The sequence below is a fragment of the Hydrogenivirga okinawensis genome, assembly GCF_055385515.1.
Genome location: NZ_AP042386.1, coordinates 1,697,019 through 1,803,031, shown reverse-complemented (window position 1 = coordinate 1,803,031; position 106,013 = coordinate 1,697,019). Strand labels below are relative to the sequence as shown.

The 106,013-nt window shown below is 49.6% G+C and carries 122 protein-coding genes and 2 tRNA genes (2 of these 124 cut by a window edge); 81 read left to right on the top strand and 43 right to left on the bottom strand.

Annotation, left to right across the window (positions count from 1 at the left end; genetic code table 11):
- Both truD and mtaB read left to right on the top strand, forming a co-directional pair.
- On the top strand, nt 1-677 hold the 3' portion of the coding sequence (gene truD, locus ACZ483_RS10250) for a tRNA pseudouridine(13) synthase TruD (RefSeq protein ID WP_464324079.1). The gene continues 463 nt to the left of window position 1, outside the view; 677 of the gene's 1,140 nt are visible here — the last part of the coding sequence; its start codon lies beyond the left edge, outside the window; it ends in the stop codon at nt 675-677.
- A 16-nt stretch (nt 678-693) separates the two neighbouring features.
- Nucleotides 694-1,926, top strand: coding sequence for a tRNA (N(6)-L-threonylcarbamoyladenosine(37)-C(2))-methylthiotransferase MtaB (gene mtaB, locus ACZ483_RS10245; RefSeq protein WP_464324078.1), 1,233 nt, complete (start codon nt 694-696; stop codon nt 1,924-1,926).
- Here mtaB and gcvH read toward each other — a convergent pair.
- The 3 genes from gcvH to thrC are packed head-to-tail and all read right to left on the bottom strand — an operon-like array spanning nt 1,917 to nt 4,022.
- Nucleotides 1,917-2,399: a glycine cleavage system protein GcvH gene (gene gcvH, locus ACZ483_RS10240; protein WP_464324077.1), complete on the bottom strand. Its 483-nt coding sequence runs from the start codon at nt 2,397-2,399 to the stop codon at nt 1,917-1,919. The genes mtaB and gcvH overlap by 10 nt on opposite strands.
- 4 nt (nt 2,400-2,403) lie before the next feature.
- Nucleotides 2,404-2,964 carry a class II aldolase/adducin family protein gene (locus ACZ483_RS10235; RefSeq protein WP_464324076.1) on the bottom strand — a complete coding sequence of 187 codons (561 nt, stop codon included), beginning with the start codon at nt 2,962-2,964 and terminating at the stop codon, nt 2,404-2,406.
- Nucleotides 2,964-4,022 (bottom strand): threonine synthase, encoded by a 1,059-nt coding sequence (gene thrC, locus ACZ483_RS10230; RefSeq protein WP_464324075.1) that lies wholly within the window; start codon nt 4,020-4,022, stop codon nt 2,964-2,966. The genes ACZ483_RS10235 and thrC overlap by 1 nt, the downstream gene beginning before the upstream one ends.
- 49 nt (nt 4,023-4,071) lie before the next feature.
- Between thrC and ACZ483_RS10225 the strand changes: the two genes are divergently transcribed.
- The gene (locus ACZ483_RS10225; protein ID WP_464324074.1) at nt 4,072-4,806 is read left to right on the top strand and encodes an ABC transporter permease; all 735 of its coding nucleotides are present in this window, start codon (nt 4,072-4,074) and stop codon (nt 4,804-4,806) included.
- Here the strand turns inward: ACZ483_RS10225 and ACZ483_RS10220 are convergent.
- Nucleotides 4,787-5,656, bottom strand: a complete 870-nt coding sequence (locus ACZ483_RS10220) for an SDH family Clp fold serine proteinase (RefSeq protein WP_464324073.1) — start codon at nt 5,654-5,656, stop codon at nt 4,787-4,789. The genes ACZ483_RS10225 and ACZ483_RS10220 overlap by 20 nt on opposite strands.
- Nucleotides 5,657-5,692: 36 nt before the next feature.
- On the opposite strand from ACZ483_RS10220, the gene ACZ483_RS10215 reads away from it, so the two are divergent.
- Nucleotides 5,693-6,682 carry a hypothetical protein gene (locus ACZ483_RS10215; protein ID WP_464324072.1) on the top strand — a complete coding sequence of 330 codons (990 nt, stop codon included), beginning with the start codon at nt 5,693-5,695 and terminating at the stop codon, nt 6,680-6,682.
- Here the strand turns inward: ACZ483_RS10215 and ftsY are convergent.
- Nucleotides 6,671-8,053: a signal recognition particle-docking protein FtsY gene (gene ftsY, locus ACZ483_RS10210; RefSeq protein WP_464324071.1), complete on the bottom strand. Its 1,383-nt coding sequence runs from the start codon at nt 8,051-8,053 to the stop codon at nt 6,671-6,673. The two genes, ACZ483_RS10215 and ftsY, sit on opposite strands and share 12 nt — an antisense overlap.
- Before the next feature lie 18 nt (nt 8,054-8,071).
- Between ftsY and ACZ483_RS10205 the strand changes: the two genes are divergently transcribed.
- The 6 genes from ACZ483_RS10205 to ACZ483_RS10180 all read left to right on the top strand — a co-directional run bounded on the left by ACZ483_RS10205 (nt 8,072) and on the right by ACZ483_RS10180 (nt 15,512).
- Nucleotides 8,072-8,527, top strand: coding sequence for a hypothetical protein (locus ACZ483_RS10205; RefSeq protein ID WP_464324070.1), 456 nt, complete (start codon nt 8,072-8,074; stop codon nt 8,525-8,527).
- Entirely contained in the window at nt 8,527-8,796 is a 270-nt protein-coding gene (locus tag ACZ483_RS10200; RefSeq protein ID WP_464324069.1) for a septation protein SpoVG family protein, read from the top strand. The genes ACZ483_RS10205 and ACZ483_RS10200 overlap by 1 nt, the downstream gene beginning before the upstream one ends.
- A 5-nt stretch (nt 8,797-8,801) precedes the next feature.
- On the top strand, nt 8,802-10,439 hold the full coding sequence (gene resB, locus ACZ483_RS10195; RefSeq protein WP_464324068.1) for a cytochrome c biogenesis protein ResB: 1,638 nt from the start codon (nt 8,802-8,804) through the stop codon (nt 10,437-10,439).
- A 29-nt stretch (nt 10,440-10,468) separates the two neighbouring features.
- On the top strand, nt 10,469-12,319 hold the full coding sequence (locus ACZ483_RS10190; protein ID WP_464324067.1) for a sensor domain-containing diguanylate cyclase: 1,851 nt from the start codon (nt 10,469-10,471) through the stop codon (nt 12,317-12,319).
- A 61-nt stretch (nt 12,320-12,380) separates the two neighbouring features.
- Nucleotides 12,381-15,395: an AAA family ATPase gene (locus tag ACZ483_RS10185; RefSeq protein WP_464324066.1), complete on the top strand. Its 3,015-nt coding sequence runs from the start codon at nt 12,381-12,383 to the stop codon at nt 15,393-15,395.
- Nucleotides 15,396-15,439: 44 nt separating this feature from the next.
- Nucleotides 15,440-15,512: transfer RNA gene (locus ACZ483_RS10180), tRNA-Pro, on the top strand.
- 36 nt (nt 15,513-15,548) lie between these two features.
- Here the strand turns inward: ACZ483_RS10180 and ACZ483_RS10175 are convergent.
- The 6 genes from ACZ483_RS10175 to ACZ483_RS10150 all read right to left on the bottom strand — a co-directional run bounded on the left by ACZ483_RS10175 (nt 15,549) and on the right by ACZ483_RS10150 (nt 21,765).
- The gene (locus ACZ483_RS10175; RefSeq protein WP_464324065.1) at nt 15,549-16,715 is read right to left on the bottom strand and encodes a porin; all 1,167 of its coding nucleotides are present in this window, start codon (nt 16,713-16,715) and stop codon (nt 15,549-15,551) included.
- A 19-nt stretch (nt 16,716-16,734) separates the two neighbouring features.
- Entirely contained in the window at nt 16,735-17,133 is a 399-nt protein-coding gene (locus tag ACZ483_RS10170) for a serine kinase (protein WP_464324064.1), read from the bottom strand.
- Complete coding sequence (locus tag ACZ483_RS10165) at nt 17,126-17,536, bottom strand: hypothetical protein (RefSeq protein ID WP_464324063.1); 411 nt, start codon at nt 17,534-17,536, stop codon at nt 17,126-17,128. The genes ACZ483_RS10170 and ACZ483_RS10165 overlap by 8 nt, the downstream gene beginning before the upstream one ends.
- A gap of 83 nt (nt 17,537-17,619) precedes the next feature.
- Complete coding sequence (locus ACZ483_RS10160) at nt 17,620-18,951, bottom strand: hypothetical protein (protein WP_464324062.1); 1,332 nt, start codon at nt 18,949-18,951, stop codon at nt 17,620-17,622.
- Nucleotides 18,952-19,008: 57 nt separating this feature from the next.
- Entirely contained in the window at nt 19,009-21,288 is a 2,280-nt protein-coding gene (locus ACZ483_RS10155; protein WP_464324061.1) for a molybdopterin-containing oxidoreductase family protein, read from the bottom strand.
- 12 nt (nt 21,289-21,300) lie between these two features.
- Nucleotides 21,301-21,765 carry an arsenate reductase (azurin) small subunit gene (locus tag ACZ483_RS10150; RefSeq protein ID WP_464324060.1) on the bottom strand — a complete coding sequence of 155 codons (465 nt, stop codon included), beginning with the start codon at nt 21,763-21,765 and terminating at the stop codon, nt 21,301-21,303.
- A gap of 148 nt (nt 21,766-21,913) precedes the next feature.
- On the opposite strand from ACZ483_RS10150, the gene ACZ483_RS10145 reads away from it, so the two are divergent.
- From ACZ483_RS10145 to lpxC, 4 genes are read left to right on the top strand one after another with little or no spacing between them, the layout of a single operon-like run.
- Nucleotides 21,914-22,846: a LuxR C-terminal-related transcriptional regulator gene (locus ACZ483_RS10145; RefSeq protein WP_464324059.1), complete on the top strand. Its 933-nt coding sequence runs from the start codon at nt 21,914-21,916 to the stop codon at nt 22,844-22,846.
- 26 nt (nt 22,847-22,872) lie between these two features.
- Nucleotides 22,873-24,213 (top strand): FADH(2)-oxidizing methylenetetrahydrofolate--tRNA-(uracil(54)-C(5))-methyltransferase TrmFO, encoded by a 1,341-nt coding sequence (gene trmFO, locus ACZ483_RS10140; protein ID WP_464324058.1) that lies wholly within the window; start codon nt 22,873-22,875, stop codon nt 24,211-24,213.
- The gene (locus tag ACZ483_RS10135; RefSeq protein ID WP_464324057.1) at nt 24,159-24,893 is read left to right on the top strand and encodes a uroporphyrinogen-III synthase; all 735 of its coding nucleotides are present in this window, start codon (nt 24,159-24,161) and stop codon (nt 24,891-24,893) included. Before trmFO ends, ACZ483_RS10135 begins: the two co-directional genes overlap by 55 nt.
- Before the next feature lie 6 nt (nt 24,894-24,899).
- Nucleotides 24,900-25,712 carry a UDP-3-O-acyl-N-acetylglucosamine deacetylase gene (lpxC, locus tag ACZ483_RS10130; protein ID WP_464324056.1) on the top strand — a complete coding sequence of 271 codons (813 nt, stop codon included), beginning with the start codon at nt 24,900-24,902 and terminating at the stop codon, nt 25,710-25,712.
- Between the two features lie 27 nt (nt 25,713-25,739).
- Here the strand turns inward: lpxC and ACZ483_RS10125 are convergent, their stop codons facing one another.
- Nucleotides 25,740-26,816: a cytochrome-c peroxidase gene (locus tag ACZ483_RS10125; RefSeq protein ID WP_464324055.1), complete on the bottom strand. Its 1,077-nt coding sequence runs from the start codon at nt 26,814-26,816 to the stop codon at nt 25,740-25,742.
- 106 nt (nt 26,817-26,922) lie between these two features.
- Between ACZ483_RS10125 and ACZ483_RS10120 the strand changes: the two genes are divergently transcribed.
- A complete protein-coding gene (locus ACZ483_RS10120; protein ID WP_464324054.1) occupies nt 26,923-28,104 on the top strand; it encodes a TRC40/GET3/ArsA family transport-energizing ATPase in 1,182 nt (393 codons plus the stop codon).
- Here the strand turns inward: ACZ483_RS10120 and ACZ483_RS10115 are convergent.
- Nucleotides 28,101-29,810 (bottom strand): chloride channel protein, encoded by a 1,710-nt coding sequence (locus ACZ483_RS10115; RefSeq protein WP_464324053.1) that lies wholly within the window; start codon nt 29,808-29,810, stop codon nt 28,101-28,103. The genes ACZ483_RS10120 and ACZ483_RS10115 overlap by 4 nt on opposite strands.
- Before the next feature lie 18 nt (nt 29,811-29,828).
- Between ACZ483_RS10115 and rtcA the strand changes: the two genes are divergently transcribed.
- The 7 genes from rtcA to ACZ483_RS10080 all read left to right on the top strand — a co-directional run bounded on the left by rtcA (nt 29,829) and on the right by ACZ483_RS10080 (nt 35,966).
- The gene (rtcA, locus tag ACZ483_RS10110) at nt 29,829-30,896 is read left to right on the top strand and encodes an RNA 3'-terminal phosphate cyclase (protein ID WP_464324052.1); all 1,068 of its coding nucleotides are present in this window, start codon (nt 29,829-29,831) and stop codon (nt 30,894-30,896) included.
- Nucleotides 30,897-30,904: 8 nt separating this feature from the next.
- Nucleotides 30,905-33,250, top strand: a complete 2,346-nt coding sequence (locus ACZ483_RS10105; protein WP_464324051.1) for a DNA gyrase/topoisomerase IV subunit A — start codon at nt 30,905-30,907, stop codon at nt 33,248-33,250.
- Complete coding sequence (gene purS / locus ACZ483_RS10100) at nt 33,219-33,440, top strand: phosphoribosylformylglycinamidine synthase subunit PurS (protein ID WP_464324050.1); 222 nt, start codon at nt 33,219-33,221, stop codon at nt 33,438-33,440. The genes ACZ483_RS10105 and purS overlap by 32 nt, the downstream gene beginning before the upstream one ends.
- Nucleotides 33,440-34,123, top strand: a complete 684-nt coding sequence (gene purQ / locus ACZ483_RS10095; protein ID WP_464324049.1) for a phosphoribosylformylglycinamidine synthase I — start codon at nt 33,440-33,442, stop codon at nt 34,121-34,123. The genes purS and purQ overlap by 1 nt, the downstream gene beginning before the upstream one ends.
- A gap of 61 nt (nt 34,124-34,184) precedes the next feature.
- Complete coding sequence (locus ACZ483_RS10090; RefSeq protein ID WP_464324048.1) at nt 34,185-34,388, top strand: hypothetical protein; 204 nt, start codon at nt 34,185-34,187, stop codon at nt 34,386-34,388.
- Complete coding sequence (locus ACZ483_RS10085) at nt 34,385-34,846, top strand: MerR family transcriptional regulator (RefSeq protein ID WP_464324047.1); 462 nt, start codon at nt 34,385-34,387, stop codon at nt 34,844-34,846. Before ACZ483_RS10090 ends, ACZ483_RS10085 begins: the two co-directional genes overlap by 4 nt.
- A gap of 22 nt (nt 34,847-34,868) precedes the next feature.
- Nucleotides 34,869-35,966: an RNA ligase gene (locus tag ACZ483_RS10080; RefSeq protein ID WP_464324046.1), complete on the top strand. Its 1,098-nt coding sequence runs from the start codon at nt 34,869-34,871 to the stop codon at nt 35,964-35,966.
- Here the strand turns inward: ACZ483_RS10080 and ACZ483_RS10075 are convergent.
- Nucleotides 35,937-36,533: an RNA ligase partner protein gene (locus ACZ483_RS10075; RefSeq protein ID WP_464324045.1), complete on the bottom strand. Its 597-nt coding sequence runs from the start codon at nt 36,531-36,533 to the stop codon at nt 35,937-35,939. The genes ACZ483_RS10080 and ACZ483_RS10075 overlap by 30 nt on opposite strands.
- A gap of 70 nt (nt 36,534-36,603) precedes the next feature.
- On the opposite strand from ACZ483_RS10075, the gene ACZ483_RS10070 reads away from it, so the two are divergent.
- Nucleotides 36,604-37,971 (top strand): sigma-54-dependent transcriptional regulator, encoded by a 1,368-nt coding sequence (locus tag ACZ483_RS10070; protein ID WP_464324044.1) that lies wholly within the window; start codon nt 36,604-36,606, stop codon nt 37,969-37,971.
- Here ACZ483_RS10070 and ACZ483_RS10065 read toward each other — a convergent pair.
- Nucleotides 37,864-38,925 carry a two-component system sensor histidine kinase NtrB gene (locus ACZ483_RS10065; RefSeq protein WP_464324043.1) on the bottom strand — a complete coding sequence of 354 codons (1,062 nt, stop codon included), beginning with the start codon at nt 38,923-38,925 and terminating at the stop codon, nt 37,864-37,866. The two genes, ACZ483_RS10070 and ACZ483_RS10065, sit on opposite strands and share 108 nt — an antisense overlap.
- 198 nt (nt 38,926-39,123) lie before the next feature.
- Here ACZ483_RS10065 and ACZ483_RS10060 point away from each other — a divergent pair, with 198 nt between their 5' ends.
- The 7 genes from ACZ483_RS10060 (at nt 39,124) to ACZ483_RS10030 (ending at nt 47,115) form a co-directional block, all read left to right on the top strand.
- A complete protein-coding gene (locus tag ACZ483_RS10060; RefSeq protein WP_464324042.1) occupies nt 39,124-40,437 on the top strand; it encodes an NAD(P)/FAD-dependent oxidoreductase in 1,314 nt (437 codons plus the stop codon).
- Between the two features lie 152 nt (nt 40,438-40,589).
- Nucleotides 40,590-41,900: an NAD(P)/FAD-dependent oxidoreductase gene (locus tag ACZ483_RS10055; protein WP_464324041.1), complete on the top strand. Its 1,311-nt coding sequence runs from the start codon at nt 40,590-40,592 to the stop codon at nt 41,898-41,900.
- A 30-nt stretch (nt 41,901-41,930) separates the two neighbouring features.
- Nucleotides 41,931-42,647, top strand: coding sequence for a twin-arginine translocation signal domain-containing protein (locus ACZ483_RS10050; protein ID WP_464324040.1), 717 nt, complete (start codon nt 41,931-41,933; stop codon nt 42,645-42,647).
- Nucleotides 42,622-43,899, top strand: coding sequence for an NAD(P)/FAD-dependent oxidoreductase (locus ACZ483_RS10045; RefSeq protein ID WP_464324039.1), 1,278 nt, complete (start codon nt 42,622-42,624; stop codon nt 43,897-43,899). Before ACZ483_RS10050 ends, ACZ483_RS10045 begins: the two co-directional genes overlap by 26 nt.
- Before the next feature lie 97 nt (nt 43,900-43,996).
- On the top strand, nt 43,997-45,094 hold the full coding sequence (locus tag ACZ483_RS10040; RefSeq protein WP_464324038.1) for an OmpA family protein: 1,098 nt from the start codon (nt 43,997-43,999) through the stop codon (nt 45,092-45,094).
- Nucleotides 45,095-45,100: 6 nt separating this feature from the next.
- Entirely contained in the window at nt 45,101-46,240 is a 1,140-nt protein-coding gene (gene argJ / locus ACZ483_RS10035) for a bifunctional glutamate N-acetyltransferase/amino-acid acetyltransferase ArgJ (RefSeq protein WP_464324037.1), read from the top strand.
- An 8-nt stretch (nt 46,241-46,248) separates the two neighbouring features.
- On the top strand, nt 46,249-47,115 hold the full coding sequence (locus ACZ483_RS10030; protein ID WP_464324036.1) for a slipin family protein: 867 nt from the start codon (nt 46,249-46,251) through the stop codon (nt 47,113-47,115).
- On the opposite strand, the gene speD is transcribed toward ACZ483_RS10030, so the two are convergent.
- The gene (speD, locus tag ACZ483_RS10025) at nt 47,101-47,499 is read right to left on the bottom strand and encodes an adenosylmethionine decarboxylase (RefSeq protein ID WP_464324035.1); all 399 of its coding nucleotides are present in this window, start codon (nt 47,497-47,499) and stop codon (nt 47,101-47,103) included. The two genes, ACZ483_RS10030 and speD, sit on opposite strands and share 15 nt — an antisense overlap.
- Nucleotides 47,500-47,601: 102 nt before the next feature.
- Here speD and ACZ483_RS10020 point away from each other — a divergent pair, with 102 nt between their 5' ends.
- Genes ACZ483_RS10020 through minE form a run of 15 tightly spaced genes read left to right on the top strand, consistent with a single transcriptional unit; the run spans nt 47,602 to nt 57,063 of the window.
- The gene (locus tag ACZ483_RS10020; RefSeq protein WP_464324034.1) at nt 47,602-48,060 is read left to right on the top strand and encodes an RsmD family RNA methyltransferase; all 459 of its coding nucleotides are present in this window, start codon (nt 47,602-47,604) and stop codon (nt 48,058-48,060) included.
- Nucleotides 48,057-48,542 (top strand): pantetheine-phosphate adenylyltransferase, encoded by a 486-nt coding sequence (coaD, locus tag ACZ483_RS10015; protein WP_464324033.1) that lies wholly within the window; start codon nt 48,057-48,059, stop codon nt 48,540-48,542. The genes ACZ483_RS10020 and coaD overlap by 4 nt, the downstream gene beginning before the upstream one ends.
- Entirely contained in the window at nt 48,530-48,946 is a 417-nt protein-coding gene (locus tag ACZ483_RS10010; protein WP_464324032.1) for a hypothetical protein, read from the top strand. Before coaD ends, ACZ483_RS10010 begins: the two co-directional genes overlap by 13 nt.
- Before the next feature lie 5 nt (nt 48,947-48,951).
- Nucleotides 48,952-49,335, top strand: coding sequence for a DUF302 domain-containing protein (locus ACZ483_RS10005; protein ID WP_464324031.1), 384 nt, complete (start codon nt 48,952-48,954; stop codon nt 49,333-49,335).
- Complete coding sequence (ribD, locus tag ACZ483_RS10000; RefSeq protein WP_464324030.1) at nt 49,332-50,420, top strand: bifunctional diaminohydroxyphosphoribosylaminopyrimidine deaminase/5-amino-6-(5-phosphoribosylamino)uracil reductase RibD; 1,089 nt, start codon at nt 49,332-49,334, stop codon at nt 50,418-50,420. Before ACZ483_RS10005 ends, ribD begins: the two co-directional genes overlap by 4 nt.
- Nucleotides 50,421-50,430: 10 nt before the next feature.
- Complete coding sequence (gene ygfZ, locus ACZ483_RS09995) at nt 50,431-51,339, top strand: CAF17-like 4Fe-4S cluster assembly/insertion protein YgfZ (protein ID WP_464324029.1); 909 nt, start codon at nt 50,431-50,433, stop codon at nt 51,337-51,339.
- The gene (locus ACZ483_RS09990; protein ID WP_464324028.1) at nt 51,332-51,637 is read left to right on the top strand and encodes a hypothetical protein; all 306 of its coding nucleotides are present in this window, start codon (nt 51,332-51,334) and stop codon (nt 51,635-51,637) included. Before ygfZ ends, ACZ483_RS09990 begins: the two co-directional genes overlap by 8 nt.
- Before the next feature lie 15 nt (nt 51,638-51,652).
- Nucleotides 51,653-52,348, top strand: a complete 696-nt coding sequence (locus ACZ483_RS09985; protein WP_464324027.1) for a dienelactone hydrolase family protein — start codon at nt 51,653-51,655, stop codon at nt 52,346-52,348.
- Nucleotides 52,349-52,383: 35 nt separating this feature from the next.
- Entirely contained in the window at nt 52,384-52,593 is a 210-nt protein-coding gene (gene rpmB / locus ACZ483_RS09980; protein ID WP_464324026.1) for a 50S ribosomal protein L28, read from the top strand.
- Nucleotides 52,594-53,766, top strand: coding sequence for a chorismate synthase (gene aroC / locus ACZ483_RS09975; protein ID WP_464324025.1), 1,173 nt, complete (start codon nt 52,594-52,596; stop codon nt 53,764-53,766).
- Nucleotides 53,766-54,512 carry an MlaE family lipid ABC transporter permease subunit gene (locus ACZ483_RS09970; protein ID WP_464324024.1) on the top strand — a complete coding sequence of 249 codons (747 nt, stop codon included), beginning with the start codon at nt 53,766-53,768 and terminating at the stop codon, nt 54,510-54,512. Before aroC ends, ACZ483_RS09970 begins: the two co-directional genes overlap by 1 nt.
- A gap of 1 nt (nt 54,513) precedes the next feature.
- Entirely contained in the window at nt 54,514-55,422 is a 909-nt protein-coding gene (locus tag ACZ483_RS09965) for a cation diffusion facilitator family transporter (RefSeq protein ID WP_464324023.1), read from the top strand.
- 14 nt (nt 55,423-55,436) lie between these two features.
- A complete protein-coding gene (gene minC / locus ACZ483_RS09960) occupies nt 55,437-56,015 on the top strand; it encodes a septum site-determining protein MinC (protein WP_464324022.1) in 579 nt (192 codons plus the stop codon).
- Between the two features lie 11 nt (nt 56,016-56,026).
- On the top strand, nt 56,027-56,815 hold the full coding sequence (gene minD, locus ACZ483_RS09955) for a septum site-determining protein MinD (protein WP_464324021.1): 789 nt from the start codon (nt 56,027-56,029) through the stop codon (nt 56,813-56,815).
- A gap of 5 nt (nt 56,816-56,820) precedes the next feature.
- Nucleotides 56,821-57,063: a cell division topological specificity factor MinE gene (minE, locus tag ACZ483_RS09950; RefSeq protein WP_464325149.1), complete on the top strand. Its 243-nt coding sequence runs from the start codon at nt 56,821-56,823 to the stop codon at nt 57,061-57,063.
- Here the strand turns inward: minE and prfA are convergent.
- Genes prfA through mnmE form a run of 4 tightly spaced genes read right to left on the bottom strand, consistent with a single transcriptional unit; the run spans nt 57,060 to nt 61,023 of the window.
- Complete coding sequence (gene prfA / locus ACZ483_RS09945; protein WP_464324020.1) at nt 57,060-58,142, bottom strand: peptide chain release factor 1; 1,083 nt, start codon at nt 58,140-58,142, stop codon at nt 57,060-57,062. The two genes, minE and prfA, sit on opposite strands and share 4 nt — an antisense overlap.
- The gene (gene rpmE / locus ACZ483_RS09940) at nt 58,142-58,342 is read right to left on the bottom strand and encodes a 50S ribosomal protein L31 (protein WP_464324019.1); all 201 of its coding nucleotides are present in this window, start codon (nt 58,340-58,342) and stop codon (nt 58,142-58,144) included. Before rpmE ends, prfA begins: the two co-directional genes overlap by 1 nt.
- A gap of 33 nt (nt 58,343-58,375) precedes the next feature.
- Nucleotides 58,376-59,662: a transcription termination factor Rho gene (gene rho / locus ACZ483_RS09935; RefSeq protein WP_464324018.1), complete on the bottom strand. Its 1,287-nt coding sequence runs from the start codon at nt 59,660-59,662 to the stop codon at nt 58,376-58,378.
- A gap of 14 nt (nt 59,663-59,676) precedes the next feature.
- Nucleotides 59,677-61,023: a tRNA uridine-5-carboxymethylaminomethyl(34) synthesis GTPase MnmE gene (gene mnmE / locus ACZ483_RS09930; RefSeq protein WP_464324017.1), complete on the bottom strand. Its 1,347-nt coding sequence runs from the start codon at nt 61,021-61,023 to the stop codon at nt 59,677-59,679.
- A 35-nt stretch (nt 61,024-61,058) separates the two neighbouring features.
- Here mnmE and ACZ483_RS09925 point away from each other — a divergent pair.
- The 3 genes from ACZ483_RS09925 to ACZ483_RS09915 all read left to right on the top strand — a co-directional run bounded on the left by ACZ483_RS09925 (nt 61,059) and on the right by ACZ483_RS09915 (nt 63,284).
- A tRNA-Leu gene (locus ACZ483_RS09925) sits at nt 61,059-61,142 on the top strand.
- 10 nt (nt 61,143-61,152) lie between these two features.
- Entirely contained in the window at nt 61,153-62,325 is a 1,173-nt protein-coding gene (locus ACZ483_RS09920; RefSeq protein WP_464324016.1) for a tRNA (guanine(10)-N(2))-dimethyltransferase, read from the top strand.
- The gene (locus ACZ483_RS09915) at nt 62,325-63,284 is read left to right on the top strand and encodes a bifunctional phosphoglucose/phosphomannose isomerase (protein WP_464324015.1); all 960 of its coding nucleotides are present in this window, start codon (nt 62,325-62,327) and stop codon (nt 63,282-63,284) included. The genes ACZ483_RS09920 and ACZ483_RS09915 overlap by 1 nt, the downstream gene beginning before the upstream one ends.
- 5 nt (nt 63,285-63,289) lie before the next feature.
- Here the strand turns inward: ACZ483_RS09915 and ACZ483_RS09910 are convergent, their stop codons facing one another.
- The 6 genes from ACZ483_RS09910 to ACZ483_RS09885 are packed head-to-tail and all read right to left on the bottom strand — an operon-like array spanning nt 63,290 to nt 68,568.
- Entirely contained in the window at nt 63,290-63,496 is a 207-nt protein-coding gene (locus tag ACZ483_RS09910; protein ID WP_464324014.1) for a DUF2283 domain-containing protein, read from the bottom strand.
- Entirely contained in the window at nt 63,493-63,741 is a 249-nt protein-coding gene (locus ACZ483_RS09905; RefSeq protein WP_464324013.1) for a hypothetical protein, read from the bottom strand. The genes ACZ483_RS09910 and ACZ483_RS09905 overlap by 4 nt, the downstream gene beginning before the upstream one ends.
- Nucleotides 63,722-63,847, bottom strand: a complete 126-nt coding sequence (locus tag ACZ483_RS09900) for a hypothetical protein (RefSeq protein WP_464324012.1) — start codon at nt 63,845-63,847, stop codon at nt 63,722-63,724. Before ACZ483_RS09900 ends, ACZ483_RS09905 begins: the two co-directional genes overlap by 20 nt.
- Nucleotides 63,840-67,337, bottom strand: coding sequence for a reverse gyrase (gene rgy, locus ACZ483_RS09895; protein WP_464324011.1), 3,498 nt, complete (start codon nt 67,335-67,337; stop codon nt 63,840-63,842). Before rgy ends, ACZ483_RS09900 begins: the two co-directional genes overlap by 8 nt.
- Nucleotides 67,338-67,352: 15 nt before the next feature.
- Nucleotides 67,353-67,658, bottom strand: coding sequence for a 4a-hydroxytetrahydrobiopterin dehydratase (locus ACZ483_RS09890; RefSeq protein WP_464324010.1), 306 nt, complete (start codon nt 67,656-67,658; stop codon nt 67,353-67,355).
- Nucleotides 67,659-67,668: 10 nt separating this feature from the next.
- Nucleotides 67,669-68,568: an MBL fold metallo-hydrolase gene (locus ACZ483_RS09885; protein WP_464324009.1), complete on the bottom strand. Its 900-nt coding sequence runs from the start codon at nt 68,566-68,568 to the stop codon at nt 67,669-67,671.
- Between the two features lie 58 nt (nt 68,569-68,626).
- Here ACZ483_RS09885 and ACZ483_RS09880 point away from each other — a divergent pair, with 58 nt between their 5' ends.
- Genes ACZ483_RS09880 through rsmI form a run of 3 tightly spaced genes read left to right on the top strand, consistent with a single transcriptional unit; the run spans nt 68,627 to nt 71,114 of the window.
- Nucleotides 68,627-69,481: a family 1 encapsulin nanocompartment shell protein gene (locus ACZ483_RS09880; RefSeq protein WP_464324008.1), complete on the top strand. Its 855-nt coding sequence runs from the start codon at nt 68,627-68,629 to the stop codon at nt 69,479-69,481.
- Nucleotides 69,482-69,491: 10 nt separating this feature from the next.
- Entirely contained in the window at nt 69,492-70,445 is a 954-nt protein-coding gene (cysM, locus tag ACZ483_RS09875; protein WP_464324007.1) for a cysteine synthase B, read from the top strand.
- A 3-nt stretch (nt 70,446-70,448) separates the two neighbouring features.
- Nucleotides 70,449-71,114, top strand: a complete 666-nt coding sequence (rsmI, locus tag ACZ483_RS09870) for a 16S rRNA (cytidine(1402)-2'-O)-methyltransferase (protein WP_464324006.1) — start codon at nt 70,449-70,451, stop codon at nt 71,112-71,114.
- Nucleotides 71,115-71,120: 6 nt separating this feature from the next.
- On the opposite strand, the gene ACZ483_RS09865 is transcribed toward rsmI, so the two are convergent.
- The 4 genes from ACZ483_RS09865 to ACZ483_RS09850 are packed head-to-tail and all read right to left on the bottom strand — an operon-like array spanning nt 71,121 to nt 73,525.
- On the bottom strand, nt 71,121-71,354 hold the full coding sequence (locus tag ACZ483_RS09865) for a twin-arginine translocase TatA/TatE family subunit (protein ID WP_464324005.1): 234 nt from the start codon (nt 71,352-71,354) through the stop codon (nt 71,121-71,123).
- Nucleotides 71,355-71,365: 11 nt separating this feature from the next.
- On the bottom strand, nt 71,366-71,581 hold the full coding sequence (locus ACZ483_RS09860) for a twin-arginine translocase TatA/TatE family subunit (RefSeq protein WP_464324004.1): 216 nt from the start codon (nt 71,579-71,581) through the stop codon (nt 71,366-71,368).
- Between the two features lie 31 nt (nt 71,582-71,612).
- Complete coding sequence (locus ACZ483_RS09855; protein WP_464324003.1) at nt 71,613-71,855, bottom strand: cory-CC-star protein; 243 nt, start codon at nt 71,853-71,855, stop codon at nt 71,613-71,615.
- Entirely contained in the window at nt 71,852-73,525 is a 1,674-nt protein-coding gene (locus ACZ483_RS09850; protein ID WP_464324002.1) for a carbon starvation CstA family protein, read from the bottom strand. The genes ACZ483_RS09855 and ACZ483_RS09850 overlap by 4 nt, the downstream gene beginning before the upstream one ends.
- A gap of 50 nt (nt 73,526-73,575) precedes the next feature.
- Between ACZ483_RS09850 and thiO the strand changes: the two genes are divergently transcribed.
- The 14 genes from thiO to ACZ483_RS09780 all read left to right on the top strand — a co-directional run bounded on the left by thiO (nt 73,576) and on the right by ACZ483_RS09780 (nt 87,947).
- Nucleotides 73,576-74,667: a glycine oxidase ThiO gene (gene thiO / locus ACZ483_RS09845; RefSeq protein WP_464324001.1), complete on the top strand. Its 1,092-nt coding sequence runs from the start codon at nt 73,576-73,578 to the stop codon at nt 74,665-74,667.
- 34 nt (nt 74,668-74,701) lie between these two features.
- A complete protein-coding gene (gene thiC, locus ACZ483_RS09840; RefSeq protein ID WP_464324000.1) occupies nt 74,702-76,075 on the top strand; it encodes a phosphomethylpyrimidine synthase ThiC in 1,374 nt (457 codons plus the stop codon).
- The gene (locus ACZ483_RS09835) at nt 76,072-76,509 is read left to right on the top strand and encodes a hypothetical protein (RefSeq protein ID WP_464323999.1); all 438 of its coding nucleotides are present in this window, start codon (nt 76,072-76,074) and stop codon (nt 76,507-76,509) included. Before thiC ends, ACZ483_RS09835 begins: the two co-directional genes overlap by 4 nt.
- 122 nt (nt 76,510-76,631) lie before the next feature.
- On the top strand, nt 76,632-77,354 hold the full coding sequence (locus tag ACZ483_RS09830) for a carbon monoxide dehydrogenase beta subunit family protein (protein WP_464323998.1): 723 nt from the start codon (nt 76,632-76,634) through the stop codon (nt 77,352-77,354).
- A 19-nt stretch (nt 77,355-77,373) separates the two neighbouring features.
- Entirely contained in the window at nt 77,374-78,543 is a 1,170-nt protein-coding gene (locus ACZ483_RS09825; RefSeq protein WP_464323997.1) for a transketolase C-terminal domain-containing protein, read from the top strand.
- Between the two features lie 22 nt (nt 78,544-78,565).
- Entirely contained in the window at nt 78,566-79,447 is an 882-nt protein-coding gene (locus ACZ483_RS09820) for a thiamine pyrophosphate-dependent enzyme (protein ID WP_464323996.1), read from the top strand.
- Entirely contained in the window at nt 79,444-80,133 is a 690-nt protein-coding gene (locus ACZ483_RS09815) for a 2-oxoacid:acceptor oxidoreductase family protein (protein ID WP_464323995.1), read from the top strand. The genes ACZ483_RS09820 and ACZ483_RS09815 overlap by 4 nt, the downstream gene beginning before the upstream one ends.
- An 11-nt stretch (nt 80,134-80,144) precedes the next feature.
- Nucleotides 80,145-80,369 carry a ferredoxin oxidoreductase gene (locus tag ACZ483_RS09810; RefSeq protein ID WP_464323994.1) on the top strand — a complete coding sequence of 75 codons (225 nt, stop codon included), beginning with the start codon at nt 80,145-80,147 and terminating at the stop codon, nt 80,367-80,369.
- 76 nt (nt 80,370-80,445) lie between these two features.
- On the top strand, nt 80,446-80,751 hold the full coding sequence (locus ACZ483_RS09805) for a hypothetical protein (RefSeq protein WP_464323993.1): 306 nt from the start codon (nt 80,446-80,448) through the stop codon (nt 80,749-80,751).
- Nucleotides 80,751-81,662, top strand: coding sequence for a CobW family GTP-binding protein (locus ACZ483_RS09800; protein WP_464323992.1), 912 nt, complete (start codon nt 80,751-80,753; stop codon nt 81,660-81,662). Before ACZ483_RS09805 ends, ACZ483_RS09800 begins: the two co-directional genes overlap by 1 nt.
- A gap of 25 nt (nt 81,663-81,687) precedes the next feature.
- Nucleotides 81,688-83,970 (top strand): NADH-quinone oxidoreductase subunit 5 family protein, encoded by a 2,283-nt coding sequence (locus ACZ483_RS09795; protein WP_464323991.1) that lies wholly within the window; start codon nt 81,688-81,690, stop codon nt 83,968-83,970.
- Nucleotides 83,961-86,984 (top strand): DUF2309 domain-containing protein, encoded by a 3,024-nt coding sequence (locus ACZ483_RS09790; protein ID WP_464323990.1) that lies wholly within the window; start codon nt 83,961-83,963, stop codon nt 86,982-86,984. Before ACZ483_RS09795 ends, ACZ483_RS09790 begins: the two co-directional genes overlap by 10 nt.
- Entirely contained in the window at nt 86,981-87,307 is a 327-nt protein-coding gene (locus ACZ483_RS09785) for a DUF190 domain-containing protein (RefSeq protein WP_464323989.1), read from the top strand. Before ACZ483_RS09790 ends, ACZ483_RS09785 begins: the two co-directional genes overlap by 4 nt.
- Nucleotides 87,288-87,947 carry an endonuclease gene (locus ACZ483_RS09780; protein WP_464323988.1) on the top strand — a complete coding sequence of 220 codons (660 nt, stop codon included), beginning with the start codon at nt 87,288-87,290 and terminating at the stop codon, nt 87,945-87,947. Before ACZ483_RS09785 ends, ACZ483_RS09780 begins: the two co-directional genes overlap by 20 nt.
- On the opposite strand, the gene ACZ483_RS09775 is transcribed toward ACZ483_RS09780, so the two are convergent.
- The 5 genes from ACZ483_RS09775 to ACZ483_RS09755 all read right to left on the bottom strand — a co-directional run bounded on the left by ACZ483_RS09775 (nt 87,916) and on the right by ACZ483_RS09755 (nt 89,734).
- On the bottom strand, nt 87,916-88,410 hold the full coding sequence (locus ACZ483_RS09775; protein ID WP_464323987.1) for a 6-pyruvoyl trahydropterin synthase family protein: 495 nt from the start codon (nt 88,408-88,410) through the stop codon (nt 87,916-87,918). The two genes, ACZ483_RS09780 and ACZ483_RS09775, sit on opposite strands and share 32 nt — an antisense overlap.
- Complete coding sequence (locus tag ACZ483_RS09770; protein ID WP_464323986.1) at nt 88,407-88,646, bottom strand: sulfurtransferase TusB; 240 nt, start codon at nt 88,644-88,646, stop codon at nt 88,407-88,409. The genes ACZ483_RS09775 and ACZ483_RS09770 overlap by 4 nt, the downstream gene beginning before the upstream one ends.
- Nucleotides 88,640-88,981 (bottom strand): DsrE family protein, encoded by a 342-nt coding sequence (locus ACZ483_RS09765; protein WP_464323985.1) that lies wholly within the window; start codon nt 88,979-88,981, stop codon nt 88,640-88,642. The genes ACZ483_RS09770 and ACZ483_RS09765 overlap by 7 nt, the downstream gene beginning before the upstream one ends.
- 208 nt (nt 88,982-89,189) lie before the next feature.
- Nucleotides 89,190-89,495 carry a DsrE family protein gene (locus tag ACZ483_RS09760; protein ID WP_464323984.1) on the bottom strand — a complete coding sequence of 102 codons (306 nt, stop codon included), beginning with the start codon at nt 89,493-89,495 and terminating at the stop codon, nt 89,190-89,192.
- Entirely contained in the window at nt 89,492-89,734 is a 243-nt protein-coding gene (locus ACZ483_RS09755; protein WP_464323983.1) for a sulfurtransferase TusA family protein, read from the bottom strand. Before ACZ483_RS09755 ends, ACZ483_RS09760 begins: the two co-directional genes overlap by 4 nt.
- Nucleotides 89,735-89,756: 22 nt before the next feature.
- Between ACZ483_RS09755 and ACZ483_RS09750 the strand changes: the two genes are divergently transcribed.
- On the top strand, nt 89,757-90,065 hold the full coding sequence (locus ACZ483_RS09750; RefSeq protein WP_464323982.1) for a hypothetical protein: 309 nt from the start codon (nt 89,757-89,759) through the stop codon (nt 90,063-90,065).
- Nucleotides 90,066-90,067: 2 nt separating this feature from the next.
- Nucleotides 90,068-90,355, top strand: coding sequence for a hypothetical protein (locus tag ACZ483_RS09745; RefSeq protein WP_464323981.1), 288 nt, complete (start codon nt 90,068-90,070; stop codon nt 90,353-90,355).
- On the opposite strand, the gene ACZ483_RS09740 is transcribed toward ACZ483_RS09745, so the two are convergent.
- The 3 genes from ACZ483_RS09740 to ACZ483_RS09730 all read right to left on the bottom strand — a co-directional run bounded on the left by ACZ483_RS09740 (nt 90,319) and on the right by ACZ483_RS09730 (nt 92,735).
- On the bottom strand, nt 90,319-91,269 hold the full coding sequence (locus ACZ483_RS09740) for a bifunctional riboflavin kinase/FAD synthetase (RefSeq protein WP_464323980.1): 951 nt from the start codon (nt 91,267-91,269) through the stop codon (nt 90,319-90,321). The genes ACZ483_RS09745 and ACZ483_RS09740 overlap by 37 nt on opposite strands.
- 4 nt (nt 91,270-91,273) lie before the next feature.
- Entirely contained in the window at nt 91,274-91,639 is a 366-nt protein-coding gene (locus ACZ483_RS09735) for a histidine triad nucleotide-binding protein (RefSeq protein ID WP_464323979.1), read from the bottom strand.
- Between the two features lie 136 nt (nt 91,640-91,775).
- Nucleotides 91,776-92,735: a nitroreductase family protein gene (locus tag ACZ483_RS09730; protein WP_464323978.1), complete on the bottom strand. Its 960-nt coding sequence runs from the start codon at nt 92,733-92,735 to the stop codon at nt 91,776-91,778.
- A gap of 54 nt (nt 92,736-92,789) precedes the next feature.
- On the opposite strand from ACZ483_RS09730, the gene secG reads away from it, so the two are divergent.
- Genes secG through ACZ483_RS09695 form a run of 7 tightly spaced genes read left to right on the top strand, consistent with a single transcriptional unit; the run spans nt 92,790 to nt 97,843 of the window.
- Nucleotides 92,790-93,143 carry a preprotein translocase subunit SecG gene (gene secG / locus ACZ483_RS09725; RefSeq protein ID WP_464323977.1) on the top strand — a complete coding sequence of 118 codons (354 nt, stop codon included), beginning with the start codon at nt 92,790-92,792 and terminating at the stop codon, nt 93,141-93,143.
- Nucleotides 93,049-93,861: a peptide chain release factor N(5)-glutamine methyltransferase gene (gene prmC, locus ACZ483_RS09720; RefSeq protein ID WP_464323976.1), complete on the top strand. Its 813-nt coding sequence runs from the start codon at nt 93,049-93,051 to the stop codon at nt 93,859-93,861. The genes secG and prmC overlap by 95 nt, the downstream gene beginning before the upstream one ends.
- Entirely contained in the window at nt 93,852-95,072 is a 1,221-nt protein-coding gene (locus ACZ483_RS09715) for a hemolysin family protein (protein ID WP_464323975.1), read from the top strand. Before prmC ends, ACZ483_RS09715 begins: the two co-directional genes overlap by 10 nt.
- Nucleotides 95,069-95,746 carry a RadC family protein gene (gene radC, locus ACZ483_RS09710; RefSeq protein ID WP_464323974.1) on the top strand — a complete coding sequence of 226 codons (678 nt, stop codon included), beginning with the start codon at nt 95,069-95,071 and terminating at the stop codon, nt 95,744-95,746. Before ACZ483_RS09715 ends, radC begins: the two co-directional genes overlap by 4 nt.
- A 23-nt stretch (nt 95,747-95,769) precedes the next feature.
- A complete protein-coding gene (gene modA, locus ACZ483_RS09705; RefSeq protein WP_464323973.1) occupies nt 95,770-96,486 on the top strand; it encodes a molybdate ABC transporter substrate-binding protein in 717 nt (238 codons plus the stop codon).
- Complete coding sequence (gene modB / locus ACZ483_RS09700) at nt 96,486-97,151, top strand: molybdate ABC transporter permease subunit (protein WP_464323972.1); 666 nt, start codon at nt 96,486-96,488, stop codon at nt 97,149-97,151. The genes modA and modB overlap by 1 nt, the downstream gene beginning before the upstream one ends.
- A complete protein-coding gene (locus tag ACZ483_RS09695; protein ID WP_464323971.1) occupies nt 97,130-97,843 on the top strand; it encodes an ATP-binding cassette domain-containing protein in 714 nt (237 codons plus the stop codon). The genes modB and ACZ483_RS09695 overlap by 22 nt, the downstream gene beginning before the upstream one ends.
- On the opposite strand, the gene rnc is transcribed toward ACZ483_RS09695, so the two are convergent.
- From rnc to fabG, 4 genes are read right to left on the bottom strand one after another with little or no spacing between them, the layout of a single operon-like run.
- Complete coding sequence (gene rnc / locus ACZ483_RS09690) at nt 97,828-98,496, bottom strand: ribonuclease III (protein WP_464323970.1); 669 nt, start codon at nt 98,494-98,496, stop codon at nt 97,828-97,830. The genes ACZ483_RS09695 and rnc overlap by 16 nt on opposite strands.
- Nucleotides 98,489-99,739: a beta-ketoacyl-ACP synthase II gene (gene fabF, locus ACZ483_RS09685; protein WP_464323969.1), complete on the bottom strand. Its 1,251-nt coding sequence runs from the start codon at nt 99,737-99,739 to the stop codon at nt 98,489-98,491. The genes rnc and fabF overlap by 8 nt, the downstream gene beginning before the upstream one ends.
- Nucleotides 99,736-99,972 carry an acyl carrier protein gene (locus ACZ483_RS09680; RefSeq protein ID WP_464323968.1) on the bottom strand — a complete coding sequence of 79 codons (237 nt, stop codon included), beginning with the start codon at nt 99,970-99,972 and terminating at the stop codon, nt 99,736-99,738. Before ACZ483_RS09680 ends, fabF begins: the two co-directional genes overlap by 4 nt.
- A 26-nt stretch (nt 99,973-99,998) precedes the next feature.
- Nucleotides 99,999-100,742 (bottom strand): 3-oxoacyl-[acyl-carrier-protein] reductase, encoded by a 744-nt coding sequence (gene fabG / locus ACZ483_RS09675; RefSeq protein ID WP_464323967.1) that lies wholly within the window; start codon nt 100,740-100,742, stop codon nt 99,999-100,001.
- 88 nt (nt 100,743-100,830) lie between these two features.
- On the opposite strand from fabG, the gene ACZ483_RS09670 reads away from it, so the two are divergent.
- The 5 genes from ACZ483_RS09670 to ACZ483_RS09650 are packed head-to-tail and all read left to right on the top strand — an operon-like array spanning nt 100,831 to nt 104,089.
- Nucleotides 100,831-101,466, top strand: coding sequence for a flagellar basal body L-ring protein FlgH (locus tag ACZ483_RS09670; protein WP_464323966.1), 636 nt, complete (start codon nt 100,831-100,833; stop codon nt 101,464-101,466).
- Entirely contained in the window at nt 101,427-102,515 is a 1,089-nt protein-coding gene (locus ACZ483_RS09665; RefSeq protein ID WP_464323965.1) for a flagellar basal body P-ring protein FlgI, read from the top strand. Before ACZ483_RS09670 ends, ACZ483_RS09665 begins: the two co-directional genes overlap by 40 nt.
- Nucleotides 102,512-103,291, top strand: a complete 780-nt coding sequence (locus ACZ483_RS09660; protein ID WP_464323964.1) for a transglycosylase SLT domain-containing protein — start codon at nt 102,512-102,514, stop codon at nt 103,289-103,291. The genes ACZ483_RS09665 and ACZ483_RS09660 overlap by 4 nt, the downstream gene beginning before the upstream one ends.
- Complete coding sequence (gene acpS / locus ACZ483_RS09655) at nt 103,191-103,550, top strand: holo-ACP synthase (protein WP_464323963.1); 360 nt, start codon at nt 103,191-103,193, stop codon at nt 103,548-103,550. The genes ACZ483_RS09660 and acpS overlap by 101 nt, the downstream gene beginning before the upstream one ends.
- The gene (locus ACZ483_RS09650) at nt 103,547-104,089 is read left to right on the top strand and encodes a hypothetical protein (RefSeq protein WP_464323962.1); all 543 of its coding nucleotides are present in this window, start codon (nt 103,547-103,549) and stop codon (nt 104,087-104,089) included. Before acpS ends, ACZ483_RS09650 begins: the two co-directional genes overlap by 4 nt.
- On the opposite strand, the gene trpE is transcribed toward ACZ483_RS09650, so the two are convergent.
- The gene (trpE, locus tag ACZ483_RS09645) at nt 104,072-105,556 is read right to left on the bottom strand and encodes an anthranilate synthase component I (protein WP_464323961.1); all 1,485 of its coding nucleotides are present in this window, start codon (nt 105,554-105,556) and stop codon (nt 104,072-104,074) included. The two genes, ACZ483_RS09650 and trpE, sit on opposite strands and share 18 nt — an antisense overlap.
- Before the next feature lie 59 nt (nt 105,557-105,615).
- Between trpE and ACZ483_RS09640 the strand changes: the two genes are divergently transcribed.
- Nucleotides 105,616-106,005 carry a hypothetical protein gene (locus tag ACZ483_RS09640; protein ID WP_464323960.1) on the top strand — a complete coding sequence of 130 codons (390 nt, stop codon included), beginning with the start codon at nt 105,616-105,618 and terminating at the stop codon, nt 106,003-106,005.
- Nucleotides 106,002-106,013, top strand: the beginning of a protein-coding gene (locus ACZ483_RS09635) for a secondary thiamine-phosphate synthase enzyme YjbQ (RefSeq protein WP_464323959.1). 402 nt of this gene lie beyond the right edge of the window; the window shows 12 of its 414 coding nt (coding positions 1-12); its start codon is at nt 106,002-106,004; the stop codon falls past the right edge of the window. The genes ACZ483_RS09640 and ACZ483_RS09635 overlap by 4 nt, the downstream gene beginning before the upstream one ends.

Genomic DNA, 106,013 nt, shown 5'->3' with positions numbered 1-106,013 from the left:
AGTTTATGCTCAAACATCTTCTTAAGGGTGATTACGAGTCTGCTCTCAGGGAGTATCTCACTTCTCTCAGGGACAAAAGAAGAAAAAAAGCACTCCTAAGGACGTGGGGAAGGTGGAAGGAGTTCTTGAAGTTTATGCCGGAAGGATCAAAGACCGAGATTGTGGTTGTGAAGAAACTCCTCAGAGGTAAATCCTTCCGGGAGGCTTTTCTCTCTATTCCGAGGAACGTAAGGCTTATGTTTACCTTCGCCTACCAGAGCTACCTCTGGAACAGGTATCTTTCCACCTTCGTGGTCAGGTATTTCAAACACTGCTCCGTTCCCTTCCTCAAATGGAGGCTCGCCTTCATAACCGAGATAGGCGAGGAGATATTTGATCAGATAAGGGATCTCGAGATACCTTACTTAGGAACGGAGGAAAAGCCAGGTAGTAAGAAGATAGAGCTCATAATCAAGGAGATTCTCGAGGAAGAGGGGATTAAACCCAACGACTTGGAGAAGGAGATAGATGGGATGAAGCTCTTTATAGACGGAAGGAGAAGAGCTTTCGTATTTCCTGAAGGTTTAAAGATCTTGGAGGAGGGTAAAGGCATTCTCAAGCTCTCTTTCACGCTACCTCCGGGGAGCTACGCCACTATCCTCCTCAGGAAGCTCTCCTGTTCTTCGATCGTCGATTGAATATATTTATCAAACTATGAGGATCTCCTTCTGCACCCTCGGATGCCGGATGAACCAGTTCGACACGGACCTCATGCGCTCGAAGTTCATAGAGTCCGGCTACGAGGTGGTGGACTTCGAGGAAGAAGCCGACGTCTACGTAATAAACACCTGCACCGTCACCTCCGGGGGAGACAGGTCTTCGAGGCAGGCTATATACAGGGCTAAGAGGAGAAATCCCAACGCCGTGGTTGTAGTAACGGGCTGTTACGCTCAGGTCAAACCAGAAGAACTCTCATCTTTGAAAGAAGTCGATCTTGTGGTGGGTAACACCCACAAGGGGGAGATCCTCAAACTCGTCGAGGACTTCTTAGAGAGAAAGGATAAGAAGGTGGTCGTTGGAGAGATATTCCGCCAGAAGGAGCTGGTTAACTTCGATGCTGTTCTCCACTTCGAGGAGTCGAGACCCTTTCTGAAGGTTCAAGAGGGGTGCAACAAGTTCTGCACCTTCTGCGTCATACCCTTTGCAAGGGGAAAGGTAAGGAGCGCTCCGGAGGAGAAGATTATTCAGCTCGTAAAGCTCCTCGCGGAGAGAGGCTTTCAGGAGGTGGTACTCTCTGGAACTCAGCTCTCCCAGTACGGATGGGATACTGGTTCCTCTCTTTATGAACTCCTGAGGAAACTCTTGAGAACAGAAGGGATAAAACTCTTCAGACTCTCATCTATGCACGTGGGGGAAATGGATAGCAGACTCCTCGACCTGATCACCTCCGAGGAAAGGATAGCTCCCCACTTCCACCTATCCCTCCAAAGCGCTTCCGATAGAATACTCGGGTTGATGGAGAGGGGATACACCCTCTCCGAGTTCAGGAGAGTCGCCGAGTTTATCTTAGAGAGGAGACCTATCACCGCAATCGGGACGGACATAATCGTCGGCTTTCCGACAGAGACAGAGGAGGACTTTGAGAAGACAGTGAAGTTTGTAGAGGATTTTCCCTTCGCCTACCTCCACGTGTTCCCCTATTCCGACAGACCCTTCACAAGGGCTTCTAAGCTCGACGGCAAGATTCCCGAGAGAATAAAGAAGGAAAGAGTGAAGGTTCTAAAGGGGATGGACGAAAGGAAGAGAAGGGAGTTCTTGGAAAAGAATAAAGGGAAAAAGCTCAGGGCAACGGTTCTAACGGACAACCGTCTCCTTACGGAGAACTATATCCACCTTGAAAGGAAGGTGGAGGGCAGACCAGGAGAGGTTATAGAGATCTACTTGTAAAACTTCTTGCTTATTTGCGCCCTCTCCTCTCCGCAGTTCACATCCTCGCGCTCTATGTATTCCTTGAGCTTCTGAATCGCTTCCTCTCCGGTAACGAGGTCTTTAAGATCCCTCTCAAGGTTAGTGGGCTTTATCCTCACTATCCAACCTTTACCGTAAGGATCGTCGTTTATCAGCTCCGGGTTATCGAAGAGCTCCTCGTTCCTTTCTATCACCTCACCCTCGATGTCCGCCGGTATGGGACCCGTCCACTTTCCGCTCTCTAAAGAGGCATAGGGTTTCCCCTTGGGAACCTTTCTACCGGGTGCCTTTATCCTTATGTTTATTATCTTCCCAGCCCTCGCTTGACCTATATCGGTCGCTCCTACCGTTACCGTCCCGTCTTCGTTAACCCTGAACCAGACCTGATTGTCTATATCGTAGTAGAGGTCGGGAGGGATCACACATCCCCTATAAACTACCTCTTCCGCCATTCCTTTACCTCCTGTGTTCTCTACTCCACATCAGTATTTTACAGGAGTGTTCTAAGGTAGATATATGAGCGTAAGCAAGTTTGAGCTCCCTGTCCGCCGCGAAGGCTCCATGACCTCTCACGAGGACGACCTTAGAGTCTTTCAGTGCCACAGAAGCAGCTTCCGCGAGCTCCTCCGAAGCGGAAGGCTTTTCTAAGGATAAAACCTTAACCTCTCCTACGAGATCCTTTCCCTCCGAGTCGAGAGGGAGCATAGTATCTTCCGATAGGGACAGAGCTACGGCGTGGGGAGGATGGGCGTGGACGACCGCAGGTTTCCCAGTTTCTAAGATTATCCTCCTGTGGACCTCCAGCTCTACCGAAGCCCTCTCCTCGAGAATGGATCTACCTTTCAGAGGTAAGGAGATGATATCCTCGTGAGATAGTTCCCCCGTAAGAGATCCAGTCCTCGTTATGAATAATCGATCGCCGAAGGCTCTGCTTACGTTCCCAGCCCTCGCGCTCACAAGCCCCTCTCTAAAGAGCAACCTCCCAACCTCGATTATTTCTCTATAGATCCACTCCATCAGAAACCGAGTTCCTTTACAACCGCTTCGAGCTGAGGAGGGACAGTTACCGGCTCTTCACACACCTTTATAGCGGTGTCCGGATCTTTGAGACCGTTTCCGGTAAGGGTGCAGACGACAACCTCTCCACCTTTGAAAAATCCCTCTCTTGTGAGCTTTATAAGTCCGGCGACGCTCGCCGCAGAGGCGGGTTCGCAGAAGACACCTTCCGTAGAGGAAACCAGTTTGTAGGCGTAGAGTATCTCCCCATCGCTCACTGCGTCTATCCTACCTCCCGACTCCTGGGCGGCACTGAGAGCGCTCTTCCAGCTGTAGGGGTTTCCTATCTTTATGGCAGTTGCAACTGTTTGAGGATTCTTTATTGGATAACCTTTGACTATAGGAGCGGCTCCCTCCGCCTGCCATCCCATCATCTTGGGAAGATTCTCTATCTTACCCGCCTTCTTATACTCTTTGTAACCCTTCCAGTAAGCGGTTATGTTCCCCGCGTTGCCCACGGGGATAAAGTGGTAATCGGGGGCTTCTCCTAAGGCGTCGCACACCTCGAAGGCTGCCGTCTTTTGCCCCTCTATCCTGAAAGGGTTTACCGAGTTCACTATCTCGACAGGAAACATCTCACCTATCTTCCTGACTATGTGGAGGGCGTCATCGAAGGTTCCTCTGATGGCAAGGACCTTGGCACCGTAGATCATAGCCTGAGAGAGCTTACCTATGGCTACCGCTCCCTTCGGGAGAAGGACGTAGGCTCTCAGCCCAGCACGGGCGGCGTAGGCTGCCGCAGATGCGGAGGTGTTTCCCGTTGAGGCGCATATGACCGCCTTCTTTCCGCTCTCGACCGCCTTCGAGATTGCGAGGGTCATTCCCCTGTCCTTGAAAGAGCCGGTGGGATTTAATCCTTCGTACTTTAGGTATATCTTCCCGGGGAAACCTATCTCCTTAGCCAGGTTGGGAGCTTCAATAAGGGGCGTGTTTCCTTCGAGGAGTGTCACGATCGGAGTTTTTTCATCTACGGGTAAGAATTCTCTGTATTGTTTTATAACTCCCTGCCAACAACTCATAACACAGTCCTTAATTATACCCCCGAAATATTGGAAAATATTAGACTCCATGGAAGAGCACCTTTTCCTCTATTCGTACCTACTGATAATCCTCGCCATACTCATCTCCTGGAGGGAAGGTATAGGTAGCGAGAGGGAGATATTTATCTCCTCGCTCAGGACCGCCTTTCAGCTCCTTCTCCTCGGATACCTTTTGAAGTATCTTCTCAGGCTCGAGAGCCTCTGGGAGATCCTTTTCGTAATCTTGGCTATGTCCTTCGTGTCCGCCTTCATAGCCTACGAGAGGGTGAAGCACAGGGAAGTGCTATTTACAAGTCTCCTATCGATCACTTTCACGAGCTTCATAACGATAGTTCCCCTCCTCCTCGTAGGTATCCTGAAACCCTCCGCCCACGAGCTCATCCCCTTTGGAGGTTTGATAGTGGGGAACACTCTAAACTCCATAACCTTAGCCTTCGACAGATTTGTGGGAGAGGTGAGGAACAGGCTCGAGGAGGTGGAGGCGAAGGTTGCCCTTGGAGCTCCCTTGAGGCTTGCGATGAAGGAGGCTATAGTGAGCAGTATGAGGGCCTCTCTTATACCTAAGATAAACTTCATGAAGGCTGCCGGGCTCGTTCACATTCCGGGGGTAGCGGTGGGTATGCTCATAGCAGGCTCGGATCCCATGAGGGCTATTCTCTTTCAGATAGTTATCCTCTACTCCCTCGTCTTCGCCGGAATGGTGGGAGCTCTCCTTATGTTATATACAGGTTACAGAACCGCCCTCATCCTTGCCTACCGTTAGCTTCCTGATTGTGTCTGTAAGGCACGGGTATGTACTGAACCGAAGGGGGCTGGGATCCAACAGGCTGTTCGTAGAGCTCCATAAGGGCGTAGACCTCTTCGGGAACCTCCGTCTTTACAGGGAGTCCAAGCTCCTTGAGGTAGTCAGCCGTCAGGGGATAATCGTGGGTGAACTTCCCGACCGCCAGCTCCTCCGCTATCTTCTCAGCCTTGCTTTTATCCATTCCCTTGGATGTGAGAAGGTTGGTGAGGTACTCCTTCATCTGTTTTATAGCTTTCTCGGAGACGTCGGCGAGGATTATGGTCTGATCGTCCACATCCTTTATGTCCTTCTTCTCCAGAACCTTAAGTATGGACGCCGCCGGCATTTGACCTATCTGGGGATCTACCGGACCCAGGACAGCGTTGGGATCCATAATTATCTCGTCGGCGGCTAAGGCTATGAGCGTCCCCCCCGACATGGCGTAGTGGGGAACTATAACCCTGACGGGCGCCCTGTGTTTTGCGAGAGCGTTGGCTATCTGGGTGGCTGCTAAGGCGAGCCCTCCGGGGGTGTGGATTATGAAGTCTATCGGCATGTCGTCGGGCGTCATCCTTATGGCTCTCAAAACCCTCTCTGAGTCTTCTATGTTTATGAACCTGAATATGGGTATTCCGAGAAAGCCCATAGCCTCCTGTCTGTGGATCATCGTTATAACTCTGCTCTTCCTCCTCTCCTCTATGGTCCTTATAGCCGCCTCCCTCGCCCTCTGGAGAGACATCTTCTTAAACCAAGGACTTAGTATAAGAAAGAAGATGAACATGAACCACAGGAGGTTAAACATGTATGAAAAAGGATCGTAAGCCGGCATCTCTCACCTCCCTGACCTCATTATAATACAGTTTCCATGAGATTAAGACCCCTTGTCCTAATTCCTTTACTTCCACTTATACTTAACTGTGCCAAGCCTAAGGTGGTGATGAGCTACATCGAGCCTCCGAGATTTTATAGCGGGGATATAAGGAAGATCGCGGTGCTGCCCCTCGAGAGTAGAACGCTCGACGGTAGGCTCCTTGCGTCGGAGATAGAGGCACAGCTCCTGCAGGTGAGGGTGAAGGGAAGACCCTACTTCAGAGTAGTGTCGAGGACGGAGATAAGTAAGGTTCTGTCCGAACTCAAGTTTTCCTCGAGCGGGCTTACAGAGGATCAGGTCGAGCTCGGAAGGCTTCTTAAGGCTGAGGGAATCCTGACGGGGACGGCAGAGTATAAGTATGAAGTTAGTTACTACTTGGAGATAAGGACTGTGTGTCTCCAAACCAAAGGATCAGGAATAATAAAGGAGTGTGTAAAAACGGTGAAGAGAAGGGTTCCCTGTCAGTTAAAGAGGGTAGAGGTTTTATTTCTTCCAAAGCTGGTGGACGTTGAAAAGGGTGAGGTGGTTTACTCCCGAAAGATAGTAACAAGCGCACAGGACAAATACTGTGCTGACTACAATCATATCCCTCAGACATCGATAAAACTGCTCTCGAGAGCTAAAGCTAAGGCAATAGAAGAACTTATCAGGGACATAGCTCCCCACAGGGTTTACGTACAGGACCAGTTCATGGACGATGAGGAAGGAGTTAAGGAAAAGGAGCTCTTTAAAAGGGCAATAGATCTTGCAAAGGATAAGAAAGTTGAGCGAGCCTGTAGTATTTTTAACCAGATTGCTTCTGAAACCTACGCAGTTCTTTACAACAGAGCTCTATGTGCTGAGCTGAGAGGGGATCTGTCTCTTGCACAGGAGCTTTACAGAAGATCACTTTCCCTGAAAGACGAGGAGAGAATTAGAAAGGCTCTTGAGAGAGTGAGGTTCCGCCGTCTTAAAGAGGTTGAGCTCAGGAATTTAGTCAAATAGGGCGTTCACGTAATCCTCGACACTGAAGGGCTGTAAGTCCTCTATGCCCTCACCCACACCTATGAGCTTTATGGGGACCCTTAGCTCCCTGCATATAGCAATTACAGCCCCTCCCTTCGCCGAGCCGTCGAGCTTGGTCACCACTATACCGCTTATGTCCACAGCCTCCTTGAAGACCTTAGCCTGCTGAATAGAGTTCTGTCCTATGGTGGCGTCTAGGACGAGGAGTGTCTCGGAAGGCTCCTCAGGGATGAGTTTCTGTATCACCTTCTTTATCTTCCTCAGCTCGTTTATAAGAGGCTCCTTGGTATGTAGTCTTCCCGCGGTATCGATCAGAACGATGTCATGTCCCTCCTTCATAGCTCTATCTATCCCCTCGTAGACTACCGAGGCGGGATCCGCTCCCTCCTGTTTCTTGGTTATGTCCGCCCCAGACCGTTCAGCCCATACCTCCAACTGCTCTATAGCTGCCGCCCTGAAGGTATCGGCGGCAACGAGCATAACCTTCTTACCTTCCTTAGAGAATTTGTAGGATAGCTTTCCTATGGTGGTTGTCTTCCCCGATCCGTTAACTCCCAAGAAAAGTACAACAACGGGTTTCCTATCCTGAGGAAGGTTGAGCTTTCCCTCGCAGTTCTTGAGGAGTTCCTTTACCTTTTCCTTCGTGATCTCCTTAAGCTCCTCGGAGGTCCTTATATTCTTCCTTACCGCGATCTTCCTGAGATCCTCCACGAGAGCGACGGCAGTTTTTACACCGACGTCCGCTTTAACAAGCAACTCCTCGAGTTCATCGAAGAGCTCATCGTCTACCTTCCTGCCGCGGAAGACTATTCCGAACTCAACGCTCTCCTTAGTCTTTTTCAGTCCCTTCTTGAGCTTGTCTAAGAGACTCTCCTTCTTCTCCTCTATGAGTCCGAGCTCTCTCTTTATATCAATTATCTTTTTCTCAACCTCTTCCCTCTTGGAAGGTGGAGCTATCTTTAAGGCTCTCTCCAGGAGTTCCAACGCTTTTTCTTTATTTCTCGCTGCATAAAAGATGTTCCCTGCTTTATAAATACTCTCAAAGTCTCCGACCTTCAGATACTCTTCTACGGCTTTTTGATAATTTCCAGCTTTCTCATAAACTAAAGCCCTACTCTTTGCAGTTCCAAGCTCATCTCCGTACTTCTCCAAGAGCCTGTAAGCCTGTAGGTAGTTACCCTCCTCGACGTAAAGGTCGAAGAGAACCTTTCTCAGATCGGCCTCTTCTTCATATTTTTCCAAGAGCTTCCTCGCCTTGTCTTTCTTGCCTTTTCTGAGGAGCTCTAATATGGCGCTCTTATCACCTTTTTCCGCCCGCTTCTCTATCTCGGATTTCTTAAAGAAGAGCATGTGGTATATTTTATCGTGATGGGGTTGCTACTTGTTCTGCTTCTAATAAGCTCTCTCGGTTTCGCTCAGCAGAGGATAACTAACGAGGTCATATATCAGAAGCTTCTCGATATAGAGAAGAAGGTTATAGAAATAGAAAAGAGGCAGGCGATTTTTGAAGAAAGGTTCAAACAAATAGATAAAAGGTTTGAGCAGATAGACAAGAGATTTGAACAGATCGACAAAAGATTTGAAGATATGAATAACAGGATAGACGATCTATTCAACTTCCTCTACATACTATCCGGTGTATTTACAACCTTTACAGTTGCGGTTATAGGATTTGTCCTCTGGGATAGGAGAACCATAATCTGGAAGGCTAAGGAGGAAACTTTAAAGGATGAAAAGATTAAAGCTCTGATAGAATCGCTAAGGACACTTTCTTCCAAAGATGAAGAGGTAGCAAGAATACTCAGGAAGTATAATCTGCTCTAATGAAAGTTGAAGTGGTAAAGTTCTATCCCTTCGAACTTCCCAGCAGGAGAGGAGGTCTCGTAGGATACGCTGACGTGAGGATAGGAGATCTTATGATCATAAAGGCGGTGAGATTGATGAGAAATAGGTACGGCGGGTACTACGTCCAGATGCCTTCGATACAGCAGGGGGATAAGAACTACGAGGTGGTCGAGATCCTGTCGAAGGAGCTTTTGGAAGATATCAGGAGGAAAGTCAAGGAAACTTACGAGGGGAGCCTTAAAATATGAAACCTATGAGTTCGATCCTTCAATCCTTTGGTTTCTTCGTCGCTACTCTGATCCTATTTGTTGGAGTTATCATATACGGGCTTTTCCACTTAGAGGAACCGGGATCTGCATACTGGATCTCCTTCGGAGTTTCAGCCCTCCTCTTTGCCCTCGGGCTGGGAGCCACCCTGTATAAAGGAATAAAGGATTTAATAAAAGATTACAGAAAACACAGGAACTTCTTTGGATTTATCTACGACTTCCTCGCCTCACTGAAGTTAGCAATCTTTATCATGCTCCTCCTTGGAATTTTCTCCATGCTCGGCTCAACCTACATACAGCAGAACCTCAGCTTTGAGGAGTATCTGGATAAGTTTGGTCCGACAAAGGCCGTCTGGTTCTGGAAGCTCTGGCTTACTGACGTTTTCCACTCTTGGTATTACATATCACTGATCGTCCTCCTTGCGATAAACCTCACCGTTTGTTCTATCAAGAGGCTACCGAGAATATGGAGACAGACCTTCGGCTCCGAGAGGATAATGAAGCTCGACGAGAGAGCTGAGAAGCATCTAAAACCTGTGAGCATGAGAATAAGAGATCCTGAGGACGTTATAAATCTTCTCGTGAAGAAAGGTTTTAAAGTTTTTAAGGAGGAGGAAGGAGGTAAGATTTACCTCTTTGCGGAGAAGGGCAGGTACTCGAGGCTCGGGGTTTACATAGTTCACATAGCCCTACTCATCATAATGGCGGGTGCGCTGATCGATGCCATCTTCGGTATCAGGGGTTTCCTCCCCGTTCCCGAAGGGGAAACCTCCAACATCATGCTCGTAGGGAACGACGACAGGAGGGTAAGGCTCCCCTTCGCGGTTCACCTTAAGGATTTCAGGATAATAACTTACGGAGAGGAGGCTCAACAGAAGGGCATAAAGGTGGCAGAAGCTTTCAGGGACGCCGTAGCTTCTTACAGGAGCGATATAGAGATAATCAACAGCGGCAAGAAGGTGGCGGAGGGGATCGTCGAGGTAAACAAGCCCTTCGACTTCAAGAGCTACAGGATCTTTCAGGCTTCCTACGGTCTGACGGGAGGGGTGGCTCAGATGGGTATAGTTGTGGTGGACAAAAACCTCGCCCAGAAGGAAGATCAGGCTCACAAAGCTATCCTCGGTAGGGTGATAGTAAAGGGTGGAGAGGTTACCGAGTTCAAGGATATGCTTATCTCGGTGGAGAGGGTGGTCCTCAACATTCAGAATCCCGATGCGGGTCTTGAAGGGGATCTTGCTCCGGCCGTGGTCCTGAAGGTCCTCTGGAAAAGGAAGGCTTACAACGTTCCCGTCGTTTACGATCCTCAGCTTACGGTGATGGTTTATTCTCAGGTGAAGGAACTCGAGGAGTTTCCCTACGTCTTCTTCATGGACGGCTTTGAGCCTCAGTTCTATTCAGGTTTTCAGGTCAGCTACCACCCGGGAACGAACATAATCTGGGCTGGGTCCATACTCCTCGTCCTCGGTATGCTGGTAGCCTTCTACACCGTTCACAGGAAGGTCTGGGTAAGGATAGAGGGGGATACAGCGAAGATAGCCTTCTACTCCCACAAGTTCAGAGAGGAGTTTCGAAAGAGTTTCTTAAGAGAGCTCGAGAGCATCCACCCCCACCTGAAAGAGTGAGGTAAAGTAACGATAGAGAGGTAAGGGGTATGAGGGGAAGGCTCGTTCTTAAAATAGGGCTTATACTCGTGATTCTACTCGTTCTTACCGCAGGAATAGTCGCTCTCTTCTTCCGTAAGAGCACCATAGATAGCTCGAAAGAGAACGCCCTAACGGTTGCGGAGCTCGTCAGGGATTCCCTTACCTCCTTCATGGTAATGGGTGTTATAGATAAAAGGGATACATTCTTGGAGCAGATAAGAAAGACAAAGAACCTCGAGTATCTGAGGGTTATAAGGGGAGAGGCGGTTGTAAGGCAGTTTGGCAAGGGGATGGAGGACGAGCGTGCGGTTACGCCCCTTGAGAAGGAAGTTCTGAAGACGGGCAGGATAAAAGAGAGGTTGTTCGAGAGCAAGGAGAGGGTCATATACGAGCTCGTCATACCCTACAGGGCGAGCTCTAAAGGGGGAGTTAACTGTCTCCAGTGCCACAACGTAAAGGAGGGAGAGGTTCTCGGAGCGGTAAGTCTCGCCATAGATCTTACGGAGAGAAGGAAAGAAGGACTTGTGCTCCTCGGGCTCTACACGGGAATATCGGGAGGTCTATTCGTTCTCGTCTTCTTTGTGATATTGAAGCACTTTGAGCCTTACACCAGACTCTTTGGGAACCTCAAGAAGGTCCTTTTGAGATACAAAGAAGGAGATTTTAAGGAGAGGGTAAGAACGGAGTTAAAAGATGAGGCTGGGGAACTTGCTCAGGTAGTAAACAACGTCGGTGAAACCTTAGACACAACCCTTTCCAACGTGAGGGAGAAGGTGTCTATGCTCATAGGCTACAACGTGATGGAGACGGAAAACGCCTTAAAGGATACGGAGAAGATAGTCGATGAGCTTGTTAAGATCTCTCACTTCAAAAGGACGATAGAACAGGATGTAAGAAAGGACGATATTTACGAGAGGATAGCTACCATACTTTCAGATTACATGAGTTTTGACAAGTTCTCGATCTACGAGGTGGACGGAAACAGAAACAGGATGAACGTGGTAACTGCAGAAGGAGAGAAACTTTGGTGTTCAGAGATTATATTGGAAAACGCCAACGAGTGCAGAGCAAAGAGGACAGGACAGGATGTGGACTCTCAGGAGTTCCCCTGTATCTGTCCGAGGTTCGCCTTTAACGAGCTCTGTTCCACACAGGGTATTCAGTACTACTGCATACCTGTGAACGTTGGGGGTAAAGTGGGGAACGTAATTCAGATAGTTTACGAGAAAGAGATGGATATGTTCGTCAGGATGGTCATACCTTACATAAAGGGATACCTCCTTGAAGCAGCGCCAGTCTTAGAGTCCAAGAGCCTTATGGAGATACTCAAAGAACAGTCTTACGTAGATCAGTTAACGGGTCTTTACAACAGGAGGTTCCTCGATGAAATTGCAGACAAGATATCGGCTCAGATCAAGAGAAGGAATTCGAACATCGGAATCCTCATGATAGACATAGACTTCTTCAAACAGGTGAACGACAAGTACGGGCACGACGTGGGAGACAGAGTTCTTAGGGAGATAGCCAACGTGATAAAGGCTAATGTTAGAGAAGCGGACTACGTGATAAGGTTTGGAGGTGAGGAGATACTCGTCCTCCTGATGGACGCCAAGGAAGGCGTGGCGGAGCAGGTGGCTGAGAAGATAAGGCGCGCAATCGAAAACAAAGCTATAGAGTTCTCAGGGGGTATCCTGAAGAAAACTGTCAGTATAGGCGTTTCTGAGTTCCCCAAAGACTGCGAGGGACAGTTCTGGAAATGTATAAAGTTCGCCGACGTTGCTCTTTACAAAGCTAAGGAGGAGGGAAGGAACAGAGTGGTCAGGTTCTCCCCAGATATGTGGAAGGGAGAAGAGTACTAAAAACTTGACAACATCATACTCAAGAAATATTATATAAACGATTAAGTTCGGAGGTGGGATAATGATAAGCGAGAACCTATTTTCTGCCAAATCCCTCGAGTATATAGAGAAGGCTAAGGAGATAGCACGCCAGCAGGGGGACACAAAGGTAGATACAGATCACCTTCTCATCGCGCTCCTCTCGGAAGAAACCTCTCCCTTAGCCAAGTATCTGGAAAAGAGAGGAATTGAAAGGAAGGAGTTCCTAAGGAGGATAAGAGAACATTTGCAGAACCTTAAGGAGCAAATCGAAAAGGCAGTAGAGCAGGAAGCCAAACATCTGATAAACCTGAGAAGCCAGATAATGCAGGTAAAGAGCGATATAGGAGGGGTTCAGACCGAACTCCATAAGATAAGGCAGGCGAGGGAAAGGATAGAGAGGGAGATAGAGAGGGCAAGGAGATACGGAGACTACTGGACCTTAGAGAATCTCAGGTTAGAACTGAGACAGCTCGAAGCCTTGGAGGGCAACTACAGGAGACAGCTTGAAAGCGTTGAGAGGAGCTTAAGTTCTGTATTTAAACCCGAAGACGTAAAGGCTTTCTTAGAAAACAGGCTCTCCATAGACGGGCTAATAAGGAAGGCGATAGAGCAGTCTTCTCTCATAGAACAGATAAAAGAGATAGGTATATCCCCCGACAGGGTGATCGACAAAATTGCGGAAAGGGTCTTCGGTAAGAAGCCTTCCTTCGATTACAGTGAGTATCTTATAAGGGTGTTGGAAAACGCCCAGAACAGGGCGGTCAGCGAGGGAGAGGCTCAGGTTCAACCCTCACATATAGGAGCAGCCCTTATTGAGGCAAAGGATACCATCGGAGGTAGATTGATAAATCAGGTTATAGGAGGTGAGAAAGAGATGAAGGACGTAGGTCAGGAACTGAAAGAGGAGGAGAAGTCTCCTCTCGAGAGGTTCGGTATCAATCTGACTGAGCTTGCAAGGGAAGGGAAGCTCGACCCTGTTATAGGAAGAGAGAGGGAGATAAATCAGGTCATAGAGGTGCTTCTGAGGAGAACGAAGAACAACCCCGTTCTCGTCGGAGATCCAGGAGTGGGTAAGACCGCCATAGTGGAGGGTCTCGCTCAGAGAATAGTTAGCAAAGAGGTTCCCCCTGAACTTCAGGACAAGGAGATATGGGCGATCGACATGGCTACGCTACTTGCTGGATCAAAGTACAGGGGAGAGTTTGAGGAGAGGATGAAGGCGCTCTTGGAAGAGGTGAAGGAAAAAGGAAACGTGATCCTCTTCATAGATGAGATACACACTATAGTAGGTGCAGGTAAGGCGGAGGGTGCCGTGGACGCGGGGAACATAATGAAGCCTGCCCTCGCGAGGGGTGAGATAAGAGTTATAGGTGCTACGACCGTGGACGAATACAGGAAGTACATAGAGAAAGATCCAGCCTTAGAGAGGAGGTTCCAACCTATCTACGTGGACGAGCCCACCGTTGAGGAGACTATAGAAATTCTCAAGGGTCTGAGACCCAAGCTCGAACAGCACCACAAGGTAAAGATCTCCGACGAAGCCATAGAGGCGGCGGTAAAGCTTACGAAGAGGTACGTCACCTTCAGGAAGCTACCGGACAAAGCTATAGACGCTCTCGATCAGGCGGCGGCGAGGAAGAAGCTCGCGGTAATAGGCGTTCCTCCTGAAGTTCAGGAGATAGAGAGGAAGATAAGGTCCTTAGACGAAGAGATCATGAAGGCTAACTTAGAGGGGAACTACGAGAAAGAGGCTCAGCTCAAAGTTCAGAAGGCACAGCTCGAGAAAGAGAAGCGGGAGCTTACGGAGAAGCTCGGTGGAGTTGATTTGAAGATCCAGGAGTTGAGGAAGAGGATTGAAGAGCTCGACAGGGAAATCATGAAGGTGGCGGAGCAGGGAGACTACGAAAGGGAAGCACAGCTGAAGATAGAGAAGGTAAACCTTGAAAAGGAACTGAAAGCCTTGGAGTCGGAAAAGGCTAAGGAGCTCGTCGTAACCTGGGACGACGTCGCTCAGGTGGTCTCCGAGTGGACAGGAATACCCGTTACAAGACTCAAAGAGGAGGAGATGGAGAAGCTACTCAGACTTGAAGAGGAACTCCACAAGAGGGTTGTCGATCAAGAGCATGCGGTGAAGGCAGTTGCCGAAGCGGTAAGAAGAGCGAGAGCGGGACTGAAGGATCCCAAGAGACCCATAGCGAGCTTCCTCTTCTTGGGACCCACCGGTGTGGGTAAGACGGAGCTCTCAAAAGCTCTCGCGGAACTCCTCTTCGGTGAGGAGGATGCCCTCATAAGGCTTGACATGTCCGAGTTCAAGGAGGAACACTCCGTAGCCAAGCTCATCGGTGCACCTCCCGGATACGTGGGATACGAAGAGGGAGGAAAGCTCACCGAGGCGGTGAGGAGGAAGCCTTACTCCGTGATACTCCTTGACGAGATAGAGAAGGCGCATCCGAGGGTCTTCGACCTATTCTTGCAGGTGCTCGACGATGGAAGGCTTACCGACTCCCACGGAAGGACGGTGGACTTCAGGAACACGGTCATAATCATGACCTCCAACATCGGCTCCCAGTATCTCCTCAACATACCGGTGGATGCCTCAGAAGATGTCCTCCAGAGGGAGTTTGAGAAGGCTAAGGAGAAGGTTCTCGAGGAGCTCAAACTCTTCTTCAGGCCCGAGTTCCTAAACAGGGTGGACGAGATCATAGTCTTCAAGCCTCTGACGATGAAGGAACTCTCTCAGATCATAGATCTGCTCATAGCCAACGTGAACAGGAGGCTCGCCGAGAGGAACATCAAGATAGAGCTTACCGAGAACGCCAAGAAAGAATTGGTGGCGAGAGGATACGATCCCGCCTTCGGAGCGAGACCTTTAAAGAGAACTATACAGAGGTACGTGGAAACTCCCCTCGCGGACAAGATCATAAGGGGCGAGATCAAGGACGGAATGACCGTAGTGGTGGACTATCAAGAGGGTGAGTTCAAGTTCATACCAAAAGAGGAGTACCAACCTGCTACGACCCCGAGCGGAGATAGCAAGGAGGAAGAGGGATCCTAAGTCCCTTCTCCCGCCTCCTCTTTTCCTATAATTTAATTAACTGACGGGGCGTAGCTCAGGTGGTAGAGCGCTGGCTTCGGGAGCCAGAGGTCGGCGGTTCAAGTCCGCTCGCCCCGAAACTTGATGTAAAACACAGCATAAAGTGAGACTGGATCAGAAGTAAAACTGAGCCTGTATCTGGTGAACCGTCTGGTCTTTAGCCCCTGATTCTTTATTGTTTATCAGAAGAACGTTGTAAGCCCACTTTATCTTATGAGCCTTGAGGTAGTGGTTGAAGCCGAGGGTTATTATGCTCTTTTTCTTCTTTTCTTCTCCGTTCTTCTCCTCTTTAAAGTTCTCGTACCTGACTGCAGGCTCTATCTTACCTATCGGTATGGGTATCAGGTATCCTCCCTGAACGTAAAAACCCTTCTCTTTTATATCCAGCCTATCGTACTTCATGTTTACATACTCAGCCTGTGCGGTTAGCGCTCCGGGTCCAATCAAGAACCTGCCGAACACATCCACTCCCCATACAGTTCCCTTTTCGTTTTGAACTTCATAACCGTTTCCTGTATTGTTGTCAGTATCAACGTCAAAGTTCCTGTTCTGGGCGTAGTTCAGTCCAAGAGAGACAACGCTTACCTTGTTCTTCTCACCTATACCTGTGTCGTCCTTTTTCTTCTCAATAAATCCGGGAGGAGAGAATTCAACCCTCACGGCGTAAAAGTTCCCCAGCTTAACGTCGGAGCGGACATTGTCTCCCGCCTTCTGTTTGTCTTCAATGGTTGAGCCGTCAGACACTGAGAGCATATACCTGAAAATACCTCTAAATATCTTTCCGTAGAAGAGGATTTGGTTTGAGTCGTAATCTCCAAGCCACTTCTTGGCGTCTTCTGTAGAATAAGGTCTCTCTATAAAGAGTTGTCTCGAGGAGGAGGTTAGGGAAACCCTTGAGTAAGGTTTCTTGTATCTACCAATTCTAATAGAAATCTGATTTGATATTTTCCAGTTCATGTAAGCATGATGCAATCTGACCTTAGAACTGTAGGAATACCTTTTCCCTGTTTTGTAATCGTAATCCATCTCCACTTTATCGGCTTTTAGAACAATTTTCAGGTCAAGTGAGCCGGCAGGTAAATCACTCCATCTTTTTGATATTTCTAACCTTGCTCTTCTAATGTAAAGATCACCTCTGTCTTTGTAAGAGTAGATCTTGCCGAAATCGATTCTTGGTTGAAGTCTTATTTTTAGATTCAGGAACGTGTTGAATGGAGCTCCGAAGGCAAGGCTAAAAGCTGGAACAAAAACAAAAAGGTAGAGTGTAAATTTTGTATACATAGCAATCCTCATAGCAATCCTAAAGGGGATATACAGCTCTTCCTTCCGTTATAAGAGCCCATATAAGGTAAGCTATTCTTTCGGGAACTATAACTGTGTGCTTGTTCCCTTGACAGCTGAGAATTTCGTGTAGTTCCGTCCTGAGAACCGCATTCCCTGTCAGATCAAACAGAACGTCTATCTCGTCTCCAAAGGCTTCGAGCATACTCCTCGCATCCTTAAAATAGCCTATGTTGTTCTCCTTAGCTTTTTTGACCGACTCAAGCTCCTCCCTCGGTTCCGCAACTGCTATTACCTTAACGCTATCGGTATTCGTCGATAGGAGTGCTTCGAGAAAGACGCTCCCCACTCTTCCAAGACCTGCTATCGCAACCTTAACCTGTCTCATGTACCACCTCCCTGAATCGAATCTATCCATTCCATACCTCTCGATAGTAGAGTTCCTCTAATATCTCCATGTCCTTCTTGGTTCTTCTCTGGTATATGTACCTCTTCAGAAAAAAGTCTTCCTTGAGACCAAGAAACTTAAGAAAGTTGTCTATTTTCAAAAATACCTCCCTCCTTTCACTCAGATCTGTTATCTTGTCTATGAGCTTGCCTTCAGAAAATAAAAGTATGGCAGGTAGTGTCTTTATCCTCAACGACCTCACCAGCTCAGGGCAGTTCTCAGGTCTGCAGACGAGCACAAGGACGTATCCCGCATACTTTGAAAAGATCTCTTCGAACAGCTTCTCCTTCCGCTCACCTTCCATACAGACTATGAAGTCCTTCCTCTCTTTTATCAGAAGTCTGTAATCCTTCCTGTCGAGAACAGGAGGCATCTCTCCTCACCTCTGATAAACTTAAAAAGCCGCCGCCTACGCCGGCAGCGTAAACGGCAGCCATACAGGGGACAGAGGGAAGCTCAAAACTCGAGCTGGAGCCTTGCAAAAAACTCGTTAACAGAAGACTTATCAACTCCGTTGTAGTTGGCTTTGGCAGCATCTCCTAAACTCGCCACAGCCCCTCCAAATTCAAGGTTCATGTGCTTACCAGCGTTGTAAGTGAGTTGAACTCCAAACTCTGTTCCGAGGTTCTTGGAAGTCTGTCCTCCTCCTACAGGCATATCCTTGGTTGACCTGAAGATCCCAATCACCGCCTGAGCTGATAGTCTGTCCATTATCGGAGCGTCAACCTTCCCCTGCAAAGTTATTAGACCGTAGCCTCTGTTCCCCGGCTCAAGCCCAAAGTCGTTTACATCGGAAGGTCCGTGAGGAGTGAATATGTAAGTGTACGCCCAGTATCCTGCTGTTCCAACCAGGTTGTAAACGGTCTTAAAACCTGTACCATCGTCCTCACCGCTTGAGTAAATTCCAAGCAGGCTCACGCCCACTTTTCCAAAGTTGAAGGAAGGTTCTATCCTCACCAAGAACCCATCGTTCCTTGTGTTTCCAACCTTACCAGTGTTGTAGAGAATCACACCATGAAGCTTTAACATATCCAGATTAGCTGTCGCATGGGCTCCAAGCCATGTCTGGTTGAGCTTTGTTGCAGGAGCGTCGTTTGTCGGATCGTTGTCGCTGTCTACACACTCCTGACCTGCTCCTGGAATACAAACCTTCCCATAAGCTCCGTACCAGTGAACTCCAACATCCACTCCTCCTGCTTTGGTGTTCAGGTCTAAGATCACGAAGTTTTCATCCTGATCCTCGTTTATCTGTGAGTTGCTTATAAGTGCCTGTCCCTCAACTAACCTCACTATTCCTGCTCTCCAGTTAAAGGCTCCGGCACTCCCTGCGTAGGCTATTCCTCCAACGTTGAAATCCCAGTCCGCGGAGAAGAGCATCTGGTCAACCTGATCGTTGGCTGGAAGGATACCTGCAAGAACCTTACCTGGACCTATGGGGAAGTACAGGTATCCATACCTTATTCCTCTTGCCTGGAGTCTGTTAAAGGCGTTGATGGCGTAAACTCCTCTGGGATCGCTGGACTCTGGGGATGAGCCTCCCCATCCGCCTCTGTACTCGATCTGGATGAATCCGCCCACGTTCTCCTCTGTGTGGACGTCTAAGTTGAGCCTGAGTCTCTGTCTGAAGAAGTCGTACTGCTTCTTAGAGCCTATGTTGGAATTGTTGTACATGACCCTGTACTGGATGCCGAAGTCGATGTTGGCATCGCTTAGCTTCACCGCGTGAGCGGTCGGTGTTGCAAGGATAGCTGACAGGAGTGCTGTTCCAACAATCTTCTTCTTTTTCATGGCGCGTACCCCCTTCCTTGGTTTTTTAAAACGGGAGGGAAGCCCCTCCCGACGGATCTACACTTTGTAAACCTCAACGGCAACCATAGTATCCACGCTCCCGGCGGTTGTGGGAGTCGGTCTTGTAACGAAGTTAAACTCCTGCTCCTCTTTCGGGAAAAGGGCAGGCATCGCTACCACGCCCGGTTTCACGTCCTTTGTTACCCGAGCCACGGCTTTGCACTTTCCGTATCTGGACTCTATAACGACCCAGTTACCGTCTTCGATCCCTCTCTTTTTGGCATCCTTCGGATTTATCATCAGGAAGGCGTCCGTAGTCCTCTCGTAAACGCCCGGCTTATCCCAGTACGTGTACCCAGTATTCCAGAGTTCGTTCAGCCTGAAGTCTATGGCTATCAGGGGATAACGTTCATCTACCTCTCCGAGCTCGTACTTCTTGGGATCGAAATCTTTCAGCGCCTCTATTTTCTCAACGTGTATCTTGTTGTCCTTCGTAAAGAACCTTCTGCCCATTATCTCCTCCATCTCGTCAGAGTAAAGTCTTGTGGGGGATCTGCCGTTTACCATTGGATATCTGAGTCCGTTCGTTCCCGCTTCAAGGAGTTTTTCCCACTCCATCTCCCTTATCCAGTCATTGTGCTGTCTTATCTCATCCCATACGTCCTTCGGTTTTCTCCAGTCAAAACCTCTGATACCCATCTTCTTGGCTACCAGAACCACGTGTTCCCAGTCGGGTTTCGCTTCACCGGGAGGATCCATGAACTTCTGAATTATGCGAACCCTCCTGTCCTCACTCGCGAGTATATAGTCCGTCTCCCCCCACGTTGCGGCCGGCAGTATAACGTCCGCCGCCTCGTCCATCTCAGTATGTATTCTGTCGGATACTACGAGGAAGGTTTTTGCCATAAGAGGTCTGTACTTTGTCAAGCTCGGCATCTGCTTGAATATGTTGCAGCCGTATGCCCAGAGCGCCTTTATCCTCCCCTTCTCCAAAGCTTCGTAAATGTTTTTGTTCTTAGCCCTGCTGGGTGGTTCCTCGGGCCAGGCGAAGGTTCCTTTCGGATGTCCCCCCGACCTCGATACGCAGGCTCCGGGCTTACCTACGTTCCCCAATATTATTCCGAGCACTGCGTAGGCGTGCTGTGCCTCGAAGGCTGCCATCTGATGGATTATTCCCTTTTCGTTCAGGAACATGCTCTTTCCTTTGTTCTCTATCATCAGCTCTGCAGCCTTAAGTATCTTCTTTGCAGGTACTCCCGTTATACGGGAAGCGTTTCTGAGCGAGAACTTGGGGAGTTTTACGACCTCTAAGACCTTTTCAAAGCCCGTAACGTACTTTTTCACGAACTCTTTGTCGTAAGCGCCCCTTTCTACAACTATCCTTATAAGCGCCCCTGCCAGAATGGGGTCCGTTCCCGGTTTGACCTGTAGATGGAGTCCTCCGTGCTTCTCCGCAAGATAAGCCTGATAGGTTCTCCTCGGATCTATATCTATGTGCTTCGCCTTCCCTTGGGAGAAGTTGTTGAGGTAAAACCTGTGATACCACACGCTTCCGTTGGCTTGAAGGTTCGTTCCTGCGGTTACAAGAAGTTTTGTGAGTTCAAAGTCTTCTACCGTAAGACTCCTCGTTCCGTCTCCGAAGGCCGCCGAAATTCCTGAACTCTCCTCGTCGTAAAACCACCCGTTGCCTGCGTAGGAGGAGGAGCCGAGTCCCTTGAACCAGAACTTGAGAATGGCGTAGGTAGATAGCGTGTAGAGCCAGTCTCCGAAGACCATCCCGAGAGCGTCCGGACCGTATTCGTCTTTTATCTTCGTGAACCTCTCAGCTATTATTTCCGCAGCCTCGTCCCACGAAACTCTGACGAGGGGAGAGTCTTTACCTTTCAACCTTGCCATCGGATAGTGGAGCCTCTTCCGAGCTACCTCCGGTCTCTCTTCCGTGTATATAGTCAGAGCGTTTGAACCTCCCCTCACGGAGTGGTCTCCCTTGTTGATAACGCAATCCTTATCCGGAACTATCGCTATATAGACCTTCTTCCCATCCTTAACTGCAGGTGCTACGAAGTAGGGATTTATCCATTCCCCCGAAAGGGCTCCCGTGTAAGTCCCAGATGGTTTCCTTCCTTTGCCCCTTTCCCATACGTAAGCTTTGTAACCGCACTGAACCATACAGTACTGACAGGTGAGGTTATAGACCTCCGCATCGGGAGGAGGTAGTTCTACCTCCTGAGGAACCTCCTCAGCTTTCAGGCTGAACGCCTCAGCTTCATCGAGTTTTATGAAGGGCAAAAGACTCGCGCTTATAACTGTCGTTTTTAGAAAGTCCCTCCTGTCCATGATAACCCCTCCTTAAAAGTTTTTCGCTCTGCCGTATATGACTCCGTAAGCGATGCCTACAGCGTAAACGTTCCCCCTCTTAACCTCTAACGCTATCATGGGAAGCCTGCTTATAGCAGGACCTTCTACGCACATTCCTCCTTTGGCTGGGTCGAAGAGGCTTCCGTGGCAGGGACAGACTATAAGCTTGCTTTCAGGATCGAAGCTGGAAGGACAGCCCATATGCTGGCAGAGCACCGAGAAGGCGACTATAGATCTGTTGGGTCCTGCTCCGAGATACACAGGCTCGCCCATATCAACGAGTATGGCGGGTGAGTCCGCGTCGGGGTAAGAGAAGGAGATCGGTTTCAAAGGTTTGATACTTTTCAGTGAAGCTATCCGTTTCCTGCGCGCTTTTGAAAAAACGAGCGAAGGGATAGACGCTCCCACTGCCACAGCTCCCAGTCCCGCAAGAAAATCCTTCCTCGTGATCTCCATGTTTTGACCTCCTTGTCAAGTTGTTGGTATATATGAAGCAAAGGGGAATTCTGAAAACAAGATACTTAGGGGTTAAATTTACCGATAGTAAAAATAGCCCTTTGGGGCTATAAAAAATGAGAAGAAGGAACTATATATAAACTGAGCTATGGAGAGGTTGATCCTTGACCTTATAGAGGATATGGTTGATCCGATAGCCGTTGTGGATGACGACAGGTATATAGTTTACAGCACAAAGAAGTTCCGTGAGCTAACGGGATTTAATAGCGAAGACAAGTTCTTATGCACAGACGCTCTGATCCCGGCCTTCTCAAAAGGTGAAAAATTATGCTGTTGGAATCTATTGCGCATTTATAAAAGAAGAAGAGAGAACGGTATCTGGCTGAACATACACAGAGGAGAGTCCTTTCTCTGTTCTGTGCAAGAAGTGAAGGTAAGAAATAACAGCAGGCTCTTACTTATAAAACTCAAACCCATAGGTATGAGCATAAATGATAGATGTTGCTCCCTCTGCTCCGGCGATTTCTTTATGAACCTCCTGAGGAATAAGGGGTCTGAACTTTATACTTCCTTTATAAGGGAATACCTGAAAAGGGTTTACAAATCCAGAAACATCTTCTGGATAGAAAGAGATCCAACCGATGAGCTGAGCTCCTTCGTATTTAACTTAGCAAGCTCACTCAGATTTAACTTTCCATTTGATATTTACTGGGAAGGCAAAATTATCCATGTGATTCCACCGCGAAAGAGAAACGGGAATTGCAGGCTTTTGGGTATAGAAGGTTTAAAGTTAGTTGAGGTAAGAGATCTCTTAGATATAGTGTGTGCAGTTGACGCTGCCAACTCCGAAAACCTTTCGCCGGACGGAGAGACTGATAAAGTAGCACTACTCGGAACGCTTACACCGAGAGAACTTGAAGTGCTGAGGCTTGTTGTAAAAGGATATAGAAACACAGAAATTGCTCAGGAGCTTAGTATAAGCCTGAACACCGTAAAGAATCATATAAAAAATATAGCCTCTAAGACGGGGATAAACGGTAGGGTAGCTTTAGTAAAAACGTTTTTGACGTATTTTGCTTAAAAACTTCCTATATTTAATACCTTGGGATGAAGGACAGGGTAATAGTCATAGGAGGTGGCCTTGCCGGTTCGGAGGCTGCATGGAGATTAGCGGAGGAGGGTATAAGGGTAATTCTCTACGAGATGCGCCCTAAGAAGACGACACCAGCTCATAAAACCGACAAACTTGCAGAGCTCGTTTGTAGCAATACCCTCGGAGGAATGGAGCTGACGACAGGAGCAGGACTTCTTAAGGCGGAGATGAGTCTTCTCGGATCCCTTGTTATAGAAGCAGCTAAGGAGGCGAGGGTTCCGGCAGGCGGTGCCCTCGGGGTCGATAGGAACATCTTCGCAAACTACATAACGGGAAAGATAGAGAACCACCCGAATATAGAAGTGAGAAGGGAAGAAGTAAAGAGGATTCCCGAGGATGAGATCGTTATCGTGGCTACCGGGCCACTCACTTCAGAGGAGCTCACGGAGAACATAAGGGAGCTTGTGGGTTTCGATACTCTCTACTTTTACGATGCGATAGCCCCCATAGTCGATGCCGAGAGTGTAGACTTCTCGAAAGGATTCTGGGGATCGAGGTACGGGAAAGGAGGTGAGGACTACTTCAACTGTGTCCTTACAGAGGAGGAGTATAAAAAATTTTACGAAGAACTCCTGAAGGCGGAGAAGGTTCAGCCAAAGGATTTCGAGAAGGCGGTTCACTTCGAAGGTTGCCTGCCGATAGAGGAGATGGCTGAGAGAGGTTATCAGACCCTCCTCTTCGGACCGATGAAGCCAGTGGGCCTTGTGGATCCGAGGACAGGAAAGCAACCCTTTGCAGTGGTCCAGCTTAGAAAGGAGAACAGAAAGGGAACACTCCTTTCGCTGGTAGGCTTCCAGACGAAGCTTACCTACCCAGAGCAGAAGAGGGTTTTCCGTCTAATCCCCGCCCTGAGGAACGCCGTCTTCGTGAGACTTGGTTCAATGCACAGGAATACCTTCATCCAGTCCAACAGGGTTCTCACCCCCTTTCTCAACATGAGAAAGAGGGAAAACATATTCTTCGCAGGACAAATAACGGGCGTTGAGGGTTACGTTGCTTCTGCCGCAACAGGCGTACTTGCAGGAATAAACGCTGGAAGACTCCTGAGAGGAGAGGATCTCGTTGTCCCTCCTGAGGAAACTATGCTTGGATCTCTTGTGAGATACATAACTTCGAAGGAGGGAGAGCTCCAACCTATGAACCCCGTCTTCGGTCTCCTTCCCCCCCTTGAAAAGAAGATAAAGGACAAAAGGAAGAGGAAGGAGCTTATGGCTGAGAGGGCTTTGAATAAAATGAGAGAATGGGCAGAGAGTGTATTAAAAGGGTCATTCTCACCCGCTCAAGAGAGGACATAGAGCGAGACAGGGAAAGATTTGAAGGGCTTGGCTTTGAAGTGGTCCCCTTACCTATGATCGAGACAGAGGAGCTCGAGTTCAACCTGCCTGAGGAGAAGCCCAACTATGTAATCTTTCAAAGTGCAAAGGCGGTGAGATACTTCTTGAAAAGGGTAAGCATCCCCGAGGGGGCAAAGGTAGTGGCGGTTGGGGATAAGACCAAGGAAACCATAGAAAAGGTAGGCTACAGTGTCCATATTATCCCTGAAAAGCGCTCGGCGGAGGGGATAGTGGAAGCGTTCCCCGAAGGTTCGGGGGAGGTGATCTGGATACCCAGATCCGAACAGGGAAGACTTGAGGCTATAGAAGGTCTTCGGAGGAAGGGATATAGAGTTATACCGATTAACGTTTACAGGACGGTAAACTTAAGCTACAACCCCAATCACCTGAAAAGCGTTCTCGAAGGTGGAGGCTTCATAGTCTTCGCCAGTCCCTCTGCAGTCAGGGGTTTTTTTGCAAATTTGCAAAAGGTGGATAAGGTAATTTCGCTCGAAGAGTTTACGGTAGTGGCTATTGGTAAAACTACAAAAAAGGAGTTAGAAAAGTTCGGTGTAATCCCGAATATAGTTCCGCTGAAACCTTTGATGGATGAGGTTGCGGGTAAAATTCACGAGTATTGGCAAGAAAATTGCAAATATTAAAGAGCGATGATGAAGCAGAGGACCGTAAAGGAAAGGATAGTTTTCGAAGGTGTAGGAATACACACGGGTGAGAAAGCTAAGGTCATCCTTCATCCCGAAGAGGAGGACAGGGGAATTGGCTTCTTGAGGGAAGGCGTCAGGATACCTCTCAGTCCTGATTTCGTGATAAACACCTTCCACTCTACGGATATCGGAAAGGACGGTGTGGTTATTAAAACCGTTGAGCATCTTCTCGCAACGCTCCATCTGCTCGGAGTTAGCAACCTTACTATCGAAGTGATCGGAGGAAGTGAGATACCCATCCTCGACGGTAGCGGTTACCTCTTTTACAGAGAGATAAAGGATAAGGTGGTAAAACAGTCCTCCGACGCTGAAGTTTTGCACATAGAGGAGGAAATAACGGTAAGGAAGGGAGATGCATACTTGAAGGCTCTACCCTGCTCATGTTTTGAAATAACCTACGAGGGGGAGTTTCAGACCTACTTAGGCAAGCAGAGGTACACCTTTAAGGGAAACGTAAGGGACATTATCTTAGCAAGAACCTTCTGCTTCGAGCATGAGATAAAGATGATAAAAGAAAGGGGTCTTGGAAAGGGAGGAAGTCTTGAAAACACACTCGTCATAGGAAGAAACGGAGCTTACAATGAAGGTGGCTTCAGATATCAGGACGAGCCGGTCAGACACAAGGTCTTGGATCTGGTCGGGGACCTCTACCTTCTGGGAAGGTCGGTGAGGGGAAGGTTTATATCTTACAAGGGTGGGCATTCCCTTAACTTCGAGCTTGTCAAAGAGCTCAGTAGAAAATTGGTGAGCGTTTGAGGGCGCCCGGAAGGGCACCCGGATATATTACCTGACAGGCTTGGGAGTGTCAGGTCTGGAGGGAGGAAGAACGGGAAGCTCAAGGGCGTGCTTGGGAATCTCGCCGTCGAGAGCCTTCAGGAAGGCAACTATCTTATCAACCTGATCCTTGGTTAGCTCCTTTCCGAGCTGAACCTTCGCCATCACCTGAACAGCGTCTTCCAAGTTCCATACAGAGCCGTCGTGGAAGTAGGGATAGGTTCTGGAAATGTTCCTCAGGGAAGGAACCTTAAAAACGTAGAGATCCTCTTCCTTGTGGGTAACGGCGAACTTACCTACGTCCATAGGCATAGTCGGCTTCTCAAGGGTAACGTAGTCCCTCGTAGCCTCCCAGTAAGCTTCGACTATACCGAACCTCGTGAACATGGTTCCACCGAGTGCAGGCCCGTTGTGACAGCTTGCACACCCCACCTGAATAAAGGTCTTGAGTCCCTCCTTCTCCTTTTTGGTCAGAGCGTTCAGATCACCCTGGAGGAATTTGTCGAACCTCGATGGAGTCATGAGAGTTCTCTCGAAGGCAGCTATCGCTTTAGCTACGTTGTCATAGTTAAGAGGGTTCTTATCCTTGGGGAAAGCTTTCCTGAACAGCTTCACGTACTCAGGTATAGTGCTGAGTCTTTTCACCACCTCTTCGGGAGAGTCCATCGCCATCTCGATGGGGTTGAGTATGGGACCTTTAGCCTGCTCCTCAACGTCCTTTGCCCTTCCATCCCAGAACTGGGCTACGTGGAGGGCGGCGTTCAGGGTCGTGGGGGCGTTCCTTGGACCTATCTGCCATCTGTGACCGACAGAAGTTGGCAGGTTGTCCACTCCGTATGTCGCGAGGTTGTGACAGGTGTTACAGCTTATCAGCCCGCTCTTGGAGAGTCTTGGATCGTAGTAGAGCATCTTTCCGAGTTTAACCTTTTCGGGTGTTACAGGGTTTTCCTTGCTTTCGGCTACCTTCGGCAGAGGCTGGAAATACTTCCTCGCCTCCTCCAAGAGCTTAGCGTCCTCAGACTTACCGGCTCCCATCAGGAGCACACTTCCCACCGCTGTCACCACAACTGCTACCGCTCTCTTCATCTTTCCACCTCCTCCTTAGTGTTATCAAATTGCAATATAATTATATACTAATTTGCGAATAGTTCTCAAGTGCCTTCGCATTTGGGGTTAATTTTAAAATATTTTCATGAGAATAATCCTGTTCTCCGGTAAAGGTGGGGTAGGCAAAACTACCGTATCTGCCGCAACAGGCTACAAGCTGTCCAAACTTGGCTACAGAACGATAGTGGTCTCCCTCGATCCCGCTCACTCTCTCGCAGACGCCTTCGATATTTCCGACGAGGAGAAGTACTCCGCGAAAGGACTACCCATAAGGGTAAACGATAACCTCTACATTCAGGAGATAGACATACAGGAGGAAATAGACAGGTACTGGGGAGACGTTTACAGGTTCTTAGAGATACTCTTCAACACGACCGGTCTGGACGAGGTTCTCGCGGAGGAGCTCGCCATCCTTCCCGGTATGGAGGAGGTTACGAGTCTCCTTTACGTGAACAAGTACTACAGGGAGAGGGAGTTTGATGTCCTCATATTAGACCTGCCCCCAACCGGGGAGTCCCTGAGGTTCGTCTCCATGCCCACGGTTCTGAAGTGGTACATGAAGAAGATCTTTAAGACAGAGAGGATGGTAATGAAGGTCGCCCGCCCCGTAGTCGGGAGGCTAACGGATGTTCCTCTTCCGGATGAGTCCTACTTCAAAGCCTTGGAGAACTTCTACGAAAAGCTCAAAGGAGTAGATGAGATACTAATAGATCCTGAGGTAACGTCCGTGAGGCTCGTCTCCAATCCTGAAAAGATGGTTCTCAGGGAGAGCCAGAGGGCTTTTATGTACTTCAACCTCTTCGGTGTTAACGTTGATGCCGTTATAGTCAATAAGGTTATTCCGACGGACGCCGCCGACTGCTCCTATCTCAGGAGCTGGATAGATATACAGAAAAGGTATATAGAGGAGATAGAAAGTTACTTCTCTCCTGTTCCCGTGTTCAAGGTTCCTCTCTTAGAGGAGGAGGTCTTTGGAGTGGAGAGACTTGAAATTCTCTCGGACATAATATACAGAGACAGGGATCCCTCCGAGATCTTCTTTAAGGAGAGACCCTACGAGTTTGTGTCGGAGAACGGAGGTTACACCATAAGGATAAGGGCACCCTTCGTGAAGAAGGAGAGCATATCCCTCCTGAAGGGAGAGGACGAGATAGTCGTCAGGGTCGGAAACTTCAAGAGCCACATAATGCTGCCGAGGAAGCTGAGGAACTTAAAGCCGAAGGGAGCTAAGATAGAGGATGGGTACATACTTGTGAAGTTAGGTTAAGATCCCCACTCCCTTATTGCCCTTCCCAGATCTGTTCTCGCTATTATGCCGACGAGCTTCAGGCTTCCCCTCTTCTCAACGACGGGAACCCTCCCTATACCCTTTGCGGTCATAAGCCTGAAGACCTCTCCCAAGGTATCCTCGGGAGTGACCACTATAAGGTTTGTGCTCATGACCTCGTAAACCTTCTTTCTATCCCTCTCTTCGGACGGAACGCTCAGTATGTCGCTCCTCGTCACTATGCCCACGAGCCTTCCGCCGTTGGTAACTGGAAGACCTCCTATCAGCTTCTCGGTCATTACCCTGAGGGCTTCCTCCAAATTCGCGTAGGGCTTTATGGTTATCGGCTCACTCATATAATCCTTAACCTTTAACCTATCTAAGATATAAAGCCCCCACTCGTCCATGTGAGCCGGAGAGTCGAGACGCGTATCCACCTGACTGGGGAATATGCTTCTCTTTCCGCTCAGGAAGTAGGTTATGAACACGGAGATCATCGCGGGAACAAGGAGCTCGTATCCGCCCGTCATCTCCGCTATGAGGATTAGGGTAGAGAGGGGAGCCTTAGCCGCACCAGCAAAGAGGGAGACCATCCCCACTATGACAAAGGAGGGGACGTGCAGGGAAAGATCGTAAAGATCGTTCAGCAGGAGACCGTAGGTAGCTCCCACGAGACCCCCTATCATAACCGAGGGACCAAAGACACCCCCCGAACCTCCAGAGCCGAGCGTGAAGGAGACCCCGAGTATAACACCGAGAACTCCCAGAGCTATAAGGCTTATATCGTGGAGCCTTCCGTCCATTATGAGCTGAAGCCAGCCGTACCCGTTGCCTATTGCCATTGGGATGAAAGCTCCTACGAGACCCGCTACGAAACCACCGAGAGCAGGCTTTAAGTAAGGTGGAATCTTCGGTTTATCGAACTCCTCCTTAACTTTAAAAAATACGAAGGTGAATATCCTCACCACAACCGCACACACAACCCCTAATCCGGCGTAAGCGAGCAATGAGAGGGGCTGGACGTTCAGAAACCTCGGTATGTCCACCGAGAATATGGGCTGGAAGCCGAAGAACATACCGAAAACGCTGTAGGAGGTAACCGAGGCGATGAAACTCGGTATCATAGCCTCTATCTCGAAGTCCCTTTTGAAGAACACCTCGGCGCTGATTATGGCTCCGGCTAAGGGAGCCTTGAAGATGGCAGCAACTCCAGATCCAAGACCTACGGCTATAGCCGTTCTTCTATCCTTTTCCCCCATCCTGAAGAGATCGGCGACAGTGGATCCTATACCTGCTCCAATCAGGGCTATGGGTCCCTCCCTTCCCGAAGTCCCTCCAGTTCCAATAGTTACCGCTGAGGTTATGAGCTTAACTATCGAAGAGCGTATGGAGAGCCTCTCCTTGTTGTGGTAAGCCTTTATGGCAGCATCCGTTCCGACACCTGCCGATTCAGGTGAAAGGTAATAGGTGAGTAATCCTGATACAAGCCCCCCAAGAGCCACCGTTATAGGAAGAAGAAAAGGTCTCAGAGGTTCCGAAGTAAACTCCTCCCTGACGCCTTCTCCAGCCGGCAGGGGCTGGACGTAACCCACCAATCCTTCTAAGACATAGTGGGTAATGAGCTCGAGAAGATAAACGAATAGAACCGCAAAAGCTCCCGTAAGTATACCTATGAGGATCGGGAGTAGTAAGTACTTTCTTAACATAGACTAAAATTTTATCCGATGCTTGAAATAGATGGCTCCTACGGAGAGGGTGGAGGGCAGATAGTAAGAACTGCCCTCTTTCTGAGCACGATCTTAAATATACCGATACAAATAAGAAATATCAGGGTGAAGAGGGAAAAACCAGGACTGAAGAGACAGCACCTTCACATAGTCAGGCTCTTGAAGGAGCTCGCATCTGCAAGGGTCGAGGGTGATGAGCTCGGATCCTTAGAACTAACCTACATTCCAGGTAAACTGAGAAGCGGATCTTACGAGGTGGACTTCGGTAGTGCTGGATCTATATCGCTCTTTCTCCAAACTATACTGCCCGTTTCTCTCTTCGTTCCGGGAAAGGTAGAGATAGAGGTGGTAGGAGGAACTGAGGTTCCGATGAGTCCTACCATAGACTGGGTTAGGTTTGTCTACCTCCCCGTGATAAGGGGTGTAGCCGCTTCTGTTAGGCTCGAGGTTTTGAGAAGAGGCTACTATCCGGCGGGAGGAGGAAGGGTTAAACTCAGTGTAGAGGGTGATCTGAAGGAAGGACCGAAGGATTTAAAGGAGGTGAGGGAGTTTTTAAAAGGTAGGCTCAACCTTTTTAAAGTGAAACAGGGAGAGATTAAAAAGATGCACCTGATCTCCGTAGCACACGAAGCCCTCAGGGAGAGGAAGGTGGTAGAGAGACAGGTGAAGGGAGTGCTGGAGGTCCTTGAAGAGAAAGGATATCCAATACCAGAAACCTACAGACAGTACGTCAGCGCTTACTCTATAGGAACGAGCGTAACCCTGTGGCTCGAAGACAGTGAGGGAAACGTTTTAGGGGCGGACAACTTGGGAAAGAAGGGAAAGCCGGCGGAAGAGGTAGGAAGGGAGTGTGGGTTAAAACTCTTAGAGGACTGGGAGAGCGGAGCAACGGTGGACAGACATTTAGCCGATCACCTCGTCCCGTGGATAGCTCTGGCGGGAGGCAGGATAAGGTTCCCTGCGCTCACGGGACATTTAGAAACGAACCTCTGGGTCTGCAACCTCTTTACAGGGAACGCTTTGGAACTCTTGGAGGAGGAGAGGGAGATCCTTTCTGTGGTATAATTGAGTAAATGGAAATCATAGAGGTTCCCATAGAAGAAGAGGTAAAGCAGTCTTACATAGACTACGCAATGTCCGTTATAGTGGGGAGGGCTATCCCCGATGTCAGAGACGGACTCAAACCTGTCCAGAGAAGGATACTCTACGCGATGCACGAGATGGGACTGACACCCGAAAAACCCTTTAAAAAAAGTGCGAGGGTGGTCGGCGAGGTTCTGGGTAAGTTTCACCCTCATGGGGATCAGGCGGTTTACGATGCACTCGTTAGGATGGCTCAGGACTTTTCCATGAGGTATCCCCTCATAATTGGTCAGGGGAACTACGGATCTATAGACGGAGATCCGCCGGCTCAGATGAGATACACTGAAGCTAAGCTCTCCAAGATAGCGGTGGAGATGCTCGAGGACATTGAGAAGGAGACGGTGGACTTCGTCCCCAACTTTGACGAGTCCCTGATGGAGCCTACGGTTCTGCCCTCCAAGTTCCCCAACCTCCTCTGCAACGGAACCGCGGGTATAGCGGTGGGGCTCGCAACCTCAATCCCTCCTCATAACCTGAGAGAAGTGGGAAAGGCTCTTGTGGAACTTGCCAAGAACCCGAACATGACCACAGAGGATATTCTTGAGATCATAAAGGGTCCCGACTTCCCTACGGGGGGGGTTATTGAAAACTACAAGGATCTTAAGGAGATCTACGAGACGGGAAGGGGAATAGTTCAGGTAAAGGCCAAGGCTCACGTGGAGAAGGTTCAGGGGGGAAGAGAACAGATAGTCGTCTCTGAGATACCCTATCAGGTGAACAAGGCGGAGCTCATAAAGAAGATAGCGGATAACGTCAGGAGCGGTAGGCTCAAGGAGATCTCCGACATAAGAGACGAGTCGGACAAGGAGGGAATAAGGATAGTCATAGAACTGAAGAGGGAGGCGAAGGGAGAGAAGGTTTTAAAGAAGCTCTTCAAGTACACCCAACTCAAGAAGGGATTTCCCGTAAACCTTGTAGTTCTCATAAACGGAGAGCCCAAGCTCGTAGGTATAAAGGAGCTTCTCAGGGAGTTTATAAAGCACAGACTCGGCGTAATTCTCAGGAGAACGAGGTTTTTCCTACGTAAGGCGGAGGACAGGCTCCACGTCGTTCAGGGACTTCTTATCGCCATTAACAACCTCGACGACGTGATAGAGGGAATAAGGAAGTCAAAGGACGTGGCGGAAGCGAGGGAGATGCTACAGACCCGCTTTGGACTCACCGAGAGGCAGGCTCAGGCGGTCTTGGATCTTCGCCTCCACAGGCTCACCTCCCTTGAGAGGGACAAGCTCAGGAAGGAAGAGGCAGAGCTTTTGGAAAAGATAGATTATTACCGCAAGGTCATCGGTAGCGAGGAGGAGAGGATAAGGATATTCATAGAGGAGACCGAAGCCCTCGTAAAGAAGTATGGAGATCCGAGGAGAACCTTCATAGAAGGTCTCGAAGAGGAACTGGCGGAGGGTTCTCTGGTCGTTGCGGTTCTTGAAAACGGGAAGGTCATGCCCGTGGAGAACATGCCCGAGGGTGAGGCTCCCGTGGTTGATATTCTCGACGTTCCCTTCACCGAAGGTCTATTTCTCGTCTCGAATAAGGGAAGAGTTTACTGGCTCGCGGGTTCTCAAGCTCTTCAGGGTAGTAAGGTGAACTTCAAGGAGTCGGAAGAGAGGATAGTGGGAGCCTTCATAAGGGAGCAGTTTGCAGACAGGCTCCTCTTGGCTACGAGAAACGGGATGATAAAGAAGATACCCCTTGTCGAGTTCGAGTATAAGGCACAGGGGATGAGGATAATAAAGCTTGCCGAGGACGACGAGGTGGTCGGCATAGCCCAGTCCATAGATATGAGCGACATCCTCATGTTTACGAGGAGAGGTAAGGTAGCTCGTTTCAACGTGAGAGAGATTCCCGCGGCAACTCCGGGAACGAGGGGAGCCCAAGGTATGAAGGTAGAGGAGGGGGACGAGGTAGTGGGTATCAGGGTGATAGCACAGGATCAGCCCTACTTGGTGGTAGTCACACCTGACGGGAAGGTAAAAAGGATCTATCAGGAGGAGATACCGGTTAGGAACAGGGGAGTAAAAGGTGTTGGCGTCTTAGGTTCGGCGAGGGAGAGGCTCATAGACCTTATCCCTCTTAAGGATGAGGTGGAACTCCTCATAACTACCCTTCAGGGAAGAGCCTTCTACGACAGGATAAAGGCTGAGGATATACCCCTCTCCAAGAGGGACAGGCTCACCAAACCGAGGTGGGAGTTGGAAGAGGGTGATGAGATCCGCAGGATAGTGATAAAGTCAGAGGGTAAGAGAGATGAAGAAAGTGAGGGTTCTGATAACGCCTAAGGAGGGGCTCCTCGATCCGCAAGGAAGGGCGGTTGAGGAGATGCTGAAAGATAACGGCTTTAACGTTCAGCACGTTAAAGTTGGGAAGCTCGTGGAAATGGAGGTAAAGGAGGATCAGAACGTAAAGGAGATCGTTGAGAAGTACATAATCAATCCCCTCATCGAGGACTACGAGATAGAGGAACTCTGATGAAGTTCGCCGTCTGTGTCTTCCCCGGATCCAACTGCGACTACGACACTTACTATGTCGTAAGGGACGTCCTTGAAAAGGAGGTGGACTTTGTCTTTTACAACGAAAGGAACCTTTCTAAATACGACTGCGTAGTCCTTCCCGGAGGTTTCTCCTTCGGGGATTACATGAGGCCCGGCGCCTTAGCGGCTAAAACTCCCCTGGCGGAGGCGGTCTATGAGTTCGCCCAGAAGGGCGGTCTCGTGATAGGTATATGTAACGGCTTCCAGATACTCACCGAGCTACACCTCCTTCCGGGAGCCCTTCTGCCCAATCTGAACATGAGGTTCGTCTGTAAAGACGTATATCTGAGGGTTGAGAACGGGGATACACGATTTACGAAAAAGCTCGGTAGAGGGGAAATCCTCAGGATACCGATAGCCCATCACGACGGCAGATACTACGCCCCACCAGAAGAACTCGAAAGCTTAGAGGAGAATGGACAGATCCTGTTCCGGTACGTGGACGAGGAGGGAAAAGTAACGGAGTCCGCCAACCCCAACGGCTCGGTTTCTAACATAGCGGGTGTGGTAAACAGAGAGGGGAACGTTTTCGGAATGATGCCCCATCCTGAGAGAGCTTCGGAGGACATCTTAGGAAGCCACGACGGACTCATGCTGTGGTACTCGCTGATAAGTGATTGATCCTTGACATCCATTTCTATAGATATTACCTTAACGTTAAGGTTAGATTTGGAGGTGTGCTATGGGTGATGTGGTAGTTTACTTTAGGAGTAAGAATCTAAGAGAGACAGCCGAGAGGGAGTTAAAAAAGGTAGAAGGTATAAGGAGCATGAAGGAAGTTGGAGAAAAGGCACTGTTTATCGATTTTGGAGGGGTTCTTTCACCATCGCTTATAATTAAAGAGCTGAAAACCAAAGGCATAGAAGGTGTATTGTCAGCCTTATGAAGCTGAAAAAAATAGGAGAGGCAGCTAAGGAAACACAACTGACACCACGAGCGATAAGATTTTACGAAGAAGAAGGTCTTATTAAGCCAGTAAGAACTTCAAAAGGAACGAGGCTTTACTCGGAAGCTAACATAGCAAGATTAAAGCTGATAAAGGAGTTAAGAGATATGGGATTTCCCCTCGAACTTTTGAAAACTTTGGTAAAAGTTAGGGAGAATAGTAAAACAGGAGATGAGGCAAGTAAAAAGGTTACCAGAGAATTGGAAGAACTGAGAAACGTAGCTCAGAGGAAAATTCAGTTACTCTCTATTCTACTTAGAGATATCGAAAGTCTGATACCCAAAATAGAGAAATGCAGTGGTTGTCAAAAGCCTCCTACTTTAGAGGTCTGTTCCTCTTGTGAAGTCTGGAAAGATATATCTAAGGAAAGGCTGACAAGTCTAATAGAGTTGGTGTGAACTTTATGATATTCTCTAATAGGTGATAGACGTTAGCCTCGTCAGGGAAGCGGTAAGGAAGAAGAAGGCGAGATCCGAAAGCTTCCTGAGTTTCGAATACCTGAGGTTCTCCGACGACTTCAAGGATATCCCGAGAGGAACCGCCTTATTTCAGGACACTGTTATATGGGGATACCCCCATATAGGAAGGATCTTTATGCTCGAAAAGGGTATAGCGGAGCAGTTTAAAAATCCCTTCTGGGTGGAGGAGAAGGTGGACGGCTACAACGTGCGGATATTCAGGATAGGAGATGAGGTGATTGCCCTTTCGAGAGGAGGATACATCTGTCCCTTCACCACCGACAGGATCCCCGATTTCATAAATCTGAAGTTCTTCGAAGACAACCCCGACCTGATCCTCTGTGCCGAGGTGGCAGGACCCGAAAATCCCTACATAGAGGAGAGCCCTCCCTTTGTGAAGGAAGACGTTCGATTCTTCGTTTTCGATATCATGAGGAAGAACGATCCCAAGTTCCTATCTCAAGAGGAGAAGATCTCTCTGATAGAGAGATACGACCTTCCTTCCGTTGAGATATTCGGGAGGTTCACCTCGGAGGACGTAGAGAGATTGAAGGAACTCCTTCTTAAACTCAACGAGGAGGGAAGGGAAGGTATAGTTCTGAAGGAGGACTCGGAGGAGAACAGGAGAGCGAAGTACATAACGAGCTACGCAAACCTGAGCGATATAAAGGTAACAGCCAAGAATATGCTCCAGCTACCCCCAGAGTACTACACCAACAGGATACTTAGGCTTGTCCTCTTCATGGAAGAGGAAGGGATAGAGAGGACCGAGCACCTTTACGAAGAGCTCGGGAAAGCCTTCATAGACGGACTCTTTGAAGCGATAGAACAGTTCAAGAGGGAGCACAAAGTTTACAGAACCTTCAGATGCAGACTCAGAAGCAAGGACAACGCCCTCGCCCTGATGGAGCTCCTCCACCGGACATCTAAGCACATTCAGGTTATAGAGAGGGATCTAAGGAAGGAAGGAGATTACTGGATACTCACCTTCGACAAGGTATTCCTGAACATGACAGGACTCCTCGGTCACCTACTGAGCGGCGGACTTGTGTTTGATTAGACTCTCTAAGATCCCCCTGAAGTTCTTGGGATCTATTATCTTTATCCCCACCTTGTCAGCCCACTTTCTGAGTCCTTCATCCGCCGTAACGACGGTCCCGTCAAGCTCGTAAGCTAAGAGAAGAACGTCCACATCCTCCCTGCTGTCTATTATCCCTTGCCTCAAAGCCTCCCTGTACTTCTCCCTGAGTCTATTTATCACCTTTCCAACGTTTTCCTCCGTTATCCTCCCTGCCTCCTTGGTGTGCTCCTCCGCTATCCTCAACCCCTTGTTTATCCTGTGCCTGAGTTCCTCTATCAGCTCGTACAGTATCTCGCTCGGTATCATGAGAGAGTATTTCCTCGGAGACCTTATCTTAACAACCATCTCGAACTCAGGGGCAAGATGTCTTAGCTCGACCATCTTGAGCATCTCATCGTAAACGGAGGTCGGCATGTAGAACTCTGCCCCCGAGTGTATGGCGAGGTGGATGAAGTTCTCGATTGCTCCGAGGTGATCCGTCTCACCGAAGGTGGTGTAGATGTCCGGGTTGGTAAAGACGCTCGTGTCGAGTACAAATCTCTCCATAAGTCCTATTTTAACTGCCAGAAGTAAATCTTAATTGACTTTCTCGGAAAGTATGACAAAATTGACACCCATGGGGGGAATTCTGTTAGTGGAGGACGATCCGAGTTTAAACGGCATACTCAAAAGAAAGCTAAGTAAGAAGGGTCTGAGAGTAGACGCCGTTCTTAGCGGAGAGAAGGCGAGGGATCTCTTAGAAAAGAACTCCTACGACGTCGTCCTACTCGACATAAGGCTGAAGGACATGAACGGTCTCGATCTTCTGAGGGAACTTGCTCCTCAGGTAAGTTCAAAGTTCATAGTGATAACCGGTTACGGAGATGTGAACACCGCCGTGGAGGCCATGAAGGCGGGAGCCTCCGATTTCATTCAGAAGCCCTTCAGCTTCGAGATACTGGAGGTAAGCATAGAGAAGGCTCTGAAGGAGAAGAGGCTCGAGGAGGAGAACAGAGCGCTAAAGAGCATACTCTTCGAGAAGGATTACGAGATAACCTTTGAAACCAAGAGTCCCTTATTCAAATCGGTTCTTAACTTGATAGAGAACGCGGCTAAGAGCGATGTGAACATCCTCCTCAGGGGAGAAACGGGAACGGGGAAGGAGGTTATAGCCCGTTACATCCACAAGCTTTCCGATAGGAGAGATAAACCCTTCGTAGTAGTCGATTGTAGTGCAATACCCGAGAACCTCTTCGAGAGCGAGCTCTTCGGTCACGAGAGGGGAGCCTACACGGGAGCCGTTCAGAGAAAGATGGGCCTCGTCGAAATAGCGGATGGGGGGACTCTGTTCCTGGACGAGATAGGTGAGGTTCCACTGCCTGTTCAGGCGAAGCTTCTGAGGTTCGTTGAGACGAGGAAGTTCAGGAGGGTGGGAGGTCTCAAGGAGATAGGTGTGGACGTTCGGATAGTGGCTGCTACGAACAGGGATCTGAAGGAAATGGTAAGGCGAGGAGAGTTTAGAAGCGATCTTCTCTACAGGATAAACACCGTGGAGGTAGAGATACCGCCTCTCAGAGAGAGGAAAGAAGATATCCCGCTCCTTACAGAGGTTTTCCTAAAGCGGTTTAGGAAGAAGATAGGTAAGAAGGGAATTAAGCTCCTCATGAACTACAACTGGCCTGGGAACATCAGGGAACTGAGAAACACTATCGAGAGAGCTTCCCTCCTTTCTAAGGGAGAGTACATAGACGACAGCCTATGCCTTCCTTCAGAATCCGAGAGGGAAGCTTGCCTCGAGGACATTTTCTCGAAGATGCCCTCTCTCAAGGATCTCGAGCTCTTCTACGTTGGCTACCTTTACCAGAAGCTCGGTAGTGCGGAGAGGGTTGCGGAGGTGTTAGGCTGTAGCAGGAGAACCGTTTTCAGAAAGCTCAGGGAACTCAGGGAGAGGAACGGAGACCTTGAAGGTAGCCCCCTTTCCGGGATTGCTCTCAACCTCGATTGAACCACCGTACTCTCTCACTATGCTGTCCACTATGGCGAGCCCAAGTCCGGATCCCCCTTTCCTATTCTTACCCTGATAGAAGGGTATGAATATCTTGCTTAGCTCCTCTTGATCTATACCCGGTCCGTTATCGGAGACCTCCAGTATCCACCTATCCCCGTCCCTGTAAAGTTTTACGTAAACACTCTCTCCCTTAGGAGACACTTGCACGGCGTTCAGGACGAGGTTTAGGACCAGATGCCTTATGTCCGCTTCGTTGGCAAGGAAGTAGCCTACATCTTCGAGATCGAGCTCGATAATAACCTCCTTCTCCTTGGCGTAAACACTGAGGAGATCTACCGCATCGGAGACCGCCTTCCTTAAGTTTACGAGATCACGGCTCGAGTTCCTCCTTACAAGGAAGAGGAGCTTATCAACGTAGTCCTTACAGGTGTTTACTGCGTTCCTAATAAGTTCAGTCTCTTCACTGCTTCCAATCTTCTCTTCAAGGTCCTCTAAAGCCAAGAGTATGGTTCCGAGGGGTGTGCTGAGCTGATGGGCTATACCGAGAGCCAAGAACCCTACAGAGCTGAGCTTCTGGGAGAGACTGAAGAGGTAGAATTTTTCCTTATCGCTCTTTATATCCCTGATTATCTGGACTATCTTCTCTCCATTCTCTATAGGGAAGGCACAGATCTCGACGGGAACTTCCTTGTTGTCGTGGGTGTAGTGGGTATGAACGACGTTCACCGACCTCCCTGTCTTCTCGATCTCCCTTAAGGGACAGGGATGACACTCCCCCTGACAGGGTTCGTTCTGATGGTGTGAAATTACGTAGCAGAAGTTTCCTATGACCTCTCGAGGATCCGAGTAACCCATGTCCTCGGCGTACTTCCTGTTGGCATAGACTATCCGGAAGTTCCTGTCTATAACAACCACCTCTTCGTCGAAGTGGTCGAAAACTGAGAAATCCATCGAACTAAATTTACTCCTTCTGACCCTTAGCGGGTAGATGTCATCTATGTCATAGGGTGTGTCAAGATTGACACAAACGAAAATGGTTTTAAATTAGGGGCAACTTTGGACTACCAAGAATTATCAAGCACTTAAAACATTTGGCATGATTTTTGCTAAATAAAGGCACCGAAGAAAACTTTAAAGGGGGTGATTGAGATGGATATGAACAGAAGGGATCTGCTCAAAGTAGCGGGCGTTGGAGCCGTATTAGGTTCCTTGAACATATCTTCTACAGCCTGCGCTGCCAAGGCTGCCAACAGGATGCTCCCTCCGGCTAAGGGCAACCGGGTAGTCATAATAGGGGGCGGTTGGGCAGGTATGACCGCTGCGAAGCACCTTAAGAAGGAACTCGGTGACAAGGTGGACGTCGTTCTCATAGAGAAGAGGAAGATCTTCATGTCCTGTCCTATAAGCAACGTATGGCTGGGCGGTCTCGTAGATATGGAGTTCCTTATGCACGATTTCCATACCCCTGCCTCAAAGTACGGATACACCTTCATAAACACAACTGTTACCGATGTGGACAGAGACAGAAGACGCGTTTACACGGTGGACGGATACGTAGATTACGACTACCTCATCCTCGCACCCGGCATAAGGTACAACTACGACGCGTGGTTCAAAGGCGACAATGAGATGGCAAGGATATGTTCTACAAGCTTCCCCTCCGCCTTCATACCCGGCTCGGAACACATAGCACTCAAGAGGAAGGTTGATAACTTTGAGGAGGGAACCTTCGTTCTCGTTGTGCCACCGCCACCCCACAGGTGTCCGCCTGCTCCTTACGAAAGGGCTGCGATGATAGCTCACGTCTTTAAGCGTAACGAAGTTAATGGTAAGTTGATTATTCTCGATCCAAAGAATCAGATAAAGCCGAAGGGACCGGGTTTTAGAAACGCTTACGTGGAGCTCTACGGTGACCTCGTTGAGTACGTTCCGAACGCTAAGATAAAAGAGGTAGACCCCGTCCGAAAGATAATCAAGACCACGGCGGGAGACTTCAAGTTCGACGACGCTAACCTGAACCCGCCCCATCAAGCTGGAGATCTCGCGTGGAAGGCTGGGCTCGTCAATCCCAAGACCGGATGGTGCGACGTTAATCCCCTTACGCTTCAATCAAAGCTCGATCCGAGGGTTTTTGTGGCCGGAGACGCCTCGTCGGTAAAGGGCTTCCCGAAGAGTGGGGACATGGCGCACAACCACACCCAAAACATGGTAGTTAAGGCACTCGTGGCGCTTCTAAAAGGAAAGGATCCGTTAGAGGCTGTTAAGGCTCCCACAAATACCTGTTACTCTATGGTAAACGGTGATCCGAAAGAGGCGATAGTTATAAACGTCCTCTACGATATAGACAGGAAGAAGAAAGCTCCGGTTAAGAAAAAGGTGAACGTAATCAACGAGAGATCTACCCAGCTTGCCCGTTCCACCTTCGAATGGGCGAAGGCACTTTACAGGGACATGTTCAGTTGATGGAATGTGTCAATTATGTCACCAGAGATGTCAAAGCTGACATGGTTCCACGAGGGCTTGTGGCGTAAACCTATAGTTCTATCAATAAATTGAGGTACTGGCACGATGATTGCAAATAGGATAACGAAGAAAAAACTGAAGGGGGTGCTGATATGGGCGTGAGCAGGAGAGACTTCCTGAAAGCCTCGGCAGCAGGAGCGGTGGTAACTGCCACAGCTACGAGCGGAGCCTTTAACTTTACCTTTGCCAAGAGTGCTCCGGAAATCAAGTTGCCCAAGCCCTCGAAGGGATCTCCGAGGGTAGTTATAGTCGGTGGGGGATGGTCGGGATCCACCCTCGCCAAGTACATCAAGAAGGGTGATCCCAACATAGACGTCGTCCTCATAGAGAGAAGGGCGATGTTCATGTCCTGTCCCGTTAGCAACCTCTGGCTCGTGGATCTCGTTCCCTTAGAGTTCCTGATCCACAACCATCTCAAGGCTGCTGACAAGTACGGCTACCACTTCGTGAACGCTATGGTCCACGCCATCGACAGGAAAAAGAGGTACGTTTATACGAACGTAGGTAAGATAAGGTACGACTACTTAGTCCTCGCCACCGGTATAGACTATGATTACTCCCAGTGGGTAGGAGACGATCCAAAGGATATAGAGATAGCCATGCAGAGGTACCCCGCTGCTTTCAAACCCGGAGAGGAGCACCTTAGGCTAAAGCAGAAGATACAGAACTTCGAAGAGGGTAACTTCGTTATAACTGTCCCGCCGGGGCTCGACTACAGGTGTCTGCCCGGACCTTATGAGAGGGCTACGATGATAGCTTGGTACTTCAAGAAGAACAAGATACCCGGAAAAGTAATACTTCTCGATCCTCACAACGACCCACCCGTCAAGGCGGAAGGTTTCCACAAAGCGTGGGATGAATATGTGAAAGGCTACGTAGAGTACTATCCGCAGACGAAGATAAAACACGTTGACTTTGGAAAGAAGAGGATAGTTACAAACCTCGGAGACTTCGATTTCGATGATCTTAACCTATACCCAAGGTGTAAGTCTGCTCCTATAGTCTATCAGGCTGGTCTCGTTCCAAAAGGAGACAGGTGGCCCGCTCTCAGGTGGCCCTGGTATATGACCAAAGCGGATGAGAGGATATTCTGCACCGGAGACGCGAGGAACCATCCCTTCTCCAAGAGTGGAAATACCGCAAACTCCGAAGCCCACAACGTCGCCGAGCTTATAATTAAGCTTGCCCACGGGAAGAGCATGGATTACAAAGCACCGAGAACCCTCTGTTACTCCGGAGTGGATAAGGGTAAGGCGGTATGGGTTGATCTCACCTACAAGTACGATCCTAAGAAGAACTCTTTCGCATTCCACAACGTTAAGATGGACAACAACCCGACCGCAGCCAACTGGAAAGCTTATTTAGAGTGGGCGAAGGCCATGTACAGGGATATGTTCGCCTGATCACCCCTCTTTATGTTCTTGGAGGGCAGCATGGACCGAAGGGATTTCCTTAAAAACTGTACCGCTGTCGCCACCGCTTCCCTCGCTGCCCCTTCCCTTTTTATCGATCTTTTAAGGGCTCAGGAGGGAAGTTTCAAGGCTTACAAGAAAGCTCTTCTTGTCAAAAAGGACGGATCTCCTCTAAAACCGGAGGAGATAGATCCGGGAAAGCAGTACATATTCTTCTATCCTCACAGGGCTACCCCCTGCCTACTGATAAACTTGGGCAAGGAAGTAAAACCTGCCCAAATAAAGCTCAAAGACGGCTCGACTTACAACTGGAAAGGCGGTGTAGGTCCAAAGAAGAGCATAGTTGCCTACTCAGCGATCTGCTCCCATCAGTTCAGCTATCCTACACCGGAGTTCTCCTTTATAAACTACTACCCAGAGAACATTCCCTCAAAGATTGTTAAGAGGGGAAGGGTTATCCAGTGCTGTGCCCACCTTTCGGTCTTCGATCCGGAGAAGGGTGCTCAGGTGATAGACGGTCCCGCTCCCTTTCCTCTCGCGGCGATAGTCCTCTCTTACGAAAACGGAAAGTTGTACGCTCTTGGAACCTTAGGAAAGGAGCTCTTTGAAGATTTCTTCGACATCTTTAAACCGGATCTGAGAAAACTCTACGGTTCTTCGAGAAAGGCTAAGAAGCTCGTTGATAAGTGTGAGGTCTTAGAGGTGGAGGAGTATGCGAAGGAAGTCATCAGGTGTTAGTAGGAGGAACTTCATAGTCGGCTCTACTCTCACCCTTGCTCTCGCCGGAGTTCCGACGGTAGTAGCTAAAAGCAAGAACTCCCTACTCCCAAGGTCGAAGGGTAACAGAGTAGTTGTAGTAGGAGGAGGCTACGGAGGTGTTACGGCGGCAAAGTATATAAGGAAAGAAAATCCAGAGGCTGAGGTGATACTGATCGAGAAGAACCAGCTCTTCGTTTCCTGTCCGCTGAGCAACCACTTCCTCGTGGGACTAATAAATTACGGAAGGCTCTGCTTCCCCTACAACAGGCTCTACACGAAGTACGGAGTAAAGGTCATAAACGACTTCGTTGTTGACATAGACCTTTCGAAGAGGAAGGTCTTTACCTCCAACGGTTTCATCGATTACGATTACCTCGTTCTCTCTCCCGGGATAGAGTACGATACGGAAAACTACCCCTTCTACAAGGAGGCTCTCTGGCACTTCCCCGCGGCGTTCAGACCCGGCTCGGAACATCTTTACCTCAGAAGGCTTATAGAGGAGTTCGAAGGGGAAAACATAGTTATCACCGTCCCGAAGATGCCTTACCGCTGTCCTCCTGCCCCTTACGAAAGGGCCGCCATGCTTCTGAGCTACATAAAGGAGAACGGGCTAAAAGCTCACATGTACTTCATCGATGCCAACAACCACCCTCCTGTTCTGAGAGACGGCTTTATGAAAGCTTACGAGGATTTCTACAGAGGAATGGCAACCTACGTGACGGGAGCCAACGTCAAGGACGTGGATGTAGGAAGCAGGAAAGTTATCACAGACAAGGGGGAGTTCAGGTTCGACTTTGGATCCCTGATACCTCCGATGAGGGCACCGAAATTCTTAAGGGACATAGGACTTATAGGAAAGAAGGACAGGTGGGTACCTGTAGATCCAATGACTTACGAGACGAAGTTCAGAAATGTATTCGTTGTAGGAGACTCCTGTGAGACCTACCTCCCGAAGAGTGGGTACGCTGCCAACTCGGAAGCTAAGGTAGTAGCCAAGATAGTGGGAAGCAGAATAAAGGGGAAAGAGTATAGGGGAGAGATGATCCAGCACGGAATATGTTACGCGATGGTAAACCTGAGATCGGCGATAATGCTCGAAGTGGAGTACAAATACAACGTGGAAACGAAGGAAATAAGGAAAATCCATAGAGAAGATAACACCTGGAAAGTGTCGACCGCTAAAAGGTACTACGAATGGGCGAGGGGTCTCTGGAGGGACATGTTCCTGTGATATACGGCTCCCCTCACCCCTCTTTTTCTTTTTTTCTTTCCTTTTAAACTCCTAAGCAGCCGTGCCGTATAGTATAATCATGACGGGAGGGATAAGGATGAAAAGGTTATCTAAAATTACCTTCCTCTTGATACTTACCGTCCTTGCAACATCCTTCAGGGTTACCCAAGGGATAGACGAAGCTCAAAGGGCAGTAATAAAAGCGTACAGTGCTGGCGCCAAGGACAAAGCACCCTATATATACTCAAAAGCTAAAGGATACAAAGAAGTATCTACCATACTCGCCTCCGAAGCAGATGACGTAGGATCGAAGATATTTGCAATAAGAACAATGAACTACGCCTCCAAAGCTATAAGTGCAGCCTTTACTGGAGTGGAGGAACTCACTCCGATCGAGGATATTCCTAAAATAGAAAAAGTCATTAGTGTGGATGAGTACTTCCCAGAGGAAGAGGAAACTGTAATAGTTGATAAGAGTAAGTATGAATTTAACGAGGCGGGTGTAGCACTAAATATCCGGGAATTAAAGAGAAAGCTCGATTTTCTCAGGGAGAACAGAGGTATGAAGTGTGCCTCTAAGGAGCTCGGTAGGGCGGAAGCGTTCTTTGACGCCCTCATCTATGAACTTAAGAAGGAAGAACCAAACTCTGCCCTCGTTTTAAGGTTCTATAACGAAGTGAGTACGGAAAGTAAGATTGCAGAGAGCAAACTAAGAATAGCAATAGAGAATGAGCTGGAGTGCTACACAGGCAGGAAGAAGGTTGTGGTAAAGCCTCCAGAGGAAAAGCTAGAGGTAGTGGAGGAGAAACCTGAGGAAGAAAAAGGACCCAAAATGGTGGAGGAGCATCTCAAGATAACGGCGAGAATACACTTCGACTTCGATAAGCACAACATAAAGAGGGAGTATATTCCCATACTGAACGAGGTGATAAAGACTTTGAAGGAAAATTCCTTCGTTAAGGTCAGGATCGAGGGCTTCACTGACATAATAGGTCCGAAGGAGTATAACGAGAGGCTCGCTCTAAGGAGGGCGGAGAGTGTCAAAAGGTATCTCGTGGAGCACGGTGTCCCTGAGGATAAGATAGAGATAGTCGGGTTCGGCAAGGAGAGGTTCATCGCTCCCAACGAGGATCCCATAGGAAGGCTGACAAACAGGAGGGTAGAGTTTATAGTTCTCAAGGTTCAGGAGGAATGAAAGCGTATGCCCGACATCCTTATGGGGGTAGGTAGGGCTGGGCTCAAAGAGTCCCAGAAACCCGATCTACTCATAGTTTTACTCCCCTATCCCTGTACTGCTTCTTTCCTATTTACGGACAATTACTTCAGGGCCGGATCCGTGATCTACTCCGAGAGGGTCGCCAGGAGGGAAGAGAAGGTCAGGGCTTTAGTAATAAACAGTGGGAACGCCAACTGCGGAACCGGAGAGGAGGGAATAATCCATGCAGAGATGATGGCTCGGAGGGTAGCCCAGAACTTGGAACTCAGGCACGAGGAGGTTTTTGTCTTCTCGACAGGGATAATCGGGGAGCCCCTCCCCATAGATAGAGTTCTTCAATCCATAGATGACGCCTGTTCCCTTTTAGAACCTTTGGACCTCGAAAGAGCCTCGGAGGTTATATCCACAACTGACAGCTTCCCCAAGTTCGATTTCGTAAAGAAGGGAAATTTAGAGACCTTCGGTTTTGCCAAGGGTGCGGGTATGATAGCACCTTCCATGGCAACTATGTTAGCCTTCGTTTTCACCAACGCAGACCTCGACTTCGAAGATCTCCGCCAGGTACATAAAGAGGTGGCCGACAGGACCTTTAACTCTATAACGGTGGACGGGTGCGAGAGCACCAACGACAGCTTTGCTCTTATATCCCTTGGGGAGGTAAAGGCGGATCCAAAAGAGGTTCAAGACCAGATCTACGAGGTTTCTCTGAGCCTGGCGAGGAAGATAGTAGAGGATGGAGAGGGGGCGACGAAGGTTATCAAAGTGACCGTGAAGGGGGCAACCTTAGAGATGAAGGCGAAGGAGATAGCGAAGACGGTGGCCAACTCCCTCCTTGTGAAGACAGCAATCTACGGAAGGGATCCTAACTGGGGCAGAATAGCCGCGGCAGCAGGTAGTACGGAGTTTCCAATCGATCCCTTTACCATGAGGATATACATTGGAAATCATCTCCTCTACGATGGAAAGCCTCATCCTAAGGCTCAAGAAAATGCTAAGAGATACTTAGAGGAGGAGAAGGAGATAGAGATAACGATAGATCTCAGGGAAGGGAAGAACAGCTGGACATACTACTCTTCGGACATAGGTTATGAGTATGTTAGATTAAATGCCGAATACCACACGTGAGGTGGGTGATGAGAGGACTTCTTGAGGCTCTTCCCTTTCTCATATTCGTGGCAGCCTTCCTGGCGGTCGCCATGGGTGTAAATGTCTTCAAGTACATAGGAGGTCTTGGAATGATATTCTCACCTATCATAGTTCTCCTCATACTCGTCCTGATCTTCCTCTTTGCGGCAATCAAGATAATTCCTGAGTACGAAAGAGCTGTGGTCTTCCGTCTCGGTAGGGTGATCGGAGCCAAGGGTCCCGGTCTAATAATAATCATTCCGATAATCGATCGTATAGTGAGAGTATCTCTGAGAACTATAACCCTCGACGTACCCACTCAGGACATTATCACTAAGGACAACGTCTCGGTTCAGGTGGACGCCGTTGTTTACTTCAGGGTCGTGGATCCCGTCAAGGCTATAGTTGAGGTGGAGGACTACCTCTACGCTACCTCCCAGATAGCCCAGACAACACTCAGGAGCGTTTGCGGTGAGGCTGAGCTTGACGAACTTCTCTCGAGGAGGGAACAGATAAACCTGAGGCTCCAGGAGATAATAGACCGTCAGACCGATCCCTGGGGAGTTAAGGTAACGGCGGTAGAGCTTAAGAAGATAGACCTTCCCGAGGAGCTGAGAAAGGCTATCGCAAGGCAGGCTGAAGCTGAGAGGGAGAGGAGGGCTAAGATAATCTCCGCAGAAGCTGAGTATCAGGCGGCTCAGAAGTTGCTCGAAGCAGCAAGGATATTAGCCTCCGAACCCATAGCCATACAGCTCAGATACTTGGAGACCCTGCACACCATAGGTCTCCAGAACACCAAGATGGTCGTCTTTCCCTTTCCCTTCGAGTTCGTAGAGTTTATAAAAAAGAAGGAAGGGAAATCAGGCACTGAGTAGTATACTTCGAAGTTCCTCGGACTGCTCCTTCTCTCCGACTATTCCCCTCTCGTGAACCTGCTTGTCCACCCTCTTCGGTTCGAGGGTGCTGATGATATACTCCATAGCCCTGTAAGCCTTGGTAGGATCACCGCAGGTGTAAACGTCCACCGTGGCGAGCCCGTGTTCGGGCCATGTGTGAATTGAGATATGGGATTCAGCTAAGAGGACAACCCCCGTGGCTCCGTGAGGTTGGAACTGGTAGTAGTGAGAGGAGATCTTGGTGAGGTTGGCGACCTTAACGGCGGTCTCTAAAAGGTCCCTTATGTCTTCGACACGGTCTATCCGCTCCGCCTCAACACCGTAAAGGTCCGCTAAGATATGCAGTCCGAGGGTCTTTGCCATTTCCTATCCTCCCTTGAAAAGTTTTGGAAGAGCCTGAAAGACATAAAGCAGCTCATGACTGAGCACCTCCTTGAAAGCAAATATACAGTATAATCGTTTTTCGTGAAAAAGACAAGGAGAGTTCAGAAGCTCAGACCTACCTCTTCCCTCGTTAAGAATGCCCTCTTCAACATACTGGGAGACATAGAAGGCCTCGTCTTCTTAGATCTCTTTGCCGGAACAGGGCAGATAGGTCTCGAGGCCGAGAGAAGGGGTGCCAAGGTCATATACGTGGAGAAGAGTCCCAAGCTGGCGGACAGGATAAGGAAGAGGGCTAAGGGTAAGGTGATTAGGGGAGACGTCCTGAGGGTGATAGACAGGATAGAGCCCAGACCGGATATCATCTTCGCAGATCCACCTTACAACTTCGAAAACTACAAGCTCCTCATAGATAAAGCTTTAAAGGTTCTGAAGCCGGAAGGGGTGTTTATCCTCGAACACGATAAGAGGAGTAGCTTCGGCGCAGACGAGGAGAGAACTTACGGAGACACGGTTCTCTCTATATGGAGGAAAGAAGAATGAGGAAAGCTGTGTATCCGGGGACCTTCGACCCCCCCCACCTCGGACACTTAGATATAGTGGAGAGGAGCCTAAAGCTCTTCGACAGGATGGTCGTGGCCGTGGCAGAAAAACCGAGAAAGCACCTCCTCTTCCCGGTGGAGGATAGGGTGGAGATGTTCAGAGAGATGACAAGGCACTTAGGAGAGAGGGTGGAGGTAAAGAGCTTCGATTCCCTTCTGGTGGACTTCATGAGGAAGGAAGGAATAGAGATAATAGTGAGGGGAGTAAGGCTCTTTACGGACTTTGAGTACGAGCTTCAGATAGCGCTCACAAACTACAAGCTCGCCGAGGTGGAGACAGTTTTCATGATGCCTTCTCAAGAGTTCATACATATAAGCTCGACGATAGTGAGAGACGTTGCTTCCTACTGTGGGGATTTGAGCGGTCTCGTCCATCCCTTCGTAGAGAGGAAGCTGAGGGAAAGGTTCGGATGTGGTGGCTGATACCGTTTTTACTTTTAAACTTCTCCTTCTCGCAGACCCTCTGTATCAGGGATGTAGAAAACGAAACTAATGAACCTTACCTTAGCTACGCCCTGCTTAAAACGATGGAAAAAGCTATCTTGGAAAGCGGCTATTCGCTCAAGTGCCCCGAAGGGGAAGTGGTGAAGGTCAGGGTGGTTGAGTTCAGAGAGAATCCTATAGCTTACACCCCAAGCCAAAGGGTGAGTTCTTACAACCTAACTCTTAGGATAGATGTGGAGATCGGGAAGAAAAGGTTCTCGGTAGGAGGAACGGTCCCTTACAGTCTGCCCTCTGGATCCTTAGGAGATATACCGAGGAGAAAAGCTATAGACGACCTGCTTGATAAAATATACCTTGAGATACTGGAGAACGTAAGGAGGTGAGAACCATGCTTATAAATGTGGAGAGCTCAAAGAGCGTCGATGAAGTAAGGAAGAACCTTGAGGAGAAGGCTAAGGAGAAAGGCTTTGGAGTGATGGGGGTCCACGAGGTTACCAACATACTCCAGAACAAAGGTTTTCCAATAAACTATAACTGTGTTATAGTTGAGGTCTGCCAGCCTAAAGCCGCCAGTCAGGTCCTTTCTAAGAACGCCTATATCTCCACAGCCATGCCCTGCAGGATAGCAATCTTCGAGCAGGACGGGAAGACAATACTGAGCACCATAAATCCGATTCAGATGCTGGAGATGTACAACGAACCCGAACTAAAGGGCGTGGCTCAAGAGGTGGAGAAATTGATCAGGGAGATAATGGAAGAAGCCGCTAAATGACCGACAAAGAGTACATGTCCCTCGCCCTCTCTCTTGCAAGGAGGAGGAAGGGACTCACCCATCCCAACCCCACGGTAGGCTGCGTGGTTGTAAAGGATGGGGAGATCGTAGGTCTTGGATATCATGAAAGGGCAGGCTATCCTCACGCTGAAGTTGTGGCTTTAGATCAGGCGGGGGAAAAGGCAAGGGGATCGACGGTTTACGTAACTTTGGAACCCTGCACTCACTTCGGGAGGACCCCACCCTGCACGGACGCCCTGATAGGAGCAGGCGTGAGGAGGGTCGTTATAGCGACGATCGACTCCAATCCCTTAGTTGGAGGTAAAGGAGTCCAGAAACTCAGGGAGGCAGGTATAGAGGTGGAGGTCGGGGTTTTAGAGGAGGAGGCAAAGAGGCTCAACGAAGACTTCTTCACCTTCATCTCCCAGAGGAGATCTTACGTGACCCTCAAGCTTGCCCAAACTGTCGACGGAAGGATCGCAACAGTAAGCGGTGAGAGCAAGTGGATAACCTCTATTGAGAGCAGGAGATTCGCCCACAGGCTAAGGGCTGAGGCAGGTACCGTCCTCGTTGGAATAAACACGGTTCTCAGAGATAATCCTTCACTCACCGTGAGACACTTTCCTTGGGAGAGGCAGCCCAAAAGGATAGTAATAGATCCTGACCTTGATATCCCTCTCGACTCCAAACTCGTAAACGATGGTGAGGCATCCACGCTGATCGTTTTCTCAAAGAGGAACTTGAGCAAAGAAGAAGAGCTTATTGAAAAAGGTGTAGAGCTCCTCTATATGGAGGAGATAGTTATCAGGGATCTATTGGAGGAACTGGCGAGGAGAGAGATCGTTCATATACTCGTCGAAGGAGGAGCCTTCACCGTGACCCAGTTTTTAAAAGAAGGTCTCTGGGACAGATTGGTAATCTTCCAAGCTCCAAAACTGATGGGAGAGGGAAAGGGGATAGGAGACCTAGGCACAGACAGCATGGAGAAGGTACTAAGCCTTAAGCTCAGGAAGGAGATAAGGATTGGAGAGGAGAGGGTGTTTGAGTATGTCCCCGTCATGGAAAGGGAGAGCCTAAGGTGGTAAAAGTAGAGCCATGAAGTGGATAGAACTGAGGAGATCGAAGATAAAGGTCTATGGAAAGCCCGCAAAGGTGCTCATGAAGGGAATGACCGCTCCCGAGGAGCATACCCATTTCCTCCACAGTCTGCTTACCAACAACGTAAAGGCACTACAACCGGGTAGGTTCAACTACAATCTCTGGCTAAAGCAGAACGGTCAGCCCGTTGGGGACTTTTTCGTTTACAAGATCTCCGACTTCTACATCCTCGACACTGAGAAACCTGCAGAGGAAGTTATAAAGGAGTTTAACAGGCTCAAGCTATCCCTGAAGGTTTACTTCGAAGATCTTACACCTCAGATGGAGCATCTCTTTGTTTTTGGAGAGGGGTCGGGGGATTTTATAAAAGAAGTCCTCGGAGTGAGTCTAAAGGATTACGAGGTTAGTGAGGTTGGTAATGTTCTCGTGGCGAGAAATCCGATCAGATTGAAGAGGGAAGGTTACGATCTGATGGGAAACCTTGGGGCTCTTAGAGAGAGACTCTCAGGAGAAGATAGGATCTCGGAGGAGGAGCTGGAGGATCTTAGGATCGAAAGTTGTGTTCCGAGGATAGGTAAGGAACTGAGAGAAGGCTTCTCTCCTTTGGAGGCGGGGGTTCTGAGCTACGCTATAGACATGAACAAGGGATGTTACGTGGGTCAGGAGGCGATAGCCCGGGTTTATTTCAGAGGGAGGACGCCAAGGGTTTTAGTGAAGTTCTGGGTGGAGGGAAGTGTGAGCGAGGGGGATAAAGTGTATGAAGGTAAGAAGGGTGTTGGCGTGATAACCTCGGTAAGCCCCAAAGGAAACAGAGCGCTTGGATACATCCTCAGGAGCCTTTACGAGGAGGGAAAGGAGTTTGCCACCGAAGGAGGTAAGGTGAGGGTTGAAAGAAGCTGTGAGTAACCGGCTCGAGAAGCTGGTTGAGGAGACAATAAGGGAGAGGTGCGAAGATCTGCAGAGGGAAGAGAAGGACGGGAAGGTTCTCTTCTTCTGCAAGGAGGAGCTCGTCGGTAGCGTCGTCCCTATGGAAGGTCTTGTTGCAGGGACAGTTTACTCGGAGAAGTTCAGCGATCCAGTTCATAAGGAGTTTATCGCCAAGGTCAAGGAGGAGTTTAAGGAAAAGGTTCAGGAATCGGGAACTAAGCTCTCGGGTGGAGTCGATCAGAACTTTTACTACACCTACGTTCATGTAAAATTATGAGAGGAGGGAAGAAAGATGGGAAGGATGGTGGAGTTTGAGGTAAAGGGAATCAAGGTTTCTGGCTATCTTGCCGAGCCGGAGCAGAAGGGACCTGCCGTTATAATAATCCATGAGTGGTGGGGTTTAGACTCACCGCTTTCCAATATAAAGGAACTGACCGACAGACTTGCCGGAGAGGGCTTCGTAGCCTTTGCACCGGATTTCTACAAAGGTAAGAGCGCTGACAACCCCGACGACGCTGGCAAGCTGATGACAGAGATGTTCCAGAACCGGATGGAGGAAGTAGACTCTATGTTCAAAGCAAGCGTCGAATATCTGAGGAACCTCGACAAGACCGATCCTGTCAAGGTAGGCGTTACAGGCTTCTGCTGCGGCGGGACACTCTCGATATACTTCGCCAGCAAATTCTCCGACCTGATAGACGCGAGCGTTCCCTTCTACGGGCTCCCCCAGCTCGCTCCCATAGATCCTCATAACATAAAGATCCCCATATTCTTCATAATGGCTGAGAAGGACGAGTTCGTGAACAACGACAGCGTGATAGATATCTTCAAGGACGTCTGGAGGAACGGCGTCGAGGTTCAGGCCAAGGTCTACGCCGGTGTAAACCATGCCTTCCTGAACGACAAGAGACCGGACGTTTATCAAAAGGACAGCGCAGAGGATGCTTGGAGGATGGCGGTAGAGTTCTTCAGAAGACATCTGGGCTAATTTCTGATAGAATATCCTACCTTCGGAGGTAAAAGATGGCAGCCTGTGAGATATGTGGTAAGAAGGTTATGCACGGAAGAAGGGTGACCTTCTCCGCTGAAAGGAACCCGAGACTCTTCAAACCCAACGTTCACAAGATGAGGGTAAGGCTTCCCGACGGAACGGTAAAGAGGATATATGTCTGCACCAAATGCCTGAAGGCTGGAAAGGTGGTGAAGGTTGCGAGAGTTCCTAAAGAGGCGTAGATGTCCCTTCGCTTCCTCCGATTCCTGACTGCGGGAGAGTCCCACGGGAAGGGACTTACCGCCATATTGGAAGGAATTCCCGCCAATCTTGAGATCTCTTCTGAGTATATAAACAAAGAGCTCTCGAGAAGACAGAGGGGATACGGAAGGGGGGGTAGGATGAAGATAGAGAGGGATCGGGTGGGGTTCCTATCGGGAATAAGGTTCGGCAAAACTACTGGAGCACCGATAACACTCTGGATAGAAAACAAGGACTGGGAGAACTGGAAGGAGAGGATGGCTCCGGAGGGTGAACCTTCCGAGAACGTTGTTCCCTTCACGAAACCCAGACCGGGGCATGCGGACCTCGCGGGAGGTATAAAGTACAACCAAAGAGATCTCAGAAATATCTTAGAGAGGGCTTCCGCAAGGGAGACGGCGGCGAGGGTAGCCGTTGGGGCTGTCTGTAAAAAGTTTTTAGAGGAGTTCGGAATAAAGATAGGTAGCTACGTCATAAGTATAGGTAAGTTATCGCCGCAGATAAGGGAGGAGGATCCACTAAGGAGACACGAGCTCGCCGAGGGATCAGAGGTGAGGTTTCCAGATCCCGAGAAGGACGTGGAGTTTAAGAGAATAATAGACGAGGCTAAGGAAAAGGGGGAAAGTTTAGGAGGTATCTTCGAGGTCTTCGCCGTTGGAGTTCCGCCAGGACTGGGGAGCCATATCCAGTGGGATAGGAGGATAGACGGGAGGATAGCTCAGGCGATGATGAGCATTCAGGCTATGAAGGGAGTGGAGATAGGGATGGGCTTTGAAGCGGCAAAAAGGTTCGGCTCGGAGGTTCACGACGAGATAGGCTATGATCCCGAAAGGGGATACTTCAGATATTCGAACAACCTCGGAGGAACGGAGGGAGGTATCACCAACGGTATGCCTATCCTCGTGAGGGTCGCCATGAAGCCCATACCTACTTTAAAGAATCCTTTGAGGAGCGTTGATATAGGGAGTAAAGAGGAGCACAGGGCTGGAAAGGAGAGGACGGACGTCGTTGCGGTTCCTGCTGCCTCTGTGGTAGGGGAGGCAATGCTCGCCATAGTCTTAGCGGATGCCCTCTTAGAAAAACTGGGGGGAGACTTCATGGAGGAGGTCAAGGAGAGATACAGGCTCTACCTTGAGCACGTGAGAGGGTTCTGATGAACTGGCTCTTGAAGCTCACCGAGGAGGTGGGCAAAGCTACCCTCTTGGCTCTTCGGGCGATCTACTTCCTCTTCAGAAAACCTCCCAAGCTCAGACACTTCAAGGATCAGTTCACCTACATAGCGGCGGAGACCTCCCTCGTGGTCTTAGTTACATCCACCTTTACAGGAGGCGTGATAGCTCTTCAGACATACTCCACCTTTCATCGTTTCAACGCCGAATACCTTATAGGCGCCGTGGTAGCCCTCTCGATGGGAAGGGAGCTCGGTCCTGTTCTAACTTCCCTGATGGTGGTCGCGAGGGTGGGGTCTGCGATGACCGCCAACATAGGAACTATGAGGATAACCCAGCAGATAGACGCCTTGGAGGTTATGGCTGTGAATCCTGTCCGCTATCTCGTGACTCCGAGGCTCTTCTCCACAACTTTGGGGGTTCCCTTTCTCACGATAATCTCCAACGTCGCGGGGATCTTTGGAGGGTGGTTCGTGGCAACCAAGCTCTTCGGTGTAAACGAATACCTTTACTGGCAGAAGATGGTTGATCTCACCGAGTTCTACGATATAGTGGGAGGTCTCTACAAGGCTTTCGTTTTCGGCTTTATAATAGCAACGGTGAGCTGTTACTTCGGTTTTTACACTACCGGAGGAACTGAAGGGGTGGGAAGGGCTACCACCAACTCCGTCGTTACCTCCTCCATGCTCATTCTCATATCCGACTACTTCCTCACTGCAATAATATTCTGATATGGACAGAAAAAACAGCCTAAAGGTTCTCACTATAAGCTTCTTCCTCATATTTTCCTTCGCCTTCGTGGAGCTCGTGGGAGGATTTTTAACGAACAGCCTCGCCCTTCTCTCCGACGCTGGTCATATGCTCACCGACAGCGTATCCCTCTTCATAGCCCTCGTTGCCCAGTACCTTGTCCAGAAGGCGCGTGGGAAGAGGATGACCTACGGTCTCTACAGGCTCGAGGTTCTCGCCGCATTGGTGAACGGAATCTTCCTCGTAGGTCTTATCGGCTATATAGCCTACGAAGCTGTCCAGAGATTTATAAGCCCGGAACCTGTCCTTGGTCCTCAGATGCTCATCATAGCCTTCATAGGTCTCATCATAAACCTCGTAGCCGGATATCTCCTCTTTAAAAGTTCTGAGGAGAACATAAACGTCAAGGCTGCCTTCCTGCACGTCGTAACGGACACCCTCGGGTCGGTGGCGGCAATCTTAGCCGGCCTCGCCGTTACCTTTTGGAAGTTCTACCTTGCAGACCCGATACTGAGCATCGCTATATCTCTACTGATACTCCCCGGAGCTTATTCAGTGATAAAGGAGTCCGTCAGTGTCCTCCTGGAACTCGTTCCAGCAGCTATGGATCCTGAGGAGATAGAGGGTGAGATAAGGAAGGTGCCTGGAGTCATAGACGTTCACGACCTGCATCTTTGGTCCATAACCGCAGGTAACGTCATCCTCACAGCCCACGTGGTTGTCTCCGACGTAGAAGCCTGCAACGACATACTGAAGGACATAGAGGAGATAGCCAAGAGGTACGGGATAAACCACACGACTATACAGATAGAGAGGGAAGGATACTCCTGTCCGCCCTCCTGTCCCTTACTCAGAGAGGGTGGTGTTCATCACCACCATCACCATCACTGATATAATAGTTCACGGTGGTTGAGGTAAAGGGGATAACGCTTCCCGTAGTAGCTATAAAGATAAAGGAAGCGAGCAGCTTAGAGAGGATAAAGGAGGAGATAAGGGGAAGAATAAAGGGAAAGCTCTTCAAAGGGAGCTACTTCATAATAGAGAACGCCGAGGATCTACCGGAGGGGTGGGCTGAGGAGATAGAGAGGCTCCTGAAGGAGATAAACTTAGAGAGCATCGAAAGGATAGGAGCGAGGGAGGATAAGCCTCAGGCGAGAGGGGAAAGACTCCTGATAGTGGACAGATCTCTCAGATCAGGACAGAAGGTGGAGCACAGCGGGGACGTTCTCATACTCGGTGATGTGAATAAGGATGCTGAAGTGGTTGCCGTGGGCAATATTATTATTATGGGGACACTGAGGGGGATAGCCATAGCGGGAGCTTTAGGCGATGAGGATGCAGTGGTCGTTGCCCTTAAGATGGAACCCCAGCAGATAAGGATAGGGAAGAAGATAGCTATATCGGAGGAATCGGAGAGGGTATCCCCTGGCTATCCAGAAGTGGCGAAGGTCGAAGATGGTATGATAGTTTTAGAGAAGGTATAGAGGTGGGAAATATGGCTGAGGTAATAGTTGTAACCTCGGGAAAGGGAGGTGTGGGAAAGACCACTATAACTGCCAACCTCGGTGTCGCCTTAGCAAAGTTGGGTAAGAAGGTTCTTCTTATAGATGCGGACATAGGTCTCAGAAACCTCGACATGATCTTGGGACTCGAGAACCGGATAGTCTACGATATACTCGACGTTCTTGAGGGTAGAGCTACTCCCGAGAAGGCTTTCGTCAAGGATAAGAGGGGTCTGAGTCTCTACCTCTTACCTGCCAACCAGACGAAGAACAAGGACGCGGTGGATCCGGAAAAGTGGGTCAAGCTCGTTGAAGAGCTCAAATCTGAAGGGGGCTTCGATTACATAATTATCGATTCTCCAGCTGGTATAGAACAGGGTTTCAAGATAGCGGTAAGTCCAGCCGACAGAGCTTACATAGTGGTAAATCCGGAGGTCTCCTCCGTTAGGGACGCCGACAGGGTGATAGGTCTTTTGGAGAGCATGAACAAGGAAGATTACTGGGTAATAATAAACAGGATAAGGTGGAAGATGGTTAAGAAAGGAGAGATGCTTTCCGTCGAGGATATAGTTGATATACTCAAGGCTCCCCTTATCGGGGTCGTACCAGAAGAGGAAAAGCTAATAGACTTCACCAACAGAGGTGAGCCCATAGTCCTCCACATGAATTACAACGCCGCAAAGGCTATAATGGATGTAGCTAAAAGAACGCTGGGTGAGGAAGTACCCTTCGAAAGGTACGGGGAGAAGGAAGGGTTTCTTAGCAGGCTCTTTGGAGGGTGAGATTGTTGAATTTGGGATCGCTCTTCAGGAGAAAGAGTAAGGACGTAGCGAAGCAAAGGTTGATGCTCGTCCTCAGTTACGAAAGGCAAGGACTACCTCCAAGCATGGTGGAGAGGTTGAAGGAGGATCTCATATCCCTCTTCTCCAAGTATCCTCAGTTCGATGCGGAGGGGATAGACGTCCTGCTTAAAAAGAACGAGGAGGACAGAGAGGAACTCTGGATAAGTATACCTTTCAAACCCAGTTAGGCTTCCACGAGCTTAAGTCTCTCCTCCAATTCCTTCGCTCTCAGGGCGTCAATTATTTCATCGAGCTTTCCATCCAATACGTCCTGAAGCTTGTAAAGGGTAAGGTTTATCCTGTGATCAGTAACCCTGTTTTGAGGAAAGTTGTAGGTTCTTATCTTCTCGCTTCTCTCCCCTGTTCCCACCTGTTCCTTCCTCTCCTTGGCTATTTCCTCCCTTTTCTTACGCTCGTAGTAATCCTTCAGCTTAGCGTATAGGATCTTTAAAGCCTTCTGCTTGTTCTGGAACTGAGATCTCTCGTCTTGACAGGTTACCACTATTCCCGTAGGTAGGTGGGTAATTCTGACGGCGGTCTCCGTCGTATTCACGTACTGACCTCCAGCCCCAGAAGCTCTGAAGGTCTCTATCTTGAGATCCTGAGGGTTTATCTCTATATCCGTCTCGTCCGCCTCTGGAAGGACGGCAACGGTAGCCGTTGAGGTGTGGATCCTGCCTCCCGATTCGGTCACGGGTATCCTTTGAACTCTGTGAACACCGCTTTCGTATTTGAGTCTCGAGTAAGCACCCTCACCCTCTATCAGAGCCACCACCTCTTTGTATCCCCCCAAGCCTGTCTTGTTAGCGCTCAGTATAGTGAACTTCCAACCTTTGTCCTCTGCATACTTCTGATACATCCTTAACAGATCGGCAGCGAAAAGAGCAGCTTCCTCTCCTCCGGTTCCAGCCCTTATCTCTAAAATGACGTTCTTTGAGTCGTTGGGATCCTTCGGAACGAGAAGGAACTTAAGCCTCTCTTCCAGCTCACTCAGCCTCTTCTGGATTCTCTCAAGCTCTTCCTGGGCGAGCTCCCTGATATCCTTATCGGGACTCTTGAGGAGTTCCTTCGTGTCTTTGAGCTCTTTATGAAGTCTCTTGTACTCCTGATAGGTCTCATAGAGTTCGGAAAGTTCCTTGTGTTCCCTGCTCAGCTCCCTGTACTTCTTTACATCTTTTATGACCTCAGGATTTGAAAGCTCCTCTTCGAGCTTCCGATAGCGTTCGCTTAGCTTTTCGAGCTTATCTATAAGCTCCTTCTTGAGCATCAACCTTCCTTCTTCTCACCGGGAGAGGCAAGCTCCAAAAACGCGGGCTTTAGTCTAAGCTTCCCGGTGTAGAAGGGATGGCACTGGTTGCAGACCTCGATGTGTACGGTTCCACCTTTGGTAGAGAGGAGGGTGAAGGTGTTACCGCAACCGCACACGAAGGTCGTCGGTTGAAGTTCAGGATGTATTCCCTTCTTCATCGCTTACCTCCAAAGCTTAGTATTATATCCTATTTAAGCGTTCATGGCTTTGAGGAACTCTCTGTTGGTCTTGAACCTTTTTAGCTTGTCTATAAGGAACTCCATAGCCTCCACCGGGTCCATAGTTGCGAGGAACTTCCTTAAAACCCACATCCTCTGAAGTTCCCAATCTTCGACGAGAAGCTCCTCCTTTCTCGTTCCCGACTTCTCTATGTTTATCGCGGGGAATACCCTTCTCTCCATTAGCCTTCTGTCTAAGTGTATCTCCATGTTACCCGTTCCCTTGAACTCCTCGTAAATAACGTCGTCCATCCTCGATCCTGTCTCTATCAGTGCTGTAGCGATTATGGTAAGGGATCCTCCCTCCTCTATGTTCCTTGCAGCGCCGAAGAACTTCTTCGGTCTCTGGAGTGCGGTCGCTTCTATACCACCGGAGAGCACCCTTCCTGTAGGAGGAGTTACGGCGTTGGAAGCTCTTGCGAATCTCGTCATGGAGTCCAGGAGTATAACCACGTCCCTTTTGAGTTCCACAAGCCTCTTAGCCTTTTCGATTACGAGTTCGGCGACCTGCATGTGTCTCTCTGGAGGTTCGTCAAAGGTTGAGGCGATAACCTCAGCCCCGTCCCCCACTATCCTCCTCATCTCGGTAACCTCTTCTGGTCTCTCATCTATGAGGAGGATTATCAGGTGAACCTCCGGATGGTTCTCTATCAGAGCCCTTGAAATCTTCTGCAGGAGAACCGTCTTACCCGCTTTCGGCGGAGCGACGATCATTCCTCTCTGCCCTTTACCTATCGGAGCTACGAGGCTTATAACTCTTGTGGAAAGTTCCCTCGGATCGAACTCGAGGTTAAACCTTTCGGTCGGGTGGTAAGGTGTTAGCTTATCGAAGGTAGGTCTCGCCCTGAGAACCTCAGGCTCGGCAGGGAGACCGTTCACAGCTTCCATCTTTATTAGAGCCTTGTACTTCTCCCCCTCTTTAGGGAGACGGGCGAAGCCCACTATGGTATCCCCCGTTCGCAAACCGAACTTTTTTATCTGAGAAGGTGCGACATAGACGTCCTCCCAGCTCGGCATGTAGTTGTTCTGGGCGCTCCTCATAAAGCCGTAACCTTCCGGAAGGATCTCCAAGACGCCCTTCACGAATACAAGACCGCCGTCCTTAGCCTGAGCCTCTAAGATTCTCTCTATGAGCTCTTCCTTCTTGAGTCCCGTAGTTCTGGTCAGACCCAGGTCTTTTCCAAGTTTCTGGAGTTCTTGCAGTGTCATCTTTTTCAGTTCGTCAAGAGTGTAAATTTTTTTCTCCTGTAGCTCCTGCATCTCTTCCTCCTGGCTTATTTTCCAATACAGAATCTCGAAAATATGCTTCCCAAGATGTCTTCTGTTGTGACTACTCCGACTATTTCACCCAAGTAATCTGCTGCCTCCCTTATATCTAACATAGCTATCTCTGGACTTATATCCTCCTTGCTGTAAGTATCTCTGAACCTTTCAAGCACTTCCTTTGCCTTTTTAAGAAGTTCCTCGTGTCTGACCGATACGTATACATTTAAACCCTCTTGGGTTACCACTCCAGCCTTTTTGAGGATCTCTTCTTCAAGGTTTTTTATTCCGTTTCCTGTGAGAGCGCTGACTTTTATTATAGAACGTCCAGAGAAAATTTCAAGAGGTATCTTGACACCCAAATCGATCTTGTTAATCACTACTATCAGATCTTTCCCTTTCACCGCATTGAAAATCTTCAGATCCTCATCCGTAAGCTCACTTGAGCCATCGATCACAAAGAGTATAACGTCCGCCTCTTCTATCTTCCTCCTGCTTCTCTCAACACCTATCCTCTCGACAGGATCGAGAGACTCCCTTATCCCCGCGGTATCTATCAGCCTTACCGGAATACCCCTTAGGTTAAGGGTCTCCTCTATATAATCCCTCGTTGTCCCCTCTATGTCCGTCACTATAGCCCTGTCCTCTCTCAGGAGGGCGTTAAAGAGAGAGGACTTACCTACGTTAGGTTTACCGACTATGGCGAGCTTGACACCCTCTCTTATCAGCCTTCCAGTCTGAGCGGTTTTAAGTAGGCTGTCTATCCCTTCCAGAACCCTGTCGATCATCTGAAGAACCTGCTCCTTGGTAAGCGTCGGGATGTCCTCCTCGGAAAACTCTATATCTGCCTCTACGTAGGCACATAACTCCAAAAGGCTTTCCCTAAGAGGATTTATGTAGCGGCTGAGTTCACCCCTGAGCTGCCTGAGGGCAACCTTTCTCGCTAATTCGGTCTTCGCGGATATCAGCTCCGCAACAGCCTCAGCCTGTGCAAGGTCAAGTTTCCCGTTTAGGAAAGCCCTCTTGGTGAACTCCCCCGGCTCGGCGAGCCTGCATCCGGCGTTCAAAAAGAGTTCTAAGGTCCTTTTTAATATAAGTGGGTTTCCGTGAAGAGAAATCTCTACCATGTCCTCACCGGTGTAGCTACTGGGTGCTCTGTAATAGATAAGAACACCTTCATCTATTACCTCCCCTTTCTCATCTACCAGTGTTCCGTAATGGGCGTATCTCGGCTTTATGTCAGACTTTGTCCTGAAAAACTTCTTAACCATGTCCAGAACACCTTCACCTGTAAGCCTTACCACCCCTATGGCACTTTCACCGAAGGGGGTGGCTACGGCAACGATGGGTTCTCTCATCGGGAGGTCTTAAAATATAATATAGCTCTCCACAAGGGGGTATGGCGGAACTGGCAGACGCAGGGGATTTAAAATCCCCGGGCCGTAAGGCCGTCCGGGTTCGACTCCCGGTACCCCCATGAGAAAAGAATGAAAACAATTCAGGAAGGCAAAGCCCGGATCCTTGTTCCCGAACTCCGAGAGATAGTCTCCTCCGATATGCCTGTCTTCTACAACCCCAAGATGAGGGTAAACAGAGACCTTGCCGTTTTGGGTATGGAGTACCTTTGCAAAAAGCTGGACAGGGAACTCAAAGTAGCCGATCCCCTTTCGGCAAGCGGTATCAGGGCTATAAGGTTTTTGAAGGAAACGAGATGCGTCGAGAAAGTCTATGCCAACGACATAAACGAGCAGGCAGTAAAGATCATGGAGGAGAACTTCAAACTGAACGAAATCCCACCAGATAAATACGAGATCCACAGGGAAGATGCCAACTTCTTCCTCAGAAAGAGCTGGGGCTTTGGCTTTGACTACGTTGACTTAGATCCTTTCGGGACTCCCGTTCCCTTCATAGAAGCGACCGCTCTCAGCATGAAAAGGGGAGGGATACTTAGCCTGACCGCCACCGATACCGCTCCCCTTTCGGGAACCTATCCCAAGACTTGCATAAGGAGATACGGAGCCAAGCCCTTAAGGAACGAGTTCAAGCATGAAGTGGGAATAAGGATACTGATAAAGAAGGTCATAGAGCTCGCCGCTCAGCACGACATAGCAATGATACCCATATTCGCCTACTCTCACCTCCACTACTTCAAGCTTTTTTTCGTAAAAGACAGGGGTGCTAAGCTTACCAATTCGCTGATAGATCAATTTGGCTACGTCCTTTACTGCTTCAACTGCATGAACCGCGAAGTGGTCTTTGATATCCTGAAGACTAAGGAGCACTGCCCTGTATGCGGAACAAAGTTCAACGTAGGAGGTCCCATGTGGCTCGGAAAGCTCTGGGACGAGGAATTTGCCGACTTCCTCTACAAAGAGGCTCACGAAAGGGAGGAGATAGCCAAAGAAACTAAAAGAATATTGAGACTGATCTGGGAGGAGTCCAAACTCCAGACGGTTGGCTTTTACACCGCCTCAAAGCTCGCCGAGAAAGTAGGAATTCCCCAACAGCCTCCTATAAGAAAGGTGGTGGAGTTTTACGAGGGTGTCAGAACCCACTTTGAGGGGGACGGTTTTAGAACAGAGCTTTCTCATGAGGAGGTCTTGAAGAGATCGGAGGAGTTAAAGGTTATAATAGAACGGCGTTTGAAAGGAGGGGTGTGATGAGTCCGGAGGAGATGCTCAAGAGCTTTCCGAAGCAGCTCGGGTGGGAAAAGTTAGATATCGATCGCTCCCTCTATCACACGATAACCTTCTGCGGGATGGGAGGCTCTGGAATCGTAGGGGATATAGCGAAGTCGTGGTTGGAGCACAGGGGATGTAAGGTAATAACGAGCTCCTACAGGGGTTACGGGCTCCCTAACTACGTCGATGGAGAGGAGCATCTTGTTGTATGTATAAGCTACAGCGGGAACACGGAGGAGACCCTCAGCAACTTTGAAGAAGCCCAGAAGAGGGGAGCGAGTGTAATCTCAATAAGCTCCGGAGGGAAACTCGAAGAACTATCCCAAAAGAGCGGTGTCCTTCATCTGAAGGTTCCTGAAGGTTTCGCTCCCAGATACGCCTTAGGGTATATGCTCTCAAAAGTTCTTGCGGTTCTGGGGATAGAGAAGGAAGAGCTTGAGGACGCGAGGGAGAATATAGAAGGTAATTATGAAGATATAAAGAAAAAGGGTGAGGAGATAGCCGAGAGGCTCTACGGCTATATACCCATAATCTACGCAACCCCCCTAACGGAGGTAGCGGCCTTCAGATGGAAGACGCAGGTAAACGAGAACTCCAAAACTCAGGCTTACTTCGCCACCCTCCCGGAGATGCACCACAACGAGGTGGTGGGACTGGACAACGCAGAGATAAGATCCAAGTGTGCCTTTGTAGTCATGTTCGATCCAAAGGATAACGACAGAGTGAGAAGGAGAGTTGACCTTACTATAAGGCTACTTAAGGACATTGGTATAGTCCCGATAGCCATCGGAGGGGACGGGAACTCCTACCTCGCAAGGCTCCTTCACCTCATACACGTCGGGGACTGGATGAGCTACTACTTGGCGGGCAAGTACGGATTTGAACCACTCCCCGTTAAGGTTATAGACTGGATAAAGTCGGAGCTTTCAAAGGGTTAGGACTCTTACCTTCCCGTAGCACCGGCGAGTTTGTCTAAGTTTCTGAGTTCTTCCAGATGCGCACTGGCGTGAAGCACCTCTATGCTTGCAACCTTACCATCTTCGGTGTAGTCAAATATCACATCTGGCAGGACTTCCTCACTCTCAACCGCTTTCTCCTCCAACAGGCTTATCCTGAGGGCATCTACCTGAGGATCGTAAACTATCTTCATCTTCTAAACCTCCTATCAAAGAAAGCGGTAACAATCGCCTTATTCTTTGGATTGACCACCACTCTTAAAAATCTATTTCCAAAATCGGGAATTTGCTTCCACAACCTTATCTCATCCTCGGAAACATATTCAAAGTGCTCAGGATCGTTTATCACTGCTTCTATCCATTCAGGCTTTATATAGGATCTTTGACTCCTCAGATATCCCTGTAAATGGCGCGAGACCTCATAACCCGCTATCCTCATAGGGTTTTCCTTTTCCCCTCCTCGCCTTAGCCATACCCTTCCAGTAAAGAAGAAGCATCAGATGTATGAAGGCAACAAGGAGTATCAGGGCTATAACATCACTCATAGTAGAACTTCTTCGGAGCGGTTACTTCTCCAACTTTTATCAGTATGTTCTTGACTCTATGGGCTTCCTTCAGAACTTCAAGGTAGTCAAGCTCTCCCCTCTCTATCCTGTCCATCGCCTCCTCAAGTCTTCTCGTGAGCTCTTCGCTCGTGTAGTCTGGGTAATGCTTTCTTAGATAGTTGTAAACTTCTATACCCATTTTGGTGGGTATGAGCCTTCCCTTTACCTCCTTCACGTATCCTCTGTCTAAGAGGGTCTGAACTATGTGGGCGTAAGTTGAGGGTCTTCCGAGACCCCTGTTCTTCATCTCTTGAATGAGCGACCCTTGGGTGAAGAGGGGAACTTTCGGAACTTCCCTGAACTCCACGGGTTTTATATCAAAGGGTTCTTTCTTCTCAAAGACCCTGAAGGTGGGGAAGATAAGATCAAAGCCGTGCTCTATGACCTCCGTTACGACCTCCTCCTCCCAGTCGTAATAGGGGAGTTCAACGTGGAGCTTCTCCACCCTCACCCTTGCGGGTCTCATCTGGGAAGCCATGAAGCGCTTGAAGATCAGCTCGTAGAGTCTCAGAACATCTTCTGGCTCCTCGAGGTCTATAAGTCCGGCGGTTATCATAAACCTGAGATTGGAAGGCTCCATAGATCTGGTAGGCCTTATACACTCGTGGGCTCCTCCCTCTCCCCAGCTCCTCGGATAGAAGTACTCTTCGCCGAACTTCTCGCTTATGTAAGGCTTCGCCACGAGATACCTTCCGGCTTCTGAGACACGGGTCGAGTCCGTCCTGTGGTAGGTGATGAGTCCCGCCTCGAAGAGGTTTTGGAGAAGTTTCATAGTCTTTTGAGCGGAGAAGTGGAGCCGTTCACTCGCATCCTCCAAAATCGTGTCGGTTGAGTAGGGGGGTAAGGGTTTCTTCTCGGTTTCCTCGGGAGAGTGGATATAGACCCTCGCAAGCTCAAGCTCTTCGTAAACGCTTCTGGCAACGTCAAGATCCTCTATCTCCGCTCTGAAGGTCTGTCCGTTTATCTCGAAGATAACCTCGCCCTTCTTCTCCTTAGACTTCTCGTACCTCTCTATAACCCAACCTAAAACGGGCGTCTGAACCCTCCCTGCGGAGAACCAGTTTTTGTTAAAGACCTTCCAGAGAACCCTTGAGAGGGTGAAGCCCACCCACCTGTCCAGGACCCTCCTTACTATCTGGGCTTTTACCATGTTTACATCAAAGTCTCTGGGGCTCTCCACCGCCTCCCTGAAGGCTTTGGGTGTTACCTCGTGGAACTCCGCACGTTTCAGGTTCACGTTGAAGGGTCTTAAAAGTAAAAAGAGGTCGTAGGCTATCTTCTCCCCCTCAGCGTCGGGATCGGTGGCTATGAAGACCTCGTCCACCTCGTAATCAACCTCTCTAAGACCCTCAATAATGCTCATCTTGTCCTCTATCTTCCCCCTGCATCTTTCCTTCAAGTACTCTAAGTCCGTGTGCTGTATCCCTTGAGGCTTACACCTCTTTATGGTGTCATAGATGGGAATGAACCTGTCTTTGTCCTCCAAAACTCCGAAGAAACCCTTATCGGTTACGAGATCTAAGACGTGTCCGAGGGAGGCGGTGATCACGAGAAGTCTCTCACCGAGGGGAACCTCGTAAGCTATAGTGTCCTTGACGAGTCTCATCTGGGGCTTTCCGAAGAAGCTCGCTATCGTCCTTGCCTTGTTGGGAGACTCCACAACTACGAGGGTGGTTTTGAAGAGATCCTTAATCCTCTGAACAACCTTGTGTTCTAAGACGAGCCTTGCCCTCTCCCTGTCCTCGTCTATCTCCCTGAGTGTCTCTTCAAGATCTATCTCCTCAAGGCTCTTGAACTCCACGTCCGATTGCATGAAGTAGGCGGAGAGTCTTCTCTTCAGAGATCTGAAAGCTTTGGGATCGGAGTAGAAAAGGATAGAGAGTCCCTTGGTCATACCTCCCGCTATGAACCTCGATGTCCTCCCCGATGCCTGAATGTAAGAGTTTGCATCCCCGACGACCATAAAGAGCTTTCCCTCCCTGTGGACGAGGGATATATCCTCCGACTCCTCGATCTTCTTAAGGAAGTCCCTGTCGCTAAGGAAGCCTTCTAAGAAGTCCTTTATCTCCTGAACCCTCTCCTTTATACGTGGATACTTTTCCAAATCCTCCTCCTTCATCGTCAGGTATCTCTTCAGGTAGTTTATGTATTCGATAGCCTTTAGCCTGTCCTTCTCCTCAAAGAGGTTCAGAAGAGCTAAGAGTATGGAGTGCAGGAGGGAAGGTTGGAGCGTCAACTCCGTCGGGAACACGTGCTTGGGAGGATCTAAGAAGATGGCGTAGCGGATTATGTGAGGCAGATCAAGACCTCTCACGAGGGGGTTGCTAATGTGGGATATTCCGACCGCGACGTCAAACTCTCCCTTCTCCAATATCCCGTAAAGCTCTTCCGCCTTGTAATCAAGGTAGCTTATCGCTTTAATCCCTTTACTCCTGTAAAACTCAACCACCTCCTGAACCTTATCCTTCCCGTAAAAGACCGAAAGGTAAACGAGTCCTCCCTTTCCGAGTTTCTTAATAAGCTCCGCCGACCGCTCAAGGGCTTCGTTGAGATCCTCCACAGGTTCGGCGACATCCACTATGTTCCTTACCGTAGTAACAGCCTTCTGAACATCAAAGCCTAAGAGGTTTCTGAAGAGAAATACCCTGTTCCCCTTAGGCTTCAGAGTCGCGGAGGAGACTATGAGAACCGTTTCCCGCTCCTTCTTCCTTATCTTTGCGAGCTTTTCCCAGTCCCTTTCGGTCTTGTTCTCCTTGAGAGCTAACTTTATCTCGTAGTCGGTAAAGCCAAGGAGTTTAAAGAGGTTATCCACGTTCTTGGATCTTTTGAGGAAGGAGTCTATGTCGTCTATGAAGATGAACCTGAACCTGAACTTCATTAGGTTTTCAAAGTTTCTGTGAAGGAACATGTTGGTTCCGCAGAGGATATCAAAATCTCCTGAAAGGAACTGTTCCTTTATCTTCTTCTTAGACTCGTAAACGAGAATTTTTTTCTCTACCCCGACCCTTTCGGCAAGTTCCCTCAACCTCTCGCCCGCCTGATTTGCTAAGATCCTTGTGGGGAAGATCAGGAGAGCTTTGGGTTCTAAAAAAAGGGAGGTAACGAAACCGAAGGTGGTCTTTCCTACACCCGTAGGAGCAACTACCGCAAAGGACTCTCTTCTCAGAACCCTCTTAGCCCACAGTCTCTGGAGACTCCAAGGTCTCGCGCCTATAGCCTTTTCGAAAAAGCTTTCGAACTCTTCAAGTCTTTTATCAGTTTCGCAGTAAGGTCTGAGCTCCTGTAATTTACCTAATCTTTCGAGAGATTCGCAAACCTTCTTTTCAGGTTTGGGGAGACACTTAGAGCAGGGAAGTCCCTTGGAGAGCCTCTCGCCGCTTATCGCTCCCCCGCAGTTGGGACACCCCCTTTCGATTATCAGAAGGCTCATAGGGAAATTATATCTTTAACGCCTCATGATCTCCCTCACGATCCTGTCTATCTCCTCGGCGAGTCTGAAGTCCTTCTCCGTTATCCCTCCCGCTTCGTGGGTGGTGAGTTTGACCTTGACCTTCTTAAAACCCACCTCCAAGTCCGGATGGTGCCAGTGGACTTCGGCAAGGGCGGCTATGGCGTTCACGACAAAGATGGTCGTCTTCCAGTTCTTGGTCTCATACTCCTTGGTTATGTAAACCCCTTCCCTCAGATCGTAGATCCACCCCTCAAGTTCCTTAAGCCTCCTCTTTATCTCATCGTAGCTCAGGCACTCCATAATCTGCCTCCTAAAGCTCCATATCGAGTTCGTTGAAGACGCTATAGACGTTCCTCATGTGGAACTCCTCGTACATGGGAGTGCCCTTGTAGGGAGAGTCCTTGAGAGCCTCCTTTACCTCGTCTATAAACAATCCTTCATCCTTGAGCTTTCTCACGTTCTCCCTCACGTAGCTTATGTACCCCTTCGTCCACTTTATAGCCTCCTTGTCCATCGGATCTCCATGTCCCATCAAGAGTTTCTTGAAGCTCATCTTTTCAAGCTTGCCAAGGACCTCGAGCCATCTTTTGGTGGATACGTTCCTGTCGCCGAGAAAAGGTATCCTCTTGTAGGCTACGAGATCACCCACGAAGAGGTAACCATCGTATCGGATAACGAGATCCGTGTTCGTATGCGCCGGGGTCATGGGAATTATCTCTATAAACTTTCCCCCTACCCTGAGCTTTACCCTGCTATCCACCACTATATCGGGAGGAAGGAGCTTGACGCTCCCGAATATACCGAAAGCCTTCTGAGCACCCTCTAATACCATATCCGCCGTCCCGTCTTCGTAAAACTCCTTAAGGTTTTTATGCGCTATGAACTTGGCACCCTCCTCCTTGTAGGGAGCTATACCAAACCAGTGATCCATGTGGTAGTGAGTGACGATGACGTAGAGGATCGGAGCGTTTTTTATCTTCTTTAGCTCTGAGATGAACTCCCTCGCAAGCTCGGGAGTTGAGAGAGTGTCTATAACTATCCAGCCCTCCCTCGTGAGTATTCCGTAGGCGTTGGACATAAAACCCCTGTTTTCCTTAGAAGGCAGACCGTAGCCTCCCTTAGCCATGTAGACGTCATCGGAGACCTTCTTAAGCTCCATCCCGAAGGAGAAGAGAACCGCCACGAGAAGAAGAATTAAGGCTCTCATCATGTCCTCGCCCTCCTCTGCTACTATAATTTATAAAGCGACATCAAAAGGGGGATATGAAATGGATTTCCTCGGAAGAGAAGAAGCACCCTTGACCGCAGAGGAGTGGGAACAGATAGATGAGGCGGTCGTAAGCGTTGCCAAAAACACTCTCGTGTGCAGAAGGTTCGTTCCTGTCATGGGTCCCATAGGTCCCGGACATCAGATGGTCTCCTACGACGTCATCTACGGGATGGAGCCGGGAGTTTGCGAGATAAAGCCCGGTCAGGAGTACGAGACCTGTGAGCCGGTGAGAACCGGAGTGAGAAAACACATCCCTATACCCACTATATACAAGGACTTCATCATCTCCTGGAGAGATCTTGAGTACTTCAGGCAGTTCAACATGCCCATAGACACCTCCAACGCGGTTGCGGCAGCGGTAGCTACGGCGGTGGCGGAGGACACCCTCATCCTCTTAGGAAACAAGAACCTCGGTCTTGAAGGGCTTATGACCGCGGAAGGTATAAACACCATGTCCATGAGCGACTGGTCGAAGGTGGGAAACGCCTTTACCGACGTGATAGAGGGGATATCCAAGCTCGTGGAGCAGGGATTTTACGGGAACTACTACCTCGTGGTAAATCCGAAGCAGTACTTCCAACTCAACAGGATGCACGACAACACCGGCCTCTTGGAGATAGAGCAGATCAAGAAGGTGGTGAGCGACGTATTCCAAACTCCCATAATTCCCGAGAACAAGGCTCTCCTCGTCTCGGCGGGACCCCAGAACTTTGACCTCGTCATAGCTCAGGACATATCGGTAGCCTACGTTGAGTCCACCAACATGAACCACGTCTTCAGGGTCTTGGAGATGGTAGCCCTGAGGATAAAGAGACCGGGGTCCATCCTCGTCATAGGCGAGAAGGGAAAGTAAGATTACTTAGATGTGGGTTCTCGGAGAGCACGACGAGCCTTACCGAAAGCTAAGAAACTCCGTCCTCAATCTTGTCGGAAACACCCCCTTGGTGAGGATTAAAAAAGTTATCCCCGAAGATATCTCCCCCGATATAGAGATCTACGCCAAGTTAGAGAGTTTCAACCCCGGAGGTTCTGTCAAGGACAGACCTGCCCTCTCCATGTTCCTGACCGCAATGAAGGAGGGACTCATAAAGGAGGGAAAGGTGGTAATAGACGCGACCTCCGGGAATACGGGTATAGCCTTGGCGATGGTGGGTGCAGCCCTCGGCGTTCCCGTGGAGCTCGCCATGCCGGCGAACGTGAGCGAGGAGAGGAAGAAGATAATCGAAGCTTACGGAGCGAAGGTCTATCTCACCGATCCCTTAGAGGGAACCGACGGAGCGATCCTATACGTTAGGGAGCTCGTAGAGAAGGAGCCGGAGAGGTACGTTTACTTAGACCAGTACAACAACCCCGCCAACTGGAAGGCACACTTCTATTCCACAGGCATAGAGATATGGAACCAGACGGAGGGAAGGGTGTCCCACTTCGTCGCTGGGATAGGAACGGGCGGGACGATAATGGGAACGGGGAGGAGGCTAAAGGTCTATAACCAAGATATACAGGTGATCGGAGTTCAACCCGCATATCCCTTCCACGGGATAGAAGGCCTCAAGCACATAGAGAGTTCTATAAAGCCGGGGATATTTGACGAGAACTTCCTCGACAGAACCATATTCGTAGAGACGGAGGACGCTTACGAGTGGGCGAGGAAGTTGGCGAGGGAGGAAGCCATATTCGTGGGTCAGTCTTCCGGCGCAGCTCTGTGGGCGTGTATAAAGCTCGCGAGAGAACTGACCGATAGGGGAGAGAAGGCAGTCATAGTTACGGTCTTCCCCGACGGAGGGGAGAAGTACCTGACCACCGCTCTCTTTGACTGAGGTATGGGAAAGCTCTACGTTGTCCCGACACCCATAGGCAACCTGAAGGACATAACTCTGAGGGCTTTGGAGGTTCTCAAAGAGGTGAACTACGTGGCCTGCGAGGACACGAGGAGAACGAGGATACTTCTGAACCACTACGAGATCAAAGGCAAAAAGTTGATCTCCTACTACGAACCGAAGGAAGAAAAGCAGATACCCAAGATACTGAAGGTATTAGAAAAGGAGGACGTTGCCCTCGTTACCGATGCGGGAACTCCAGGCATATCCGATCCCGGATACAGACTGATAAGGAGATGCATAGAGGAGGGCGTGGAGGTTGAAGCTCTACCGGGTCCCTCGGCGGTTATAACTGCCCTCATAGGTTCGGGACTACCTACAGACAGGTTTCTCTTCGTCGGCTTCCCTCCCAAGAAGGGAACGAGAGGGTTCTTCGAGGAACTGAGGGAGTGCGAAGACACTACATTAATAATCTTCGAGTCTCCGAAGAGGGTTTTAAAAACCTTAGAGCTTATAAAGGAGATCTTCGGAGAGGTTCAGGCTTGCGTCGCAAGGGAGCTAACTAAGGTTCACGAGGAGTACATCAGAGGATCGGTAAGCTCTATCCTTGAAGAGATCGGTAAGAGGGAGAGTATTAAAGGTGAGGTGGTCATACTGATCAGGCTCTGAAAAGGCTCAGCCGGTTTTAGCCTCCTCCTTCTTCTCCTCCTTAACCTCCTCCGCCTTTACCTCTTTGATCTTCTTCTCTTCCTCCGGCTCTATCTCTCCCGAGAGGGCTTTCTTGAAGTTTCTTATGCCCGCTCCGAGAGCCTTTCCCGCCTCGGGAATTCTTGACGCTCCGAAGAGAACGAAGATGATCGCAAGTATTATCAGTAGCTCCGGTAGCGATATGTTACCTATGAACGGCATCTTATACCTCCTTAACTTGCTTTAGCTTCCTCTTCTTTGTTAACCTCTTCAGCCTTTACCTCTTTTATCTTCTTCTCCTCGTCCGCTTCTCCAAATAGACCTTTCTTGAAGTTCCTTATTCCCTCCCCGAGGGCTCTACCGGCCTCGGGAAGCCTTGAAGCTCCAAAGAGGACGAAGACCACCAGAAGGATCACTATCAGCTCGGATATGTTAGGCATATGAAACATTCCCTAACCTCCTCCGAATTAATATAACTCTTCAGCAGCATCTTATCCACTCCAAGGGAGAGTGTTTCAGACCCATCCTCCTGTGCCAAGCGTGGAACTCCTCAAGGAGCTGTGGGTAAGCCTCTAAGAAAAAGATCTTGTAGGGATTGGGAAGACCAAAGTAGTCGGAGAAGACGAAGAAGAGGAAGACCTCGTTGAGCTTCCTCGCCTCCCTTGCAAACTCCTGACCGAACTTGAGCCTGTAGAACTCCTTCAGGATCTCACCTATCTTCATGCCTCCGCTCTCCTCTCTATTCTTATCGCGTTTATGGACTCAAGTATTATAAGAACCTCTAAGATCAGGATTACCCCGCTCACGCTTGCTAAAAGGTAATCTCCCCTAAGGGCGTTAGTTGTCATGTTCATAAACATCGCAACGGAGGTTATTATCAGGACAAGGACAAGAGGGATAAGTATGGGTAGAGTTGGTCTCTGCTCTCTTCTTAGGTAGAGATAGGTTACTAAAAGAGCCAAGCCCGCAAGGAGCTGGTTCGCTGCACCAAAGACGGGCCAGAACAGAAGCCCGCCCTTTCCCCCTTCCTTGGCAAGAACGAGAGCCATTGAGGTAAAGATTGCAACGAACGAGGCGAACCATGTGTTCTTTAGAGGATTTATGGAATATATCTGCCCCAGCTCGTTCAGGATATACCTCTGAATCCTCACGCTCGTATCCATCGTGGTAGCGGCAAAGAGTACTACCAGGGTCGCTATCAGGGTCTTGGAGAGCTCTAAGTCTATACCGATTGAGGATATCAGATTGGCTCCGCCCTCGACGACCGCCGGGATCGCAGACTTCTTTATGGAAGCCCAGGAGCTGTAGAGCTGAGCGAACCTATCTGAGGAGAACATAGCTATCCCTGCGGTGCAGGCTATTATTACCGCAACGGCGAGGGAGCTTTCACCGAGGAAACCGAGGTATCCAACGGTTCTCGCATCGCTCTCCTTAGAGAGCTGCTTTGAGGAGGTTCCGGAGGAAACGAGGGCATGAAAACCGCTCAGAGCTCCACAGGCTATGGTTATGAAGAGGAAGGGGAATATAGGAGGAGCTCCCTCAGGTGAGAGGTTTATAACCGGTGCAGCAACTTTGGGATTCGATACCAGGGCTCCGATGTAGATCAAAGCGAGAAGTACGATTACCTGAAGTCCGTTGAGAAAGTCCCTCGGCTGGAGAAGTAGCCATACGGGAAGGGAGGAGGCGAAGAAGGTGTAGGTAAAGAGGACGATTATCCAGAACATTATCGTGTCTATACCGAGGAGGTTGGCTAAGGGTGTCGCGTCCACAGGATAGGCTCTTCCTAAGAACATGGAGCCATAGAGGATAAGGAGGAAGATAATCGTTGGTATTAGAAAGTTTATTCTGAAGCGGTAAACCGAATACCCAAAGGCTACGGCGAGAGGAACTATCGTCCAAGCTGGTATCACGCTGGAAGGAAACTTTGTAAATAGAAGGGCTATCACATAAGCGAAGACGGCGTTCACGAGGATCGCGAGAGCGAGTATAAGAAGGAGGAAAACAATCCTTGCCCTCTCGCCCGCATACTCTCCCAAGATCGTTCCTATGGATCTGCCCTTGTGTCTTATGGAAGTTACCAGAGCTCCAAAGTCGTGAACAGCACCAATAAAAACCGCTCCGAGGACTACCCAGAGAAGTGCTGGTAGCCATCCCCATATAACCGCTATGGCTGGTCCAACTATGGGTCCTGCCCCCGTTATAGAGGTAAAGTGGTGCCCCAAGAGGATCCACTTGTTGGTGGGAACGTAATCGACTCCGTCCCTGAGTTCATGGGCGGGGGTCTGTCTGCCGTCGTCGAGAGAGAAAACTTTTTTAGAGAGATAGCGAGAGTAAACGAGAAAGCCTATGGTGTAGGAGAGGAAGGCGAAGACTATAACACCCACCGCGTTCATAGGATGAAATTATAAAACTGCGTTCCGAATCCCGTTTTATATTAATCTTTATGAATATTCTAATAGTCGGAAGCGGGATAATAGGTCTATCAACAGCCTTCGAGCTCGCCCTTGCAGGACACAAGGTAACGGTCGTTACGAGGAACTACGAGGAGGGAGCCTCCTGGGTAGCGGGAGGTATGCTCGCCCCCTTTTCGGAAGGTCTCGAGGGAGACCTACTCCGATTCTCCACGGAGAGCCTCAAGCTCTATCCGGACTTCATAAGAAGGCTCGAGGAAGTCTCGAGGATTAAGCTTTACTTCAACGGAAAGGGTATACTCCGCCTGATAGTGGACGAGGAGGAAAAGGGGGAATTAGAAAGTAAGGTAGCCCTCTATAAAGAGGAGGGATGGAACGTAGAGGAGATAGGAAGAGAAGAGCTTTTGAAGGAGCACGGTCTGTCTGAAGAGGTGGAAGGAGCCTACCTCTTCAGGGATGAGGGGAATGTTGATGCAGAGAAGCTTATGGACGCCCTCCTCTTAGCCTGCGAGAACCTGAAGATAAGGATCGCAGTGGATGAGATAACCGAGGTGGACGGGGGAGAGGAAAAGGTAGAGGAGGTTAGGGGGTACAGAGGAAGCTACAGAGCGGATCTCTACATCTTCACCACAGGAGCGTGGAGCAGGTCTCTTTTGAAGCTCCCCGTCTTTCCCGTCAAGGGACAGATCTTGAAGATAAAGGGACCAGAGCTCGAGAGGGTTCTATACTCCTCTATATCTTACATAATACCTAAGGAGAACTTCATACTCGTTGGAGCTACCTCTGAGGATGCAGGCTTCGACACGAGACCAACGGCGGGGGGAGTTAGGGAACTCTTGAACGGAGCCCTAAGGGTCTTCCCCGCTCTTTCGAACGCCGAGTTCTTAGGTGTTAAGGTCGGCTTCAGACCTGGAACGCCCGACGAAAAACCGATCCTTCACGCGGGGGATAACTACCTGATATTAACCGGACACTACAGGAACGGCGTTCTCTGGGCTCCGGTCAGTGCCAGGATAGCCCTTGACCTCGTGGAAAGAAGCCTAAGGTCTCCCTTCTTTGAGCTTTTCTCCCCAAAGAGATTTCAGAACGAAGATCATATTGTTAGAAAGGAGGAGGGCTATTAATTTTTAAAACATCATTTCATGAGGAGGATGTGGAATGCTGAGAGCCGAGTGGATTGAGAAGAGAAGGAAGTTTAAGAATAAAACCCAGATGCACTTAGCCCGTCAGGGCATAATCACCGAAGAGATGGAGTACGTAGCCCGGAGGGAAGGGCTACATCCCGAGTTCGTGCGGCAGGAGGTAGCTATCGGGAGAATGATAATTCCCGCTAACATAAATCACCTTCATCTCGAACCCATGTGTATCGGCATGAATTCAAAGGTTAAGGTGAACGCAAACATAGGAAACTCAGGGCTCGCTTCGGACATTCCCACCGAGGTTGAGAAGGCGAAGGTAGCTATAAAGTACGGTGCCGACACGATAATGGATCTCTCCACAGGGGATGCCATACCGGAAACGAGGGAGGCGATAATATCCGCAAGCACCGTCCCCGTAGGAACCGTTCCTATATATGAAGCATGGAAGGTAGCCAAGGGAGATGTTAAACAGCTCACAGTGGATCTCATCCTTGACGTCATAGAGGAGCAGGCGAGGCAGGGGGTCTCCTACATGACTATCCACGCTGGAATTCTGAGGGAGCACCTGCCCTTGGTTCAGCACAGGGTAATGGGTATCGTTTCCAGAGGCGGAGCCATCTTAGCCCAGTGGATGACGGAGCACGGAAAGCAGAATCCCCTCTACGAACACTTCGATAAGATCTGTGAGATATTCAAGAAGTACGACGTCTCCTTCTCCCTCGGAGATGCTCTGAGACCAGGCTGTATAGAGGACGCCACCGACGACGCCCAGCTTGCCGAGCTCAAAGTTCTCGGTGAGCTAACGGAGAGGGCATGGAAACACGACGTTCAGGTGATGGTTGAGGGTCCCGGACATGTCCCCCTGCACGAGGTGGAGTTCAACATGAAGATACAGCAGCTCTGGTGTAAGGAGGCTCCCTTCTACATACTCGGTCCCCTCGTCCTCGACGTAGCTCCGGGATACGACCACATAGGTAGCGCCATAGGTGCGGCTGTAGCTGGTTCTGTGGGAGCTTCCATGCTTTGCTACATTACCCCCAAGGAACACCTCGGACTTCCGAATATAGAGGACGTCAAGCAGGGGGTGATAGCCTACAAGATAGCTGCCCACGCCGCCGACATAGCTAAGCATTGGCCCGGCGCGAGGGACTGGGATCTTGAGATGTCAAAGGCGAGGTACGCTTTCGACTGGAACAGGCAGTTTGAGCTCGCGATGGATCCGGAGACGGCAAGGGCTTACCACGACGAGACCCTTCCCCAGGAAGGGTACAAGACCGCCAAGTTCTGTTCCATGTGCGGTCCTGAGTTCTGTTCCTACAAGATATCCCAGAGGGTTCAGGAGAAGGTGGAACCTGCGGAGTTGCTCGCTAAGGACGAGTGGATAGCACCATGAGGTCCTGGACATACTTTATCCAGCTCGTCGGAAGGAACGAGAAAGGGGAAACGATGCAAGAAGGGGCGCTCTACATAGTCGCCGTCCCCACCGATATGAATCTCTTTCAGGAACAAAAACTCTCCTGCTACTCTGAGCACTACCTTCCCGAAGAGAGTGCCGTGAAGTACGGGAAGGCTTTTGCCGTCGGTGTTGAGTTCGAGGTAAAGGATCCAGAGAATTATGGGCTGAACTTCTTCAGAGAAGAGGATGAACTGTACATCTTTAAAGAAGGTATATCTATGAAGGAGGGACTCAAAAACGTTTACAGGCTACTGATGGACAGGCTCAGATCCCTCGGCTACGGTAAGGACTTCGATACTATGTTCGATATGGGAAATCCATCGGAGGATCTGATGAGGGAGTGTCTACTGGAAGCTATAAAGGGCGAGTAAGGGCTTGATAAAACGACGTTTTATATTCTTGACCTATCTCATACTTTAACGTCTTGACAATATAAGGAACTCCTTATAAATTGTAGCCTACCTATCCAAGAAGTGAGCGGAGGTCAAAAGTAATGGAAGAAGGAAAGAAGCTTATAGTCCCGGGACCGGAAGGTTATATACCCACCCCTGCAGCCTTCAGGGGTGTGGAGTTGCCCCCGCCGGGCAAAGCCCTCATGTACGGTGAGATAGTGGACGAAGAGACCGCCATGAGAGAGGCGGCGAAGGCTATGCTCACCCGCAAGAACCCCACCATATTCCCCGGACCGCTGGTTCTCTGGGGATGGAATGCGGGAGCTATGGAGAAGGCTAAGGCTGTTCTCGAGCTCGCCATGGAGATACCCAACTGCAGGATAATTCCCATGCCCGACTACAGACCCAAGTATCCCAAGATAGATCCTGAGGCGGAGATAAACCCCAACCACCCTAACCTGACCATTCTCCACAACAAGATAGAGGCGTGCATATTCGTGGGTGTTCACTGCCACTACGCGAACCTCTCCCTGAGAATGATAAGGGCAGGTACGAACTGCTTTACCATAGCCCTCTGTGCGGAGATGGGACACGAGGATGCGATGGTATCCCTCAGGGACGTCCATGCGGAAGAGATCAGGAAGTTCAGGGACGTTCTCGTCCAGGTGAGGAACGAGCTCGGGATAGAGTGGGAGCCTAAGCTTCCACCAGAGAACCCCTCCCTTCCCAAGGAGGACTGGACGAAGATATCTCCCCTGGACTTCGGAGAGTATGCAGCCTTACTTATGCCCAGAAGGGGTGAGATAGTTGAAGAAACTGAGTAATTAAGGAGGAGGTGTAGTTATGCCTGAGCAGAGAGTCGTTGAACCGGAGCATCTCCTTTTGGAAGCTCCGAGGGAGAGGAAGTTTATAACGGGATCGCAGGCTTTTGCTGAAGCTGTTAAGAGAGCGAACGTTGATATAGCGATAGCTTATCCCATAACTCCCCAGTCGGAGACGATGCACCTTGTCGGAGACCTTTACGCTCAAGGATACGTTAAGGACTACTACAGGGCAGAGGAAGAGTACGGAGCGATGTCCGCCATAGCTGGAGCGGTGAGAGGTGGAGCGAGAGCCTTCTCCGCCACCTCTGGACCGGGGCTGTTGAGAGGACTCGAGGCAATAGTCTCCTGGCCTGGACACAGGATACCGGCAGTTCTCGGGATAATGACGAGGGTCGTCAACGCGCCCCTCTCTATACAACCTGACAACGTTGAGATAGCCTACACCCTTCACTGCGGTGCTGTTGTCCTTCACGCGGAGAACCAGCAGGACGTATTTGACTTCACCTTGGCCGGTTTTCCGATCTCTGAGAAGGTGGACGTTTACCTTCCCGTGATCGTGGCAACGGAAGGATTCTTCGTTACCCACGCTAAGGGTTACGTTGAGCTTCCGCCCGAGGACATGAAGCTACCTCCGAGGGATCCTTACAAGGCGCCCGTTCCTCCTACGGACTGTGAAATTCCTCCGGCGAGGATCCAGAGGGACGCTCCGGTTCAGAAGTCCAACTTCATGAGCTACCTTATCCACGCTGTATGGCAGCAGGAGGTTTGGTCAGCCAACAGAAGGGCAATGAAGTGGATATACCACTACCTTGGAGGTCCTATAGAGGTTGTGAATCCTAACGCCGACGTCTTCATAGTAGCCTCAGGATGTGCAGCGGCACAGGGAAGGGAAGCTCAGAGGTATGCGGAGATGGAGGGTCTTAACGTCGGTCTCGTGAAGGTCAAATCCCTCAGACCCTTCCCCGAGAAGGAGATCAGGGAAGCTCTCAAGAAGGCAAAGGCGGTTATAGTTCCCGAACACAACATAGTGGGATGGCTCGCCAAGGAGGTCAAGGCGGTCATACCCAACAGCGGAATAGTTGTGGACGGACCGAGGGTCTACGGCGGAATGACCTTGCCTGTTGAGCTTATAATGGACGAGATCTATAAAGCTCTCGGCATTAAGAAGGAAAAGAAGACCGTTGTTTAAAATTAGTTAAAGGAGGTGTACCATGGGACTGGAATACGTAAAGATCTCACCGGGATTTGAAAAATACATGCCCAGAGATTACGTTGACTTGGTTCAGTTTGGTCAGTTCGGAAAGCAGGTAGACGTTATGCAACTCGGTCAGTTCAAGGAGCTGGTCGAGGAGCACCCGATGTGTGCGGGGTGTTACATGGCTTACTTCATAAGAGTCTTCTACGCTGCTCTTCCCAACCCTGAGGACACGATAGTCCTCGGAACCGCAGGATGTGCAAGGCTCGCCCTCTCTCAGGCGGCAGTTCCCTTCATCTACGGAAACTACGGAGATACCAACGCCGTCGCCTCTGGTCTTAAGAGGGCTCTCTCCATAAGGTTCCCTGACAAGGTCAAGGACGTCGTAGTCATAGCCGGTGACGGTGGACTTATGGACATAGGTTTCGGTATGACTATGCACTCCTGGTTCAGGAAAGAGAAGTTCACCACCATAATGGTGGACAACGAGGTTTACGGAAATACTGGAGGGCAGGAGAGCGGTATGTCTCCAAAGGGAATACAGCTTAAGATGGCTCCCAAGGGCAAGCAGTTCGATAAGATAAATGCCGTTGAGCTCGCCCAGACCGCAGGATGTGTCTACGTGGCAAAGATATCTCCTACGAACCCCAAGAGGATAGCCAAGACGATCAGAAGGGCGATCCTCGCCGCAAGGGAGTTTGGTCCCACCTTCATACACGCCTACACCTCCTGTAACATCGAGTACTCGATACCTACGAGAGAGGTCCTTGCGGACGCGAGGAAGAGGGAGAAGGAGGACTTTAAGTTCTACGAATGGATGACCGACGAGGTCAAGGAGTACCTCCAGGAGATAGAGAGGAAGGAGAAGGAAAGGGCTAAGCAGGAGGTCAAGTCATGAAGAGGTACAATATAAGGATCGCAGGTGTCGGTGGGCAGGGAGTCGTTACCTCCGCCCACATCCTCGGTAACGCTATGTCAGCTGCCGGTAAGTACGCTTCCCTCGTTCCCTTCTTCGGATCGGAGAAGAGGATGGCTCCCGTTGAGGCTTACGTCAGGGCTTCCGATCAGCCGATTTACGAGGTAGGAGAGGTCGTCTATCCCAACGTTATAATGATCTACCATCCGCAGGTCATAACCCACGGTAAGTCCTACACGATGCCCTTCTACACCGGACTGAAAGAGAAAGGAATGGTTATAATCAACTCCGACGTGGACATAATACCCGACGAAGACAAGAAGGTTCTCGAGGAACTCCAGGCGAAGATCTACTACATACCCGCTACCCAGATAGCGAGGGACATAGCGGGAACGGAGCTCGCCACCAACATGGCTATGATCGGAACCTTCTTCGGTATCACGAAGCTCGTTACACTGGAACACATTGAAAAGGCCCTCGTTGAGAGGTTCCTCGGGGGAACTTTCGTAGCCTCCGGTGGAACGACGGCTCTGGACAGTGCTATAGAGAAGAAGTTTAAGAAGAAGCAGGAACTCCTTGCTAAGAACATGGAGGTTATAAAGTACACGCTGAAGATGGCCGAAGAGAAGGGATGGGTGGAGGAGGAAGAGGAAAAGGTAGCCACCTGAGGAGGTTGTAAATGTACTTTGTAGCGGAGGTAAACGAAAAGGAGTGTGCCAAGTACAACTGCAAGCAGTGTGTCCTCTTCTGCCCTGAGCCTAACTGCCTGAACTACAAGGAGAGCGGTCATACCGCCTGGGTGTGGTACGACAGGTGCAAGGGTTGTGAGATCTGCGTTTACGTCTGTTCTGATCTGTTAAAGAGGCACTGCATTGAGATGGTCATGGTGAAGGCGGGCGAGTGATCCTCCCCGCCCTTTCTTTTGCTTAATACCGCAGGACTGGTATAACATATAAAGCAAAATCACCGGGAGGTATAGTATGGATAAAGAGGTTAGAGAAAAGTTTGAAAAGCTTGCGAAGGAGCTTAAGGATATGATGGTAAATCCGGACATAGATATCGAGGTATGCTTTAAGGACATCGAGGTGGGGGAGAACTGCTCGGTGAGGGAGATACCTTATGTCAAGGTAAAGTATATAACCGAGGAACACGACGTTCATGAGAAGGATATAGAGATAGCGGAGGATAACTGGAACAAGAGCGTTGAGGAACTCAAAGAGTACGTAACCTTTATGATAGAGCAGTTCATGGAGGAGATAGATAGCGTTGAGTACGGCGGCGAGTGATGACACCCGCCTTCGTTATAACGGGATTTTTAGGAAGCGGTAAAACCACCCTGCTTCTCAACTCCGCAAGGGAGCACTTCAAAGATAGGAAGGTCGCGGTCATAGTGAACGAGTTCGGTGAGGTGGGTGTGGATGGGAAGGTCCTACAGAACGCCTACTCCAAAGTTATGGAACTTCCCGAGGGCTGTATCTGCTGCACCCTCCACGCTGAGTTTGAAAAGGGGCTTGCGGAGATAAGAGAAAAGTACGATCCCGAAGTTCTCTTTGTGGAAACCTCCGGAGCCTCAGAACCCTTTCCTGTCATGATGAGCCTCCAGAACTTAGGATGCTCGATAGAGGCTGTTATCTGCGTCGTCGATTCAAAGAACTTCTCCAAGTATAAGGACAATCCCACAGCCCTCCACCAGATAGGTGGCTCCAACGTAGTTGTTCTCAACAAGGTAGATCTCATCAGTGAGGAGGAGGCTGAAAGGCTTGAGAGAGAAGTTAAGGATGTATGGGAGAAATACAGACTCAAGAACCTATTTACGGGGGAGGAGATATTTAGAAGGGTCGCTGTTTACAGGGCAGTTTACGGGAAGGTTCCCCCGGAGGTCTTCAGCGGATCCTACACTGTTAGGGAACTCATAAAGCTCTCCCATCATACACACGAGACCGGACTGATTCAAGAGGTGCTTCTGCTCGAGGATCCCGTGCTTTACGAAGAGCTGGAGAGGTTTATAAACTCACTTCCTGAGAGTGTGGTCAGGGCTAAGGGTATCGTCAGACTCGAAGGAAGTCCAAGCCCCGTGGTGGTGAACTACTCCTTCGGACTCTTCGAGATAAACGGTGAAGTTCCGGATTTTCAGGAGAGATCCTTTTTAGTTCTGATAGGTGAAGAGGGTCATAAAAAGATAACTCTCGATCAGTAGAATATTCCCAGCCACGGAGAGATCCATGGATAAGATGGTTCTCGGCATAGCTCTGCTTCCTATCCTCTCGGCTCTTTTAGTGCTTGTAATAAAGAGTGATAAAGCTTTCCCAAAGGTGAGCACTAACCTCACCCTTGTTAACTTCCTCCTGAGTCTTTCTCTGCTAATCTTTGGAAGGGGTGAAAGCCTAAGGATCGGTCCTGTAGAGCTATACACAGACAATCTCGGACTCCTCCTCGCCACCTACATACTCCTCGTTAGCTTAGTGGTTCACAAGTACTCCGAAAAGTACATGGCGGACGAGGAGGGTTACAGGAGATTTTACTTCTTACTCGATCTCATGACTGCCTGTCTCGTTCTTCTCGTGCTCTCCGCAAACCTCATACTCTTCGCCCTATTCTGGCATCTGATGGGTTTTATCCTTTACTATCTGCTCGCTCAGAATTTAAAGAGGAAGGAGGCGGTCAAATACGCCAACCTTACCTTCTTCACCCACAGGCTCGCCGATATACCCCTGCTGCTTGCCGTCATCCTTCTATACAGGGAGTTCGGAACCTTTAGCATGATCGAGATATTCGAGAGAGCTCTCCGGGAAAGTTCGGAAACGCTCCCGATGGTTACGCTCCTCCTTACTCTGAGCGGTATGCTCAAGTCTGCCCAGTTCCTCTTCCACCACTGGATAGTCTATACGATGGAGGGACCGACCCCTGTCTCAGCCCTGATGCACGCGGGTATAGTGAACGCGGGTGCCTTTCTGGTAAATAGGTTTGCACCCCTCTACGTTCACGACCAGCTTGGTCTCCAGCTCGCTTTCATAGCGGGATCTGTAACAGCTGTCGTCGGCTCCGTTCTTATGCTTCTTCAGAGCGATATAAAGAAGTCCCTGGGCTACTCCACCGTTGGGCAGATGGGATACATGGTGATGGAGCTCGGTGTGGGAGCATTCGCCCTGGCGGTCTACCACATGATGGCTCACGGGATATTCAAGGCTACCCTGTTCCTCTACTCAGGGAACATAATCCGCTCGGCAAGGCACGACCCAAACATACCTGAAGATGAGGTCTATATGGCTCTTAAAAAGAGGGAGGAGATAGCCCGGAAGGTCCCTTGGGTGGTCTACGGTGTCATCACCATAGCTGTGCCTCTGCTTTTAGTCTTCTTCTCCCACTACGTTGTCGAGGAAAGACTTATGGAATATAAAACCTCCCTGGTCCTCCTCTTCTTCGGGTGGGTAACGGCGGCTCAGGTTCTTATAAGCGTCTTCAGGCTCGGGAGGGAGAGACCGCTGCTCACCGCTCTCATGGCTATCCTCTCTCTTACTATCGTCCTGATGGGATACGTCATAATCGGACACAGCCTCCAGAAGTTCCTGTATCCTCAGCAGTGGCTTACCGAGAGAATATACGAGATCGCCTTCACATCGTGGGAGATCTTTCTCTTGGAGATCATATTCATGGTACTCGTGATAGGTGTTGGATGGCTCTTCATTTACAACGCGAGCAGGGAAAGGTACCTGCCCCTTTACATAAACCTTTACACCCACTTCTCAAGGGAACTTTACATTCACGACGTTTACGATATCCTTAAAGGTCTATTCCTCAGAGCTGTAAACTCCCTCTCGAGGTTCTCCCTGCTTCCCGCCACCGCCGGAGGATTCGTCCTCTTTGCCGTCGGAGTTCCCGATTTAAAGGACGTCTTTCTGATCATATCCGCCCTATTCCTTCCCCTCTTCCCCTTAAGCCTGATAACCTCCAGATTACTCCACAGGTTCGGTCTCCCCCTGTACATAGTGTTCCCGATCGCCGGCTATCTTCTTCTCATTGAGATCTACGAACCTCCAGAGGTGGTAATGGTTCTCGCCGCGTTCACTTTCCTCTTTCACTCCCTGAGGCTGTTTACCGCAAGGAACTTCAGAACCCTGGGATCGGAGCTCTACTGCACGCTCCTTCCTCTACTTTACCTGTCGCAGGATCTCTACCTTCTATCGATAGTTGTCCTCCCATTGATCTTCAGACTCCTCGGAATATTCTTAGAGAGAACCTTGCATACAGGAGAGATAACCTACATAAGAGGTCTCGTAGCGGAAACTCCTACCTTTTCTATTCTCCTCTCCCTCGTGCTTCTCCTCTCCTACACACTTCCACTGATTATCTTCTCCTCCTTGGAAGGCATGACACTCCTTTTACTCACAGCGGGAACGTTCCTCCTCAGTGTAGCTCTCCTTACCAACACCGGTCGGGTTCTCTGGGGTGAGCCAGACAGAAGGTTCGAGTACAGGGACCTACTCGGAGGTGGCAGATGGACTTAGGGAGGAAGCTCTGGATAAGGTCTCTCATAAACGTATCTGCCGAGCCTATACCTTACTTTTGGCCCATGAGAACGTTCGTTCACCACAATCCCCTCCACGAGCTCGAGGAACTATCCTTCTGGGAGGCGGTAAAGGAGGGGGAGAGGATATTCGGAGGAAAGGGTTTCCTGAACAGGGAGGGATACCAACACCTGATGGAGAGAGGAAAGATAAGAGAGGAGTTTTTGAGAAAGAGGATAGAGGAGTTTCTCAAAGCGGAGGGACTGCAGGTTGAGGGTCTGGACACCGCCGAGCTCGTTCTGAGGTTGATGACCGATAGAAGGGATCTAAAACCTAAGCTGAACAGGACCAAGGAGGATATACCTGAAAATCTTGTAGAGGCTGTTTCTGAGAAGTTCGAAGAAAACCCTGAGGAGGAGATGGAAAGACTCCTATCCTCTATAGGGAAAGAACGCACCATCTACGAGGTTATAGACGAGCTAACAGGGCTCGAACTCTCTCCTCTCATAGACGACCTCGTTGTTAGGAGCGTCATCGGTTTCCTCGACGAGGGGCAGGCTGCGATCGCCATGCCCAAAAGAGAGCTCGGTCTATTCAGGGCTTGGAAGGAGCTCGCAAAGCACAACGTGAGATTCCTCCTCAGGGCAGGAGTGGGTTTCTGGAAACTTGTCCAGAGATTTGAGGAGCCCGAAGAGGCTGTGGAATACGTACTCAAGGATCTGAAGATCCCAGAGGAACTCTGGAGCGATTACGTTACGAGGGAGCTGGCGAAGCTAAAGGGAACGGTTGGTTTCATAAGATGGAGACAGCATAACAGGGACTACTTCTGGCAGAAGAGGTATCCTGCCGACGTGGTGGACTACGCCGCTGTCAGGCTCACAATCGTGAGAGCTGTCCTGAGCTCGAGAGCAAAGAGGATCCCCTTCGGTGCGGACTACGAGTGTCTGAGTAAGTTCCTGAGAGAAAGGAGAGAAAAGGCTTACCTCATGAGGGAGTACTTCTCGAGCAGGGCTATTCCCAAGTACGTCGAGAGACTTCCCGACTACTTCTCCAGACCAGAAGATATACTGCAAAGGTACATAAAGGAGAAAGCCCTCTGGATATCTAAGGTGTTCTTGAGCTTCCTTTCTGAATGGCTCTCCCTTCTGGGAAAGGACCTCAGAGAACTCGAAGAGTCTCAAATCATACAGCTCATAAGACTTTACAGAAAACTCGAGGGTGCGGAGGGTGCCGTATGGCTAAAGGCTATGGAGGATACCCTTCTCGAGGATCTCATCTCAAAGGTGAGGTTCAAAGGGAAAGAACGGAGGGAGAAGATCGCTCAAGCACTCTTCTGCATAGACGTCAGGTCAGAGAGGTTCAGAAGGAACCTTGAGGCACTCGGAGGCTATGAGACCTTCGGTATAGCCGGCTTCTTCGGAGTTCCCATGGCTTTCGTCGAGCTTGAGAAGGGACACGAGGAGTTCCTCTGCCCCGTTCTAATAAGACCGAGAAACATCGTCCTCGAACTACCTGTAAGGAAAGAGCTATCTACCCACCCTAAGGGAGCCTTGGAGGAGGTCTTCCACGACCTTAAGGAGAACATAGTTACGCCCTTTGTTACCGTGGAAGCCGTAGGCTTTCTATTCGGATTCGACTTCTTAGGTAAGACCTTCATACCCTCGAGCTACACAAAGGCGAGAGAAAAGGTGCTCGGTTCAAGACCTCCGACCAAACTCCTTCTCGAAAGGCTTGGAGACAGGGAGATAGAGGAGGTGGTAAGGTCCATCTTGAACAGAACAGTAAGAATTGCCGTGGAGAGGGAACTGGGAATGCGGGTAGACTTAAAATTGATTGAGGAAATTCTGAAGGTCGCCTTAGACAACGGCGATCTATGTAGATCACTGAACCTGAATGAAGATGAGCAGAGGGAGTTCTTCAGGAAGCTCAGGGAAGAGTACGGAGTGGAGAGGGGAACAGTAGACTTAATGAAGGAAAAGTTAAAACACATCGGATTTTCCTTAGAGGAGCAGGCTACTCTGATAGCCACCGCTCTGAGGTCGATAGGTCTCGTCGAAGACTTTGCCCCGGTGGTGCTCGTACTGGGACACGGTAGCAGGTCGGAGAACAACCCTTACGAGTCCGCCCTCGACTGCGGAGCCTGCGGTGGCGCTTCGGGTATCCACAACGCCAGAGCCTTCTGTTTAATGGCAAACGATCCTAAGGTCAGGAACCTCTTGAGGGAAAGATTTGGTATATCAATCCCCGAAGATACATACTTCGTTCCGGGGATCCACAACACTACCACCGACGAGGTGAAGCTCCACGATCTTGAACTCCTCCCTCCCAAGGTTATTCCGATCATAGAACGCATAGAGGACGATCTAAAGAGGGCTGGGGAGACCACAGCCATCGAGAGGGCTGAGGAGCTTGGAGTTGAGCCCTCATACAGCAGAGTGGAGGAGAACGCCTACGACTGGTCCCAGGTTCGTCCCGAGTGGGGTCTTTCGGGGAATTACGCTTTCGTCATAGGGAGGAGGGAGATAACGGAGGGCATTAACCTCGATGGGAAGGTGTTCCTCCACTCCTACGATTACAAGGTCGATCCCAAGGGTTTCCTCCTGGAGAATATCCTCTCAGGACCCTTAGTAGTAGGACAGTGGATAAACATGGAACACTACTTCTCTACGACGGACAACGAAGTTTACGGGAGCGGTAGCAAGGTTTACCACAACGTTGCCGGCAGGATAGGAGTTATGACGGGGAACTTGAGCGACCTCAGAACGGGACTACCCTCTCAGACTGTTATGAGGAAGGGGAAGCCTCACCATGCTCCTGTCAGGTTAATAGTCCTCATAGAAGCTCCTTTGGAGTTCGTTCGCAAGATCGTTGGAAGGGTTCATAAGATCAGGGAGCTCCTCAACAAGGAGTGGATAAACATGGCCGTTCTCGATCCCGAGAAAAATACCACTTACAGATTCGTGGACGGAGAGTGGATAGAGATAGAGAGAGTTTCCGAGGAGGTTAGGGCATGAAGGACCTGAAGCTATATCCCATGAAGAAGGTGGAGATAATCGTTCGGGGGGAGGATATCGACTTCGTTATCGATCTCTTAGAGAGGGCGGGTATAAGCGGTTATACCATAGTCCACAACCTCTCGGGTAAGGGAAGTCATGGATTCCACGAAGGACATCTACTCTTCAACGAGGAGGATACCCTCGTTATGGTTATCTCGGTCATGCCCGAGGAGAAAGCCCTCTCTATCCTGGAGGGTCTCACACCCTTCTTGAACAAGCACTCTGGAGTGGTTTTCGTATCCGACACAATGGTGAGCAGGCTTGAGAAGTTTAAGAGATAAGCTCCTTAAGGTTTTCGACCTGCTACTTGAAGCTTACGGAGAGCAGAGATGGTGGCCTGTCGATAAGGATTACCATAAAATTGAAGGGAGTGACCCGCGGGAGGAGATAGTCATCGGTGCTGTTCTTACTCAGAACACCTCTTGGAAGAACGTAGAGAAGGCCCTCGAGAACCTTAAGAGGGAGAGATCCCTTTCCCTGAAAAAGATAAAAGGCATGTCCTTAGAAAAGCTGGAGAAGTTAATTAGACCCACCGGTTACTACAGACAGAAGGCGGTTTATCTTAAGGAGGTTGCGAAGAGGCTCGATCCTGTATCTAAGGTGGAAAGCGTTAGCAGGGAGGAATTACTGGGTATAAAAGGTGTAGGCAGAGAGACGGCGGATGCTATACTCCTTTACGCCGGTGGAAGACCTTACTTCGTTATAGACACTTACACTAAGAGGATAGTTAAGAGGATCCTCGATGTGGAGGGGAACTACGAAGAGCTCAGGAAGCTCTTTGAGGATAACCTGCCAAGGGACGTGGAGCTTTATAAAGAGTTCCATGCTCTGCTGGACGAGCATGCCAAGAGGTTCTGTAGGAAAGCTCCCTCGTGCGAGGGCTGTCCGCTTATTCAGGTTTGTACTCAGCCTTCGAGGTAGCAGTTTCCCAGAGGACGACCTTGATCACCTGCACTTCACCTAAGAGCCTCGCCTCCTTGAGTCTTTCGGTGAGAAAGTCGTAGAAGAATTTGGCGAGAGCCTCAGCGGTCGGGCAGAAGTCCACGGGAAAGATCTTCATAGCTCCGTACTTTTCGGCAATCTCCCTTAGCTCCTTGAACATGGGATCGTTCCTGTCAATGATGAAGCTGTGGTCTATAGTGTCTATGAGCTCCTTTAAGGCGTTCTTTATGTGGTAGAAGTCCATGACCATGTCCTGCTCGCTCAGGGTGTTAGAACCAACGGTAACCTCTAGAACGTAGCTGTGCCCGTGGAGGTTTACACACTTGTTCTGGGGAACCTCCACGCTTCTTGTAAATTCGGCACCCCGTCCGTAGGTGAGGTTCTGCTTCCATACTCTGTGCCCTGCCTCAAACCTGAAGGTCTTAGATATCTCCCACTTCACCAGACTATCACCCTCTCAGCCTTCTCTATCAGATCTACGATCTCGTCGTAGCTTTTCATTATATCCTCGGGTACTTTTAACCCGCGGGCTATCGCATCCTCCCTACACACGTACCAGCCCTTCCTCGTAGGCCACCTCAGAACTCCGTCCTGAATGAGCACCACTATGTCGTTATCAGACAGAAGTTCGGAGGAAAAATCACCAAGTTTCCTTACGAGCCAGAGGGTATTCACCATACGAAGACTGCCTCCGCAGAGTTTATGATCTCACTAATCTCCTCGGCAGACCCCAGCTCTACTTCCCTGATAAAGTCGCTCTCCTTTAAGCCCCTCTCCTGCACCGAAGCGTCTTCCGCTATGAGCCTTATATTAACGAAGTCCAGGGTCTCGTAAAACTTCTCAAAGCTTTCGACCCCGAGATCCTCGGGAGACCACTTCGTGAGGGTGTAAACCCCGTCCCTTATGAACACGAAGGTGAGCTCATGGTTCATTCCGACCGCTATCGCCACCCTTAGAGCCTCGTGAGCCTTCCAAGAGAAGGGATCTCCTTTAAGGATGAAAACGGTCTTCATGGTTTTGTCTTCTCCTCCGGTTTTTCAGTTCCGGAAAGTAGTATTCAAGTACAAGATCGTAGTTCATTCCTTAAACCTCCTGCCATATAAGTAAGATAGCACCATCGCAAGTAAGGTGAAAAAGGAAGATACATATCTACCGATAGAAATCCCTTCAGTTATATCAACCAGGGCTTTAGAACTCTCCGCCTTCCCTCTGTTCATAACCTCAGTTGAACACTATAACCTTGTCGAACTCTCCCATCATGCGGGAGAGGTTATAAGTCGAACTACTCTCAGCCCACGGTGGTTGATTTCCCACTCCCCTCTGATGGGCAGAGTGAGCACAGAAGTATATCTTCGCCCCGTAATCTATCAGTTCCTTGGCGTCCGGTCTGAGGAGGTAGTAGACGCCGTTCCCAGAGAGAAATATGGATACCTCATGTTTTCTCTCGGAGAACTTTTTTACGAGGTTTGCGATCGTGCTGTAGTCCTTGGCAAAGGGTACACTGGTTATCACAAGCAGGATCTTCATTTCCTCTTTCTTACCAGTATCTCCCAGAGATTTTCCCCTATTTTATTAACAGCTATGACCTCCTGACCCTCCTCTCTCATACTCTTAGGGACGTTCTCAGCCGAAGGTTCGTAGTCTATCAGCACCCTGAGAACCTCTCCTTCACTCATCTGTTCAAGTACCAACTTGCTTTTAACAAAGGTAAAGGGGCAGACCTCACCCCTGATGTCCAGTTCCTTGTCAACCTTAACTTCCTGCATAGTTATAAAATTATAGTTAGCTATGCGTGAATGGGCAAAGGGAGTTGCTAAGGAGGTTACCTTAGAACTTGTTTACGAAGTAATGGACGAAAGAACGAAGGATATTTACGATAAGCTTGAGAAAATGGAGGCGAAGATAGACAAGCTCGATATACAAAGACAAGAAGACTTCAGATACCTGAACCAGAAGACAGATACTCAAATAGGGCAACCGAGGCAGGGAATAGGAGAGCGGAGACAAGAGACTGGACAGCTTAGGCAGGAGATGGATAGAATTAACCAGAGGCTTGACACCACAATGCAAGATCTCATGGATATCGTGAGGAAGTGAAGATGGAGATAGTGGCGAGAAGTGTGAAGATAGAGGTTGTCGGTGAGGTAGAGAGGTGCCGTCGGGGAGAGGATTCCAAGTTCTACTGCCTCCCGGTAAAGATACACTTCGATAATGGAGAGGTAAGGGACTATCTGCTAAAGGCCCACAACGAACCTAAGGGTTTGGAGAACTTCCTTCAGAACAAGAAAGGGATAAGGGACAGATTAGAGAAGAGCTTCGTCCTCCTTAAAAACAGAGAGATAAGGATCTCTTACGAAAGGGAAGAGACGACCGAAAGCGCCGATTGAATGTCCCTTTCTATCTGGGACTTGAGCTCTTCTACGTTCGAGAACTTCCTCTCTTCCCTGAGAAATCTTAGAAACTCGACCTTAATCTTTTTCCCTCTCAGATCGGCGTTGAAGTTAGGTATGTGAACCTCCAGAACTTTTCTCCTGCCATCGAAGGTAGGTCTATAACCGAAGTTAGCTACCGCCGGTAGTCTATCATCCACTACAACAGCGTAAACTCCCTCCTTCAAACATAAATCCTCCGTATCCTTGAGGTTAGCGGTCGGGAAGCCTATCTTGGAACCTCTTCCGTCCCCGCCAACGACTTCCCTCCTTATCCAGTACCGCCTTCCCAAGAATTCGGAAGCCTCTTCAAGCCTTCCTTCCAAAAGAAGTCTCCTCACCAGAGTTGAACTAACTATGTGCCCGTTCTTTCTGTAAGGTTTCGCCAGTTCCACCTTGAAGCCAAGCAGATTCCCCATCTCCCTTGCCAGCTCTATCTCCCCCTCTCTTCTGTAGCCAAATCTCCAGTCGTAACCAACCAGGAGATACTTGCATCCGAGTCTTCTGTAGATCACCTCTCTCAGGAAGTCCTTGGCGCTCATGTGGGAAAACTCCTCGTCGAACTTTATGAAGCAGAGGTAATCCAAACCCTCCTTTTCTAAGAGCTCTATCTTCTCCTCCGCGGTCGAAAGCTCGCAGAGGAACAGTCCGGGAGCGAGAACCTTGAGAGGATGGGGACAGAAGGTAACAACGAGGGTTTTTAATCCCTTCTCCTTAGCTCTTCTCTTCAGGGTTCTTACCAGATACCTGTGCCCTATGTGAAAGCCGTCGAAGTTTCCGACTATAACCGCGGTCTTATCTTCGAGACGTTCTAATAGATCAACCTCTAAGGGACAGGTTCCCTCCGACAGCTTGAGGAAGAAGGGTTTCATCTTATCATCCGGGAGGCCAGCCCATAGGTCTTCCGCCTATGAGGTGAAGGTGGAGGTGAAAAACACTCTGTCCAGCGTCCTTGCCGACGTTGAATACCAGTCTGTATCCTCCATTAAGGTTCTCGTCGGGAGCGAGTTCCTGCTCCTCCGCTATCTTCCTCGCCACGTAGAACATGTGTCCAACGAGACACTCGTCCTCTTCTTCGAGTTTCTGAATCCCAAAGATGTGCTTCTTCGGAACTATGAGTATATGAACGGGAGCAACAGGATTTATATCGTGGAAGGCGTACACCCTATCGTCTTCGAAGACCTTTTTGGAAGGTATCTCTCCCCTGATTATCTTGCAAAAGATACAGTCCTTCTCCTGCATAGGAACTATTTTACCATTTCGGGCTCTGAGTAGAGTTTTCCCCGGTCCTCCGCCGCTCCGTGATCTTCCCTCGGGTGAGGTCTGGAGGATAAGGACATAAGTGCTTTGAGTGGGGAGAGGGCAAGGGGCTCTAACATCAAATTATCTTTCCAAACTCCTCAAACTTGAACCTGTAGGCTCTCGGAAGAAGTTCCTTTTCAGGGTGTTTGTAGCCCATAGCAATCACCATCACGGGTATCTTATCCCTCCCGAGTCCGAGGAACCTCTTCAGCCTCTGTTCGTCAAAGCCTTCCATCGGGTGGGTTTCGAGACCGTAGTATCTGGCTACGATCATCACGCTCATAGCGAACATAGCCGAGTCCCTGATAGCCTTCCTTTTCCTCCTCTCGGGAGTGCTCCAGCCGGAGAGGATCTGCTCTTTTAAAGACTCTCTCTGATCGGCGGGTATGTATCCAAGCTCCACCCAACTGTCGAGAACCCTGTCCACGTGCTCCTCGGCAGCTTTCAGGTTCGCTATTATTACTATGTCCGCGCTCGCATCCTCAACCTTCTGCTGGTCGTAGCATATTTCCTTCAGTTCTCTCTTCTTTTCGGGGCTCTTTACTACTATCACCTCCCAGGGCTGGAGGTTGTATCCCGATGGGGTGAGGGCGGCAACGTTGAGGATCTCCTTTATCGTCTCCTCAGGAACGTCCTTAGTAGGATCGAAGAAGGTTATGGAGCGCCTTTCCTTTATGTATCTGAGACACTCCTCCCTTTTTTCCTTCTGGGAAGCTTCCTCCACCCCCTCTATAACTCCCGAAACTATCTCCATAACGCTGGAGGTAGCCTTTGAAGTGTACTCCTGAAGGGTTCTTATTATCCCCTCGAGCCTCCCACCCATCTGCTTCCTTGTCTCCTGAATTCCTTCAACTATGCCCTCAGTTATCTCCTTCACCCTCTCCTTGGAAGGCTGAACTCCCTTTAATGTCTTCTCGGTTATCTCCCTGATCGTTTCGGAAGTAGCCTTCTGGACATCCCTGCTCTTCTCGTAGAAGATCTTGAATAGCTCTCTTGCCTCCTCCCTCAGGCTCTTCTCCCTTTTCTCTTCGCTCATCTCTAAACCTCCTTAGAATTAATGATAAACCTAAAGTCTGATAAAATAAATTCCATGTACTATGCCCTTTTAACCCTCTTCGTTATAGTTGCGGTTCTCCTCATAATTATCACTCTGCTTCAAAAGGGTAGGGGAGACGTGGGAGCCGCCTTCGGAGCGGCAATGGGTCAGTCCATATTCGGAGCAGGAGGGGTGGACACCATACTTACGAAGGCTACCTATTGGCTCGGAGCGATATTCTTAGGTTTAGCGATCCTACTATCTATAGTTCCGAGAGAGGAGAAAGGCTCCCTGATAGAGCAAGAGCTTAAAAATGAAGGTAAGACAGCTCCTATCCAAACTCCCCAGAGACCTGAAAAGGGACGGGGAGATACTTCTGGCACACCTTCTGAAGATAAGACCCGCTGAGCTCGGCCTCCATCTCGACCGGGAGATCCCTCCCGAAGTAGTCGATACTTTTGAAGGTTTACTTAGGAAAAGACTTGAGGGAGTTCCCGTAGCCTACCTCATAGGGGAGTGGGACTTCTTCGGAAGAACCTTCAAGGTCAGGGAGGGAGTCCTCATACCCAGACCTGAGACGGAGATCTTGGTAGAAAGGGTCCTCGAGCTGATACCAGAGGAGAAAGGGGTGATCGGCTTTGAAATAGGAGGGGGGACGGGGTGCGTATCCATAACACTACTCATAGAGAGACCGAAGCTCAAGATGGTTGTGGACGATATAAATCCGACGGCGGTAAAGCTTATTAGGGAAAATGCATATATCCACGGTGTAGAGAACAGGATAGAGATCCTTTTGGGAGATATGTTTGAACCCGTCAAAGGAAGAAGGTTCGACTTTATTGTCTCCAATCCTCCCTACATACCCTCTAAGAGGTGGGAGGAACTCCAGCCCGAGGTGAGAAGGGAAGGTAAGATATCCCTGATAGGAGGGGAAAGGGGATACGAGTTCTACGAGAGGTTCTCTAAGGAGGTCAGGAACTATCTCAAGGAAGGCGGGTTTGTAGCCTTAGAAATAGGGCACGACCAGGGTAAGGTGGTGAGGAGTCTCCTTGAAGGTGCAGGCTTTAAAGTTATGATATATAAGGACTACGCGGGACAGGATAGAGTGGTTGTAGGATGGAACTGATAGGTTTTGCTATAGGCGTTATCTTCTTTATCTTCCTCGAGGGTTTCTTCGCGGGTTCGGAGATAGCCCTCTTGAGCGCCGACAAGGGAACGCTCAAGGCGGTGCTCAGAAAGAAGAACTACAGGTATATAGCCCACTTCCTTGAAAACCCCGAGGAGTACATAACCCTGACTATGCTCGGCTACACGGTCAGCATAGTCTTCGCCGCAACCCTCTACACACTCATGCTCATAACCCTGACACGATACATACCCGAGATCTCAGGCTACGAGGTCTTGCTCGCCGAGAGCCTCGTTATATTCACGATAGTCTTCGGTGAGATCATACCCAAGAGCTTTTTCCAGCACTACGCCAACAGGATAGTCATACCGAGCCTCTTCGTCTTGGACAAGCTCAGGATCCCCCTAAAGCCCTTCCTCGCTCTCTCGAGGGTCGTGAGCAGGTTCGTCTCCCAGAGGTTCGCAAAGACACGGGTGAGCGTAAGGAGGGAAGATATCATAGAGCTCCTCAGGGAGAAGAAGACCTTTGCGGAGTTCGAGGGTTTGATAGTCTCCAACATTCTTTCCTTCAAGGATCGGAGGGTCGGCGAGATAGTGAAGCCCCTCTACGAGATCGTAATGATCTCGGAGAACGCGAGCGTATCTCAGGCAATAGAGAAGGTAAAGGAGAGCGGGTACTCGAGAATTCCCGTCTATAGGGTCAGAGTCGATGACATAGTGGGTTACGTGAGCGCCTACGACCTTCTGAACGCAAAACCCGAAGAGCCTGTGAAGAAGTACGTAAGGGAGATAATAGTTTTCTCCGAATACACGCCCCTTCCGGAGGTTATAAACGAGTTCAAGAGAAGGAAAGAACACATGGCGGTGGTCGTCGATGAGAGGGGGGTAATAATAGGGATAGTTACCCTGGAGGACATACTCAGGGAGATAGTGGGGAGCATTCACACGGACAAGGGTGAGGAGGAGCTCATAAAGGAGATAGCCAAGGACAGATGGATAGTGGATGGGAAGCTCGAACTGAACGAACTCGAGAGGATAGTCGGCATAAAGGTTCCGGGAGGTAACTACAGCACTGTGGGTGGACTCCTCTCCTATCTCGCGGGGAGAGTTCCGAGGGAGGGAGAGGTCTTCAAACTCGACGGTTTCCTCTTCAAGGTGATTTCGGCGGATCAGAGGAAGGTGAGGAAGGTTCTCGTTGAAAAGAAGGTATGAGGTACAAGTACAAGAACATAAAGGAGATTCCCGAGGAGCTAAGACCCAGGGAGAAGCTTGAGAGGATAGGAGCCCGAAGCCTTTCCGACGAGGAACTTCTTGCGGTCATACTCGGTACTGGGAGCAAGAGGCTCGACGTTCTGAGCCTGTCGAGGGAGATACTGAAATTAGGCTGGAAGAGGTTGGAGGAGATAGGGCTTGAAGAGCTAAAGAATCTTAATGGTCTCGGGAGGGTGAAGGCTCTCCAGATAAAGGCTCTTATAGAGCTCTCTAAGAGAATAAGGGAGCCTTACAGGTATGCGGTTATATCCTCTCCGGGGGAAGCCTACGAGTTCCTAAGGGATAAGTTTGACGAGAGGAAGGAGTCTCTCGTGGCGGTATATTTAGATCTGAGCCACAGGGTTATGGATCTCGAGACCGTTGCGGTCGGATCTCTCAACAGGGTTTACGCCCAGCCCAAAGATGTTCTGAGGAGAGCGGTGGAACTCTCAGCCTACGGAGTCCTTATAGCCCACAACCATCCGCAGGGGAAGGCTGAGCCCTCGAAGGGAGATTTAGAGTTCACCAAGAGACTAAAAGAAGCCTGTGATATCCTCGGTCTCGAGCTCGTCGATCATCTGATCATCGACAGCTCAGGGTACCTCTCCATGAGGGAGAAGGGTTTGATTTTATGACATTTATGTCATATAATTTGCCCATGGGAATTTTCCTCTCCCTGCTTCTCCTGATAAGTATCTCCTACGGAGAGGTGCTTTACGTCGCCGCCGCTGCGAGTTTTAGACCAGTCCTTGAGAGGATAGTTCCGATCTTTGAGAGGGAAAAGGGTGTTAAGGTAAAGCTCTCCTTCAGCTCCTCGGGGAACCTCTACAGACAGATCCTGGGTGGAGCTCCTCTCGAAGTTTTTATCTCGGCAAACGAGATCTATCCGGAACTCCTCGTTAAAAGGGGATACGCTGCAAGGAAAACGCTGACGGAGTTCGCCAGGGGAAGGCTCGCCCTCTTTAGCTTGAAGATAAAGATAAAAGGCTTTGATGATCTTCTTAAGGCGAGAAGGGTGGCGATAGCCAACCCGAGGCACGCCCCCTACGGGAAAGCGGCGGTGGAGGTTCTCAAGAGATCGGGCTTTTACGAAAAAGTAAAGGGAAAGTTAGTTTACGGTGCCAACGTTGGTCAGGCTTTCCAGTTCGTGATCTCCGGCGGGGCGGATTTCGGCATAGTTGCTCTGTCCCTCGTTAGAGCTTACGGGAGAGGGGACTACTGGGTAGTTCCTTCCGAGCTTCATCCGCCTATAAAGCACGTTGCCGTTGCAACTTTGAAGGGTAAGGATAGGAAGGCGGTGAAGGAGTTCCTGCTCTTCCTAAAAGATAAGAGAGTTAAAGATGTCCTCGAAGATCTCGGCTTCGAGGTGAGGTGATGGGTGAGGCTCTCCTCCTGAGCTTAAAGCTCTCCTTCCTGACAACGTTGATACTCATCCTCCTGTCCCTTCCTTTAGCCTACCTGCTCTCCTTCCGCCCTTTCCCCGGAAAGGGTATCTTAGAGGCACTGCTTCTCTCTCCTATAGTTCTACCTCCAACTGTCCTCGGCTTCTACCTGATACTCCTTCTTGGTGAGGGATCCTTTGTAGGCAAGCTCCTTGAGGCTTTAACGGGTAAACCCTTCCTCTTCAGCTTCACCGCTCTCCTGATAGGTTCGGTGATCTACTCACTTCCCTTCAGCATCTTTCCCATAAGGGACTCTTTCCAGAGCGTTCCGAGAAGGTACTTAGAAGTAGCCTACGTTTACGGATATTCTGAACTTGAAGCCTTCTTCAAGGTCATCCTTCCCAACTCCTGGGGAGGTATTTTCACCGCTTCGGCGCTCGTCTTCGCCCACACGATGGGAGAGTTCGGCGTCGTCCTGATGGTCGGAGGGAACATACCCGGTGAGACGAGAACGCTCTCCATATACATCTACGACGAAGTTCAGGCTCTGAACTACGAGGGTGCCCACAGGGCTTCCCTGCTCCTCTTAGGAGTTTCCCTCCTATCCTTCGGTTTTATACTCTTACTGAGGAAGCGATGGGTGAAGGATCTGGTATAGTATTGAGCTTTAAGAAGAGAAGACCAGAGTTTACGGTGGGAGGGGATTTCCGCTTTTACCCAGGTATGAACGTGGTTTTAGGACCTTCCGGGTGTGGAAAAACAACTATGCTCAGGGTTATGAGTGGACTCGAGAGGGCGGACGAAGGCTACATGAGGTGTTGTGGGGAGGTCTTCTTCGATACGGCGAGGAATACCTTCTTGCCCCCCCAGAAGAGGAAGCTCGGCTTCGTGTTTCAGGAACACAACCTACTTCCCCATCTTAACGTCAGGGAGAACATAGAGTTCGCTCTGAGGAAGTCCAATGGTGGAAGGATATCTGCCGAAGAGTTCATAAAAAGGTTCCATCTCGAGGGTCTCGAAAGGAAGTACCCTAACCAGCTCTCGGGGGGGCAGAGGCAGAGGGTAGCCATAATCAGAGCCCTGGCTTACAACCCGAGGGCACTCCTTATGGACGAACCCTTTTCCTCCTTAGACTTCAGGATAAAGCTCGGGATAATAGAGTTTCTGAAGGAACTAAAGCTCAAGATACCTGTGGTGATAGTGACCCACGATCCGGTGGAAGCTTTCCTTTTGGGAGAGAGGGTGATCCTGATGGAGAGGGGTAGTAAGGTAGCGGAAGGAGGAAGGGATCTCGTGAAAGAGTACTTCTCGGGAATAGAGGATCTTATAGTTAGCTACTCTTCCTCCTGAAGGATCTTTACAAGTTTCTTTGCAGCTTCCTGCTCAGCCTCCTTCTTGCTCCTCCCCCTGCCCACCGCCGAGTACCCTTTTATGGAACTCTCCACGGTGAATATCTTGGCGTGCTCTGGTCCCTCTACGCTTATAACCCTGTAAGTTGGTCTCTCCCTCCACCTCTTCTGGGTTATCTCCTGGAGCATGGTCTTGTAGTCCTTCCTTATCCTATGCGTTTTAACCGTTTCGACTATCCTCTCCTTGAAGTTCCTCCTGAATATCTCCCTCACGAGATCGCAGTCCCTACCGCTGTCTATATAAACTGCCGCCCAGAGTGCTTCAAAGACGTCTCCCACGATCGAGACGTTCTTCTTACCCCTGCTTATGAGTATGTACTCGGGAAGACCAAGCTCCTGAGCCAGTTCGTTAAAGAACTCTTCGCTTATAAGATAAGCCTTCAGTGACGCTAAGGTTCCCTCCCTCTTTGCCGGGAACTCCTCCACGAGTATGTCCACTATCAGGAAGTTCAGAAGAGCATCCCCCAAAAACTCTAAGGTTTCGTAGTGGGGAAGTCCCTTCTCCCTTGCATAGGACTTGTGGGTGAAAGCCTGTTTGAGGATATCTTTGTTCTTGAAGGTGTAGCCTATCCTCTCCTCAAGCTCTTCAAACATCCTCTATCTTTTTGAAGACGAGGCAGGCGTTCGTCCCTCCGAAGCCGAAGGAGTTGGAAAGAACAACCTTTACGTCCGCCCTCACGGACTCGTTGGGAACGTAATCGAGATCGCACTCGGGATCTGGATTCTCAAGGTTTATCGTCGGAGGGATCACTCCCGTCTCTATGGTCTTAACGGAGGCAACCGCCTCAACCGCACCCGCCGCACCCAAGAGGTGCCCTATCATGGACTTGTTGGAGCTTATCTTGAGCCTGTAAGCATGATCCTTGAAAAGCTGCTTTATAGCAAGGGTCTCTACCTTATCGTTGAGGGGCGTTGAGGTTCCGTGGGCGTTTATGTAATCGACCTCGTCGGGGTTTATTCCCGCGTCCTCTAAAGCCAACCTCATACACTCGTAGGCTCCCTCTCCGCACTCGTGAGGGGCGGTTATGTGGTAGGCGTCGTCGGTAGCTCCGTATCCCACGAGCTCGCAGTAAATTTTTGCTCCCCTCGCTTTAGCATGCTCGTACTCTTCCAGAACGAGTATTCCCGCGCCCTCACCCATCACAAAGCCGTCCCTATCCTTGTCAAAGGGTCTTGAAGCCTTCTGGGGCTCGTCGTTCCTCGTTGAGAGCGCCCTCATAACGGCAAAGCCCGCCACTCCCAGGGGCGTTATGGCCGCCTCAGTTCCGCCCGCTATCGCCGCGTCTATATCACCCGCCTGTATCATCCTGAAGGCGTCCCCTATGGAGTGATTTCCGGTAGCACAGGCGGAGACCACACAGTAGTTAGGTCCTTTAAAGCCATGCCTTATAGCAACGTAGCCCGCTCCCATGTTGGATATGCCGTAGGGTATGAAGAAGGGAGATACACGCCTTGCACCCTTCTGGAGAAGAACCGAGTGCTCTCTCTCTATATCCATCAAACCGCCTATGCCCGTGCCTATTATCACACCTACCTTGAGGGGATCGTATCCTCCCTCCTTTATACCGCTGTCCTGTATAGCCTCCTCTGCTGCGGCGACAGCGTACTGGACGAAGAGAGATAACCTGCTCGCCTCCTTTTTATCCATGAAGTTAAGAGGATCGAAGTCCTTTACCTCAGCCGCTATCTTGACGTTGAGACCGAACTCATCGGGATCGAAGCCCTTTATCCTGTCTATACCGCTTATTCCCTTAACGAGGTGAGCCCAGAACCTATCTACACCTGTGCCTAAGGGGGTTACGGCTCCTATACCTGTAACTACGACCCTTCGTCTCATCCACCCACCTTTTCCTTCAGGTAGTTTATGACGTCACCTACGGTCTGTATCTTCTCAGCGTCCTCGTCGGGGATCTCTATGCCGAACTCCTCCTCGAAAGCCATTATCAGCTCCACAACGTCCAGGGAGTCAGCTCCGAGATCATCGACGAACTTAGCCTCCGGCGTGATCTTTTCCGCCTCGACACCCAACTGATCCGCTATGATTTCCTTAATCCTCTCTTCAATAGCCATGACTTCACCTCCAAACAGAATTTTATTTAGAAGAGACCTCCGTTAACATGAATTACCTCACCCGTTATGTAATTGGAGAGATCGGAAGCTAAGAAGAGAACCACTCCGGCCACATCCTCCGGTTTTCCAAACCTGCCTGCGGGTATCTGAGCAAGAAAGTTTGTCCTTATATCCTCCGGAAGTTCCCCGGTCATATCCGTCTCGATGAATCCTGGTGCTATCGCGTTCACCGTTATGTTCCTTGAAGCGAGCTCCTTAGCGAGGGTTTTGGTAAAGCCGATCAGCCCCGCCTTTGCGGAGGAGTAGTTAGCCTGTCCAACGTTACCGATGAATGCCACGACGGAAGACATGTTTATTATCCTCCCCCACCTCTTCTTGAGCATGCCTTTAACCGCAAGCTGAGTTACGAGAAACGTTCCCGTAAGATTTATCCTTATTATGTCCTCCCAGTCCTCGTACTTCATCCTGAGAAAAAGAGTGTCCCTGTTTGTCCCCGCGTTGTTTACAAGGATATCCACGCTTCCGAACTCGGAATTTATCTTCTTGAAAGCCTCTTCTATTGAATTCTTGGATGCAAGATCGAGCTGAACCGCGAAGGTCCTCACTCCGTTAGCTTGAGATATCTCCTTCGCAACTTCCTTAGCCCTCTCCTCGCTCCTTCCCGTAATTATAACCTCGGCTCCCGCCTTAGCTAAAAGTTCAGCGGTTGCCCTTCCTATACCGCGGGTTGATCCTGTGACGAGAGCCACTTTTCCTGAGAGATTTATCATGATTGGCACTAAATTATAGCAGATCTTGTTCCGAATTGCTATATTAAGGGCAATGGGAAGGTTTTTAAGTTTTCCCGCAATCTTTTTAATGATCCTGGTCTTTTCTTGTTCTGAGAAGCCGAAAGATATAAAGACCTATGAAAAGGAAAATCCGTTTCCACTCGAAAAGAAAGCAGTCCAAAGATCGTCGGGTAGTCTTTTTACAGGTCCGGGGTGGGCAGATCTTTATGGAGAGAACAGGGCGTCGAGGCCCGGCGACCTGATATTCATCCGTGTGACGGAGAGTCTCAACGCTGTGGAGAGCGTATCGAACGAGATGGGCAGATCGAGCTCCTTTTCCAACGCTATAAGCTCCTTCTTCGGAGTTCCTCAGAACACCCTTGCCAACCTTGGATCCGGGGGTAAGGGTGAGTTCGGCGCTAAAGGGCAGAGCAAAGTTCAGCAACAGGCGCTCCTTACAACGAGGCTTGCAGGAAGGGTCCTAAAGGTTTATCCCAACAGGACGATGTTAATAGAAGCTAAGAAGTACATAGTGGTGAACGGAATGCGGAGAGAGTTCGTCCTCAGGGGCATAATAAGACCGGAGGACATAGACAGCACCAACACCGTGACAAGCGATAAGATAGCTAACGTGGAAATCTTTTTAGATGGAAAGGGTTACATGGCCGAGGGAGGAAAGCCGGGATGGTTGGCAAGGATATTCGCCTTAATATTCCCCTTCTGATCCTATTGCTTCTCTCCTTCTCCTTCGGGGAGAGAATAAAGGACATAGCTACGATAGAAGGAAACAGGATAAACTACCTTTACGGATACGGGCTCGTGGTAGGATTGAGGGGAACTGGGGACGGGAAGGCAACCCAGTTTACGGTAAAGAGTCTCGCCAACGCCCTCCAGAAGATGGGCGTGGTCATAGATCCTAACAGGATAACGGTAAGGAACGTTGCCGCCGTTATGGTTACGGCAAAGGTTCCAGCTTACGCCAAGGCAGGGATGAGGTTTGACGTTACCGTATCCTCGATAGGGGATGCAAGAAGCATAGAAGGAGGTACTCTTCTCCTAACACCCCTTAAGGGTCCCGATGGTAGGGTTTACGCCCTCGCCCAGGGACAGGTTATAGTGAGCGGATACGAGGCGAGGGGAAGAGGAGCGAGGCAGGTAAAGAACGTTCCCACAGTGGGAAGGATACCCAACGGTGCGATCTTAGAAGTGGATCTTCCCTTTAACATAGCCTCCGAAGAAATTAACATAATCCTCGATTTTCCTGACTTTACTACCGCCAAGGCAGTCCAAGATGCGATAAACAGTGCCTTCGGTAGCAGGATCGCTACAGCTTTAGACAGCGCAACCGTTAGGGTTAACATACCTGAGGGTTTCAATCCCGTCGATTTCCTCGCCAAGGTTGAGAACCTTGAAGTGAAGGCGGGGCAAACTGCGAGGGTTGTAATAGACGGAAGGTCAGGAACGATAGTCTTAGGAGGTGGTGTGAGAATAGAACCTGTTGCTGTGGCAGTCGGGAGCCTTGTGATAAAGGTGAAGGAGCGCCCCGAAGTGGTCCAGCCTCCGCCCTTCTCGCCGGGTGAGACCAGAGTGGTTCCGAGAACGGAAGTTAAGGTTGAGGAGAAGGAGAGAAGGTTCGTCCCCATTCAGGGGACAACGGTGGGAGAGCTGGTCAGATCGCTGAATGCAATAGGAGCTACGCCAAGGGAGATAATATCGGTCCTTCAAGCTATAAAGGAAGCGGGTGCTTTGAAAGCTAAGCTGGAGGTGCTATGAGGGTTTTCTTCTCCAACCCTTCTTACAGCTACAGAGAGCTCGTGAAGAAGGACATAAAGAACGTAGCTAAAGAGTTCGAGGCTATAATGCTCAAACAAATTCTCAAGGAAGCCTACAGATCCATAATCAGGAAGAAAGGCTTTTACCAGAGGATGTACTACGACTTCTTTTTGGAAGGTGTGAGCAAGAAACTCGCCGAGGCGGGAGGAATAGGGATAGCAAAGTTCATAGTGGAAAGCTACGAAAGGAACGTGGAGGAAGAAAATCTCAGAGATAATGTGAGGAAGATGGTAAAGGAGGCGGGACTTCCCGAGTGGGTATCTCTTATTCCTGAGATAGAGAGCGGATACGATCCAAAGGCTATCTCTAAGAAGGGAGCGGCAGGACTATGGCAGCTTATGCCCAATACTGCGAAGAGCTTAGGTCTGAAGGTGGATAGAGATGTGGACGAGAGATTTGATCCAATTAAATCGACGGAGGCAGCCATAAGGTACGTAAAGTATCTCTTAGAGAAGTTCAGAGAGCCTGAGCTCGTTTTAATAGCCTATAACTGGGGAGAGGGGAACCTCTTAAAGCTCGGGAGCTTGAAGCTCTCGGACATATCTGATAAACTTCCAGAGGAAACGAGAGGCTACCTTGCTAAGTTCAGGAAGCTCCTTAAAGAGATCGGATGGGATGATAGGGGTAGATATTGTTCAGAACAGGAGGATAGAGGAGGCGATAGAGCGCTTCGGGGAGAGGTTCCTGAGAAGGATATACACCGAGAGGGAGCTTGAGTACTGCAACTCCCAGAAAGCCAAGATTCCCTGTCTGTCCGCAAGGTGGGCATGCAAGGAGGCGGTCTTAAAGGCTTTCTACATAGAGTTCGGAGTTCTACTGAGGTTTAAGGAGATAGAGGTTCTCGGAAACAGGGGATTTCCCGCGAGGGTCGTTCTTCACAACGAAGAAGCCAAAGAGGTCCTCGGGGATAGGAAGGTCGTCGTCTCGCTCTCTCACGAGAGGGACTACTCGGTGGCGGTAGCGTATATAAGATGAGCTACTCAAAAGGTCTTGAGGATTTCATCCTTCAACTTAAAGGAGAGGTTTTTTTCCTATCTCCAAGAGAGAAGATCTTTTTAAAACATCTTGAGGAGATGGGTATTCCCGAAAGGGTTGTGAGGGAGGGTATAGAAGAGTGCTATACCGCCATAAATCCGAAGAGGAGGGGAAAGAGACCTCTCTTCCTGTGCTTTAAAACGATCATGGAGAAGTACGAGAACTATCTTCGTTTTCAGGCTCAGAAACTTGAGATAGACTGGAAAGAAAGGTTCAGGAAGAAGATCGAAAAGGTGAGGGATATGATAAGGGGAGAGATCAGGGAGCCGAGATCGGAGGAGGAGGCTCAGGAGATACTCAAGGACATAGAGAACAGGATACTCAGAAATCTGTGGAGAAGGCTCCCCAGGGAGGAGAAGGAGGAGATAAGGGAGAAGTTCAAGGAGTTTAAAGAGAACCGCTGGCTCTTCGGAGAGCTTATCAAGAGCGAGCTGAAGAAGAGGTTTGGTATCCCAGACCTATCACTCTACATCGACTGATTCGGCGCTGTCCACCGCCTTCATGAGAGCCTTCGCCTTGTTTACCGTCTCCTCCCACTCCTTCTCGGGGACAGAGTCCGCCACTATTCCTGCCCCTGCCTGAAGGAAGACCTCCCTATCTCTTACCACGGCGGTCCTTATGGCTATAGCCATATCCATATTCCCCTGAAAGGAAATGTAACCTACACTTCCGGCGTATATCCCTCTCCTCTCGTTCTCAAGCTCCTCTATTATCTGCATTGCCCTCACCTTGGGCGCTCCTGAGACAGTGCCAGCAGGAAAGGTAGCCTTCAGAACATCAAGAGCGCTCAGATCCTCTCTAAGGATCCCCACAACATCGCTGACGATATGCATGACGTGAGAGTATCTCTCTATCCTCATAAAGCTCTCAACCCTTACGCTCCCTATCTCCGAAACCCTTCCCAGATCGTTCCTCGCAAGATCCACGAGCATGAGGTGCTCCGCCCTCTCCTTCTCATCCGCAAGGAGCTCCTCCTCCAGTCTTTTATCCTCCTCCGGAGTTCTACCCCTCGGTCTCGTCCCCGCTATGGGTCTCGTCTCTATTCTCCTACCTTCGAGCCTTACCAGAACCTCCGGTGAGGAACCTATCACCTTCAGTTCTCTGAAGTCAAGGTAGTACATGTAGGGCGAAGGGTTAAGGTATCTCAGAACCCTGTATATGTTCTCCGGATCACCTTCGAACTCCCTCCTGAACCTCTGAGACAAGACTACCTGTATCACGTCCCCCTGAGTTATGTACTCCTTTGCCTTCTTAACGATGTTCTCAAACTCCTCCTTCGAAAAGTTAGAGGTCCAGAGAGAAAGGTTTGGTTCCCTTTCCCTGAAGCTCATGTGGGGCGCTTTCCCCTCCTTCAAAAGCTTTACTGTCTCTTCTATAGACTGAACAGCTCTCTCGTATTCCCTCTCCACATTCCTCGAGGTCAGGATCGGACATACCACCTTTATCTTTCCCGTGAGGTTGTCGTGGATAACGACCCTGTCGGTCAGGGCGAGGTATATGTCGTAGGTTCCCACAGGATCAGGATTTCTGTCCTCTACTGGTTCGTAGAACTTGACAATATCGTAGGCAAAGTAACCGACCAATCCGCCCCAGAACCTCGGAAGTTCAGGATCGTTGTAGGGCTTGAAGTCTCTTATTATCTCTCCTATCATCCTTAGAGGATCATCGCTCTCGAAAAACCTGACCCTTCCCCTCTCGTATATCTCCCCGAACCTCTCCCTCGTTCTCACGTAGAAAGAGGATCCTGTTATCACAAAGGAGAACCTCCCCCACTTCTCACCACCCTCCGCACTCTCCAAGAGGAAGTTGAACTTATCCTTTTCTTTGAGCTTTAGAAAAAGGGAAAGGGGAGTTTCTACATCGGCGAGGATCTCGGTATATAGAGGAATGACGTTGAACTTTTCAGAGAGCTTCTTAACCTCCTCTTTGCTCAGGTTCAACTCCATGGATTGTATGATACCAGAAGGGAGTGCTATAATATGTGTCCTTCCAAGGAGGTCGGGCGATGGAACTCTGGGCAAAGATAGGGAGAACGAAGAAGAAGTTTCAGGGATCCTTCAGAGACGTAATGGAGAGCCTCGTAAAGGAGGCGAAGGGGAAAAAGACTGTTGAACTCCTATCTTTCCACGCAGGACAGAAGGAGAGAAGGAGGTTAAAGAGGGAACTCAGGGCAAACGACAGAGACCTCCTCAGAACAGCCAGCGCAATAGCGAGATGGTTCTACCTCAGAGATTTGAGAAGGATAAGGAGAAGGATAAAAGAGCTTAAAAAGAGGGCAAGGTATATCTCCAAGGGAGAGATCCTTTACTGTCCCAAGACGATGGGACAGGTTAAAGAGCTTGAGAACAAGCTCGGAGAAATACAGAAAAGACTCGAGGAACTCAAGGTAAGTTGAAGGCTTAC

Excerpts from the sequence above, each read along its gene's own strand:
- trmFO (WP_464324058.1), top strand. The coding sequence starts at position 22,873 with ATGAAGGACAGGGTAATAGTCATAGGAGGTGGCCTTGCCGGTTCGGAG.
- ACZ483_RS10075 (WP_464324045.1), bottom strand. The coding sequence starts at position 36,533 with ATGGAGAGATTTGTACTCGACACGAGCGTCTTTACCAACCCGGACATC.
- ACZ483_RS09825 (WP_464323997.1), top strand. The coding sequence starts at position 77,374 with ATGCCTGAGCAGAGAGTCGTTGAACCGGAGCATCTCCTTTTGGAAGCT.
- speD (WP_464324035.1), bottom strand. The coding sequence starts at position 47,499 with ATGGCAAAGACCCTCGGACTGCATATCTTAGCGGACCTTTACGGTGTT.
- thiC (WP_464324000.1), top strand. The coding sequence starts at position 74,702 with ATGCTGAGAGCCGAGTGGATTGAGAAGAGAAGGAAGTTTAAGAATAAA.
- argJ (WP_464324037.1), top strand. The coding sequence starts at position 45,101 with ATGCCCGACATCCTTATGGGGGTAGGTAGGGCTGGGCTCAAAGAGTCC.
- minD (WP_464324021.1), top strand. The coding sequence starts at position 56,027 with ATGGCTGAGGTAATAGTTGTAACCTCGGGAAAGGGAGGTGTGGGAAAG.
- rpmB (WP_464324026.1), top strand. The coding sequence starts at position 52,384 with ATGGCAGCCTGTGAGATATGTGGTAAGAAGGTTATGCACGGAAGAAGG.
- prmC (WP_464323976.1), top strand. The coding sequence starts at position 93,049 with ATGAAGGTAAGACAGCTCCTATCCAAACTCCCCAGAGACCTGAAAAGG.
- ACZ483_RS09805 (WP_464323993.1), top strand. The coding sequence starts at position 80,446 with ATGGATAAAGAGGTTAGAGAAAAGTTTGAAAAGCTTGCGAAGGAGCTT.
- ACZ483_RS10050 (WP_464324040.1), top strand. The coding sequence starts at position 41,931 with ATGGACCGAAGGGATTTCCTTAAAAACTGTACCGCTGTCGCCACCGCT.
- fabF (WP_464323969.1), bottom strand. The coding sequence starts at position 99,739 with ATGAGACGAAGGGTCGTAGTTACAGGTATAGGAGCCGTAACCCCCTTA.
- ACZ483_RS10120 (WP_464324054.1), top strand. The coding sequence starts at position 26,923 with ATGAGAATAATCCTGTTCTCCGGTAAAGGTGGGGTAGGCAAAACTACC.
- ACZ483_RS10235 (WP_464324076.1), bottom strand. The coding sequence starts at position 2,964 with ATGGAGTGGATCTATAGAGAAATAATCGAGGTTGGGAGGTTGCTCTTT.
- cysM (WP_464324007.1), top strand. The coding sequence starts at position 69,492 with ATGTGGGTTCTCGGAGAGCACGACGAGCCTTACCGAAAGCTAAGAAAC.
- ACZ483_RS09890 (WP_464324010.1), bottom strand. The coding sequence starts at position 67,658 with ATGGAGTGCCTGAGCTACGATGAGATAAAGAGGAGGCTTAAGGAACTT.
- ACZ483_RS10190 (WP_464324067.1), top strand. The coding sequence starts at position 10,469 with ATGAGGGGAAGGCTCGTTCTTAAAATAGGGCTTATACTCGTGATTCTA.
- ACZ483_RS09665 (WP_464323965.1), top strand. The coding sequence starts at position 101,427 with ATGGTTGGCAAGGATATTCGCCTTAATATTCCCCTTCTGATCCTATTG.
- ACZ483_RS10220 (WP_464324073.1), bottom strand. The coding sequence starts at position 5,656 with ATGCCGGCTTACGATCCTTTTTCATACATGTTTAACCTCCTGTGGTTC.
- ACZ483_RS10155 (WP_464324061.1), bottom strand. The coding sequence starts at position 21,288 with ATGGACAGGAGGGACTTTCTAAAAACGACAGTTATAAGCGCGAGTCTT.
- ACZ483_RS09810 (WP_464323994.1), top strand. The coding sequence starts at position 80,145 with ATGTACTTTGTAGCGGAGGTAAACGAAAAGGAGTGTGCCAAGTACAAC.
- ACZ483_RS10090 (WP_464324048.1), top strand. The coding sequence starts at position 34,185 with ATGGGTGATGTGGTAGTTTACTTTAGGAGTAAGAATCTAAGAGAGACA.
- ACZ483_RS09660 (WP_464323964.1), top strand. The coding sequence starts at position 102,512 with ATGAGGGTTTTCTTCTCCAACCCTTCTTACAGCTACAGAGAGCTCGTG.
- modB (WP_464323972.1), top strand. The coding sequence starts at position 96,486 with ATGGGTGAGGCTCTCCTCCTGAGCTTAAAGCTCTCCTTCCTGACAACG.
- ACZ483_RS09800 (WP_464323992.1), top strand. The coding sequence starts at position 80,751 with ATGACACCCGCCTTCGTTATAACGGGATTTTTAGGAAGCGGTAAAACC.
- ACZ483_RS10070 (WP_464324044.1), top strand. The coding sequence starts at position 36,604 with ATGGGGGGAATTCTGTTAGTGGAGGACGATCCGAGTTTAAACGGCATA.
- ACZ483_RS09860 (WP_464324004.1), bottom strand. The coding sequence starts at position 71,581 with ATGTTTCATATGCCTAACATATCCGAGCTGATAGTGATCCTTCTGGTG.
- ACZ483_RS09815 (WP_464323995.1), top strand. The coding sequence starts at position 79,444 with ATGAAGAGGTACAATATAAGGATCGCAGGTGTCGGTGGGCAGGGAGTC.
- ACZ483_RS09730 (WP_464323978.1), bottom strand. The coding sequence starts at position 92,735 with ATGAGCGAAGAGAAAAGGGAGAAGAGCCTGAGGGAGGAGGCAAGAGAG.
- ACZ483_RS10225 (WP_464324074.1), top strand. The coding sequence starts at position 4,072 with ATGGAAGAGCACCTTTTCCTCTATTCGTACCTACTGATAATCCTCGCC.
- ACZ483_RS10125 (WP_464324055.1), bottom strand. The coding sequence starts at position 26,816 with ATGAAGAGAGCGGTAGCAGTTGTGGTGACAGCGGTGGGAAGTGTGCTC.
- ACZ483_RS09740 (WP_464323980.1), bottom strand. The coding sequence starts at position 91,269 with ATGAAACCCTTCTTCCTCAAGCTGTCGGAGGGAACCTGTCCCTTAGAG.
- thiO (WP_464324001.1), top strand. The coding sequence starts at position 73,576 with ATGAATATTCTAATAGTCGGAAGCGGGATAATAGGTCTATCAACAGCC.
- ACZ483_RS10215 (WP_464324072.1), top strand. The coding sequence starts at position 5,693 with ATGAGATTAAGACCCCTTGTCCTAATTCCTTTACTTCCACTTATACTT.
- coaD (WP_464324033.1), top strand. The coding sequence starts at position 48,057 with ATGAGGAAAGCTGTGTATCCGGGGACCTTCGACCCCCCCCACCTCGGA.
- ACZ483_RS09900 (WP_464324012.1), bottom strand. The coding sequence starts at position 63,847 with ATGAGTGATGTTATAGCCCTGATACTCCTTGTTGCCTTCATACATCTG.
- acpS (WP_464323963.1), top strand. The coding sequence starts at position 103,191 with ATGATAGGGGTAGATATTGTTCAGAACAGGAGGATAGAGGAGGCGATA.
- ACZ483_RS09835 (WP_464323999.1), top strand. The coding sequence starts at position 76,072 with ATGAGGTCCTGGACATACTTTATCCAGCTCGTCGGAAGGAACGAGAAA.
- rpmE (WP_464324019.1), bottom strand. The coding sequence starts at position 58,342 with ATGAAGAAGGGAATACATCCTGAACTTCAACCGACGACCTTCGTGTGC.
- ACZ483_RS09820 (WP_464323996.1), top strand. The coding sequence starts at position 78,566 with ATGGGACTGGAATACGTAAAGATCTCACCGGGATTTGAAAAATACATG.
- purQ (WP_464324049.1), top strand. The coding sequence starts at position 33,440 with ATGAAGTTCGCCGTCTGTGTCTTCCCCGGATCCAACTGCGACTACGAC.
- ACZ483_RS10060 (WP_464324042.1), top strand. The coding sequence starts at position 39,124 with ATGGATATGAACAGAAGGGATCTGCTCAAAGTAGCGGGCGTTGGAGCC.
- ACZ483_RS09885 (WP_464324009.1), bottom strand. The coding sequence starts at position 68,568 with ATGATGAGAGCCTTAATTCTTCTTCTCGTGGCGGTTCTCTTCTCCTTC.
- rgy (WP_464324011.1), bottom strand. The coding sequence starts at position 67,337 with ATGAGCCTTCTGATAATCGAAAGGGGGTGTCCCAACTGCGGGGGAGCG.
- fabG (WP_464323967.1), bottom strand. The coding sequence starts at position 100,742 with ATGATAAATCTCTCAGGAAAAGTGGCTCTCGTCACAGGATCAACCCGC.
- ACZ483_RS09985 (WP_464324027.1), top strand. The coding sequence starts at position 51,653 with ATGGGAAGGATGGTGGAGTTTGAGGTAAAGGGAATCAAGGTTTCTGGC.
- ACZ483_RS09880 (WP_464324008.1), top strand. The coding sequence starts at position 68,627 with ATGGATTTCCTCGGAAGAGAAGAAGCACCCTTGACCGCAGAGGAGTGG.
- ACZ483_RS09915 (WP_464324015.1), top strand. The coding sequence starts at position 62,325 with ATGAGTCCGGAGGAGATGCTCAAGAGCTTTCCGAAGCAGCTCGGGTGG.
- ACZ483_RS09920 (WP_464324016.1), top strand. The coding sequence starts at position 61,153 with ATGAAAACAATTCAGGAAGGCAAAGCCCGGATCCTTGTTCCCGAACTC.
- aroC (WP_464324025.1), top strand. The coding sequence starts at position 52,594 with ATGTCCCTTCGCTTCCTCCGATTCCTGACTGCGGGAGAGTCCCACGGG.
- ACZ483_RS09795 (WP_464323991.1), top strand. The coding sequence starts at position 81,688 with ATGGATAAGATGGTTCTCGGCATAGCTCTGCTTCCTATCCTCTCGGCT.
- ACZ483_RS10205 (WP_464324070.1), top strand. The coding sequence starts at position 8,072 with ATGGGGTTGCTACTTGTTCTGCTTCTAATAAGCTCTCTCGGTTTCGCT.
- ACZ483_RS10085 (WP_464324047.1), top strand. The coding sequence starts at position 34,385 with ATGAAGCTGAAAAAAATAGGAGAGGCAGCTAAGGAAACACAACTGACA.
- ACZ483_RS10055 (WP_464324041.1), top strand. The coding sequence starts at position 40,590 with ATGGGCGTGAGCAGGAGAGACTTCCTGAAAGCCTCGGCAGCAGGAGCG.
- ACZ483_RS09745 (WP_464323981.1), top strand. The coding sequence starts at position 90,068 with ATGGAGATAGTGGCGAGAAGTGTGAAGATAGAGGTTGTCGGTGAGGTA.
- ygfZ (WP_464324029.1), top strand. The coding sequence starts at position 50,431 with ATGAAGTGGATAGAACTGAGGAGATCGAAGATAAAGGTCTATGGAAAG.
- ACZ483_RS10045 (WP_464324039.1), top strand. The coding sequence starts at position 42,622 with ATGCGAAGGAAGTCATCAGGTGTTAGTAGGAGGAACTTCATAGTCGGC.
- ACZ483_RS10200 (WP_464324069.1), top strand. The coding sequence starts at position 8,527 with ATGAAAGTTGAAGTGGTAAAGTTCTATCCCTTCGAACTTCCCAGCAGG.
- ACZ483_RS09785 (WP_464323989.1), top strand. The coding sequence starts at position 86,981 with ATGAAGGACCTGAAGCTATATCCCATGAAGAAGGTGGAGATAATCGTT.
- gcvH (WP_464324077.1), bottom strand. The coding sequence starts at position 2,399 with ATGGCGGAAGAGGTAGTTTATAGGGGATGTGTGATCCCTCCCGACCTC.
- prfA (WP_464324020.1), bottom strand. The coding sequence starts at position 58,142 with ATGCTCAAGAAGGAGCTTATAGATAAGCTCGAAAAGCTAAGCGAACGC.
- ACZ483_RS10185 (WP_464324066.1), top strand. The coding sequence starts at position 12,381 with ATGATAAGCGAGAACCTATTTTCTGCCAAATCCCTCGAGTATATAGAG.
- ACZ483_RS10010 (WP_464324032.1), top strand. The coding sequence starts at position 48,530 with ATGTGGTGGCTGATACCGTTTTTACTTTTAAACTTCTCCTTCTCGCAG.
- ACZ483_RS09750 (WP_464323982.1), top strand. The coding sequence starts at position 89,757 with ATGCGTGAATGGGCAAAGGGAGTTGCTAAGGAGGTTACCTTAGAACTT.
- rsmI (WP_464324006.1), top strand. The coding sequence starts at position 70,449 with ATGGGAAAGCTCTACGTTGTCCCGACACCCATAGGCAACCTGAAGGAC.
- ACZ483_RS09695 (WP_464323971.1), top strand. The coding sequence starts at position 97,130 with ATGGGTGAAGGATCTGGTATAGTATTGAGCTTTAAGAAGAGAAGACCA.
- ACZ483_RS10065 (WP_464324043.1), bottom strand. The coding sequence starts at position 38,925 with ATGGATTTCTCAGTTTTCGACCACTTCGACGAAGAGGTGGTTGTTATA.
- resB (WP_464324068.1), top strand. The coding sequence starts at position 8,802 with ATGAGTTCGATCCTTCAATCCTTTGGTTTCTTCGTCGCTACTCTGATC.
- ftsY (WP_464324071.1), bottom strand. The coding sequence starts at position 8,053 with ATGCTCTTCTTTAAGAAATCCGAGATAGAGAAGCGGGCGGAAAAAGGT.
- ACZ483_RS10030 (WP_464324036.1), top strand. The coding sequence starts at position 46,249 with ATGAGAGGACTTCTTGAGGCTCTTCCCTTTCTCATATTCGTGGCAGCC.
- ACZ483_RS09765 (WP_464323985.1), bottom strand. The coding sequence starts at position 88,981 with ATGAAGACCGTTTTCATCCTTAAAGGAGATCCCTTCTCTTGGAAGGCT.
- ACZ483_RS09755 (WP_464323983.1), bottom strand. The coding sequence starts at position 89,734 with ATGCAGGAAGTTAAGGTTGACAAGGAACTGGACATCAGGGGTGAGGTC.
- ribD (WP_464324030.1), top strand. The coding sequence starts at position 49,332 with ATGACCGACAAAGAGTACATGTCCCTCGCCCTCTCTCTTGCAAGGAGG.
- ACZ483_RS09850 (WP_464324002.1), bottom strand. The coding sequence starts at position 73,525 with ATGAACGCGGTGGGTGTTATAGTCTTCGCCTTCCTCTCCTACACCATA.
- lpxC (WP_464324056.1), top strand. The coding sequence starts at position 24,900 with ATGATGAAGCAGAGGACCGTAAAGGAAAGGATAGTTTTCGAAGGTGTA.
- ACZ483_RS10005 (WP_464324031.1), top strand. The coding sequence starts at position 48,952 with ATGCTTATAAATGTGGAGAGCTCAAAGAGCGTCGATGAAGTAAGGAAG.
- ACZ483_RS09965 (WP_464324023.1), top strand. The coding sequence starts at position 54,514 with ATGGACAGAAAAAACAGCCTAAAGGTTCTCACTATAAGCTTCTTCCTC.
- mtaB (WP_464324078.1), top strand. The coding sequence starts at position 694 with ATGAGGATCTCCTTCTGCACCCTCGGATGCCGGATGAACCAGTTCGAC.
- modA (WP_464323973.1), top strand. The coding sequence starts at position 95,770 with ATGGGAATTTTCCTCTCCCTGCTTCTCCTGATAAGTATCTCCTACGGA.
- ACZ483_RS10145 (WP_464324059.1), top strand. The coding sequence starts at position 21,914 with ATGGAGAGGTTGATCCTTGACCTTATAGAGGATATGGTTGATCCGATA.
- ACZ483_RS09865 (WP_464324005.1), bottom strand. The coding sequence starts at position 71,354 with ATGCCGTTCATAGGTAACATATCGCTACCGGAGCTACTGATAATACTT.
- purS (WP_464324050.1), top strand. The coding sequence starts at position 33,219 with ATGAAGAAAGTGAGGGTTCTGATAACGCCTAAGGAGGGGCTCCTCGAT.
- ACZ483_RS09760 (WP_464323984.1), bottom strand. The coding sequence starts at position 89,495 with ATGAAGATCCTGCTTGTGATAACCAGTGTACCCTTTGCCAAGGACTAC.
- ACZ483_RS10105 (WP_464324051.1), top strand. The coding sequence starts at position 30,905 with ATGGAAATCATAGAGGTTCCCATAGAAGAAGAGGTAAAGCAGTCTTAC.
- ACZ483_RS09910 (WP_464324014.1), bottom strand. The coding sequence starts at position 63,496 with ATGAAGATAGTTTACGATCCTCAGGTAGATGCCCTCAGGATAAGCCTG.
- ACZ483_RS10170 (WP_464324064.1), bottom strand. The coding sequence starts at position 17,133 with ATGGATAGATTCGATTCAGGGAGGTGGTACATGAGACAGGTTAAGGTT.
- ACZ483_RS10115 (WP_464324053.1), bottom strand. The coding sequence starts at position 29,810 with ATGTTAAGAAAGTACTTACTACTCCCGATCCTCATAGGTATACTTACG.
- ACZ483_RS10165 (WP_464324063.1), bottom strand. The coding sequence starts at position 17,536 with ATGCCTCCTGTTCTCGACAGGAAGGATTACAGACTTCTGATAAAAGAG.
- ACZ483_RS09640 (WP_464323960.1), top strand. The coding sequence starts at position 105,616 with ATGGAACTCTGGGCAAAGATAGGGAGAACGAAGAAGAAGTTTCAGGGA.
- ACZ483_RS10150 (WP_464324060.1), bottom strand. The coding sequence starts at position 21,765 with ATGGAGATCACGAGGAAGGATTTTCTTGCGGGACTGGGAGCTGTGGCA.
- ACZ483_RS09970 (WP_464324024.1), top strand. The coding sequence starts at position 53,766 with ATGAACTGGCTCTTGAAGCTCACCGAGGAGGTGGGCAAAGCTACCCTC.
- ACZ483_RS09770 (WP_464323986.1), bottom strand. The coding sequence starts at position 88,646 with ATGGTGAATACCCTCTGGCTCGTAAGGAAACTTGGTGATTTTTCCTCC.
- rnc (WP_464323970.1), bottom strand. The coding sequence starts at position 98,496 with ATGTTTGAAGAGCTTGAGGAGAGGATAGGCTACACCTTCAAGAACAAA.
- ACZ483_RS09830 (WP_464323998.1), top strand. The coding sequence starts at position 76,632 with ATGGAAGAAGGAAAGAAGCTTATAGTCCCGGGACCGGAAGGTTATATA.
- ACZ483_RS09680 (WP_464323968.1), bottom strand. The coding sequence starts at position 99,972 with ATGGCTATTGAAGAGAGGATTAAGGAAATCATAGCGGATCAGTTGGGT.
- thrC (WP_464324075.1), bottom strand. The coding sequence starts at position 4,022 with ATGAGTTGTTGGCAGGGAGTTATAAAACAATACAGAGAATTCTTACCC.
- ACZ483_RS09905 (WP_464324013.1), bottom strand. The coding sequence starts at position 63,741 with ATGAGGATAGCGGGTTATGAGGTCTCGCGCCATTTACAGGGATATCTG.
- ACZ483_RS09735 (WP_464323979.1), bottom strand. The coding sequence starts at position 91,639 with ATGCAGGAGAAGGACTGTATCTTTTGCAAGATAATCAGGGGAGAGATA.
- rho (WP_464324018.1), bottom strand. The coding sequence starts at position 59,662 with ATGCAGGAGCTACAGGAGAAAAAAATTTACACTCTTGACGAACTGAAA.
- radC (WP_464323974.1), top strand. The coding sequence starts at position 95,069 with ATGAGGTACAAGTACAAGAACATAAAGGAGATTCCCGAGGAGCTAAGA.
- ACZ483_RS09855 (WP_464324003.1), bottom strand. The coding sequence starts at position 71,855 with ATGAAGATAGGTGAGATCCTGAAGGAGTTCTACAGGCTCAAGTTCGGT.
- ACZ483_RS10135 (WP_464324057.1), top strand. The coding sequence starts at position 24,159 with ATGGGCAGAGAGTGTATTAAAAGGGTCATTCTCACCCGCTCAAGAGAG.
- trpE (WP_464323961.1), bottom strand. The coding sequence starts at position 105,556 with ATGGAGTTGAACCTGAGCAAAGAGGAGGTTAAGAAGCTCTCTGAAAAG.
- ACZ483_RS10160 (WP_464324062.1), bottom strand. The coding sequence starts at position 18,951 with ATGAAAAAGAAGAAGATTGTTGGAACAGCACTCCTGTCAGCTATCCTT.
- ACZ483_RS09670 (WP_464323966.1), top strand. The coding sequence starts at position 100,831 with ATGATCCTGGTCTTTTCTTGTTCTGAGAAGCCGAAAGATATAAAGACC.
- ACZ483_RS10040 (WP_464324038.1), top strand. The coding sequence starts at position 43,997 with ATGAAAAGGTTATCTAAAATTACCTTCCTCTTGATACTTACCGTCCTT.
- secG (WP_464323977.1), top strand. The coding sequence starts at position 92,790 with ATGTACTATGCCCTTTTAACCCTCTTCGTTATAGTTGCGGTTCTCCTC.
- ACZ483_RS09650 (WP_464323962.1), top strand. The coding sequence starts at position 103,547 with ATGAGCTACTCAAAAGGTCTTGAGGATTTCATCCTTCAACTTAAAGGA.
- ACZ483_RS09790 (WP_464323990.1), top strand. The coding sequence starts at position 83,961 with ATGGACTTAGGGAGGAAGCTCTGGATAAGGTCTCTCATAAACGTATCT.
- mnmE (WP_464324017.1), bottom strand. The coding sequence starts at position 61,023 with ATGAGAGAACCCATCGTTGCCGTAGCCACCCCCTTCGGTGAAAGTGCC.
- ACZ483_RS10175 (WP_464324065.1), bottom strand. The coding sequence starts at position 16,715 with ATGTATACAAAATTTACACTCTACCTTTTTGTTTTTGTTCCAGCTTTT.
- ACZ483_RS09715 (WP_464323975.1), top strand. The coding sequence starts at position 93,852 with ATGGAACTGATAGGTTTTGCTATAGGCGTTATCTTCTTTATCTTCCTC.
- rtcA (WP_464324052.1), top strand. The coding sequence starts at position 29,829 with ATGCTTGAAATAGATGGCTCCTACGGAGAGGGTGGAGGGCAGATAGTA.